This is a genomic window from Psychroflexus halocasei (genome assembly GCF_900107595.1).
Classification (GTDB): Bacteria; Bacteroidota; Bacteroidia; order Flavobacteriales; family Flavobacteriaceae; genus Psychroflexus; species Psychroflexus halocasei.
Map to the genome: position 1 here is coordinate 1 of NZ_FNQF01000001.1, position 115,343 is coordinate 115,343.

Here is a 115,343-nt window from a genome sequence, read left to right on the forward strand (position 1 = left end):
CTTTTAAATATCTTAAATAGACTCTACAACTATTTATTCAAATCTCTCCAAATAAAAACTCAAAATTAACTTCTAGTCTTAATGCTTCATTATACTTCTAAATACTATCTCTAGCATCTAAAATTGTCAATCCAATATGTCAATGAACTTCTTAAAAAATTCTTGATAAACCCTCAACATCCCTGCCGATAAGTTCCGTTATTTTGCGGGTGCAAATGTAAAACTAATTTTTACTTTGACAAAATGTTTTTGAAAAATAATTTTTTATTTTTTTAAAACCTTTTAAAGCTTAAACAAATAAAAAGATCTTAACTCTTAAAACCCTTCTCAAACACCCTTCTCTCAATGATCGTGCAATGCGTTATTGCGGGTGCAAAACTACAACCTTTTTCCATCTAAACAATGAACTTTTTTAAAGAAATTTGAAATAAATCACAACTCTAAGATAATCAATGTTTTAAAATATAAAATAATTTAATAACCATAAAATCGGAACTGCCTCCACCAAAAAAGATGTATAATATAAACTTCGTTTTTCTGTTGAAAAAAACAATAGCACGGTTGATAAAGCACTCATCAACAAAAAAGGCAAACGTTTAAAATCTGGATGAAAAAAATGGAAAAGAACAAAACTGATAGTTATAAAGAAGAAGCCCGTAAGTTTTGCACCTCTCACCCCTATTAATTGAGGAATAGTATTTAAATGCATAGCATCATCTTTCAAATCTCTTATTTCAAACGGAATCATAAGAATAAGCACCCAAAGAAAACGAATAACAAAATAAGCAATCAATTGAGGGCTTAACGTAAAGCTAGCATCTGATGCAGCAACAGGAAGTAAAACTGTACAGACAGTCCAAACAATTGCAATAATAAAAATCTTTAAACCACCTAAGTCTCTTAAATTATGAAAGCCAGGCAATAATGGTAAAGTGTATAAGAGTGTCAACAAAACCAAAACAAAACCAACAAGTAAGGTCGTAAAATTTAAAAAGAATAGACTATATATAAGGTAAAGAAAAATCAAAAACGAATAAACCAGAATCACCTTTAAACGCATTGTAGGCTTAACATCTCTAAATCCTGCAATGCTAGCATATTTTACAAAATTGTAAGCTGTTACACTTGCTGCAAACACAAAAGAAATTAAGTGATAATCAATTTTTATTTTTAAATCAATAAATGTCAGCACAGTAAAACTAGCTATTGCAAGCGCAACATGCGTACTGCTGTTTATATAAAAGTCAAATATATTTTTAAGATAATTCACGATGTAAATTTAAAATATATAATTAACGAATAATGCATCGTTTTTAAGCAATCTTTTCTTTTTAAAGATGTATTTTTGCTTGCAAATTTTAAACTGCTTCTAATGAATACAGAATCGTTTGCACTAAGACACATTGGACCTCGACCTGAGGATATTTCAGAAATGTGTAAGGTCATCGGTGTTGAATCTCTTGACCAGCTAATTTACGAGACAATTCCTGACGATATTAATCTTGAAAAAAAGCTTAATTTACCTAAAGCTTTAAGCGAATATCATTTCGCTAGTCATATTAATGATTTGTCTCAAAAAAATCAAGTTTTTAAATCTTATATTGGATTAGGCTACCATGAAGCCATTTTACCTGCTGTCATACAGCGTAATATTTTAGAAAACCCAGGATGGTACACAGCATATACACCATACCAAGCAGAAATTGCTCAAGGTCGACTTGAAGCCTTACTTAATTTCCAAACCGTTGTTTCAGAATTAACAGGTATGGAAATCGCAAATGCTTCCCTTCTTGATGAATCCACTTCTGCAAGTGAAGCGATGACATTACTTCACGCTGTTAGAGATAGACAACAAAAGAAAAATAATGTCATCAAGTTTTTTGTTGATGAAAATGTATTACCACAAACTTTAGCTGTTCTTGAAACGCGCTCTGAACCTTTAAATATTGAATTGGTTGTTGGTGATCCTGGTGATTTTGATTTTTCAGAGGAATTCTTTGGAGTTTTACTTCAATATCCTGGTAAAAATGGATTGATTAGAGATTTTGAGGCATTCACGCAAAAAGCTATCCAGAATAATATTAAAGTTGCTGTTGCAGCCGACATATTGAGTCTTGTAAAGCTTGAAGCTCCTGGAGACTGGGGTGCTGATGTTGTTGTTGGAACAACGCAACGTTTCGGAATTCCTTTAGGTTATGGTGGTCCGCACGCAGCTTACTTTGCAACAAAAGAAGAATATAAGCGTAGTCTTCCTGGTCGAATCATTGGTGTGACCAAAGATATGGATGGAGAGCGTAGTTTACGTATGGCTTTACAAACTCGTGAACAACACATTAAAAGAGACAGAGCAACTTCAAATATTTGTACTGCTCAAGTACTTTTAGCTGTGATGGCTGGTATGTATGCCGTTTATCACGGACCGAAAGGATTGAAGTTTATTGCTGATAAAGTTCACAAAAACACCGTCAAACTTGCAGACACTCTTGAAAAAATAGGTTATCGTCAAGAAAATGAATTATTCTTTGATACGATTCATATCAATGCTGATGCTAAAAAAATTAAGACTTTAGCTGAAGAACGTAGAGTGAATTTCTACTATCCAAACACTGATGCTGTCGTCATTTCTTTAAATGAAACAACTTCAGATGAAGACCTCAAAACAATCGTTGAAATATTTGCTGACGTTATAAATGAAACATCGATAGAAGTTTCAGCAATAGATAAAGATTTAATTGCTGATCACAAACTTGGTCGTCAAACGGAATTTATGACGCATGAAGTTTTTAACTCTTATCACTCAGAAACTGCTATGATGCGTTACATCAAGAAACTTGAACGCAAAGATTTATCTTTAAACCATTCCATGATTTCTTTAGGGTCATGCACAATGAAATTAAATGCAGCCTCTGAAATGCTTCCTTTATCAAACCCGCAATGGGGAAATATTCACCCTTTTGTACCGAAAGAGCAAGCAAAAGGTTATAGAGAAATGCTAACTAACCTAGAAGAACACTTAACTGAAATTACAGGTTTTGCTGCAACTTCGCTTCAACCAAATTCAGGTGCGCAAGGTGAGTTTGCAGGTTTAATGACAATTAGGGCTTATCACCAATCAAACAATGAAAGCCACAGACATATTTGTTTAGTTCCTTCATCAGCTCACGGTACAAACCCAGCAAGTGCTGTGATGGCGGGAATGAAAGTTGTTGTTGTCAAAGCAAATGAAAACGGTAATATTGATGTTGATGATTTAAGAACTAAAGCTGAAAAGCATAAAGACAACTTAGCGGCTTTAATGGTCACTTACCCTTCAACGCATGGTGTTTTTGAATCTGCAATTAGAGAAATTACTCAAATTGTACATGACAATGGAGGTCAAGTTTACATGGATGGTGCTAATATGAATGCACAAGTTGGCTTGACGAGTCCTGGCCGAATTGGCGCAGATGTTTGTCACCTTAACTTGCATAAAACATTTGCAATTCCGCATGGCGGCGGAGGTCCAGGTGTTGGGCCTATTTGTGTTGCAGAACAACTTGTACCGTTTTTACCGACAAATCCAGTCGTTGAAGTTGGTGGAGACCAAGGGATCTCAGCTATATCGGGGGCTCCATTCGGTTCATCATTGGTTTGCTTGATATCTTATGGTTACATCAGAATGCTTGGGGAAGAAGGCCTAACAGCATCAACAAAAGCCGCAATTCTGAACACGAATTATGTTAAAGCTAAGCTTTCTAAACACTATAAAACTCTATATTCAGGTGAAAGAGGTCGTGCAGCTCACGAAATGATTATTGACTGTCGTCATTTTACAAAAATGTATGGTATTGAAGTTAAAGATGTTGCAAAACGTTTAATCGATTATGGTTTCCACGCACCTACAGTTTCATTTCCGGTTGCTGGAACATTAATGATAGAACCAACTGAAAGCGAAAACAAAGAAGAATTGGATCGTTTTTGCGATGCGATGATTTCTATTCGAGAAGAAGTTGAAAACAGCTCAAAAGATGATGAGGAGAACATTCTTAAAAATGCACCACATACATTAGCGATGATTACAACTGATGAGTGGACGCTTCCTTATTCAAGAAAAGAAGCTGCTTTTCCTTTAGATTATTTAAATGAAAATAAATTCTGGCCGTCAACACGCCGTGTTGATGAAGCTTATGGAGATAGAAACTTAATGTGTTCTTGTGCTCCTGTTGAAGAATACGTTTAAATAATCAAGATTTGATTTAATTATGGCGATAGATAAAAATCTGTCGCCATTTTTTTTTGACTTATCTCATATAGGACCAAATTATCTTAGATTTTTTAGGCTATTTTATTGATAAGTTCAATAAAATAGTTGAATTTTGAAGAAGACTTTGAAAACATCAAAACTATGTACAACGTAAAAATAACTGGGGTAGGAAGTTACATTCCTTCGACTGTTATCAAAAATAAAGATTTTCTTAATCATAAATTTTTCACACCTAGTGAAGTGGAATATGATTCAGATCAAGAAGAAATTATTCAAAAATTTAAGGATATAACTGGCATAGAAGAAAGACGATACGTTGATAAGTCTAAAACGACTTCTGATATTGCTGCTATTGCTGGACAAAAAGCAATTTCACATGCTGGTATTGACCCAGAGACACTAGATTATATAATAGTTGCTCACAATTACGGTGATGTTAAGCATGAAACTCAACAATCTGACATGGTTCCCAACATAGGCGCACGTGTCAAGTCTATTTTAAAAATAAAAAACCCAAACTGCGTTGCTTACGATCTTATCTTTGGCTGCCCAGGCTGGATACAAGCATGCATACATGCAAAATCTTTTATCAATAGTGGCATTGCAAAACGCGTACTTGTCATAGGTGCAGAAACTTTATCGCGTGTGGTTGATCCGCATGATAGAGATTCTATGATTTATGCTGATGGAGCTGGAGCAACAATACTAGAAGCGACAGACGATTCAAGCGGAATTTTAACACATAAATCAGCCAGCCACACTTATAAAGAGTCAAAATACATATTTTTTAATAAATCTTATTCTCCTGATCAACATGATGAACGCGGTTATATCAAAATGCACGGAAGAAGGATTTATAATTTTGCACTTACTGAAGTTCCTAAAGCTATGAAAGCTTGTTTTGATGAAAGTAAAGAAGACATTAATAATCTGAAACGAATTTTCATTCATCAAGCTAATGAAAAAATGGATGAGGCAATTATTAAAGGTTTCTTTAAGTTATATGATAAAAAAGTGCCTGAAGGCGTGATGCCAATGAGCATTAGCAAATTAGGAAATTCAAGTGTCGCTACGATTCCAACTCTTTTTAATCTTTATATGAATGGTGATTATGGCGAACCTCTTCAAAAAGGTGATATCGTGATGTTTGCAAGTATTGGAGCAGGTATGAATGTCAATGCGATTACATATCGATCATAACAGATGAAAATTCTTATTATCATACCAGCACACAATGAAGCTGATAGTATTGGTAAAACATTAGATTCTCTGTTGACACAAACCTATGCAGCTCAACAAATTATTGTTGTTGATGATAACTCAACTGATGAAACAAATGCAATTGTTTCTGAATATGCTGAAAAAAATTCAGCAGTTAAGTTAGTTTATAAAGAATCATCAGAACAACACGAGCCTGGAAGTAAAATCATCAAAGCTTTTCAGTTTGGCTATGCACACAAAACAATAGATTACGATCTTGTCTGTAAATACGATGCTGATCTCATTTTTCCTGAAAATTATTTAGAAGAAATGTCAAAAACTTTTCTTACTGATGCTAAGCTAGGAATTTTTGGAGGTTTCTGTTCTATTGAAAAAAATGGCAAATGGCAATTAGAGAATCTGACAAATAAAGATCATGTTCGCGGTGCTTTAAAAGCATATTCTGCAAGATGTTTTAAAAAAATAAATGGTCTTATTCCTGAAATGGGCTGGGATACAATTGATGAACTCCTCTGTCAATATCATGGTTATAAAATCAAAACAGATGAAAGCTTATTAGTCAAGCACCTGAAGCCAACTGGAAGTCGGTATAAAAAATCGCTACCTAATAAATTTGGAGTCTCGCTTCATCAAATGCGATATGACTTTGGCTTAGCTTTGATTACTTCATTAAAAATGGGAGTCAATAAGAAAGATTTAGGTTTCATTTTAAAGTCTACTTCTGCTTTTCTTTCTGCTAAAACAAAAAAAATCCCTTATTTAGTTAATGCTAAACAAGGGAAATTTATACGTCAACTTCGTTGGAATGGCGTTAAAGCTAAATTATTTTAAAGCTTCAATAATCACATGGCCAGTTGCTCCGTTTGGCATTGCTGTTCCTAATAAGGCTGAAATCGTTGGAGCGATATCTGTGATATAAGCTTTCCTGAAGCTTTGACCTTGTTTAATACCAGCTCCGTAAATTAAAAATGGTGCTTGAGTATCATAGTTTAAACTGCTCCCGTGTGTTGAGCCTTTACGAGAATAAGAAATAACTGAAGGGTTCAACGCATAAATAACATCACCACTTCTTTTTTGGTTAAAGCCTCTTTTGATTAACTCAGCAGCTGAGTAGCTCATGTCGTTATTTTCAATATTTTCACGGGTAAAAACCTTGTCAATTTGATCATACTGAATCAAGAAGTGTTTGAGTTCGTTTTGGACTTCAACAAAATCAGTATAAGTTTTAAACTGATCATAGTCTAAGAAAATCTGGTTGTTACTGATATTTCTTATCACTGAAGCATCAAGATCCAAATTTTCTTCTACAAAAGACTTGACATCTTTTCTAAATTGTTTTGTATCGAAATAACCAGCTGGTATTTTCTCATCTTTCAAAAATTGAGGAACATGAACCGCACCGTGATCCGCAGTCAGAAAAAGTGTATAGTTGCCCTCTCCTACTTTTTTATCTAAATAATTTAGGAGATCAGCGATTTCAAGATCTAAACGGACGTAAGTATCTTGAATCTCTTTTGAGTTGACTCCGAAATTATGGCCAACATAATCTGTGCTAGAAAAACTTAATGTCAAAACATCAGTAAACTCTCCTTGTCCTAATTTTTCATGATTTATTGCGGCTTTTGCGAAATCGAGTAGTAAACTATTACCATAAGCTGTTGCTTTCAAAATATCGTAACCGCCATTCTTTTTACTTAACTTCTTCAAATCATAAGGGAAAGTTGCTTTTTTCTTTCCTTTAAATCCGTTTTCGTAATTATTCTCATCACTACCACTTTCCGTATAAGACTCAATTGGTTTTAGTGTTTTCCACTCCTTTAAGTATGATTTTGCAATTTTGGATTTATTGAATTCCTGAACCCATTCTGGCAATTCATCAAAATAAAAATCACTTGAAATAAAATGTCCTTCATCTTTCCCATGAAACCAATAAGCAGCATTAGCAGTGTGTCCAGCTGGTAATATTGCACCACGGTCTTTAATAGAAACACCAATTGTTTTTCCTCTAAATTGAGTATGCAATCTATTTTGATCAGCAAAAGTTGTTGTTAATAATCTGTGTGGTGACATTTTTCCTGCTTTGTCTTTTGTACCTAAAGGATTGACAGAATCATCACTAGCACAATACACGTATTCTCCATTTGTTTTGTTAAACCAACTGTTTGAAATAATCCCGTGCATCATCGGGCTGGTTCCTGTAAATACAGAAGTGTGACCTGGAGCTGTGTAAGTTGGCACATAATCAAAATGTAAGTTCTTCATTTCAAAACCACCAGACTTTAATCTTTTAAATCCATCATCGGAGTAGTGATTTTCAAATTTATTGAGGTAATCAAAACGCATTTGATCTACAACAACGCCAACAACTAATTTTGGTTTTTGGTTCTGAGCATGAAGATTTAAACCTGCTATAAACAGCATTCCCAGAAGTAAGATTTTTCTCATTTTATTTTTTTATACAAAGTTAAGAATTTCTTTAATATTGAAGATAAAGAGTAAGTTAAATTGATAGGTCAAGTTTTTATCATATTTTTATACTTTCATTTCAGGATATAAAATATAAATGAATTATATAGAGAGTATAGGTCAGTACTTTATGATGCTTGGAGATTTGTTTAAAAAAATGACAAAAGGCTCTGTACTTAGACGATTAATTATTCAGGAAATAAATGATTTAATGACAAACTCTTTAGGGATTGTTGTTTTTATTTCATTCTTTATCGGAGCGGTTGTTTCTATTCAAATGGCACTAAATTTATCAAATCCATTAATTCCGAAATCTTTAATAGGTTATGCAGCTCGGCAATCCATTATTTTAGAATTTGCACCTACTTTTATCTCCATTATTATGGCTGGTAAAGTCGGTTCTTTTATCACATCAAGTATTGGGACTATGCGAGTAACTGAACAAATTGATGCATTAGAAGTGATGGGAATTAATTCTTTAAATTACTTGGTATTCCCTAAGATTATTGCAATGCTTTTTTATCCTTTTCTAATAGCCGTATCAATGTTTATTGGAATTATCGGTGCATATTTAGCAGCAGTGATTGGAGGGTTTTTAAGCTCAGAAGCTTTTTTAACTGGAATGCAACAGGATTTCATTCCTTTTCAGGTTGCGTATGCCTTTATTAAAACCTTTGTTTTTGCATTCATTCTTGCCACTGTTCCTTCCTTTCATGGTTACTATATGAAGGGCGGTGCCCTCGAAGTAGGGAGAGCAAGTACAACTTCTTTCGTTTGGACAAGTGTCATTATCATTGTTGCAAACTATGTGATTACACAAATTTTATTAAGCTAATTTTATTATGATAAAAGTAAAAAATCTACATAAATCATTTGATGGTACAGAGGTCTTAAAAGGCATTAACACTTCCTTTGAACCTGGTCAAACAAGCTTAATTATTGGTCAATCTGGTTCAGGAAAAACGGTTTTTCTTAAATGTCTGTTAGGCTTGCACAAACCAACAAAAGGAGACATTTATTTTAATGATAAAACTTACAACGATTTTACAAAAACAAAAAAATCTTTATTGCGTAAAAATATGGGTATGGTTTTTCAAGGTGGTGCGTTATTTGACTCCATGACAGTTTATGAAAATGTCATGTTTCCTTTACGCATGTTTACCAAAATGACCAAAGCTGAAATGGACAACCGCGTGACTGAGGTGCTGGATCGTGTAAATCTTTCAAACGCAAATGATAAGTTTCCTTCAGAAATAAGTGGCGGTATGCAAAAGAGAGTTTCAATTGCAAGAGCCATCGTCAATAAACCAAAGTTTTTATTTTGTGATGAGCCTAACTCTGGCCTTGATCCAAATACAGCAACTATTATTGATCAACTCATTCTTGAAATCACAAAAGAAAACAATATAACTACAGTTGTTAACACGCATGATATGAACTCAGTTTTTGAGATAGGTGAAAAAATTGTTTATCTGCAAGGTGGCATTATTGAATGGGAAGGTAACAACAAAATTATTCATAATGCAGATAATAAAGACCTGATTAGCTTCGTTTATTCTTCTAATCTTTTCAAAAAAGTTAGAGTTGCACAGCAAAAAGGTTATTAAGTTTTTTCTCTTAATCGAGTCTTTCTGGATCCTAAATAGACATCATTTAAAAACCTGAAAAATCAATATCAAGGAAGAGAAACATCAACTTTTAAGTTTTTTGTTTCTAGCTTATAGCTTAGCCATTTCTGAATTTTAGAGGCTAATTCATTTTTACTTTCAACAGACATACTATCTTTAACCACAATCTGAAAGCTCGGGATGGTGTCAATCTTTTCAAAATTAGATGTCAATATTTCAGAAAATGAAACACGATTCACTTCGTCATAATTTAGTTTGATTTCTTGAGCTATTTGCGCAAATGGCAAATCTACTTTCTTGATATATACTTTTTGAAGTTCTGATTCTAAGGCCGCAATTTTGTTTTGCTTCTCAATAAGGTCAAGAGAATCACGACGCTTAAGTTCAACCATGTACCTAAACTCATTAAATTTATCGGAATTTGAATTTTGTAAAATTCTCAAATCTGTATTTTTTAAATTCTCGTAAGTCCTCAATTTTTGTTTCCATATATTAATCACTTCTTCGGGAATTTCTTTCCCCAAGAAAGCTACTTCAATTAAAGAGTTATCACCATTATTGTATTCAATATGTGTTGAATTTGTTTGCAAAAAGAAGCCATTATTTCCTGTGCTCGCTAATTCCTCAGTAACAAAAAGTTTAGCACTTTGATCAAAATAAGACTCTTGAAGTAATTTATAAAACAAATAAATACTCGGAATAATAGCAATCACAGCAATGAAGTAAGTTGATCGTGCGATAAATTTACGACGTTTCGAATTGGCATATCTGACCAATGGAAATTTTAAAACCTTAGAAACCACGAATGTAGATAATGCAATAAAAACTGTATTAATTGTGAACAAATACATCGCTCCACCGAAAACACTTAGATCCCAAACTGCTAGACCGTAACCTGCTGTACATAATGGCGGCATTAAAGCCGTAGCAATTGCAACACCAAAAATAACACTGGCAATTGTTCCTTTTTTGGTTTTAGCAATAATCAAAGCCAAACCACCAAAAATAGCAACAATCACATCTAAAATAGTCGGCTCCGTTCTGGCCTCAAGCTCTGGTGTTAACTCAGTTAATGGTGATAATTGAAAATAAAGAAAAGCTGTGACAACACTTAAACCAACCATCACGCCAAGATTAATCAAAGATCGGCGTGTGGTGTCAATATCATTAATAGCAACCGAAAAACCTAAACCTACAATTGGTCCCATTAATGGAGAAATTAACATGGCTCCGATAACGACTGCTGTACTACTTACGTTCAAACCAATAGAAGCGACAATAATCGAAAAAACTAAAATCCAAGCATTGTGACCACGAAAAGGAATATCTTTTATGATAGCTTCCATCGTTGAGTCACGATCGGTTTCATCTCGTATATCTAATAAATGAATAAGATAATTTCTGATGCTCCCATAAGTTTTTTTGGCATTCTGCTTCACATTATCTGTCGACTTTTCATCATCAGATTTTTGCTGAGCAGAATCATCCTGGCTTTTTTGAGACTCTTTTGACTCATCTCCAGCTGCTTGTCCCGAATTCTTTCTGTTTTTGTCTTCTTCCATTTTTAACCTATTGCATCACCAAATTTTTCAATCGCCTGTTGTCTTAATTTTTTAATATCTTGTTCATCTGATTTCGGTGCTATCACTAGTACTTTTTCATCCTCAACAATTATAAAATCATTGAGCCTTTGGATGACTACAATTTTATCTTTTTCCGTACGGATAATATTGTTTGAACTATGATTTAAAATTGCTTTAGCATTAACAACCGCGTTTTTTTCAGAATCTTTGTCGAGTTTATCATGCAAAGATCCCCAGGTTCCTAAATCATTCCAATCAAAATCGGCTGGAACACACTTAACTGATTCTGAACTTTCTAAGATAGCATAATCAATTGAAATATTTTCTGCTTTTGGATAAATATCTGAAATCACCTGACGCTCATCGAATGTGTTTAATTTTGACACTTCATCATTAAAGAGCGAAAACATTTTTGGTTGAAATTCTTGAAATTCATTTAAAATATAAGCTGTTGACCAAATAAAAATACCTGCATTCCATAAGAAATTACCCTGATTGAGAAAAGATTTTGCTGTTCCGTAATCAGGTTTCTCTGTAAACTTTACAACGTCTTTAATATCAGAAGATTTATCTTTTTCATATTCGATATAGCCATAACCCGTATTCGGAAAAGTTGGCTGAATACCAAGCGTGAGCAAAGCTCTCTCCTTAGAAGCGACTTTAAAAGCTTGGTTTAAATTTTCGCCAAAACTCTTCTCATCTTCAATCCAGTGATCACTTGGTGCAACAAGCATAACAGCTTCAGGATTGAGTTTATGAATTTTAAGTGCTGCCAGTAAAATACAAGGTGCTGTATTTCGCATAGCAGGTTCTAAAAAAAGTTGATGTGGTTCAAGATTAGGAATTTGTTCCAAAACAAGATCCTCATAAATATCATTCGTCAAAATCAAGATTTGATTCTCAGGAATAAATTTAGCTAAACGACTGTAAGTTTGTTGCAACAGTGTTTTCCCGGTGCCAAGCATATCATGAAATTGCTTTGGGTGAGAGGTTTTACTCACAGGCCAAAATCTAGAGCCTACGCCTCCTGCCATTATCACAGCATATTTATTTTTTGGATTCATCATCCTTCTAATTTTTTGTTTTAATTAATTCTATTTCAGCATTGGGTTGGAAAACATATATTTTTTTGGTAGAAATTTCCAAACACTCATAACGCTTTCTGAGTTTTTTTCCTTTCTTAAAAACCCGACCATTAGCAGCCGTAAATAGACTTCCTATTGGGATTTCAAAAATATAGTTTTTTTCGTTATGCGAATCATATTTCTTCAAAGCTATTGACAAATAAGGATCAGTATCGCTACTTGCTGATGGATTCCTAAAATGCTTAGCTAAAACTGGTAATAAGCTATCAGGAAAAACTTTTGGATTGATCAAAGGCAACATCAATTTCTGAAAAACGTACTTCCATTCCACCCCATGTGGCTTAATACGATGACCATATGTTTCAAAAGCGATTAGATGTGCAATCTCGTGAATAAGCGTCATCAAAAATCGATAAGGATTTAAACTATAATTGACTGTAATTTGATGTTTACCACTTGGAAGCATGCGATAATCGCCATGTTTAGTTTGTCTATCCTTAACGATTTTAAGATGAACATTATAGGTTTTTATCAATTCAGAAACTGAAGTGACAGCACTTGAAGGAATATATTTCAGAAGCGTTTGCTGCATTTATAAAGATTATGGTGTGCTATTGGCAACTTGCAGAAGTTTACCATTGTAAAAACGGTGACCTTTTAGAGCAAAATCAAAAATATAATCTGCCATATCATGTGCAGAAACAGGAGCTTCTAAACCAGGAAAGGCAGCGGCTAACATTTCAGTTTGCACAGCACCTAAAGCCAAAACATTAAATGAAATACCAGTTTCTTTATATTCTTCAGCGAGTAATTCTGTTAATGTAATCACTGCTGCTTTACTTGAACTATAGGCTGCCAATCCAGGAAACTTCACACTTCCTTGAACGCCTCCCATGCTACTGATGGTGACGACATGTGCTGGATTAGAAAAATGTTCAATTAAATGAGATGTTAAGCCGAAAACGCCGAAAACATTTGTTTTATAAACAGACTTAACATCTTTCATCACGGTATTTTTAAAATCTTGTTTTAAAAACTGACCAGCATTATTAATGAGAATATCAATTTTTGATTTTTTGTTAAGAATGTGTTGAACGACTTCAGATAAATTCTTTTCATCTGTTAAATCGCAAGCCAAACTTTCAACATGAGGCAAGTTTAAATCCTTAATAGGTTGAAAGTTCCTGGATAAAGCAAAAACATAATGACCAGCATCTGCAAAAAGACGAACAAGTTCGTAACCAATTCCTCGGCTAGTTCCTGTAATAACAACTGTTTTCATTTTAATTATTTAATTGAATATTATTTTTTGAGGATTGAGCAATTCCTAAAAGTCCAGGTTGAATTTGTTTGATAAGATTCTGAATATGATGGATATTAATTTCTTTATATTCATCATTCACATGATGGTAATAATCAAAATTTGTAAAATCAAATGTGCAAATCGTATGCGCTGGAATTTTGAAAGTTTCATAAAAAGGATAGTTGTCACTTCTCTTAAATAAGTTCATATCTTGAGCTTCTGGTAAAAACCCTAAAGTTTCCTTCTCTGTCATATTATTAAACATTTCAGTAAAATTAGAATTGTTATAACCAGTAATGTAAGCCAAATAATCTTTACCTTTCATTGGAACACCGACCATTTCGATATTAAAAACAGCGTAAGGCTTGATGTCTTGTTTTTTTAAAGACTCACTCAAATGCTTAGATCCCAATAAACCTTTTTCTTCAGCAGTAAAAAGTGCGAAAATAACGTTACGCTGAAGTTTTTGGCCTGAAAAGTATTTTGCCAGTTCCAAAACCGTTGCTGTTCCTGAAGCATTATCATTTGCTCCATTAGCAATCTCGTCACCATCTACAGCTTTAACAATACCGATATGATCGTAATGTGCGCCAATAATCAAGGGAGGTAAATCTGGATTTTCTCCTGGAAGATAGCCAACAACATTGCTGGTTTTATGCTCTCCGACTGTGAAATAATTAAGGTAAGATTTATTCAGATAAGGCTTAATTCCATTTTTTTTTAAAACTCCTTGAATGTAATGAGCGGCTTTTTCAAGACCTTCTGAACCGACATCACGCCCCATAAGTTCATCTGATGTTAGAAATTTTAAAGATTCTTCAAGACCTTTTAAATTTTTACTTTCAAGTGGAGATTGCGTAAGTTGAGTTGATTCTTTTTCTTGAGAGGTATGTTCTTGTTTTTGTGAAGTACAAGCTAAAATCCCGAAAAGGAAAACGGATAATAATGTTATTTTTTTCATAACGTGAATATAAAAAAACTGTCTTTAAAAACGAATTTAAAGACAGTCTAATATAATTCAAATCTTGATCTGTAAAATATCTTAAGCTAACATTGTCACTGGATTTTCAAGATAAGTTTTCAATGTTTGTAAAAACTCTGAGCCTGTAGCTCCATCAACTGTTCTGTGATCACAAGCCAAAGTCAATTTCATTGTATGACCAACTTTGATTTCACCATCACGAACAACTGGTTTTTCAACAATTGCACCTACAGATAAAATTGATGAATTCGGTTGATTTATGATACTAGTAAACTCAACAATACCGAACATTCCTAAGTTAGAAACAGTAAATGTCGAACCTTCCATCTCTTTAGGCTGTAATTTTTTATTGCGAGCTTTAGTTGCTAATGATTTCACATTATTGTTAATTAAGGTAAGCGGTTGCTGATCTGCAAACTCTAGAACTGGCACAACTAAACCTTCATCAACTGCAACTGCAACTCCAATATGAATATGCTTAGCTATACGTGTGACATCATTTTGCCATGTTGAATTAACACGTGGGTGTTTACGTAATGCCATCGCTGAAGCTTTGATCACCAAATCGTTAAATGACACCTTAGTCTCAGGCATTGCGTTGATTTGTTTACGTGATGCCATCGCATTTTCCATATCAACCTCAATTGTAAGGTAGTAATGTGGTGCATTAAATTTAGATTCAGCTAAGCGTTTTGCAATTGTTTTACGCATTTGAGAATTCTTGACTTCCTCAAATGATTCCTCTCCTGCAGGCTGATAAACCTCAACTTGAGACGCAGCTTTTTGTGACGCTTCTTTTTCTTGCTGTTCAGGTTCAGCTTGTTTTGGTGCTTGCTTAGGTTGCTTATTAGGTTGCTTATTAGGTTGATAATTCTCAACATCTTTTTTAACAATGCGGCCATTATCACCTGAACCTTCAACTTGTGATAAATCGATTCCTTTATCTTCAGCAATTTTCTTTGCCAAAGGAGAAGCTAATATGCGTCCTTTACTGTCAGTAGAGTTACTCGTTTTATTTCCTGTTTTTTCTTGACGATGTGTTTGACTTTCATCATTATCTTGACTTTCTGATTTATCATCAGATTTCTTGTCTGAAGACTTTTTAGGAGATTTTGCACCATTACCAATTTGGCTCAAGACTTTGTCAACATCAGTTCCTTCAGGACCAATAATTGCGAGGACATCATCAACCGGAGCTGATTCACCTTCATCAATGCCAATATGTAATAATTGTCCAGCAAAAAAGGATTCAAATTCCATTGTTGCTTTATCTGTTTCGATTTCAGCCAAAATATCGCCTTCTTCCACTTCATCACCTACGGATTTCAACCAAGTTGCAACTGTTCCTTCTTCCATGGTATCACTTAAACGTGGCATGGTAACAACCTCAACACCTTTAGGTAAATTGTCATCATCAGACTTTTGATCGTCATCAGATTGACTATCTTGACCTGAATCGCTTTCTTCAGAATCCTCATCTTTAGAAGCATCATCACCTGAAGATTCAGCGTTTGCTTTTTTAATTAAATCCTCAACATCTTCACCTTCTTCACCAATAATAGCAAGTAAACTATCGACAGGAGCGCCATCGCCTTCTTCAATACCAATATGTAACAAGGTTCCTGAATGGAAAGATTCAAACTCCATTGTTGCTTTATCAGTTTCAATTTCAGCTAAAATATCACCTTCTTCTACTTTATCGCCTTTTTCTTTTAGCCATTTCGCAACAACACCTTCTTCCATGGTGTCGCTTAAGCGTGGCATTTTTACAATTTCTGCCATAAGTAATTATAATTTATGAGGAATGAATGGGTAATCTTCTTGTTCGTAAACAACATCATACATGACGTCTTTGTCTGGAAAGTCAGAATTTTCTGCAAACTCTTCACATTCCTTAACTTTATCTTTTACGCGTTGATCGATTTCTTTAATATCGTCTTCAGTTGCGTATTTCTTTTCAAGAATAATATCTTTCACCTGAATAATCGGATCAATTTTTTGATATTCTTGAACTTCTTCTTTTGTTCTATACTTTTGAGCATCACTCATTGAGTGTCCTCTATATCTGTAAGTTTTAAGATCTAAAAACGTTGGTCCATTACCTGATCTTGCTCTATCGATCGCTTCATCTAAAGCTTCAGCAACTTTCTCTGGTCGCATAGCATCAACAGGGCCACAAGGCATTTCGTAACCTAAACCAAGTTTCCAAATATCTTCATGGTTAGCCGTTCGAGAAACAGAAGTTCCCATCGCATAACCATTGTTTTCAACACAAAACACAACTGGTAATTTCCAGTTCATTGCCATGTTAAAAGTTTCATGCAAAGAACCTTGTCTTGATGCACCATCACCTAAGAAACAAAGTGTTACAGCATTTCTATCAAAATATTTATCCGCAAATGCGATTCCTGCACCTAAAGGAATTTGACCACCAACAATACCATGACCTCCAAAAAACCTATGTTCTTTAGAGAAAATGTGCATTGAACCACCTAAACCTTGTGAGGTTCCTGTTTTCTTACCATAAAGTTCAGCCATCACTTTTTTGGGATCAACTCCCATTCCGATGGGTTGAACGTGATTACGATAAGCTGTAATCATTTTATCTTTCTCAAGATCCATCACATGAAGTGCTCCTGCTAAAATTGCTTCTTGACCATTATAAAGGTGTAAAAAACCTCTTACTTTCTGTTGGATATAAACTTGAGCTAATTTGTCTTCAAATTTTCTCCAAAAAAGCATGTCTTCGTACCACTTGAGATACGTATTTTTTGTGATCTTTTTCATTAGGCGTTTGTTTCTAAAATTCTAAAGTAATGAAATACAAAAGTAGTATTTTAAAGTAGATTTAAAAAGACTTAACATCAATTAAAGTTCTAGATACTTACTCTCAAAAGCTAAAGGTAAAATATCTGCTAAAGAATTAAGCTTCACAACCTTACCTTCTAAGCCCATAAAGTATATTTCGATAGCGTGATTTTGTTTTTGCTCATACTCAGCAATTGCTTGACGACAAGCACCACAAGGTGGAATTGGCTGATCGTTTTTCTTCTTAACCGAAGATGCCGATATGGCTATTTTTAAAATTTTACTGTCAGGATAATTAGCGCCTGCCCAATAGATCGCAGTTCGTTCAGCACACAAACCAGATGGGTAAGAAGCGTTCTCTTGATTACTTCCTTTAACAACTTCACCATTGTCAAGCAAAAGTGCTGCGCCTACTAAAAAATTAGAATATGGAGCATAGGCTTTCTTTCTTGCCTCAAGAGATTTTTTCATCAATTCTTGAGTATCTTTATCTAATTCTGAAATATCATCGTAAATTTCAATTTCAGAGGTCAGTTGTTTTTTTATCATAATTATATTTTGAATCACTAAAATAGATAAAAAAAGCACCAATGTAAATTGATACTTTTTTAAAATCTATATTTATTATGTTATAAATCATTAATACTCATAATAAGCTCCTGAATTAATATTGAAAGTTAATCCAAATCTTAAGGTCCCTTCTAAAGGATTCTGAACTGGAGAGGTTGAGAATAAATAGGATGCATCAATTGTTATTGAAGAGTATTTAAATCCAGCACCAATGGTTAGGTATTTTCTATATCCTTTATCCTCAGCTTCATTGAAGTAACCAACTCTTAAAGCAAAGCTGTTTTCATACCAATACTCAGCACCTAATGCCCATGTAAATTCTTTTAACTCTTCAGAAAAGCCGTCAGGCGCATCTCCCCAAGACGAAAAGATACCTGAAAACTCATTTGTGTTATTGTAATCAATTAAAGCGTCTTGACTTTCTTGTGTTAAATTACCATTTTCGTCTGTTTCTAGTTTTGGAGGAGTAGGAACTAAAAGCTTATTAAACTCTGCAAAAATACCTATTGTATTGGCAGCATCTAAGATAAAGTCGAACCCTACACCAGCTTTAAAATTAGTAGGTAAAAAGTTCTCAGAACCTGCATCATCATATTTAATTTTAGGGCCTATATTACTGATGCTAGCTCCCGCTCTCCAACGGCCATTAAATTCTTTATAAACTTGTTCTTCTCCTTGATAAAACATTGAAATGTCGGCTGCGAAAGTATTCGCTGCAGATGCATCACTGATATCAGAAGGTATTTTAAGATCAGAACGAATGTAACGCCCTGTTACTGCCATTGAGAACATGTCGCTTAAACGCAGAGCGTAGCTAACATCAAGTGCAAACTCGTTAGGTTCAACCTCTCTTGGCACTTGAGCAGCAGTCTCCCTTAACTCAACACCTCCAAGACCAAAATAACGTAAACTTGCAGAAACAGAACTTCTTTCATTAAAACGATTAAAATAAGTCAGTTGCGCCAAGTTAATATCATCAGCGATTTCTCTTAAATAAGGTGTGTATGATAAAGCCACACCTTGTTGTGCTTCTGAAAAAACATATTTTGCTGGATTCCATTGTTGTGAAAAAGCATCAGCTTTAGTAGCTATTCCTTGATCACCAAGACCAGATGCACGCGCATCTGCTGAAATCATTAAAAAAGGAACACCAGTAACGACAACACGCCTATTATCTTGCGCTTTTGCTATTTGTTGAGCACCAAGTGCTATAAGTAAAGTGAATAAAAATGTATGTTTCATAATGTAACTTGAATTGCAAATATAATGTTATAAATTTATTGAAGTATGACTAATTTCTCGTATTTTTCTTGTCTTTGATTTGTGACTGTAGATTCGACTGTCAATTTGTAAACATAAACGCCTTTTCCTATTTTCTGACCAAAATCGTCTAAGCCATCCCAAACAATATCTCTTGATAAAAATCCGTCTGTTGTAATGGTTTGTTGATGACTCCAAACAATTTTTCCAGTGACTGTAAAAACCTGGACTTGAACATTTAAAGGTTCGAATGGTCGGTTATGGTTGAACCAAAACTCAGTGTAATCTACAAAAGGGTTAGGATAGTTAAGAACGTTTGTCAGTCGTAATTCATCATTACCACTTACCACAAAGTCTAACTCTGCAATTGCAGAATTATTGTAAACATCCCAAGCTTTTAAAGTCAAATGATGTAATCCTGGCTCCAAGTCTTTTAATTGATAATAAACTTTACCCGATTGATATGTATCTACATCAGCCTCATAATAATCGTTTAAAATAATCGGATTTTCTTCATCGCCATCAATAATCGCAACGATATCATGACCTATACCGCCAGCGGTGTTAATTCCGTTATCATCTTCTAATAAAGCCAAAATATAAGGATCAGAATTTGTAATGCCTCCATTAACAAAAGATTCATCGTTCATATAAGCATTAACCAAAGGACCTTGATTATCATCAGGTGCATTCTGGTTTAAACCTCCAATTTTAATATCTTCAGAGAATCCACTAAACTCATCTAATTCATCATTGTCTAAAGCATAAAAACTAAATCGACCTTCACCAATAGGTATTTTAGTATCTTTAGGTAAAACAAATGAAAATTCGAATTCACCATTATTGATAGATGCTTTTCCGTTAAACAACAACTCTCCTAAAGTTGTAAAATCCATGATCAATAACTCTCCGTTTTGCGTCACATTTCCGTTACCTAAAGTTTGTCTTTCTATGCGTTTGTCAAAAACAGAAGCTGTCAATTCACCTTGGTAATTCTGAAGGACTTGTCCGTTACCGCCAACTATTTTTCCTTTGATTTGAGCTTTATCCAATGCTTGAAGTGTATCAGAATATTGCTGAATAGGAATATCATTAATATGGCTAATTTGAACTTGTGGTTCCGGTAAAGGTAATCGCATCGTTGGATCACCGATAAAAAACACAATACGTTTTCCGCTTCCTGATAAAGCATTCTTGGCATTCATAACGGACTCAGCTATCGTTTCTTTAGTATTTGCAAAATCAAAAAGAAAAGGTGCGAAGGCATTATTAAAAGCAACACCAGCAGAAACCGTAATTGATCGTGTTGTGGCAACCATTCCGACTGCGCCACCTGTAGGATTCCAGTATGTCATTTCGCCACCAGTTTCTCGAAGTGGGTTATCAAATTTCGTGAAATCACAAGTAATAGTTACAAAAATATTGTATCTCGATGGATTAGTCCAGTTCTGAACAGAAGTTTGCGTCACTATTCTTTCTTGAGCTAAACCCTCTTCTCCACCGTGACCAAAATAATTAACTACGATAGCTCCAACTTCAATAGCTTCGTTAATCGCTTTATTCACATCTGGATAACGATCACCACCCGCTGAAGGTTGTTGTTCATAAGCATCAGAATGAATTTTTTTGACATTGATCGTAGGTCTGTTTGCAGCGATTTCATCACCTAAATCATCCAATTGAACCTGAATATCGTTAAACTCATAAACTTCATCAACATCATCAGAAATCAAAAGAAAATCATTTCGCCAAGATTTATAAGCTGGACGTGACTCATGTTCTTCAATCTTTCTAATCATCTCAAAAGCTTGCTGCGGTGTTTTTGCTATAATTCGACCGACAGCCAAATCCATTTTATCTGAAGAAATCATTCTTCCTTCAGAAGGATCCATCATTGCAAAAAAATCATCAGACATGAAAGAACTTCTAGTATTTGAAAAACTCCCATAACTTTGATAAGTCGGAACAACATTGGTATTATTAGGTAAGCGGTTTTTAAAATCTACAGAAGTATCTCCTAATAAAGCAACATATTTCAAACGTTGAGAAGGCGAAGATGCGTTGGAGTAAACGTAGCGAATAAAATTACGTATCGCGCCAATATCTTGTTTACCTGAATTAAATTCTTCGTAAATATCTTTAAGCTTCACAACCTTAGTTGTCAGATTGTTTTTCTGACGACGTAAATCTGCTAGTTTATTTGCGGCACCTAGAAAATCTTCTCTGGTAATAATTATAAAATCAACATCTTCAAATTGATTTTGTGAATTCATAAAAACCTCACCTTTCAGGTTAACGCGCTCTGCAATTTTTTTAGATCTTTCATATTGCGGTTCATAATAATTATCTGTTATCGCGACAAATTCTTTATCGCCAGACATATTTGTTTTAAAGCTAAAAAGACTTTCTTGATTTGTATTTCTGACTGAACGTGGCGAACCAAACTCAGTGATATCCCAAACTTGGTTGACCTCATTAGCGTTTGAAATTTGATATTCAGCAATACCATTAGGAAGCGATGCTTCACTATTTTTGAATTTAAATTGATCACTTCCTGCCATTAATTCACGTGTGGCTTCAATACTGATGAAGTCGAGATAGCCAATCGCACCAGGATTACCATTCTTGTTATATGTCAATTGAATATCAAAAGAATCAGAACTCAAATTGATGTTTCCGCTATAATTTCCACCTGTTGCTGGAGATGTTGCGGATGTAGAACCGAAATTGATTTGAGAAACATTCTGGCCGTCATATTTGATTGACATCTGGCTATTTAATTCAGAAACAGCACCTGCATAAACATTGATTTCGGCAGGTTTTGAACTGACCAAATTTTCAAAAGTGAAGGAATAATCCCGCTGTGTTTCTAAATCAAATCTATCACCAAACCACCGTCTTCCTACTAATGCAAGACTGACTTCATCTTTTTCATAAAATTGATAGTCTTGAAAATCAGTCACGATAACATCCGCAGCTGCAGAAGGCTGAGCCATTGGCAGAATTCTTTTACCATTAGGTTCTGCAATCGCTATATAATAATATGAGCGATCAGCATAAAGATTGATATTGGTTTTACTCTCCTCATTCCATTGAAGCGTCGATGTTCCGTAAAACAAAAGGTAATCATTATCATTAAAAACACCATCTCCGCTATCAAAAACTTGAATCGCATGCTCTGGCGGATCAAAATATAAGTTTCCTGAATTCTCAAGAGGCAACATTCCTCCTCCATGACCAAATAATTTAATACGTCTTGAATCGAGTTGACTGATATCAATACCAAGATTTTTTAAAAATCGACCTGTAATTTTATAAACACCATTTTCTTCAACATAAAATTTATAAAGTTGATATTTTTTAAAAATGGAATGATCAACTGAGGGAACTGATTGCGTTTGAAAACCTTGAGAGTTTGTTACTCTTGAACCTGTTGCTCTTAGTTCAAAACTTGTCACGCGTTGATAACGTCCGTTATTTTTGATAATAGGATTAAACTCTATATTAAAGTAAGATTTAGAACGCCCTTTAGAAACCGAAGTTTGTAGATTGATATCTTTTTCTGTCTGAAACGCGTCAAATGATCTCGTCTCAAAATACTCATACTGTATATTTTCAACCTGATATGAACTCCCATCGACTTCCCAACTGCGTGCGTATGAAATACTTTTCTCAACAGAATCATAATTATAATACAATTGATTAAAGTGAGGTACTTTATAAAAGAAAGAACCATCAACAGCAAATGTCTCAGTTGATTTCCAATTGAGTTTAATTGTTTGAGATTGACCATAAGTGTGAATCGTTAACAAAACAAAAACACCCAAAAAATAAAATAATCTACTTGTATACATTGCTTATGAAACGTGAGTTTTCTTATGATATTATAATTGCAAATCTAATTTTAAAGAAAGTTTTAACAACATAAATCTATTTTTTTTTGATTATAAAAAAATAATCTTGTTAATACAGCGTTAATTATTATATTGCGAACCTAAATTACTTATTGATAAATATCTTAATTATGAAATTAAAAAATCTCCGAAAGGTTGGGATTACAATGGTAGCTGCACTTGCAGTTGCAAGTTGTAATAATTCAAGAGATTATTCAGATTCATCTAGAGCTACTGGTTGGGATTTGACTGGAAGAAATGGAGGTCCTGAATTTAATACGGACTATGATGAGAAAGAACCAGCTCCTGGACTAGTATTTATAGAAGGCGGTACATATACAATGGGTAGAGTACAAGATGACGTAATGCATGATTGGAACAACACGCCAGTCCAGCAACACATACAATCATTTTACATGGACGAAACAGAGGTCACAAATCTTATGTATTTGGAATACCTTAATTACCTCAAGCAAATGTTTCCTCCAACAGATCAAAAATATTCTAATATATACAAAGGTGCGCTCCCTGATACTTTAGTTTGGAGAAACCCACTTGGTTTTTTAGAGAATATGGTTAATGATTACCTGAGACATCCAGCATACCAAAACTATCCTGTTGTTGGTGTTAACTGGATTCAGGCGACTGAATTTAGCCGTTGGAGAACTGACAGAGTAAACGAAAAAATTGCTTCTGATGAAGGTTTCACAGCTGAAGATGCATACATGAATACTGATGCAACCTCAAATTTCACAACTGAAACTTACCTTAACGCGCCAAGTAAAGTTTATGGTGGAGATGAAGAGAAACTAAAAGGTGGAAGAGAAACACAAAGAAAAATAGATCGTCAAAACAGAAATAATGATCCTGACAATCCAGAAGAAAAGAATATTTTTGTAAAGAAGAAAGATGGAGTTTTCTATCCAGAATATAGACTTCCAACTGAGTCAGAGTGGGAATACGCAGCTTTAGCACAGTCATCTATTAGAGAATACAATTCTTATAAAGGACGTAAAAAATATCCATGGGATGGAGATTACACACGTTCTGGGAAAAGAAAATCTATTGGTGATCAAAAAGCAAACTTTAAACAAGCTGTAGGTGATTATGGTGGTATCCAAGGATGGAGCGACGATAACGCGGATATTACTGCTGAAGTAAAGTCATACGAACCAAACGATTACGGACTCTATGACATGGCAGGTAATGTTTCAGAGTGGGTAGCTGATGTTTACAGACCAAGAATCGATGTTTCTTTTAATGATTTCAATTATTACAGAGGTAACGTTTATACAAGAAATGTTATTAACGAAGATGGAACTGTCAAAGTATTAGGTGCTGATGATGTGAAGTATGATACATTAAGTGACGGTCGAATTGTAGCTCGAGGTTTACCTGGTGAAATTGAGAAAGAAGCTATCGACGAAAAAGAAACTTATTTAAGAACAAACTTTTCACGAAGCGATAATAAAGATTTTAGAGATGGAGATAAATTATCTTCTCGATATTTTGGACAAGGTGCTACAGGTGATGATGAAAGAATGTATAATTCACCTCAACACCAAGTTACAGCTGCGCAAGACAGCTTAAATCGTGAGTACGACAAATCTAACGAAAGAACTACTTTAATTGATAATAGCGTTAGAGTTTATAAAGGTGGCTCATGGAGAGATAGAGCTTACTGGTTAGACCCTGCACAAAGAAGATACTTCCCGCAAGATATGTCAACCGACTTTATCGGCTTTAGAAATGCTATGTCTAAAACGGGTTCTAAAACTTTTAAAGGAAGAAAAGCAAGAAATTAAAATAATAAATTAATTATAAAATTATAATGCCCTAATTTTGAATTAGGGCATTTTTTTATTGATATATGACATTAGAAAATTTACACACTGCATTTTTAAAATCATCAGGCATTAGCACAGATTCTAGAAAAATCAAAAAGAATCAAATCTTTTTCGCTTTAAAAGGCGACAATTTTGATGGCAATCAGTATGCTCGAAATGCAATTGATCAAGGTGCAAAACTTGTTGTTATTGATGATGAAAAATACAAGACAGATAAAACTTTTTTGGTTGATGATGTACTTCATTGTCTTCAGAATTTAGCACAATTCCACAGACGTTATTTAAATCTCGTTATTATTGCGATAACAGGTAGCAATGGCAAAACGACTACAAAGAACTTGATTAATGAAGTTTTATCTCAAAAATTTAAAGTTAAAGCGACTGAAGGCAACCTTAATAATCACATAGGTGTTCCGCTGACATTACTTTCTTTTAACACAACACATGAAATTGGCATTGTTGAAATGGGCGCAAATCATCAAGGAGAAATCAAAGCGCTTTGTGAAATCGCTGAGCCAAATTATGGTTATATCACAAACTTTGGTAAAGCTCACCTTGAAGGTTTTGGTGGTATTGAAGGCATTATCAAAGGTAAAAGCGAACTCTACGAATATCTGATAAGCGTTAATAAAAAGATATTTATCAATGCTGATGACCCAATTCAGGTTGCTAAAACACAAAAAGCTAAAGTTTACACAATTGGTGAGGACACACTCTCTGACTGTCGTGTCAAACTGGTAGAAGCAAATCCAAATGTTAACATTGACTTCTGCGGAAAAAAAATTAATAGCCAACTATTAGGTGCTTATAATTTTAAAAATATCTCTATTGCAATAGGTTTTGGTATTTATTTCGGTGTTGAATTTAAGGCAATCAAAAAAGCCGTCGAAAGCTACAAACCAGAAAATATGCGATCTCAAATAATCATCAAAAATGATATTAAAATATTATTAGATGCTTACAATGCAAACCCTACCAGTATGGAAGCAGCTATCTCTGCATTACAAAAAGTAAAGTCAGCGCATCACTCTGTTATTTTGGGAGACATGTTTGAAATCGGCAAAACTAAAAATGAAGAGCATCAAAAAGTCATAGACCTTGTTTTAGATCAAAACTTTCAAAACATCATTTTGGTTGGCGAAACTTTTTATCAATTAGCAAGTGATCTTAAAAATATCAATGCTTATCAAAATGTAAACGAATTAATTAAAAATCTTAATCAATTTGATTTTGACCAGAATATCATTTTAATAAAAGGCTCAAGAGGAATGCAACTCGAAAATTTAGTTGATGCACTCTAAAAAAGTAAAACAACCTAAAGTCAGTTTTCAAGAAATCAATAAAATAGCAATTCCTGCTATTATTGCTGGTGTCGCGGAGCCTCTGATTTCATTAACAGATATTGCTATTATTGGTAATGTCAACGAAAATTCTGTAGAGGCTTTAGCAGCAGCAGGAATTGTTGGCTCTTTTTTATCTGCATTAATTTGGGTTATTGCTCAAACCAAAACTGCAATTTCGGCAACTGTTTCTCAACACTTGGGCAACAACAGGCTTCATGCAGTAAGGACTTTAGTTCCGCAAACGCTTTATTTTAATCTTGGTTTGAGTTTGATTATTTATATCACAACAGCCTTTTTTGCTGAATTAATTTTCTCTGCTTACAATGCAGAAGGCTTAATCCTACAATACACAAAATCTTATTATAGAATTCGTGCCTTGGGCTACCCGTTCACCCTTGTTACCTTTGCTATATTTGGCGTTTTTAGAGGTTTACAAAATACGCTTTGGGCTATGAAGTGTAGTCTTGTTGGTGCAGCTGTGAATATTATATTAAGCTATATTTTGGTATTTGGTATTGAAGGCATTGTACCTAGTTATCATATTGAAGGTGCAGCAGTTGCCAGTGTCATTGCCCAATTTTCGATGTTGTTAATGGCAGTTTATTATTATTTAACCAAAACAAATTTTGGATTTAAGTTAAGGAGAAAAATCAATCCAAATCTGAAACCATTGCTCATCATGAGCTTTAATCTATTTTTAAGAACCTTAGCCTTGAATATCGCAATTTATATGGCCAATGCTTATGCAACTGATTATGGAAAATCTTTTATAGCAGCGCAAAGTATCTTGATGAATATATGGCTATTTTTCTCTTTTTTCATTGATGGTTATGCAAATGCAGGAAACGCAATAGGCGGAAGATTATTAGGCGCAAAAGCTTATCAAAAGCTATGGTTACTGAGCAAAGATATCAGTAAATATGCTGTTATTATAGCTGTGAGTTTATCCTTGATTTGCTTTTTGTTTTACGATCAAATCGGTTATTTTTTTAATAAAGATACTGAGGTTTTAGCTGCGTTTTCAAGTGTATTCTGGATTGTACTTCTCATGCAGCCAATCAATGCAATTGCATTTATGTTTGACGGCATATTCAAAGGATTGGGAGAGGCCAAATACTTAAGAAACGTTTTGCTTATCGCAACCTTTTTAGGCTTTGCTCCCACACTATTAATCTGTGATTATTTCAATCTAAAGTTGCATGGTATTTGGATTGCCTTCACAGTTTGGATGCTCATACGAGGCGGAGCTTTGGTTATTCAATTTAGGTTAAAATATTTAAATAAAGCTTAAATCAAGGTTTTAAGCTGAGAAAGACAAAGAAAAGCTTTATCTTAAATTAATCAATAATGAAACATTTAGTTATGCAACAAACACATCTTCCTAAACCTCAGGAAACTCAAAGATTTGAAGACGGTTTTGATCTTGAGATTTTCCTAAGTGATAACTGGCACTATATTCTAATCTTTCTAGTGATTTTGGCTCTTGTGATCATAGATTATAAGAGAAAACAAAAAGCACGTCAAAAAGCAAAAGAAGAAAAAGGGAAAAACTGAAAAGGATGTTCGGCTAAAAGAATTCATTTTTAATTTAATAACTTCATATCAAAATGAATGACACATGAAAGCATCAGAAATCTTGGTCAAGAAATCTAGTGATGAACTTGAGAGTTTTGATTTGGAAAAGTTAAAATCCTCTCTTAGAAGATCCATGGCCACTAAAAATGAAATCGATAAAATTATCAACGAAATTATTCCGCTTTTATATGATGGAATTTCAACTAAAGAGATTTATAAAAAAGCTTTTACATCTCTCAAAAAGCTCAATAGAGTTTCAGCTTCTCGCTACAGTTTAAAAAAAGCAATCTTTGATCTTGGTCCAACAGGATTCCCTTTTGAACGTTTAATAGCTGCATTGTTACAAAACAATGGTTTTGATACTGAAATTGGCAAAATTATACAAGGGAAATGTATTTCTCATGAAGTCGATGTACTAGCATATAAAAACAATAACATTTATGCCGTTGAGTGTAAATTTCATTCCATAAAAAAATCAATAAGCAATGTAAAAGTTCCACTTTATATCAATTCAAGATTTATCGATATTAAAGAGCGTTGGGAAAATGATGATAATGAAAACACAAGCTTAAAACAAGGATGGCTAGTGACAAACACGCGTTTTTCTTCAGATGCAGTTCGATATTCAAAATGCGTTGGCCTACATTTATTAAGTTGGAACTATCCTGAAAATAACGGAATAAAACACAATATCGATAAATACGCTCTCTACCCTATTACAACTTTGACGTCTTTAACAAAGCACGAAAAGAATCTCATTATTGAGAATGATATTATTTTAACTAAAGAACTTTATGCAACACCTGAAATCTTGAACAAAATCGGTGTTTCAAAAGTTAGAAAAAAACGTATTATCAGCGAAGTCAAATATCTCTGTAATCTTTAAATCCATTCATTATGTCAGAAGTCAATCAGAAATCGGTTAATCAAACAGGAGTCAAAATTCACTTTTTGGGCGCTGCAAGAACTGTGACAGGTTCAAAATATCTTATTGAAACATCAGAAAAAAATATAATGGTTGATTGCGGCATGTTTCAAGGACTTAAAGAGCTGAGAGAGAAAAACTGGGAGAACTTGCCTATTGATGTTTCAACTATTGATGTTGTTCTGCTAACCCATGGACATTTAGATCATACTGGATATCTACCGCGCTTAATTAAACAAGGTTTTAAAGGCCATATCATTGGTTCTGAACCAACTCTAGCAATTGCTGAAATCATACTTCTGGACAGCGCAAAAATTCATGAGGAAGAAGCTGAAAAGGCCAATAAAGAAGGTTACTCCAAACATGAGCCTGCTCAACCTTTTTATACAATTCATGACGCAAACAGAACTATTCATCGATTCAAATCGGCAACTAAAGATCAATGGCATCAAATTAGTGAAAATATTCAGTTTCGGTTTAAGTACAACGGACATATCATCGGTTCTACTTTTATTGAATTATCCATCGAAGGAAAAACAATTGTATTTTCAGGAGATATAGGTCGTTTAAAAGATCCTTTACTTCATCCTCCATTAAAGCCACAGAAAGCTGATTTTCTCATCATGGAAAGCACTTACGGAAACAAGTTACATCCAGATCAAGATGTATCACAAAAACTCATTCAACTGATTGATAAAACAATCAAGAATAAAGGAAATCTGATAATTCCCTCTTTTGCTGTAGAGCGCTTACAGACATTAATGTTTATCTTATGGAAATTATACTTAAAAAATAAAATTCCAAACATTCCAATTGTTATTGATAGTCCTATGGGAAATAATGTGCTCTCAGTTTTTGAGCAATTTTCTGAGTGGCACAAATTAACCACACATGAATTTAAGGCGATGAATCAGCGTATGCAAATTGTAAGTTCTTACAAGGAAACTTGGGAAACTATTGATGATCCACGTCCTAAAGTTGTCATTGCTGGTAGTGGCATGGTTACCGGTGGTCGAGTTTTAACCTACCTAAAACAAATGATCGATAAATCTAACACCAGTATTTTGCTCGTTGGCTACCAAGCTGAAGGGACAAGAGGTCGACAATTGCTAGAAGGTGCCAACGATCTAAAGTTTTTTGGAAAATTTTACCCAGTTAAAGCTGAAGTTCACCATATTGAAAGTTTATCAGCTCATGCAGATCAAGCAGAGATTCTAGACTGGATTTCTGAAATTAAAAACTCACCTGAAAAAGTATTTCTTGTTCACGGTGAACCAACAGCTCAAGATGCGTTGCGCGTTAAGCTTAAAGACAAATTTAGCTGGGAAATCCTCTCACCAAAACTCAATGAGATTATAGAATTACAATAAATTCAACCCGTTAAAGATTCAATATTCACCTTTACAAATCTTAATAAAATATTAATTTATGTAACAATAGTTACTTACGTAAAGATTTAGTAATCTTAAATTGCCTGTATCTAATCGATTGACATGCAATTTATTAAACTTAAAAAATTGCACATATTACAATCGTTAGTTCATAAAACTTAAAACTATGGCTAAAATAGTAATATTAGGAGCAGGCATTTCGGGACATGTTGCAGCATCTCATTTAAGAAGAAAGTTAAGTAAAAAACATGAAGTTGTTGTTGTTTCCCCTAACAGTAATTATCAATGGATCCCGTCTAACATTTGGGTAGGAGTTGGAAGAATGAAATCTAAACAACTACTTTTCCCACTTGCACCGCTTTATAAAAAGAAAAATATACTCTTTAAACAAGCTAAGGTTGTCACCTTTCATCCAGAAGGCGATGAAAATATGGAACAGCCCTACGTTATTGCAGAATATGTTTCTGAAGATCAAAAAGGGAAAACTGAAAAAATCACTTATGATTATTTGATTAATGCCACTGGACCAAAGTTAAATTTTGATGCTACAGAAGGACTCAAACCAGGAACTAATAAAACATTTTCAGTATGTACATACACACATGCTGAACACGCTTGGAGTAGTTTAGAGAAATTAATTCAAGAAATGAAAAATGGCAAGAAAGTTAAAATTGCTATAGGTACTGGCCATGGAAAATCTACTTGTCAAGGTGCGGCATTTGAATACATTCTCAATGTAGATCAAGAATTAAGAAGACATAAAGTCAGAGATATGGCAGAACTCACATGGATCTCAAATGAGTACAGCTTAGGAGATTTCGGAATGGACGGAATGCTACTCAGTTACGGAAGCAACATCATGAAGTCACACGAGATGATTGAAATGGTTTTTGAAGATCGTGATATCAAATGGATTTTAGGAGCTGCTGTCAATAAAATTGAGGACGGAATAGCTCATTATGAAAACTTGGAAGGTGAAAAAAAGTCAATTGAATATGATTTCGCCATGCTTATCCCAGCATTTTCAGGTCATGGATTTAAAGCTTATGATAAAAACAACAATGATATCACCGAAAAACTTTTTAAAGGATTTATGATTGTTGATGCTGACTATACACCAAAACCCTATGAAGAATGGAGAGTTCAAGACTGGCCTGAAACCTATCAAAATCCGAGTTACGAAAATATTTTTGCTCCAGGGATTGCCTTTGCGCCTCCACACAGTATTTCTAAACCTAGAAAAAGCAAAAACGGAACTGAAATTTTCCCAGCACCACCAAGAACAGGAATGCCATCAGGGATAACAGCAAAACTAGTTGCAGACAATATCATTGATAGCATAAATCAAGGTGTTGAAAAAAGAACACATAAAGGGTCTATGGGAAATATGGGAGCTGCTTGTATAGCATCAGCAGGCTTTGGCTTAACCAAAGGCAGTGGCGTCAGTATAACAACTTTCCCTGTTGTTCCAGATTATGAAAAATATCCTGACACACAAGGAAGAAAGCTAGGTAAAACATTTGGAGAAATTGGTTTAGCAGGTCACTGGTTAAAACTAACACTACACTATGCTTTTATGTATAAAGCTAAAATGAAACCCTTTTGGTATTTATTGCCAGAATAAAATTATAAAAAATACATTATGACACGACGAATATCAAAATACAAGCGATTTGTAATGATGAACCCCATCATACAGTTTTTCAAATATATTTATTTAAGCCTAAAGGTAATGCTTATCGTTGCTGGAGGACATGGCGGAACGCGTAAGAATGTCAATTAAAAGAATTTTAGACAATCTCAATTGACTTTACTTATGTTTTCAAAAAGCCGTCTCACTTATATAGTAAGACGGCTTCTAATTAACACTATAAACTAATTCTATTAATCAAAAAACCCGAAAATCAGTTGATTTTCGGGTTAATCTTGTTGGCCTACTAGGGCTCGAACCTAGACTCTTCTGGACCAAAACCAGATGTGTTGCCAGTTACACCATAGGCCACAATTTCGGTTTGCAAATATAAACTCTATTTCTGATTCTCCAAATAAAAAACAGAAAAAAATTAAACTTTTTTAAAAAGCTTTATTTATTAGATATTCATAAAGGTTCAATAACAGGGATTTACTTTTAATTATAATCCTTATTTTCGCCTCAAATAATTTTAAAAAATGAAGCACATTAATTTCTCTTTTTGGAATAAATTACTGGCATGGGTTGCATTTGCAATTGCTTTGATCACTTTTGCGTTAACTGCGGAACCGACTGCTAGCTTCTGGGATGCTGGAGAATATATATCAACATCTGCAAAACTTCAGGTTGGGCACCCTCCTGGCGCTCCTTTTTATCAAATTTTCGGTGCATTTTTCTCCATGTTTGCTACAGATGAAACTCAAATCGCCTTTATGGTTAATTTGATGTCTGGTGTAGCTTCTGCATTTACTGTGCTTTTCATGTTTTGGTCTATTACTCTTATTCTTAAGAAAATTGTGAAGAATGTAGATCAAAGCTCTAATGCGACTAAAATAGCTGTTCTTGCAAGTAGTTTTATTGGAGCGACAAGTTTCACTTTCACTGATAGCTTTTGGTTCTCTGCTGTTGAAGCTGAAGTTTACGCCATGGCAATTTGCATCATGTCAGCGATGTTCTACGTCGGTTTACTATGGGAAAGAGATATGCATAAGCCTCGTGGTAACAGATGGTTTATTTTAATTTGCTTGATGATTGGTTTATCATTTGGTGTGCATTTTATGGGCTTATTGACAATACCTGCCATCGGATTGCTTTATTATTTCAAAAACACTAAAAAAGTAACCACCAAGAATTTCATCATTGCTCACGTTATTGTTGTCGCAATTTTACTATTTATCTTTAAATTTCTATTACCCTACACATTAACTCTTTTTGGTACGATTGAAGTTTTTGTCGTTAATAATTTCGGCTTACCATTTCACTCAGGGACAATCTTGACAGGAATCGGCTTAATTGCTTTGATCTATTTCGCTTTGCGTTACACACGTCAACACAATTATAAACTCATCAATACCATTATTTTAGGAATCCTGTTTATTTTTATAGGTTTTTCAAGTTGGATCATGCTTCCTATTCGTGCAAATGCAGGAACAGTGATTAATGAAAATAACCCAAGCAGTGCGCGTGCACTTCTCGCCTATTACAACCGTGAACAATATCCTGAACAAAAACTTTTTTATGGCCCTCAATTCACTGAAGCTTTTGCTGGTTTAGATCCAGATAATCCATATTTCGACGACGAGCCTTTGTACGAAATGGACAGAGAAAAAGGTGAGTATGTGATCGTTAATAATTACAAAAATCACAATCAAAATACTGATGATGCACATAAAGCATTTTTAGCGAGAATGTGGAGTACTGAGCATGCTGAAAATTATCTGAAATTTACTGGACCACTCGAAGTCAACGTCAAACAGGAATATCTTGGAGAGCAAGAACTTGTTAACAGCGTCCGAAAAATTAATAATGATTATGCGCTTGGCAAAATTTCAGATGAAGAATATGTTGGTTTTTTAAAGCAAATTTCACAATACGTGAATATCGGCAAACCTTCAACTGCCTCTAATTTCAATTATTTATTCCAATTTCAAATGGGATATATGTATTGGCGATATTTCATGTGGAACTTTGTTGGTCGACAAAATGATACACAAGGAAAATTGACTAATTTCAATGGAAACTGGCTGAGTGGCATTGATTTTATAGATGAAATGTTTATCGGCAGCCAAAAAAATCTTCCAGATGAAGTGAAGTATAATAAAGCGAGAAACACTTATTTCTTCTTACCACTAATCTTAGGAATTATCGGACTCATATTTCATTTTAGAAAAGATATCAACTTCTTTTGGGTCTTGATGGTTTTCTTCTTATTTACTGGAATTGCCTTAAAAATATATCTTAACGAACGTCCATTTGAGCCACGTGAACGCGATTATGCTTTAGTCGGTTCATTTTATGTATTTGCTATCTGGATTGGGATTGGCGTATTTGCAATCTTTGATTTTCTAAAAGATAAAATTTCACCTAAAATAGTCGCTCCCCTTGTTGGTATCGTCTGTTTAATAGCCGTTCCTGGACTGTTAGCGCAACAAAATTGGGATGATCACGATAGATCCGATAGATATACAACTCTAGCGATGGCTAAAAAATATCTTGATGCTGTCGAAGAGAACGGCATACTATTTACAATAGGTGATAACGATACTTTTGCCCTTTGGTATGCGCAAGAAATTGAAGGCTATCGCCGAGATGTGCGAACGATTAACACCAGCTTGTTTGCGACAGATTGGTATATTGACCAGATGAAGCGAAAAGCTTACACATCCGATCCAGTTAAAACAATTCTGGAGCATGATGACTTTGTTTATAGTGTAAACGACGCTGTTTTTTTTAGAGAAGATCCACGATTCCCGGAAAGATTAAATATCAAAAAATGGATGCAATACATAAAAAGTGATAATCCTTCTACAAAAGAGGAATTAGAAAATGGACAAATTTACAATACTTTTCCAACTAAAAAACTGAGTTTACCCGTCAATATTGACAATGCAATTGTAGCTCAAAGTTTAGATGAAAAAGATAGAAATAAAGCGGTTGACACCATCAATTTCACTTTAGGAAACAATGTTATTTACAAGAACAGAATGATGATGCTTGATGTTCTCGCCTCAAATGAATGGGAACGCCCAATTTACTTTACTGGAGGAAGTTATTCTGATGCTGATTATATCTGGTTAAAAGATTATTTACAGCTTGAAGGTATTGTTTATAAACTCACACCCATCAAAACAAAAGTGAATCCTGAAAATCCTTTTGATATGGGACGTATAGATTCTGACAAAATGTACGAACAAGTCATGCAATGGGAATGGGGCAACTTAGGAAGTGACAAAATTTATCACGACCCTGAAACACGTAAAAATGCAATTACTTACAGAAGTAATTTGGCAAGACTCGTTGAAGTTTTATTGAAAGAAGGTAAAAATGATAAAGCAGAAAAAATTCTTGACTTAGCGATGGAAAAAATGCCAGTAAAATACTTTGGCTTTGATTCATTGTTAGAACCTTTTATTTTAGGCTATTATGAAATAGGAAAACCTGAAGAAGCCAGAGAGATATGGTATGAGGTTGCAACAAAACATCAGCAATGGCTCACTTATTATTCTGGTTTAAAACAAGAAAATCAAATCGATGCTTTTCAAAATATCTATGGCGAAATTGAGAAATACAGGAGCTTAGTTGACATTCTTGTTATTGCGCAAGATGAAGAAATCATGAAAGATGAAGCAACCAAATTTAATGGATACATAGATATGTTTGCTCATTTCTTTAATGATCAACCAGAAAGTGAAATTCCTGTTGATGAAATCGACAATCTTTCAAATGATCAACAGAAAGACTCTGTTAACCTTTTTGAAGGCACAGAGATGATTTCAAATTAAAAATATGAAAAGCAGTGTTTTTCTGAAACTTCTTTTTCCAAAAAGACACTGGAAAATAAAACCTCATCATCAAAAGATATATCTCACTTTTGATGATGGGCCAATTCCAGAAGTAACACCATGGGTTCTATCGCTTTTAAAAAAATATAACGCTAAGGCAACTTTTTTTTGTATTGGTGAAAACATCGAGAAGCACCCTGATGTTTTTAAACAAATTATTGCTGATGGTCATGCAATAGGGAATCACACCTTCAATCATTTGAATGGCTGGAAAACCTCAACAAATGATTATCTCAATAACATAGTAAAGACACAGAACATCATAGAATCTCATGGCGTAAAAACAAAATTGTTTAGGCCACCTTACGGAAGATGTACAAATAAACAAACTCACATATTATTGGAGCAAGGAAAAGAAATCATTATGTGGGATATTCTCACAAGGGATTATGATCAGGGAACCTCTAAAGAAAAATGTTTAGAAATCTATCATAAAAACCATGAAGTTGGAAGTGTTGTTGTACTTCATGATAGCTTAAAAGCTTATCTAAATCTGAAGCATATTTTACCTCGGATATTAGAGTCGAAACCTGCTCATCTTAATTTTGATAAAATCAACTTATAAAAAAAGCTGCTAAGAAATTGTCAAAGCAGCTTTTGATCTTTAGTTTATCTAATAACTATTGAATTGGTTCAGCTTTAAAGCCAATCTCTATCAACGCATCAGAGACTTCTTTTTCAGAAATTGAATCTGATTTGACTGTTAATATTTTATCCTCATGGCCTGTGTCAACTTCCCAAGAATTGATTTTGTCATGATTATCTAATATTGGTTTCACTTTAGAAACACAGTTACCACAGTTTATTGTTGATTTAAATTTTAAAGTTTTCATGAATTTCATTTTTTAATATTAAAGTTTGATTTGTTTTAAACGTAAGCTATTTGTCACAACAGAAACACTACTAAAAGCCATTGCAATACCTGCAATCATTGGGTCAAGCAAAAATCCATTAATCGGATAAAGAATACCTGCTGCAATCGGAATACCGATGATGTTGTAAATAAATGCCCAAAATAAATTCTGTCTCACGCCTAAAACAGTTTTATGTGATAGCTTTAAAGCTTGAGGAATTTTCTTTAAGTCGGATGTGGTTAAAGTCATTTTAGCTACTTCCATAGCCACGTCAGAGCCTTTACCTATTGCAATACTCAAATCAGCTAAAGCTAAAGCTTCAGAATCATTAATACCGTCTCCAACCATCGCAACTATTTTTCCTTCTGATTGAAGTTTTTTAACGAAAGCGGATTTATCAGCTGGCAAAACCTCAGCTTGATAATTTTTGATACCAACAGTCTCAGCAACGGCTTTAGCAGTAGGCTTATTATCACCCGTTAGCATGTAGATCTCGTGACCTTTACTTTGCAAGTCTTGAATAGCTTCCCTAGAACTTTCTTTGATTTCATCAGCAATACCAAATACACCTAAAACCTTATCCTCATCGCTAAAGTAAATAACTGTTTTAGCTTCATTTTGAAGTCTTTCTGCCTTTTTAGATAAGCTAGAATCTAAATTAATATCTTGATCATTAATCAAAGCTTCGTTACTAATAAAGTATTTCTTGCCAGTCTCAAACAAAGCTTCTACACCTTTACCTGTGATGCTTTCAAAGGATTTCACATTAACCTTTGATAAATCTACTTTATCAAAATAATCAACAACTGCTGAGGCTAATGGATGCTCAGATTCTTTTTCAATTGTTATTAAAGTTGCTTTATAATAATCGATTTCTTGCAATTCCTCCAACCAAATCTCGTCAGTTAACACAGGCTTACCTTCTGTTATTGTCCCTGTTTTATCAAGAATAATTGTATCTACTTTATGCGCAATCTCTAAGCTTTCAGCATCTTTAATTAAGATGTTATTTTCAGCACCTTTACCGACGCCAACCATAATTGCTGTTGGTGTTGCCAGGCCCAAGGCACAAGGGCAAGCGATAACGAGGACAGCCACAGAGGTTAAAATTGCATGCGTGAAAGCATCTTGCCCACCAAAAATCATCCATATAATAAATGTAATCACGGCGATACTCATCACAACTGGCACAAAAATTCCAGCAATTTTATCAACCATTTTTTGCACAGGTGCTTTACTTCCTTGTGCTTCTTTGACCGTTTTAATAATTGAAGCCAAGAAAGTCTCTGATCCTACTTTTTCAGATACAAATTGAAAACTTCCTTTTTGGTTAATTGTTCCTGCATAAACTTTTTCGCCTTCATGTTTTTCAACAGGAAGCGGTTCGCCAGTAATCATACTTTCATCAACATGTGAATGACCTTTACTCACCTCACCGTCAACAGGAATTTTCTCACCTGGTTTTACGGCAATTGTTTGTCCGATTTGAACATCTTTAATCGGTATTTCTTTTTCTGAGTCACCTTCAATAATGCGCAAGGTTTTAGGCTGTAAACCCATCAGCTTTTTAAGTGCTGTTGATGTATTAGATTTTGCTTTAGCTTCTAATAATCGACCAAGCAAAATGAACGTGATAATCACTGTTGCTGCTTCAAAATAAACATGCGCATCTAAGCCTTTGCTTAACCAAAACTGTGGATAAACAGTATTGAAAACACTAAAAACAAATGCAATACTTGTACTTAGTGCAACAAGTGTATCCATGTTTGCTCTTCCTAACTTGGCTTGTTTTATCGCATTTTTAAAAAAATCCTGACCAAACCAAAAGAGAACAGGTAAAGTAAGCACAAGTGAGATCCAGCGCCCAGGAATCCACTCCATAAAAAACATCCCAAAAATAAAAACAGGTAATGTGAAAATAGCAGACCAAATAAGATTCCTTTTCAGTTTCTTATAATCTTTTTGGGCAAGTTCATCGCTAATATCATCAGCGTTTTCTTCATCTAGAATAATATCGAAACCTGCCTTTTGAACTGCTTTTTTAAATTGAGTTTCGTCTTGATTTTGACGGTAATCTATGGCTACAGAATGTGTTGCAAAGTTGACATTTGCAGCATCAACGCCATCAATATTTGAAAGGACAGTTTCAACACTGGAGGCGCAACCTGCACAGCTCATTCCAGTCACTGAAAAAGTCTTTTTTTGAGTTTTTGTTGACATTATTTTATTTCTTTTGAATGTTCAAAGTTCATCAAAAACAAATAAAATCACTTATAGTTTAAGCTGAAAAAATTATGAAATTCTCACGATTTTAAATTTCATCTAAAGATTTGCGATCCTTATTTTGACTTTGTTTGTAAGCTGTTGGCGATTGCCCTGTTTGTTGTTTAAACTGGCTGCTTAAATAAGCAGAACTACTGTAATCTAGTTGATCAGCAATTTCTTTTAAACTGAGTTCATCATACACGAGAAGTTCTTTAACACGTTCCGTTTTTTGTGAAATAATGTAATGTTCAAGTGTCATATTTTCTTGTGAAGAAAAAAGAGAGCTCAAGTATTTATAATCCAAATGCAAATGCTTATTCAAATACGTTGCCCAAGAAGAATCCTCTAATTTTGAGGAGTAATGAATTCTATCGATTACCAGAGCTTTAATGCGTTCAACAAGTGAAGTTTTGTGATCCTGAATCAATTGAAAACCTTGATTCTTTAATTTTTCAGAAAGTTTATTTAATTGAGATAGATTTAATTTTGCATCTAAGTCAACCTCACCTAAGCGTATTTTTTTATAGTTGACATGAAGTTGTTTCAATATAGATTCGACCGCTGAAATACATCGTGGACAGACCATATTTTTGATATAAATTTTTTCTGACATAGAATTAAACTCTATTGAATCCTATCTTTAATTTCTTGATTTTATTCATTCGTCTTCATTCATTTCCCTGTACTTGGACTAAAGAATCTATAATAGAAACTCCCTCAATAACAATCCTATCTCCATATTTCAAACCTTTTAAAACTTCATAATTAGCCGCTTCCTTGTCCCCTAAAACAACTTCTCTCATTTCAAAAACAGGCATATTCTTTTTTGTTTTTAAATAAACGACTGAAGTTTTCCTAGACCTTAAAACGGCACTTGAAGGAATGTAAAATATATTTTCATTCATCGTATTTTGACGAGGAATACTTGCATTAACAAACATACCAGGCTTAAGTTTTTGATCTAAATTAGGCAGATGAACACGAATCCTATTTACAGATTTATTCGAATCTAAGGCTGAATCAATAATTGAAATCTCACCGTCAAAAATTTGATCAGGATAAGCCTCTGTTGTTATTTGAAGCGTTTGACCTTGATTGAAATTTGAAATCTGTTTATCACTAATGTCAAATTTTGCCGAAACTGAATTGAGATTACTCAACTCCAAAATCCCTTGACCTTCTTCTAAGTCATCACCAGTAGAAACCAAAACTTCTTTAATTGTTCCTGATACTGTTGCGTAAATCGGAAAGCGTTTTATCGGATCATTGTTTTCTTCAATACGACGAATTTGTCTTTCGCTGAGTTTTCGATCTTTCAGCTTATTATAAGCTTCAGCATAAAGTTCAGGTTTTAGTTTTTTTAATGCAGCTGCGCTTTTCAATTCTTTTTGAATTTCAATTAAATCAGGAGAATAGATATATGCGATTAAGTCACCTTTCTTCACTTTTTTCCCTTTAAAATCAGCGATCAACTTCTCTAAGCGCCCCTTAAAATAACTGACTTGTGTATTTTGGTTTTCTCTATTAAAAACAATTTCACCAGATAGATTTATATCGGATTTTCCATTTGACAATGATTTCCCGACAACTATGGTTTGAACATCAGCATGAGCCACTTCATTTTCCGAAAGGCGGAATTCATTTGTTGACAAAGTTTCACCGTCTCGATCAGCATGAGAATTTGATTCAGTTTTTTGTGAATCATCTCCAGTAGAAGAGAAAATAAAATAGCCAACGCCAATACCAATTAAAAGAGCGACGATGATATATATTCTGCTTTTATTCATAAGTTGTATACTCTATTAGGCTTTCAAAATTGACTATCTCTAAAGAAAAATATCTCAGGTAACTTTTGACTACCTGAGTATATGAAAATTAAAATTTATTTTGAACCTCTCCACATTTCAACATTTTACTTCCAAAATATGGGTTTCTAATTTCTTTATTTAAACTCAACCAAGTTGCACCACGATCATTATCATACATTGGGCAATATTGCTCATAAATAGGCTCACTAGTACCGACTGTCATTACATACTTCGTCATAATCTCGCTCAAATGATAAAAGTTTTTCCTTTTTTGTTCAAGATTTTTCCCACTATCTATTTTCATCGCAGCTTCCCTAGCATCACTCATGATGCTTTTTGTAAAATCTTTATGCTCATCAGCAACTTTATCATAATTAAAATTATTGATATCAGTGATCAATTTTTCAGTGTTTTTACCAACACCATCCAAATTATCTTTGACAAGCTCATCTTTAACAATCATATAATCTTTTAAAATTGGATCAATATCCATGCGAGCCCAATCAGCTTCACTTATGTTGCTTTCTTTATTGTCAGTTTTTTTCTCTTCTGTTTTTTCAATTTTCTTCTCTGCACCTTCTTCTTTTTTACCTGAGTTTTGGCAAGCAATAAGTGTTGAGCCTATCAAAAGTACGTTTAAAATAAAATTTATTCTTTTCATGTGTTTTGTTTTTTATTAAGGTATAAATTATTCGTTTTCTATAAAAATCTAAATTTACAAAGTAATTTAGTAAAGCGGTTGCTTTATTGTAAAAAGACATCTTCTCTAATTCGTATTTAGGTTCAACTCTTAAACATCAAGAATTAAGTTAAAATCAAAAGCATGATTATTTGTGTCAAATATTAAATGATTTTGCATAAATACTACATGAAAAAAAAATTGGCACTCTCTGAGAAAACACCAAGTTAATAAAGTTTATTAACTAAAATTTAATTTTAATAATTGTGATTTTAATACCTCACTTTGCATGTTAAAACCTGTTTTTCTGAATGCACTTGATTGTAGTTACCTCCCAAATATTGACAAGTTTGAAGATCTCGCATTGACTTGAAATCCACTTGCTGTTTATCATATTTATAGGCATCAGCTAATGTTTTTGTAAAATCCTGATCACTCAAATTAATATTAGCATCTTCCATTGTAAACTGGCATGGATGCTCATAACCTGCAGCATGCGTGATTTCTAGTAACTCTTTTCTGAAGTTTTTAAAATAAAAAAGAGCTCTGATTGATTTCTCCTCAACATTAATGCCTTTTTCAAGCCATTTATTTTGTGTTGTAATACCTGTTGGGCAAGTATTGTTATGGCAAGATTGTGCTTGTATACAACCAATGCTAATCATCGCTTCTCTAGCAACATTAATACAATCAACTCCCATTGAAAAAGCCATCGCTGCTTGAGATGGAAAGCCCAATTTGCCACTACCGATGAAAACAATATCGTCTGTTAATTTATTAGCACTAAATATTTTGTAAATATTTTTGAAGGCTTGCATCCAAGGCACTGAAACATGATCAGCAAAACTTGGAGGCGCTGCCCCTGTTCCTCCTTCACCACCATCAATAGTAATAAAATCTGGTCCTTGTCCGGTTTCTTTCATTTGTTGCGCAAGTAGTTTCCACTGATCTAGCTTCCCTATTGCTGCTTTCACTCCAACTGGTAAACCAGTTTTTTCGGCTACATTTTCAATAAACTGAATCAAGCTTTTAGTATCATTAAAGGCTGTATGATAAGGAGGTGAAATTACATCTTGGTTGAGTGGTATTTCTCTAATTTCAGAAATCTCTTTAGTAATTTTAGAAGCAGGAAGAACGCCTCCTTTTCCTGGCTTCGCTCCTTGTGATAATTTTATTTCAATGGCTTTAATAGTTGGTGTACTATTTACTAAATCAACAAGCTTATCCATCGAGAAATTTCCATTTTTATCTCTAATTCCAAAGTAAGCAGTACCGATTTGCATTACTAAATCACCACCGTTTTTATGGTAAGATGAAACACCACCTTCACCAGTATTGTGATAAGCATTTGACAATTTAACACCTTTATTTAATGATGCTATTGCGCGGCCAGATAAGCTACCAAAACTCATTGCAGAAACATTTATAAGTGAAGCTGGCCGATAGGGTTTGCGACGGCCATGTGCGAGACCCATCACTTTTGCACAAGGCAAGAAATAAGGATCTTTTAGATTAGGATGATGCTCAGGCAATCTGTAAGGCATCATCGCGTTATTGATAAAAATATAATTAGTCCCATCAAAATCTCTGTCAGAACCAAATCCTTCATAATTATTTGCATTTTTTGCTGATGCATAAATCCATCCACGCTGAATTCTATCAAAAGGAAGTTCTTCTCTATTATTAGCAACAATATATTGGCGTAATTCTGGACCAATACTTTCTAACATGTATCGAAAGTGACCAACAACAGGAAAATTTCTTGTTATAATATGATGCTTGTTGAAAAAAACATCTCTAATAGCTACAATGACAATGACTCCTAAAATCCATTGCCACCATGAAATATTTGCAATAAAATCTAGTACTGGTTCCATGATATAGTTTTGTTGAAAAGTTAATTAAATATATTTTACAATTGAGCATCAAGTATTAAAATTTAATAAAGCACAAGGCTTTATTAAATTTTAAGTCTTCATCAATTCTGAGAAAATCTCAAAAGACCTTAATCTTGCGCTTTGATCATAGATGTATGATGTTAAAATTAATTCATCTACTTGAAAACGATCAACAAAATTTTGGGTTTGCTCTTTAACTTCAGTTTTGTTTCCTACAAATGCATATTTCAACATCTGCTTTACACTTGGGTGGTTTCGTAATTTTTCCACTTCTGATGTCATAGCTGTTGGTTTCTGGAGATAATTCATGTTTTGTGTCAAAACACCCAATATCATTTTATACATACTGGTTGATAAATGCAGCGCTTCTTCAGTCGTATCTGCAGCAATAACATTGATACCTGCTATTGTATATGGTTTATTCAAATATTGAGAAGCTTGAAAATTTTGATGGTATATCTGAAGTGCATTTTGTAATTGTGCCGGTGCAAAATGACTTGCAAAAACATAAGGCAAACCCTTTTTTGCTGCTAAATAAGCGCTATCAGTACTAGATCCAAGTATAAAGATTGGAACCTCAACACTTTCAGAAAGATATGACCTCACCGAACTATTTTTATTGCTTTTTGAGAAGTAATTTTGAATTTCCTGAATATCATTCGGAAAACTATGGACTGCAGATAGACGATCGCTTCTAATTGCTTGTGCTGTTCTTTGATCAGTCCCCGGTGCTCTGCCAAGACCTAAATCTATTCTATCAGGATAAAGATGTCCTAATGTTCCAAATTGTTCAGCTACAATTAAAGGTGAGTGGTTAGGTAACATCACTCCTCCAGAGCCTACTCTTATCTCACTTGTACCTTGAGCTATATAACCGATCAAAACTGAAGTTGCAGAGCTAGCAATACTCTTCATATTATGATGCTCAGCCAACCAAAAACGTTTATATCCTAAAGCTTCTGCATGTTGAGCTAAGCATAAACTATTTTGAAGAACTTCTGATACTTTTAATCCTTCTCCAATAGCCGCTAATTCTAATATAGAAAAGGCAACTTCTTTTAATTTCTTTGTCATTTAATCAACTAGATTTATAGCACGAAATTATAAAGAAGTTACCTTAATATTGAAAATGTTTTGTTAACTCATAATTTATGAGAACGCATTGGGTTTTATGAATTTGAAAGTTCTTCTATTTTCTGAATTGTTTCAGAGTCATCTTCGCCTAAACCTTCTTTTTGATATTTTAAAACACCTTGCTGATCAAAAACACTGATTATATTGGAGTGTGAAAAGTCAACAGGAGATATTTGTTTATAACTCACGGCAAGAATCGCTGCAAATTCTCGTGTATCTTCCTCGGTTCCTCTTAAAAAAACCCATTGATCAGAATCCATTTCATTCTCTTTAGCAAAAGATTTTAAACGTTGCGGCGTATCTGTTTCAGGGTCGATACTGACGAAAACATATTTGACATTTTTATTTTTTTCATCAGACACTTTTTTCTGAATATTTCGCATATCGGCCACCAATCTCGGGCATGCTGCTTTACAAGAAGTATAAATCATCACCACAGCAAGCACATCCCCCTTTAGATTTTCAAGCGTTATATCTTCGTTATTTTGCGTTGTCCATTCTGAAGGTAAATGATAAATGGAAAGATCTGGTAATTCTTGACTTTCAGCAGTTACCTCTTGATTATTGTCTGATGATTTTTCATCAGAGCTATTTTTGCAAGCTGTTAAACTGACAACTAAAGCAAAAATTAAATATTTATAAGTTTTCATTGTTCTGATTTTTTTTATCTAATGTTTGAGCGCATCTAAACCCTAAAGTTCTGATATTAAAATTTGCTTTCACACTTCCTCTAAAGGCGTAACGCATAAAAGCTGCATAATTCATTAAATCTGAAGAACCTATGGCTGCGCTTCCACAAAAAAGATTATTATCTTCAGTATTATCACGACGAGATTCACCTGAGATTAAGACTGAGTTAAAGTCTGAAGTCCATTCCCATACCAAACCATGCATGTCGTAAACGCCCCAATAGTTTTTAAAAGTACTTCCGACTTCTTGATTAAAAGCTGCAGGTTTTTCATACCAACTTAAAATGAACTTGTTATAAGAATCTTTTTCTCTTGCATCGGGTGAAGTTTTATCAGCCATTGCAGTATATTCCCATTCATCTAATGTTGGTAATCTTTTACCTTCACATTCGCAGTATTTTTTTGCGGCAAAGTATGAAACGTTAGTCACAGGAGAATTAGGCTTTTCTCCCTTCTTGAGTTCATGATTAGCATTCCAATGCCTTAAATAACTTTCATCAGCAAACAAAGCTTTCACGTTTTCTTTCTTCCATTTTGGATGTGTTTCTACAAATTTCTGAAATTCAGCATTGGTGACAGGATAGACATCTAAAGCAAATTTTTCAACATCAACTTTGATAGAATCACTCCCGTACAAAGGCACATAAGATCCTTTTTCAATAATTGCCATTCCGTCAATGTCTTGAGCTATTGAAATCAGAGGCAAAAGAAACAATGAAAGCTTTGTTATGAATTTTATCATGATGATTTTAAATTTTATAACATTTAAAAATTATCTGCGTTGTTTTTTGACTTGTTCTTCTGTAACAACAGTTTCATTATTATCCCAGCTGTTGTAGATATAAGTCATTACGCTTGCTACTTCACGGTCAGTTAGGTTTTGAGCTGTCATCACGCTATTATATGTTTCGCCATTCACAACAATTTCACCTGTTTTACCGTGAAGAACTATGTCAATCGCACGCTTAACATCTTCATTTAAGTAATCAGAATTTGCTAAAGGAGGAAAAGCACTAGCGATACCTTGACCTTCAGATTGATGACATGCAAAACAAGTTTGAGCGTAAACTTGCTTACCTAAATCCATTTTCTCATCAAAAGATAATTGACCTTTAGGTGGTTTTGAAGCTTCAGCATGCTGTTCATCAGAAATAGGCATTTCTTGAATTGTACCACCTTCAGGTAAATAAATTCCTTCTTGAATGGTTCCTTTATAAACATCTTTTTGATCTTTACCTCCAGCGTTAATCATTCCTAAAGCACCTTTATTAAAAGCTCTAAAGATTGAATGATCCACTAAAATATACTCACCTGGTGCATCGATTTTAAATTCAATCATAGCTGCACCACCAGCGGGAATAAGTGTTGTTTGTACATTCTCATTCACTAAGTCACCACCTTCCAAATTCACTTTGTCAAAAATTTCACCGATGACGTGGAAGCTTGAAACGAGGTTTGGACCACCATTACCAACATAAAGTCTAACTGTTTCGCCAACTTCAGCTGTTAAGGCATTATCTCCAGTTAGAGCACCAACGCTTCCGTTGAAAACAACATAATCAGCGTCTTCCTCGATTGCTTTTTTCATATCGAAAGGTTGTAAACCTGGATTACCATAGTCTCCTTTAGTATAAAAGTCACCTTGCATAATGTAATATTCTCTATCTACAGGTTCAAGGCCTTCTTCAGGTTCTACTAAAATAAGACCATACATACCATTAGCGATGTGCATACCAACTGGTGCTGTTGCACAGTGATAAACATATAAACCCGGATTAAGTGTTTTAAAAGAAAAAACGATTTCACGACCTGGCGCTACAAATGATGAAACTGCTCCACCACCTGGACCATTCACTGCATGAAGATCAATATTATGAGGCAATTTGTTATCTGGATGGTTTTTTAAATGAAATTCAATTTCATCACCTACTTTAGTTCGGATAAAGCTCCCTGGAACTGTCCCGCCAAACGTCCAATAAACGTATTCAACTCCATCTGTCATTGTACCGACTTCTTCTAGGATTTCCATATCTACAGTTAAGCGTTTTGCCGCTCTGTCTCGGGTTGAAGGTGGAACATGTGGTGGCGCTGTCAATTCAGCATCCATTCTGCCATCAACTTTTATTTTTTTGGGATTAACATAAGCTTCATCTTTAGAGTTTTTGTTATCTGCACATGAAACAATTGCAGTTGCACATAACAATAATAAAGATGATTTAAATAAATTCTGAAATTTAAATACATTGAACATAGTATGACATTTTAGGGTTATAATTTCATCTCAAAAATAATAAGACAATCTTGTCCTAATTATGATATTTATCATTAAGTTATCAATAAAGCAAAAAAATATGCCTAAAAAAACATTTGCCGTAAAAATTGCCTAATTTTTGAGAATTCAATATTAAAAATCCCAACCGAAAGTTGTTTGGAACACGTAGTCTGTTTTACTCGCAGTCTCAACAGGCTTATTGTCATAATTGAGCGTGATGCCAAAATTGACGAAGAAGTCTAAAGGCAAATCATATTTGACATCTAGCTTATAATCAAAACGCCAACGTTCAGACTCTGTTAAACTAGGATAAACAGTGGCGGTAGTCATAAGGCTCAAATCGCCGATATCATAAAGGTCAAGACCAGTTCCCAAAAAAGCTTCAGCACTATTATTTTCTTTTTTGACCCCTTCAATCTCAAAGTTTTCATTGTTATATGATGCACCAACTTGTATTGCCCAATATGAACTGTTGGTTTGAATTAAAAACTTACCTACACCTAATTTCCCTAGTGTTCGCAAGTTTATATTTTGCTCAGTGTTAGAAAGCCAAGAGACTTCAGTATGTGTGAACCAGTTTTTTTTCAGATAAAACTGATAAGCTAAAGAAGCATCAAGACGCTTAACAGATTCAGTATTATCTTGACTTGATCGAATATCATTATAATTTGCATTAAGTGACCAGCGTTTAGCGCGATAGCCAATCGTGCTTCTAACACTAAACTGCGAGAGATTATCTGCTTTGGTGAAATTATAACCAACTCCTAAACTCACTTTTATATTACTCAGAAAATCTGTTTTTACGACGTTTAGAAAGACAACATTATTTTTTAAAACAGAAGCTAAAGTATCACCTGCATTTAAGATATGAACTTTATCGCCATCAAAACTTTTGAGAGAACCATTAAAGCGTTCGCCTGATTTAATTGTAATTAAAAATTCACTTTGCGTACGAATAGTCTTCACCTCTTCCCAATCAATTTTAAAATCACTATCGCTGTAATCAGTTTCTATGGTGGCAACACCCTGTTTCATTGATTTTAATTCACCAACAATCACATCATTGTTAGAAAGCACCAATGAATCATTTTGTGAAAATGAATATTGTGACATAAATAGAAGTACAAAAATAATTAATACTCCTAATTTAGTTGAAAATTGAGACATGATAGTATTTTAATTTGAAAGGCAAAACTACTGAAATACTGATGAAATTATTTCAAATTAAAGATTAATATTAACTCTAAACATCTCATAAGTTGAGCAAAAAAAATCCTGTGTTTTCACACAGGATTTTTTAATTAAAAGATATGAAAGTTATAAAGATGGATCTAATTTAGCATCAAATTCCATTCTTAATTTTAAATTTAAATTGTTAGCATCCTCGATACTTTTGAATTTAACAACTAATTTCATGCTATTGGATTTAGCATAATCATCGACATACAAGTCGTCAGTTGGATTCAAATCCAAAATACTAACACCAGAAGGCACATTATCTAACGTAGCAACCTCCTTGTATGGTAAGTTATCAGTTCTTACGCCTAAGGTAACAGATTCTATAAAATCAAAATTCTCTTGATCATCAGCGCTTAAAAGTTCTAGAGACATGTCTTCAAGTTCAACTTCTTTGACCTGATCTAAAGCTTGATCACTTCCTAATTCATCGTCAATCAATTGACGTAAATTTAATTCTTTTTCAATAGGAATTTCAAACAAATTGATTGGCAAGTATTCCAACGATAAATCTGCATTCACAGGAATATCAGTAATTTTAGTCAAGCGGTCAACGACGTCATCGTCACTACTACAAGAACTCACTAAAACTGTCAATAAAATAAACGGTAGAAATAATAAACTTTTTTTCATGATAATATATTTAGGTTTACACAAATCAACAAAAGTCTATTGATTATTTTCTGAAATGCGAGTTAAAACATAAATAGCAAACTACAATCAATCAGATTTCACATAAGAATCGTATACTTTTTCGTGTACTCTTATTAGAATCAAAAAATGAATTAAGAATGATTAGTATTTTTAATCAACTTAATTAAAATAATAAAACCTTCATCGCAATTTGTAACTATATTAATAATGGAAACTGCCCGAAGCATTGGAAAAACCTGTAACTCCTCTAAATAAAAAAAGCTCCAGTAAAAACTGAAGCTTTATAGTAGCGGGAACTGCCCCGAAGCGTCGGGGGAACCAGTGACCTTCGGGTTATGAGTTTCGTCAAAATCGTTATATTTTATTGAAATTAAACCCTTTATAGCACAAAAAAGTAAAATCGTTTACGCGATCGTTTACCTTAATTATTATTAATTTTTATACGAATATAGGATTTAAACACTATTTTTTGCTATTCATTCGAGTTATTTTTAACCTTTTCAACGATTTGAACCATTTCATCTATTTTTCCCATAAAATAATTGAGAACTTGATTTTTATAATCATCATCAAATTTGTATTTCCTTAGACTGTCCATACTCTCCCAATTATTATAATATTCTAGATTTAGCGAAAAGAGCCATCTTTTATTAGTATTAGGTTTAGATTTATTTATAGACTTTATTATACTTTTAAACGGTTCTTCATCCTTTTTGAAGCCTTTTTTACTGAACCCATATTTAAGTTTTGTTTTTGATTTTGCTTCAAAAAAACTAAAGCTAATTTTTAAATCATAGTTTCTTAAGTATTCATTTTGCAAATAGAAGCTATCCCAATTCGTATCTTTTTTAAATTTATTTTCAAACTGATAATCCTTATATTGTTCTTTTACTTTTGCTTTTAAGTCTTCAACAAATTGATTGGAAATTTCATACTTGAGCCTTTTCTGTGCCCTAACTAAGTTTTCAAATGCTTTTGTATTTTGTTCACTTGACAGTACAACATCGATTATATCTTTTTCCATAATTTTAGAATTATTTTGTAGAGTATTTTTTTTAATTAAAAACTCATATTGTCGCAAACTCTCCCTAACTATAGGTTTACTTGCTGACTTTTCAATACATTTTTGAATCCAAACTAAAATATCAGTCTCATAGGATATTTTAAAGAAATCTTTATTTTCTATTAAGCTACCTTTCGATGCATCACTCACTTCGTTAGAATCAAATAAGGTTAAATAAAAAATTGGAGCTTTTGAATACGCATTACCATATCTCACTAATTGTTTGTCTTGATCTTCAGCCCAGATTTTATTTTCTATTAAAAAACTAGTGTTGCCATCAGTTATTAAAAGATCTATACTTCCTCCTGTTTCATTTTCGCTATCAATCTTGCCTAACCATTTCTCTTTAATACATCGAGATGAATTTAAATTTAATTCATTTAAAGAGTTCAATGCTTGATTATTATCTGCAGAATCATCAAATTTCTGTTGTATAATATCAATAAAAAGTTCTAAGTATAAGGAATCCTGTCCGTGTGATCCTTTGCTATTTAATAGATTACCAATAAACCTAGAATGAGCAAGTTCATCCTGTGACTTCCTAAGTATAGAAAAAATATTAAAATTCTCCCCTGTTAATTTTTCTATCTGCTTATACTTCTCATGTGTTGAATAGGTTCGATCTAAAAGATTTTGAATTGTTTGAGATGTCATATTAATTTTATGGTTTAATACTTCAAATTTAGGTAAATTAATTAATGAGTTTATATTTTAATAAAAATATTTAATCAATAATAATATATTGCTCTATCAAATAAAGGTAGATTAAGGATTAATTTTAGTTGTTATGAATATCAACAATAAACTCAGACGTTTATACATTCTTGTAAATCAACTCAGGCGAAGACCTAGCACAGGAAAAGAACTTATGAAACTCTTTTCTGAACACAGCCTAGATATCGAAATTGCTACTTTTGAACGGGATAAGAAAACACTAAAAGAAGATTTTGGGATTGAGCTGTTCTATAATCATTCAAACAAAACATATTCTATAGAGACTTATGACCATGAGATAGCTTCACAAGTTATTCAATTTTTGCAATTTAACCAGCTATCAACTACGCTTAATAAAAGCTTGTCTCAAGGTAAGTCTTCACTTGCTTACGTGGACTTTGAAAACGAATATCAATTAAATGGGATTGAATATTTAGATCGATTATTCATGGCAACTCGTCATCATCAAGTCATTCAAATATTACATCGAAAATTTGACAATGAAGATGCTAAAGAATTTACACTACACCCTTACCTTTTAAAACAATACCAAAGCAGATGGTATGTTATTGCAAATACTCTAAAAGGGAATACGATATCTTTGGGAATAGACCGTATTGAAAAACTTGAAGTCTTACAGAAAAAATTCACTCCTAAATCCATAAACTATAAAGAGAACTTTAAGTCGTGTATTGGAGTTTCTCATTTCCAAAATAAAAGAGAACTGATCAGCATAGCTTTTGACAGATCGCAGAAAGGCTATCTGGATAACCTCCCACTTCATCACAGTCAAAAATTAATAAAGGATGATCAGCATACTGTAGTATATGAATATTACCTTGTCATTAATTTTGAATTACGTCAGCACATTCTGAAATATGGCACTTTGGCTAAGGTTTTAAAGCCTACTATTCTAGCTGAACAAATTAAATCTGAATTGGAAAAAGCATTTAATGCATATTAAATATTAGCTCTATCATCATTTGATAGAGTGATGTTTGTTCTTTGTATCAAATAAAAAAGATACGATGAATTTAAAAGAACTCAGAATTAAACAAAACAATCTCAGAGATATTGAAACCCAATTAAAACAAGAGTTTTATGGTCTTGACGATATTATAAATCAGCTAATCAATACTATTGGACCTTGGTATTTATTTAACGAAGCACAGACGCATCCTTTGATAATTAATTTATGGGGATTAACTGGCACTGGGAAAACATCACTCGTTAAAAAAATAGTTCATTTATTAGACAAGGACCAAGCTTTCTTCAGGTTTGAAATGGACAATATTAAAAATAAGGATATTGATACTGCGTTGACTAATGCAGTCGATGTTTATGAAGGTGATGATTATATTATTTGCTTAGATGAGTTTCAACACCTTAGAACAATTGACCAGGCAGGCAGTGAAATTAAAAACGATCTTGATTTCAACTTATGGGACTTCTTGGATACTGGAGAATTTGAACATATATCACCATATTATGATAAAAATGATTATTTGTTACAATACAACAATTTAAAAGTATGGATATCTAACGGATTTAAACTTAGGGATGGTCGGATTTTTTTCGAAGATCAACCAGAACATCTTAAAATTTATCTTAAAAAACGCTATCAAAAGAAAAATGAAAATTCTGTTGAATATTTATTGAGGGACCAGAGACATGATCTATTTAAATTGTTTAAGGATCAGTTCGATAACATTCTTGATTTTGAAAAATATTATTACAATTCTAATGAAAAAGAATTACTTAATTTAATTTATAGAGCCTCAAAACGAAAACGTAATGCTGAAAAAGGTGATATGAGTAAGTCTTTGGTTTTTGTAATCGGTAACCTTGACGAAGCATATCAAATGAGCAAGGATTTTAATCCTGATATCAATGCAGATGCTTTCTATCAACTTTCAACTCGTATTAATATCACTCAGATTAAAGATGCCTTAAAACAACGCTTCAGAAATGAACAAATTGCCAGACTCGGTAATAATCATATTATGTATCCTGCATTGAATAAATCTGCTTACCAAGCCATTATATCAAGACATCTTGACCAGATTAGTTATAAGTTTAGAGAATTGTATCAGATCAACTTTGTATTTGATAATTCAGTTCATGATATGCTCTATAACAACGGAGTTTATCCTACACAAGGGGTTCGACCATTGCTAAGCAGTTTAAAAACTAATATCGATGCTAATATTGGTCAAATTCTAAGTGATCAACATGATTTAGAAGTTACTGCAGATCAGATCAAAATAAGCTATAAGTCTGGTTATTATATTGTCGATTATTATAATTCAGAAAGTTTATTGAAACAAGCGACTCTATCGGTTCAAGCAGATCTTGATGATTTAAGAGAGGGAACCGATATAAATAAACAAGCCGTTACAGCTGTACATGAAGCTGGACATGCTGTGACCAGTATAGCTTTACTTAATAAAATACCCGCTCAACTTAACTCAACGACAGCAGATCAATATCAAGATGGTTTCAGCTACGATCTTGAAAAGTTAGAACTGATCACAAAAGATGATTTGATAAATATTGCTGCTAGATGCCTTGGTGGACTAGAAGCTGAACGTCTCATTTTTGGTGAAGATTTAATTAGTTTAGGCTCAAGTTCAGACTTAAAAAAAGCAACAGGATTAGTTTTAAAATCTTTATATGAAAATGGGTTTGGCAGTAAAACTGGTTTTTATGGAATAAAAAGCCCACGGAATAAGTATCAACTATCTGAAGCTGTGCCTGACCTCCAAATAGAAGCTGAAACTTTGATTAGAGAAGCTGAAAAAATAGCAAAAAATTGCTTAACACAAGAGAAAGTCTTGTTGCTAAAGTTATCCAAGTATTTAAGCGATAACCACACTATTGATAAACAAAAGATAAAAACTTTTATCCAAAATTACGGAAGCCATATCAATCTCGACCAAATTGAGAAAAACCAGAATAAACAAGATCACTTAAAGCTTTTGAAACAAAGCTGGCGATCTATCCCTAAAGAATTTCTTGATGTAGACGAAAGATTGATTTTAAATATAAAAAAAGTTCTGATTAGCTAATAAGAAACAACATGTTTCATCTCAAATCCAATAAATAAAAAACAATGAACAGTCATTTAAACATATTCAAGTCTTACACGAATACAAACCGAACTTACCAATTAGAAAATGATTTAACGAGAGCTTTAGCGATCACACTACAAGAGGATTCTCTGTTTTTTCACGAGGTTTTTAGAGAGATTTTAAAAGGCACAAATCTATATAATCATCTTTTTGAATCATTAGAGAGTGAAACTCATGTCAATATTGATATTCAAAAAAAAGCAAGTCAAATATCTGACTTCGACCGTATTTTTGCAATATCATTGAGTGAATCTGAAATAGCAAATTTTTGGGCACAGAGCTATAATAAAAATTATGACCCAATATGCGATTTAGTTATTCATATTAATAACATCATTCTTGTTTTTGAGGCCAAAAGAGATAAGGTTAATTGTACGGCTCAACTCTACAATCAAATTTTAAATATCACAAAAACAGAAAACGAAACGCAAGATTTCAACAAAGAAAATTATGGCGATAAAATAACAGCTTTCGATTTTAACTGGCGAAGAATTATGGCGATTGCTGTCAAGGTATCAAGTTTTGAAAAAACTATGAATAACCAAAATCGATTTTTATCTGATTTTATTTCTTTAGTAAAACAACATAATTTTAGATGGTTGCCAGAACCTTCTATTTCAGCATTGCAACAAACAAATACTCGTGCAATCTCTAGAAGACTTGAATCAGCCATTGAAGAAGTCGCTAAAACTACAGGAAAAAGTAAATTAAATTATAATGACAGAATAGGTCTTGAGCTTTATAAACCTTGGGCAAAAGAAATTCTTTTTAATATTAATAAAAAAGGAGATTTACATGTCAGTGTATATCCAGGAAACACTAAAAGACAAGGTTACAGTCTTTTTGAAAACAACCCGAAATTCCGTAGTAGTCTAAATATATTAGGAACTGAATATAAAACCAGTTATAGCTATCATATTAAATTCACGAGCTTTCAAAAATATTTTCAAGGTTTATGGTTTTCAGAAGCTGATTTAAAGGAACCTTTATACACCAAAAAAAATTTCAGTAAATATAGTGGACGTAAAAAAAGAGGAAATCAATGGGAAGAAATAGCAACATTGTTGGATAAAAGTCTAAACTATGATTGGAGAAAACAATGTGACTGGGAAAATTCCATCATTGGTTCAGGAAAAAATCAATTTGATATATCATTTGGATATCAAATTCATATTGTCATTCCATTTCAAAAGTTAAAAGAATTAGATCAAAAACAAACAGAGTTGAACGACTTGATAAATTTAATAACAGATATACATGAAAATTTTAACGACAAATTATTAATGAGAGATTAAAGAAACGGAATGCACCAATCTAACACATATACTCTAGTATTGTCCTAAGCTTTTTCGATGATTTTTTCTAGAGCTTTCCTGTGACTTTAAATAGAAAACCAATAGCTGAGCAACTGCTTTTAAAATCTCAATCACAAAATTAGCAACGGCAATGGCAACGGTATTTTGATTTACCGTTGATAAACATTAATAGCCTTCCAAACTCTCATACTCTATCTTATCCAAAATGGTTTCCACATCGGAATTGACTTTTGGACTGAATAAATCACTACTAACTGGATAATGCTTCAGTTGATTCTCATCATAATGAGTTTGCAGTAAAGTTTGAATCTGGCTTTCTTCTAGATCCTTATTCAACCATTGACTGATTTGTTTCTCATTAAAAATAATAGGCTGTCTGTTTTTCTTATTGTGGATTCTGGCGAATAAAGGTGAAGCCTCCTGAGTGAGAATCGCGAAGGTAACTTTGTTTTCTATACGCGTGTAAATCCCAGCAAGTGATAAAAAATCACTCTCCCTAGGCTTAAATACAAAGGGATATTTGTTCCCTTTATGATCATGAGGTTCAAAAAAGGCAGAGACAGGTATGATACAGCGTTTTGAAAATATGGATTGTTTATACAGAAAATGATCAAAGGCCTTTTCTGATCTCGCATTGATGCCACCACCAAATTTTCTAGCTTCTTTGTAATACTGCTTCAACTCACTGACCTTTTTAGTTTCTGGAGCTATGCCCCAGGTAGCAGCTGCCAAAACACTTGGCTTTTCCTGCGGGATGATTAACATCTGCGCATGAGTAAAACCGATGATATGATAACTTGGCCGATCAAAAAGTTCTCGTTGACTTTCATCACTGAGTTTGACGTTATATTGCTCTTCAAGTTGTTCTACCTTTTCGATTTGAGAGGTATGGGCACACATGAGCTAAATTTTAAAATCAAATATTAGGATGGTTGAAATAAATTTGCATTTGTATTAATTAAAATCCTCTATGAATCATCGTTATTTCGGTTTAAAGCCCAAATAGCAAGGCCTGTAATCGTGAGAAGACCACCTACAACTAAAGCTATATTACTATCACGCTGTACTTTTTTAGCTTTCCTTAGCTGTTTCGAGCCAACACCTTTTTCTGCAATAAAATCTTCCAAACCTTTAATTCTTCCTTCTAATTCTTCTTCAATCTTAGTATTAAGTTTCATATTATTTAATTTAAAAGTTTCTAATACATTAATATACTTAAATCTCTTAAAGCTAAGAATTGTTTTTATGTATCTTAAGAAAGGTTTATGATCCCTTTGTGATTCTAATTTACTGTGTATCGTGAGATTATTTTTTAGGCCAAAGAATCACAGGCATTGTATGAACTAAATTTAAGTACTTTAATCAAGTTGCAGCTTGAGTCATGCAACGGCTTTATCAATTACCATTTTAAAATCAGCAATGGCTCAACCAACTGTTATTAAAACTGGTGCTGTTTATATTCTTATGGTTATTTGAAAGCGTATAATTAAGTGTTAAGATCAAAAACTTTAGTTGCACTTTAATTCTAACGCTAAAGTCTATATAAGAAATCATCAATTTTAACAAGAATACAGTTGAGAATATAGTAAAATTATTAACTTTAAGCCTAAACCAATTTATCCCTTATAAATGCCTTTTAATGAAAACTCTCGTGTGAAAACACCATTCTTACTTCTCGTAAACAAAAAGGGCTTTAATTACCATTTAATAAGTAAAAAGGTGATAAATCATAACTTTTTATTTTTATATAATTTTGACCGACTGATAAGCTTCAATCGTAATTTTAAATTGCTTGGTGATGAATAAAAAAGACCTTTCAGAAAGAGATATCTGTTCCAAATTTATCAATCCTGCAATTCAGAAGTCAGGATGGGATATACAAAAACAAGTGCGTGAAGAAGTCAGTTTTACTGATGGGCGAATCATTGTTCAAGGAAATTTGCATACAAGGGGTAAAAAGAAACGTGCTGACTATATATTATACTTAAAGCCTAATGTTCCTATTGCTATTATCGAAGCAAAAGACAACAATCATAATGTTGGTGATGGCATGCAACAAGCCCTTGAATATGCAGAAATCCTTCAGATTAATTTTGTATTTACGTCTAATGGAGATGGCTTTGTTTTTCATGACAAAACCAAATCTAGTGGGAAAATTGAAAAGAATTTATCTTTAGATGAATTTCCAAGTCCTAGTGAACTTCGAGAAAAAGACTTAAAATTTAAAAATATTGATACCGATGAAGCCAAAGAAATTGTTGAGCAAGATTATTTTGTAGACGATTCTGGAATGTCTCCTAGGTATTACCAACAAAACGCTATTAATAGAACGATTGAAGCCATTGCCAAAGATCAAAACCGCATTCTTTTAGTCATGGCAACGGGAACGGGTAAAACATATACCGCTTTCAATATTATTTGGCGACTATGGAAAAGTGGTATTAAGAAACGTATTTTGTTTTTAGCAGATAGAAATGCACTTCTAACACAAACTAAAAACGGTGACTTTTCCCCTTTTGGCAATGACATCATGCATATTATTAAAAACAGAAAGATTGATAAATCTTATCAGATATATTTTGCACTTTACCAAGGTTTAACCAGTAATGAAGAAGCCAAAAATGCCTACAAAGAATTTAGTAAAGACTTTTTTGATTTAGTAGTTATTGACGAGTGTCATCGTGGTAGTGCATCCGAAGCTTCTGCCTGGCGTGAAGTTTTAGATTATTTTGAAAGCGCCACACAAATTGGCTTAACAGCAACGCCAAAGGAAACTAAAGATGTTTCCAACATTAGTTATTTTGGAGAACCTGTCTACACTTATACTTTAAAGCAAGGTATTGATGATGGTTTTTTAGCGCCTTACAAAGTTGTTAGAATTGCGACCAATATAGATGAGGGTTGGCGACCAACAAAGGGCTTACTCGATAAGTTTGGCAACGAAGTTAAAGATCGAATATACAACTTAAAGGATTACGATAGAAATTTAATCATCGATGGTAGAACTGAACTTGTTGCTAAGAAAATTACAGAATACTTAAAAGCGACAGACCGATTTGCAAAAACTATTGTGTTTTGTGTTGATATCGATCATGCCAACCGCATGCGACAAGCTTTAATTAATGAAAATGCAGACTTGGTCAATAAGCATTGGAACTACGTGGTCAAAATAACAGGAGATGATGACGTTGGTAAACAAGAATTAGACAATTTTATGGATGTTGAAGAGCAATTGCCTGTTATTGCTACGACTTCAAAAATGTTAACAACTGGTGTAGATACCAAAATGGTGAAAGTCATTGTCTTAGAATCGAATATTGGTTCTATGACTGAGTTTAAGCAAATTATTGGTCGAGGTACTCGTATCCGTGAAGCTGAAGGTAAAGTCTTTTTTACCATTATGGATTTTAGAAAAGCCACCAACCATTTTGCTGATCCTGATTTTGATGGTGAACCTGTTCAAATTTATGAGCCTGAACCTGATGAAATTCCTGTTCCACCAGATCCTGAGACTGATAGTGAAGAACCGACTGATGATGGCGAACCTGAACCACCTGAAATTCCTTTTCCTGACTATGATACAGATGATGAACCCAAAAAATATTACGTTAATAAAGTACAAGTAAGAGTTGCTAACGAACGGGTGCAATACTATGGCAAAGATGGTAAACTAATTACTGAATCGCTTAAAGAATATACCAAAGACAATATAGTTAAGGAGTTTAAAAACATCAACGGATTTTTGGAACGTTGGACCAAAACCGACAAAAAACAACTCTTAATTGAAGAATTAGCTGAACAAGGCATTTTAATAGAAGCGCTTAAAGACGAAGTTGGAAAAGACTTAGATGTTTTCGATTTAATTTGTCACATCGCTTTCGATAAACCACCACTTACCCGAAAAGAAAGAGCTGAACAAGTGATTAAACGGGATTACTTCTCGAAATTTGAAGGCAAAGCAAAGTTGGTTTTAGAAGCTGTGCTACATAAATACATCGAATCTGGTGTTACTTCTATTGAAGAAACTTCGGTGTTAAAACTAAAACCTCTTTCGGACATGGGCAGTCCTATTGAGTTGGTAAAAGCTTTTGGCAAACGAAAAGATTTTGAAAAAGCAATTAAAGAACTTGAAAACCATTTATACGAAATAGCTTAGTCTATTACACATATTTATACAAAACAAAACTTAATGAGTACAATTACAACTAACATAAAAGCCATACGCGATATCATGCGAAAAGACACGGGTGTAGATGGCGATGCACAACGTATTTCGCAAATGGTATGGATGCTGTTTATGAAAATTTTTGCCGATAAAGAAGATGAATGGGACTTGGTCATGGAAAATTATAAAAGTCCTATTCCAGAACAACTGAAATGGCAAAATTGGGCTTCAGATGATGAAGGATTGACTGGTGATCAACTCATGGATTTTGTAGATAACGAATTGTTCCCTGCGCTAAAAGAACTTGACATTACCACCAGCCCACAAGCCAAAATTATTCGTTCTGTATTTGATGATACTTACAACTACATGAAAAACGGAACACTTTTTCGTCAGGTGATTAATGAAATTGATAAAATCGACTTCAATAGCTCGAAGGAACGCCACTTGTTTAACGATATTTACGAAACCATTTTAAAAGAACTGCAAAGTGCAGGAAGCGCAGGCGAATATTATACACCACGAGCGGTGACTCAATTTATGGTGGACATCATCAACCCACAATTAGGCGAAACCATGCTCGATCCTGCCAGTGGAACAGGTGGGTTTTTGACGTGTAGCATAGAACATTTACGCCACCAAGTAAAAACCGAAGCCGACCGACAAACCATGCAAAAAGCGGTTCGGGGAATTGAAAAGAAACCACTACCGCATTTGCTGTGTACCACCAATTTGATGTTGCACGGATTTGATTTACCCGCAGTACGACGTGGAAATTACCTGAACAAACCTTACTCCGATTGGGGCGCTAAAGATCGTGTAGATATTATCTTGACCAATCCGCCTTTTGGTGGTGTGGAAGAAGATGGTACCGAAACTAATTTTCCTGCTAAATTTCGCACTAAAGAAACCGCCGATTTATTTCTCGCACTCATCATAAAACTACTGAAAAAAAACGGTAGAGCTGCTGTGGTTTTACCCGATGGAACGCTTTTTGGCGAAGGTGTAAAAACCCGTATCAAAGAAGAATTATTAGAAAAATGCAACCTGCACACCATTGTTCGTTTACCCAACGGCGTGTTTAATCCTTACACCGGCATAAAAACCAACTTACTGTTTTTTGAAAAAGGAAGTCCGACCAAAGAAATTTGGTATTACGAACATCCCTACCCTAAAGGGGTAAAAAGCTACAACAAAACCAAGCCGATTAATATCAAGGAATTTGATGCGGAGAAAAAATGGTGGAAAAACCGAAAAGAATCGCCACAAGCCTGGAAAGTGGATATTGAAGAAATTAAAAAACGAAACTATAACCTAGACATTAAAAACCCATTTCAGGTAGAACAAAACTTAGCCAGCCCAGAAGAAATCTTAACCAAATACCAACAAACCGAAACACAAATCACAGACCTACAGTCTAAAATTGTCAAGGTTTTAACTGAAGCTTTAAATTAATCCAACTTGACATGTCGAGCGTAGTCGAGACATCTCAACAGGAACATAACCTATGAAACACCTAATACAACATTTTAACAACCTAACCCTTCACCCCAAAAACGCCAAAGCTTTAAAAGGCTTGATTTTACAATTAGCTATACAAGGCAAACTAACCGAAAACTGGCGTGCGGAACATCCTGACGTGGAAAGTGGTGACGAACTTATTAGGAAAATTGAAACTGAAAGAAAGAAATTAGTTACAGATGGTAAAATAAAGGATTTTGGTAGTTATAATAATATTAAAAATAAAACATATGATTTTCTACCCAAAAGTTGGATAAAATGTAAGTTAAAAAACTTAGCTAGCTTACCTTATGGCAAAGGACTTTCAAAAAAACAACTTACAGACGAAGGATATGATGTTTTCGGTGCAAATGGAATAATTGGCAAATATAGTGAATACCACTATGAATCTAAAAAACTACTTATATCTTGCAGGGGAGCATATAGTGGTAAACCAAATATTTCACCACAAAGGTGTTTTATTACAAGTAACTCTCTAGTCTGTGACTTCTATTCTCCAGAGTTGACTGATTTACATTACTATTATTATACTATAATGGGTACATCAAAAAATCATATAGTTTCAGGTAGTGCACAGCCACAGGTAACAGCAACAAATGCAAGAGAATTATTATTACCATTACCACCAATCCAAGAACAAAAAGCCATTGTCGCCATCGTGGAAGAATTATTTGCCGAAGTCGAACAATTGGAGCAAAAAACACAGGAGCGCATCCAACTTAAACAAGATTATGTCACTTCTGCATTGCAAAAATTAAGTCAGACCACCAATGTCGCCAAAACTTGGCAAGACTTACAAACCCATTTTGCCACTTTTTTCAATGAAAAAGCCAACATTAAAAGTTTACGCGAAAGCATTTTGCAATTAGCCGTTCAAGGAAAGCTTACCGCCAATTGGCGTAAGAAAAACAAAATATCCCCCTTTGGGGGCGCAGGGGGCATCGAATCTGCCAGCGAACTCCTAAAACGCATCACCGCAGAAAAGAAGCGACTCATTGATGAGAAGAAAATTAAGAAAGAAAAGCCCTTGCCAAAAATTACCGAAGACGAAAAGCCTTTTGAGTTGCCTGAAGGGTGGGTTTGGTGTAGGTTGATGGAACTTTTACTCTACTCCGATGCAGGCAAAAGTCCAAACTGTGAAAAAAGACAGGTTAGTGGTAAAGAATGGGGTGTTCTTACTACCACTTCAATACAAAAAAACAGATTTGATGAAAATAAAAATAAAGTCCTTCCGGCAAGTTTTAAAATTAATAAACAGCAAATAGTAAAATCAGGTGATATACTTATAACAAGAGCTGGCCCTATTAACAGAACAGGTATAGCTTGTAAAGTCGATAAGATAAATTACAATCTAATACTTTCTGATAAAACAATTCGGCTAAAATATATAGAAAACACTTTAGACCCTGATTTTGTTGTTACAGCATTAAACAGTCAAAAAATAAGGAGATTATTATTAAATAAAATGATTGGAATGGCTTCTAGTCAAGTAAATATTTCTCAAAAAAATATAAAAAGTATATTTATTCCCCTTCCACCCCTAGAAGAACAAAAAGCCATTGTCAAGATTGTGGATGAGTTGATGGCGTATTGTGATGGCTTAGAGCGCGACATAGAGCAAAGGGACAGCTTACTTGAAGACTTGATGGCGAGTTGTTTGGTGGAGATGGAGGGTGATGCTTCTGCTGATGAAGAGTTGGGGATGGTAGCTGAAAGTGGGGATGAGTATAAAAGAAATATCAAATAAAATAATAAATGTTAGACCAATCATTTTCATCTAAATCATTTCAAGAAATTTTCGATAAAGAAAATCGAAAAGGAACTAATATTGAAGAAAGATACAAAGACGACTTTGCAGATTCTATAGCTAGAGTTGGGGAATTAAAAAACATTAGGAAACAAATACAACATGAAAAAGATTTTGACGCAAAAAAGTTGCTTTATGCTGAAAAGAAAAAATTAAAAAAAGAAAGAGATACACTTGTTTCGGATGTTTTAGATAAAATTGCAGATGAAATTAATTCGCATATTATTAACTTAAAATTAGGGGGGAATTATGGTGGACAGAGTTACGTGTTTGAAAAAAATATTCAGAATTTTTTTATTTCGAAAAAAATTCAAGACAATATAAACAAAACATATAATGTAAAACAATCTTCAAGATACGCCATTTTAAGTCAATTAATAAACTTATTAGAAGACAACTTTCCAAAATATGTTATTCGTACAGATATTAAAAGTTTTTACGAATCTATTCATCAAAAGAAATTATTGGACAAAATAGACAATGACTACTTGCTGAGTATAAAAACAAAAAAATTTATCCATCAAATTTTTACAAGTTATAATCATTTAACTGGACAAATAAATCCAGAAACAGCTAAAGGTGTTCCTAGAGGTATTGGCATTAGTGCCTATTTATCTGAACTTTTTATGAGAAGCATTGATAACAAAATTAAGGAACTTGATGATTTAGTGTACTATGCTAGATATGTAGATGATATAGTCGCTATTTTCATTCCTAAATCTAAAAATATTGAACCCGTTCAACTAAAAGATTATAAAACAAAGCTAGAGCATTTAATTACAAGCAAAGGACTTACTTTGAATGTTAGTAAAACAAAAGAATATAATCTTTTACAGGGTCTTAAATTTATAAGATTTGAAGATAGCACAAGAAATTTTAAACCAAAAACAATTAATTATTTGGGCTATGAAATAGGTAGTATTAAAAATGGAAAAAAGTATAATTTATGCACAAGACTTTCTGATAATAAAATCAATAAATATTTCAATAAAATAAAGTTATCATTTCAGCATTTCGAAAAGAAAAGAAAACACAATAGAAAGGATGCTTTTAAATTATTATCTGCTCGAATCAATTATCTCACTTCAAATACAAAATTGAGAAACAACAAGGATAAAGTTTTTGTTGGTATTTATTTTTCAAATCCATTTTTGAATAATGATGTGTCTCTAGAAAGATTACAAAAAAGACTCAAATGGTATATAAGTAGAGCTGGACTAACAACTGATGAAAAGCAAATAATGCTTAAATATTCTTTTACTGAAGGATTTAAGAAGAAAAAGTTTCAAATATTACCTTTAATAAATAAAAAATATAAGAGCCATAATAGAAAACGTAATGATGTAAATAACCAAAATAATGCTGGGATATTACAATATGGGATTACGGAAATTAATTCAATTTGGAAAAGATGAGAAGGAAAACAGGACATAATATAGGATACAAGAAAGAAAGAGTTGTGCTGTCAGACATATTACCTTATGAAGTGCCACCATTTTTTTCAAATAGACATTTTTATAATTTTTTGGTCAAAAACAAGGTTACTATTAATGAAGATAAAAGGACAATTCAATTTAAAAAAGACAATTCTGGAGTACTAAAGATGTTAATACAAACTCTTTTTGGTATTAGTAAAAGTACGAGTTTTGTTAGTGATACGAGCTTTGATTATTTTAGATTTAGTGAGAAAATGTTTCCAAAGATTTTTCTTACAATCCCTTTTAAATTTAAAATAACACATAAAAATAAAGACTACAGAGAATTGACCGTCATCCACCCAATTAATCAACTTTATTTAGTCGGGTTTTATGATAAGTATAAAAATACAATTCTATACAATACAAAATTAAGCAGATTTTCATTAAGAAAACCCAATAAAGTTTCATCATTAAAATACTATAAAGACAATACCAATAAAAAGAAAAAATCTAAGAATCAAGATATAGAAATAATTGAAACGACGGATAAAGAATATACAAGTTTAAAAACATTCTTTTCTTATCAGAAGTATAGTAATATTTATGAGTTTTATGAATCATACGAATATCAAAGAGCTGAGAAACGTTTTGATAATTTATTGAAATTTGATGTTTCTAGATGCTTTGACAGTATCTACACACATACCCTTTCTTGGGCATTAACCAACAAGAAAATTGTGAAAGATAATATAGGAACAAATAATGCTACATTTGGAGGTAAGTTTGATAGAGCAATGCAACAAATGAACTATAATGAAACAAACGGTATTGTAATTGGACCAGAGTTTTCAAGAATTTTTGCTGAACTAATTTTACAAAGAATAGATAAAAATGTTGAAAAAGAACTGTATAAAAAAGGTTATAAATACAAAGATGATTATGATGTATACAGATACGTAGATGATTTTTTCGTTTTTTACAATGATGATAAAATTAGTTCAGAGATTTTGAGCTTATACAAAATCAAGTTACAAGAGTACAACCTGTTTTTTAATGATTCAAAAACTGATGTTATTTCTAAACCTATTATAACAGGTATTACAATTGCAAAAGAAGAAATAAGAAAATTGATTGAACATTCAATGATTTTTCAATTTTATGATTCAGATGTAAAAAAACAAATCAGTTTAAAACATTATACAGCCAAAGATATTATTACCAACTACAAAGCTATTTTGGCGAAAACAGAGACAAATTACAAAGACCTACAAAATTACTTCTTGGCAATTATTTTCAACAAGCTAAAAGGTTTAATAAAAAAGATACAGGATGAACAAGAATCCCTGCTTCACTTCTATGTTCAAAAGCGTGATTTAGAAGCCAAATTAAATGATGCGAAGGAAAATTTAGATGAAATTCTTGAAGAAATAAAAAAACAAGAGAAAGAGTTAAAATCATACAGTAATCAATTATTCAAAAACATTAATGAAATAATTGAATTAACATTTTTTATTTATTCCGTTTTACCAAGGGTAACCTATTCAATAAAAGTCTGCCACATATTATTTAGAATTATTGACTTTATTAAAAATCAAGAACGGACAAAACAAAGTTATATGGTAAATGTCCAAAGTGCAGAAGAAGATGAATTAAAATATATAGCATTTGATTTCGATAAGAAACATCAAATTTTTAAAAGAATTTATGATGGTATTTCATTAGTGTTTAAAAAAAGTATTTCATCTGAATATGCTGAAATTGAAACGTTGTATTTATTACCAATCATTAATGAATTAGGAGAAAATTATCGATTTCAAGAAGAATTAATCAATAAACATTTCAGAATTTACCAAAAAGACAGCAATGGCAACAAAGCCATTAATACTAGTTTGAACTACTTTACAATAATTTCATTATTGAACTATATTAACGAAGACTCTAATCAAATATATAAAGAAATAAGAAAAGATATACAGAATATTATTATTGAAAAATTTAATAACTTTGAAAAGAATAATGCTGAGGATATTTTCTTATTAATAGATGTACTTACTTGTCCATACGTAGGAAGTAGTGATGCAGAAATTCAGGATTTTAGGCGAAAAATTTTAGACAAAATAAAGTTTTTCGATATAAATACGAGTATTGTAGATAAAAACAGTATAATTGAAAAAATTGAAAACTATGCTTCTGATTGGTTTTACAGTTGGAGAGAAAATGATTTAGGAAAAGAACTAAACACTAAACGCGGTCATAGTGTTTATTAAAAATATTTGGGCAACGTATTCAAGAAATTGAGTACACTCTTAAAAGCCATAATTTATAGTTTATTTTGGTAACTATCACACACAAGCCCTTAAAACCTTTTAAAGGTTTTGAAAGGCGGAGGTAGAGTCTCTGCCTTTTTTAGTTTAAGTAAAATTTAATCTTATTTAATTAGAATTTGGAAAAATACTTAAGATACTGATTTATAGTAATTTTTTATTTAATTAGCTTTAAAAAACCATGATTTCAACCCAACTCTCCATCAACGACTTTTTAAAAGCACAAAAAATTGCAATTTATTATTCCAGTCTATCAGCTGAATTATGATTGGACAAACGAGTATTGAAAATGGAGAATTACTTTGCGTATATCACAACCAATAAAAAGGTGCTAAAAGTTAGCGTAATGCTAAATTTAACCTAAAAGTGAAATTAATTTGTAAATTAACCTAAAAGTGAATAGATTTGCACGAGTAAAACCCTTATTCAAATTCAAACAGGTTGCCTATTATTCTGTTTGTTTAGAAGAAGATGAACAAACGCTCTACGAAGAGTTTGTGGAGAAACATACAAATGAAAATTTGAAAAAATTATATCATGTGCAAAAATGGCTACAAGTAATTGGGAAAAAGTATGGAGCACAAGAACGTTTTTTTAGAAATGAAGCACAATATGCAGATGCATCAGCTCTACCACCTATTGGTAAAGACCGTGAACCTTATTATATAGAGTTTGGAAAAAAGAAAGCAAATAATTTAAGACTGTATTGTTTGAGAGCAAATCCCAAAGTTGTTTTTCTTTTTAGTGGAGATTTGAAAACAGCAAAAAAAGCACAAGATTGTCTAAACGTAAAACCACATTTTGAATTGGCAAATGCGCTTACAAAAGCAATAGACCAAGCCTTTCGCGACAAAGAAATAAGATGGATTGAAGAAGATGCACTAATTACCTGTGATGAAGATTTTATTTTAGAGTACTAAAAATTAAACACCATGAAATTTCCAGAAGAAAACAAACTAAATAATTGGTTAGAAGATAATAAGAACCCCGAAATTGACCGTTTTATAGAACGAAACCTTGAAATTACACAACAAGTTTGTGTAATTCTAAAAAATAGGGGGATTAAGAAAACTGAATTTGCTAAAATGTTGGGCAAAAAGCCATCAGAAGTTTCTAAATGGTTGTCAGGTACACATAACTTAACGCTTAAAAGCATTACTAAAATGGAAATTGCCTTAGGTGTTGATTTAATGAATCCTGAACCAAACTATATTTACTTAGGTAAGATTGAAGGGAATTTAGAAAGCTATGAAACAGCTAAAGATAATTACGAAATAAGTCACTATACACAAGAAGCAGTTTAATGAGTAAAAGTACGATTATACCTGAAAAAATTAAGCTAAATCACATTGAAGTAATTAACACTTACATCAATGACGATACTATCAACAAAAATTTAAATTTTGAATTTAATATTGCCCACAACACAAAGCATAATTTAGAAGATCAGAGTATTAAAATTGAACTCTTTATAAATTTACTTTCTTCCAAAGAAATTGGGGTTAAGTTTCATATCGACTTTTATTTTCAAATTGAAGACTTACAAAATCATTATGAATTAGATAAAGACAAAAATATTCCTGTTTTTTCTGGTCAATTTATAGCTACTTTGCTAGGTATTAGCTTTTCTACATCTAGAGGAATAATATATCAACAACTACAAGAGACAAATTTTAGTAAACTCATTCTTCCCGTAGTTTCTCCCTCTAAAATGCTAGATATGAGAATTGAAGATGAATAAAAATCTTTAATAATGAACCTTTCATCACTAAAAGCCATAAAACAACTACTTAGCCCACTAAGAGAAATAATTTTAAAGGCCATTGAAAATTTAAACCTCATTTTTGTAAACTAGGTTTTGTAGATGTAATTATTGATTCGAGACTTAATGAAAAATTGGCGGATGATATTTTTGAATTGATATTAAATTAAATATTAAAAACCCCAAAGATTATGGAATCAACTTACAAAAGGCTTATCGATATAACTTTAGAGGAGCTAAAAAACGGTAGATTTCATTGTAAATAACTACAGACGAGTATTTAAGTTACGTATTAGATACTGTGCCTGATGAAGAAAATTGAATTATTTTTTCACATTACCTAAATCGACAAAAAGTCAAGATGGTGATGATGAAATGCCATTTTAGGTCAAGTTCTAAAAACCACTTCACCAGTCTCCAGATCAAAGAAAGGATACTGTCCAAGAGGATTTGGTTTCATGTTATTGATTTTATGAAAGCGCTTTAACTTTCCTTCAAGACGTCGTAAATCTGCCTTTGTGGCTGTCTTATTCTCTTCTTTAGTTAATAGACTTTTTATGAGATCTGCTGCTGTGGTTCCTATAGCGGCATTACCAATACCCGCAACACTTATTTTCTCTACTTCTAGTTTCTTTAAATCCTGAACTGGTTCTCTTGAAGCTGAAGATTGACTTGCTCTGAGTCCTTTATAAGATTGGTGATGTCTAACTCTGCAGGATGTACTACAAAACTTTTGTACTTTTCTTCGTTTAGGAATAAACTCTGCTTTACAATACTTACAGGTGTAATGATGGTTTTCCATTGTGCGTTAATTTTACGTATGTTTTACGCTTAATTAGCAGTTAACTAGTCCTTTTTATTAAAAACATGAGTTAGTAAGTGCTGAATAGCATCTTCCTCAGTAAGAACAGTCCTGCCTTTTTTCTTTTTATGTTTAATGGAATACAAGTCCTTTTTGAGCATTTCAAATAACTGCTCCTGCCCTTCTCTGGGAAGTGCTTTCGCTACCTGATAAGCTGTGTTTGCATCCATATCTAATCGCGAAATTAGATAGACGCCAACAATTCAAATTAGGTTAACGGAGTTTACCACTGTTTACCAAAGGATACCGTAGTTTAAAGTAGTTTTCTTTAGTTTACTGGACTTTACGACTTTGACAAACAAGTGAATTTTACTCTTACTTAAATAAATGTGAGTAATCCTCTGGTAATTCAGCATCGATATCTCTTAAATACTTCTCCAAAGCTGTCATGGTTGAATGACCTGTGATCAGCATGAGTTTACTTTTGGTTTCATTGGGAGAATTTTCCTCTCTCAGCTTTCTGTATAGTTTAGTAATAAATGTGTGTCTAAAGCTATATAAGCCAAAGTCCTTCCCTAATCCAAAATGATCTTTAACGCCTTTAAAGCGTTTAGAAAACTCAGTTCTACGGTTTGTTTCAGCAGCACTCCACTCTTCCCCAATCCCAAAGCGTCCAAAGAGTAATGCATCGGCAGGGAGTTTGGATAGGTCGGGAATATTTTTAAGCAAAATATCGGGGATAATTTTGATTTTTACTGGCTGGTTTTTAGCCTTAACGTAAAGCTTCTTATCTTTTAAATCCACATCCTTAATCCTTAGTCTACAGACTTCAATGGGTCTAAGGAAATTATAACTAATAAACCTAATAAACAGATGTAAAGTTGGATCGTGTTTTTCCAGGTAGGTGTTGATTTTCTTTTCCTGATCTGGTTTATAAGTTTTATTTCGCTTAGGAACGGTCTTTAATTTTGGTATGGATTGGACAAAATTGGTAGTGATAATTTCATTATCTTCTAGTAATTGAAATAAGGAAGCAATATCTGTCCTGGAATTGTTTCGATTTCTAGCACTGGTCTTTTGCACAATACTGTTTAAGTATTGGTTAACGGTCTTTTTGGTGATGCTTGTAATCGGCTTATCAAATAGGTTTTCATTACGTAGCCATTTTTCAAATAAACCAATTCTACTTTTATATTGAACGTATGAGTTTTTATTCATCATATGCTCTTTCATTGACAGTCCAAACTTGAAGGCCTCATCGATACTCATCGCTTTTTCCTCAGGTTCCAAAGGCACAGGTGTTGGATGAGGCTGAGTTACAGAAGTTGATTGAGTCTGCGTTTTGGGTTTGGATTGCGTTTTAGCTGGTTCTCCTTGATCTGAAAACAGCTTCGCTTCCAGATCGCTGTTATCTTTATAGGGATTAAATCCAAGTTCTAACAGCTTTGAAAGGGCTTCTCGCATCGTTCTTAGAAAAGAATAGCGCTCTCGCTTAGTTTTAAACTGATTCGCACCAGCCTTGATAAAAGGCTGTTTTTTAAGCTTACCTGTTTCAGGGTGACGAAAGGAATAATAAACAAACCAGCTTTTACTTAAAGCTTCTTTTTTCTTAAGAGCTGGAAGTTTGGACCAATTAGAAATATCTACACCACCTGTATAAATTTTGGGTTCTGAATAGTCTAGTTTCAAAGACAAATCGTTTACTTTAGCGTTTACGGTTCGGAAAAGTAATAAACTTAAAGCATAAAAAAACGGATTGTGGTAGACAATCCGTTGATTTACTTAACTTTAAGCTAGTAGCGGGAACTGCCCCGAAGCGTCGGGGGAACCAGTGACCTCAATAAACAAAAAAAGCTCCAGTAAAAACTGAAGCTTTGTAGTAGCGGGAACTGCCCCGAAGCGTCGGGGGAACCAGTGACCTCAATAAACAAAAAAAGCTCCAGTAAAAACTGAAGCTTTGTAGTAGCGGGAACTGCCCCGAAGCGTCGGGGGAACCAGTGACCTCAATAAACAAAAAAAGCTCCAGTAAAAACTGAAGCTTTGTAGTAGCGGGAACTGTAGCGGGAACTGCCCCGAAGCGTCGGGGGAACCAGTGACCTCAATAAACAAAAAAAGCTCCAGTAAAAACTGAAGCTTTGTAGTAGCGGGAACTGCCCCGAAGCGTCGGGGGAACCAGTGACCTCAATAAACAAAAAAAGCTCCAGTAAAAACTGAAGCTTTGTAGTAGCGGGAACTGGACTCGAACCAGTGACCTTCGGGTTATGAGCCCGACGAGCTACCTGCTGCTCTATCCCGCGATTTCGTGGTGCAAATATATAATCTAATTTCGGATTAAACAAATTAAATTTAACTTTTTTGTAAAAAGACTAATTCTCATCAAAATTTGCTTATTCAATTAAACAGATACTGTTTAATCTTTGTTAATTAAAGCCTTAAAATTTAATTTATTAACTTAATTTGATAGTAAATTACAACTAAATTTAATTTAACCCTAAAAAATAATAATTATGATACGTTGGATTGTAACATTTTTAATCATCGCTTTAATTGCAGCCGTTTTAGGCTTTGGAGGTATCGCTGCTGGTGCAGCTGAGATTGCAAAAATTATCTTTTATATTTTTATAGTATTATTTGTGTTATCACTAATATCTAGTTTATTCAAAAGATAATTACTGCTCTATAGAATCAGAACTGAAACTGATAAGTTGATTATTATTAAATTCAACTCTGATCCGAATGGGTTGACAACAAACCTCGCAATCTTCAATATAACTTTGATTAAAGCCAGGTTCTAATAGCATAGAAATATTTTGCCAACAATATGGACATTGAAAAAAATGCTCTATCATGGTTTAAATATTTTCAAGCTCAATTTGTAAAGACTCCCATTCTTCCATCAGCTTATTTATTTTCGTTTTCTTTGATTCATAATTTTTAAAAAAATCAGGAATCGCTGCTGTTTTATCATAATCAGCAGCTAGTTTCTGGTCATGCTCTTCAATTTCTCGTTCCAACCTATTTATTTCAGCTTCTTTATTGCTTAGTTTATTAGACAAAGTTTTTTTCTTTTTTTGAAGCTTGTAGTCATCTTTAGAATTTGTTTCAGTTTCTTTTGATTCTGATCGGCTTTGTTGAGTGACTGTTTTCTTTTCAACATCTCTCATCGATTCGAGTTCGCGATGTTCTAAATAGGCATTAATGTCACCGAGAAATTCCTTAACTCTATTGTCTTTAAACTCATAAACTGTTGAAGCCAAACCTTGTAGAAAATCACGATCGTGAGAAACCAGAATGAGTGTTCCTTCAAAGTTTTCTAAAGCACTTTTTAAGACATTCTTAGATTGTATATCCAAATGGTTTGTTGGCTCATCCATGATCAAAACATTAAAAGGCGTCAAAATCATTTTAGCTAACGCAAGTCTATTTCTTTCTCCTCCAGATAGAACTTTAACATACTTATCAACATCATCTCCTCTAAAAAGAAAAGCACCAAGAATATCACGAACTTTACTACGATTACTATTATTCGCAGCATTAATCATTGTGTCATAAACTGTGATATTAGGATCTAAATATTCCGCTTGATTTTGGGCAAAATATCCAACCTCAACGTTGTGCCCAACTTTAAGCTGACCTTCATGAGAATGTTCATTCACTAATATTTTGGCAAGTGTAGATTTTCCCTGACCATTTTGTCCAACAAAAGCAATCTTAGAATTCCTTTCTAAAATGAATGACAAATCTTTAAAGACTAAATCATCACCAAAAGATTTTTTGAGATTATCAGCTTCAAAAATTATTTTACCCGGATTTTTTGAAATACTGAAATTAACATTCATAACAGAATTATCCTCTTCGTCAACCTCAATAACATCTGTTTTCTCAAGTTTCTTAATCAGTGATTGAGCCATCGATGCTTTGTTTGCCTTAGCTCTAAATTTATCAATTAGCTTTTCTGTTTGTTTTATTTCTCTTTGCTGATTTTTTTGAGCAGCCAACTGTTGCTCTCGAATTTCATGTCGCAAACCTTTAAATTCAGAATAAGGCTTATTATAATCATAAATACGGCCAAGAGAGATTTCAATTGTTCTATTAGTCACGTTATCCAAAAATTTTGTGTCGTGAGAAACAATAACAACGCAACCTGAAAAATTTTTCAGAAAACCTTCAAGCCAAATGATACTTTCAATATCAAGATGGTTTGTTGGCTCATCCAGCAAAAGGATATCATTGCTTTGTAATAAAAGTTTAGCTAGCTCAATACGCATTCGCCAACCACCAGAAAAGGTGTCAGTCAACTGATTGAAATCAGACTCCTTAAAACCTAATCCTTTTAAAATTCGTTCCGTTTCGCCCTGATAATTATAGCCGCCTAAGATTTCAAACTGATGTTGATAATCATTTAAATCAACCATTAATTGATGATAAGAATCACTCTCATAGTCAGTACGTTCAGCAAGCTGCGTATTGATATAATCAAGTTTTTTCTCAATTGATTTTAATTCTTCAAAAGCCTGATAAGCTTCTTCTAAAACCGTTCTTCCCTCTACAAAATCAATGTCTTGCTTTAAAAAACCTAATCGAATGCTTTTTTCTTTGGCAATTTCGCCTTCTGCAATATCTGTTTCACCTGACAATATTTTGAGTAAAGTAGATTTGCCAGCTCCATTTTTACCAATCAAACCGAGGCGATCCCCAGCACTTAGCTTAAAACTAATTTCTTTAAACAAATAGGTTCCTCCGAAAGAAACAGAAAGCTTATTTATATGTAACATTAATCACTCTATTTTATGCAAATATTAGTATTTTTGCAATGTTAAACTAATTAAGCTAAAAGAATGTTTAAAGGAAGTAAACTGAATAGTATGCTTTTCGGAACGTGCCCAGTCTGTCACGGTGAGAGTATGTATGTTGAAAAAAATCCATATAAAATAACACAGATTTTTAAAATGCATGATAAATGCTCAAAATGTGGTTTAAAATATAAAATAGAACCCTCCTTCTTCTTTGGTGCAATGTATGTGAGTTATGCTCTAGGAGTTGCTTTCTCTGTTGCTTCTTTTATCATTACATATTTTTTTATTGGCATGAGTGCAATTAATTCTTTTTATGTGATTATTGCAGTTCTTATTATACTGATGCCAATTATTATTAGATTGTCAAGAAATATTTGGATTAACCTTTTTATTAATTATAAGGGAGAATAAAATCGTTTGACATTAATTTCTTTATGAAGCTCTTTATCATTGAAAATAAACTCATAAAGAGTTTCGCTTAAACTAGGTGCTGCAAGAACTCCTCGACTTCCAAAACCATTAAAAACATATAAGTTACAATGTTTTGGGTGACAACCTAATACAGGCTTTCTATCTTTCACAGTTGGTCTGACACCAGCAACTTGATTGACTATCTCATATTCGCAAGTTATCATTTTTTCAAATTCTATTTTTAAATGATCTCGCGTTTCTTTAGTAGGTTGATTATTGAGAGATTTTCTATCATAATTAGCTCCAAACTTATACAAATCTCCACCTAAAGGAATCAAAAAGTATCTCGACTTTAAAATGACTTCTTGATAATTCAAATCAGTTGACGATATAATTAAATACTCACCTTTGTTCCCATAAATAGGTAAATCATTAAAAAACGGATTGATATTTATCCCAAATCCTTCGCAGAAGATCACATGAGTAAAAGTTTCGTTTCTATATAAAAAATGACCGTTTTCTAAAAACTCTAATTCTTCAAAACGAAATGAATCTGAAATATAAATATCTCTAAAAAATTCAGCAGAACTATCTAACAAGCTATTCAAATCAATTGTAAAAGTTGATTTGACTTCTCCAATAACATCAGTTGTAGTAAAGATTTTACTATCAGATAAGATTTTAGGAGATAAGAACTGATCTAGGAAATTCCGATCTGAAGCGATCAAAAAGTCATTTTGATCTTCAGCTGAATTTAAAGCCTTATAAATTGGTTTAGACTTCAATAAATCAGCATCTAATCGAGTTTCTAAAAAACGATAAAATTTGATAGCTTCATGATAAAATACATCTGCTTTCCATGCTTTTTTGTATCTCTTCAGCGCAATTGGATTGATGACACCACCAGCAGTACGGGAAGCGCATTGTGATTGGTCAGAAATAATCTTGAATTTATGATTAGAATTATGTAAACGATGAGCAATAGTGACACCTGCAATTCCGAAACCAACAATAAGCGTGTTATTAAACATAAAAAAAGCCTTTACAAATTTGTAAAGGCTAATATATTTCAATTAATGCAATCTGAGATTAATAGTTCCACATATCTAATTCAAAGTTTCGGATTTCTTCTTTTAAACGTTCTGCTTCTAAGAGTTGCATTTGAGAGTTATCAGGAATGTAATCTTTCACTTGACGATCTTCATACATATTTTCTGTTTTGTAAATAAAAGAACTGAAACGTCTTGAGTTTAACAAGTGATCAAAACTAATTGGTTTTGAGCCATTTTCAGGATTCAAAACTTTAGAATTGTGTAAGACCTGTCTTGCATCTGGAAACCAAACCCAAAAATAAGGTATCACTTGAGGATCTCCAGAGAACGTAGGATTCTGAGAGTTAATATCATAGCCCGCAGGTGCAATACCTAACAACCTATATTTCATCTCTCCTTGACGTTTATCAAAATACCACATTCCCTTGATATGATATTCTTTGATATTAGCAGCAGTAATTTCTGTAGGAATCATGTAAGGCTTCATCTGATCAACTAAATCTTGTGGATAAAGTTCTGGAAACTCTCCTAACTTTTCAGCCATCGCTCTTTGTTTAAAAAGCTCAACATTTTCAGTACCAGTAATTTCATACTGACCTAAAATACTAAGTGCTGCGTTCGGTAAGAAAATAGCCTTCGTAGCTGATTTTATTTCCTCCATTGACTTTCTACCATCTTCGTTGAAATAGCTAGTCGCATAGACTTGAGAAATACCAATCGTATCAGAACCACTTTCAGCAGCATCTTCCATAGCATCAACTAAAACCTGAAATAAAGATCTTCTGCTATCATCAACACTGTTATCATTCAGTGGATAGAGAAGCGGATAGTTAATTTTTTGATCAAGATCGATTTTTTCCCAAACAATCTTATACCACATGATATCTCTATCTCCTACATAGCCATAAGGTAATGGCTTATCATCATCAAATTTTGTTTGATCATCATTCAACCGGCTAACATCTGATGGTTTATCTGCGTTAAGCATGGTTGATTGAGCTCTGGCTGTATTGAACAACCCAAAGCATAATACTAATCCTAAAAAATTAACTGCTAATCTCATTTTACTCTTTATTAATTAGTTAATTGTACTAATAATGCTGGCATGTTTTTAACGTTAACGCCAGGCACGTCAGCTTTAATATCAAATATTTGTATAATATCTCCTGTTTTAGCTCTGCTTAAAAGCTTTGCAGCTTCAGCACTAAATCTGCTTCCATTAACAACAACAGATGGTTGTCCTGGAACACTGACAGTAAATCTTCTCACAACAGGTGATAAATCAAAATCAAAATTTTCAAAAGTCGCCCCAATTGGAGATATTTCAAGTGCTTTACGTGGCATTTTTACTGCACCACCTTCTTGCAATTGACCTCTAACTGTCGGTGTAGGTCTTGGTAAGTCTTTAATTCTGAAAACAGAAGTTGAACTTACTTTTTCACCTTCAACTGATCCAGTGACATTGATTTTAAGCTCTGTTCCTCTTGTTGGTTTAACAACATAGTTAGAACCTTTAATCTTTCTCATACCAGGTGCTGATGCGTTAACTTTATTACCGGAAACACCAGGCATTGAAATTGTCAATGGGTTTTCAATCCCTCGGTAAACAACGTTCATTTTATCTGCAGAAACAATAGCCTGATTTGGCTTAGGTATCACTGAGTATGACTGATTCACAGCGACTTCAATATCTTCACCGTCTTGTTTAAAAATCAAGTTACCCTCAATTGTATGGTCACCAGTATTTCCAGCGTTTACTGTTAATTTAACTTGACCACCATCGATAATAAAATCTTTGTCTTTAACAAGTTTACGACCATCCAAAGTTAAGTGAACTTCGTTAGGTACAGTAGAATTGTCTGTACGACCTAAAACAATAGATCCATCAAACTCTTGACCTTGGTAGTATGCACCTCTTGTTGTTTGCAATAAAGTTGAATAGTTATTCATCGATGCAATTTCGGTCAATTGTCCTGACAACATTGAAGATAGGATTTCATTCTCTAAAACTTTCAAACCATTTTGAAGGTTGGTGATTTTAGTGATTGAAGAGATTAGTGGATACCCTAAAAAATGGTATTCGATATACTCTCTTTCTTTATTATCTCTATCTATAACTGGATCTGGCGAGTATTTCTCTTTTATTGATTTAATATAAGGAGCGTATTTAGGATTATCCCCTAAAACTTCAACCATCTTATTTTTATAAGTAGCCATGTTATCCTTAAATTCTTGTCCCGCTGGTTTTAACTTACCACTTTGGGCAAATTTTTCATTAAGGAATTGATCTTTATCCATTGTTTCGTAATCCTTAGGATCCTTAACAGAGGCATACATTTCATCTTTTAATCCTACAAAATAAGTATAAAGTTCATTTGTTGCATCAGATACTTTTTTAGCTTTCAGAGATGCTTCCCTATACTGATCTGGTGATTCTGCAGCTTTTTGATTTAAACCTTCAAGCGCTGCTTGGTTCTTTGACTCGAAAGATTCATTAGAATTTTCAAGCGACTCATTTACGGTACCAAAAGCAGATAAGACCTCTTTTGACATATTTAGTGCAAGCATTGCAATAAATACTAAATACATCAAATTAATCATTTTCTGTCTTGGTGTTTCTTTTCCTCCTGCCATTTAATTTTAGTTTATTTATTATATAAATTAATTAGGCTTTAGGTCTCATTGCAGTTAGCATACCACCGTAAACACCATTAAGTGAATTAAGATTTGCTGTTAAAGACTCCATTTGATCTTTAAGTTTTCCTGCATTTTGCGCAACAGCTTCATTAGCCTCCGCTTGTTTAGAAGCAGACTCTAACTGAACCTTATAAAGACTGTTTAAAGACTCCATTTGAGCAGCAGCTAACCCCATTTCTTGACTATACTTCTTTTGAGATGCCATTGCGTCAGTTGCAGGAGCTATACCTTTAGCTGCACCTTCAAAGTTTTTAATACTATCTCCTAGGCTTTCCATTAACTTAGCATCAATCTTTGCTTCTTTAAGCATCGCATCTAATTTTTTAGAAAGCATTTCTTCTTCTTTTTCTTGAGTAGCTACAGCATTTGAAGATCCTTTACGTGATGAGACATTTGCTCCAGACAATTCAGGATAAACCTTAGACCAGTCCAATTCTTGATCCACAGGCTCAAATGCGGATATCGCAAATACAATCGCCTCAGTCACAAGACCTAACGTTAACATTACACCACCTGTCAATGGTCCGATTTCAATGTGTTGAATTTTAAATAATGCACCAATAATTACGATTGCGGCTCCAAGACCGTAAACCATATTCATTATTTTCTTTCCTTTTTGTGATTTAGCCATAATAATAATTTAATTTTAGTTTATTGATTGTTGTTTATTGATTTAAAAATTTGAATTCAAATTAAAGGTGTTCCCCAAATAATTTTGAACAGTTCTGAAACCGATATAGCTTCTTGCTGTATCTGCATATTCATAATCCCTAGTACTCACTTGTAAGTAATAACTCACATCTTTCCATGAACCACCTCTAATAACTTTACGTTTGTTTTTTGCGTTATTAACATTAGGACTCATACTAGACATATATTCATAAGAGTTAGGATTATATGAAGTATCTACCCACTCAGCAACATTACCAGACATATTGTACAAACCAAATCCATTTGGCTCATAAGAGTCTGCTTCAACTGTATACAAGGCTTCATCAGCTGCATAATCCCCCCTTAAAGGTTTAAAGTTAGCCAAAAAGCAGGCGCGATCGTCTTTTGTGTAAGGTCCACCCCATGGATAAGTTGCAGATTGCAAACCACCTCTTGCAGCATACTCCCACTCAGCTTCAGATGGCAATCTAAATGATTCTACTCTAGAAGTTTCATTTCTACTTCCTTTATCTTTTTTATAATTTTTCAAATACAATGTTCTCCATTGAGAAAATGCTTTAGCCTGATGCCAATTCACACCAACGACTGGATAATTGTCAAAAGCTTCATGAATAAAGTAATCATTATGCATTGGAACATTGTATGAATAATTAAAATCTTTAATCCATACTGTAGTATCTGGATACACCTCAACATCGTGTTCTTTAACAAAATTTGAGCGATCACCTGATTTATCTCTTGCGGCAGCCTGAATATCCATTTCTTTATAACTGTATTTAAACTTCGTAACGTCCATCATACGCTCACCGTTATAAGATTGATCATCAGATAAGAAAAACTCATCCATGACCATCACATAGTCTTGATCAGGATACTCTCCAGTTTTCCACTTAATGTCGATATCCCAATTTAATAATTGTTTCATCGGATCGTAATGCTTTGAGAACTCTTGGTAAGGAGTTAAATTTTGTTGCGCATTATTATTTCCAGACTGAGAATTTTTAAAAGCATAATCTTGGATTGAACCCTGATTACCTCCTCCTGCGCCAGCACCACCTCCTGCAAATTCTGCTGCTTCTGCTAATTTCTGACGAACGACAGAGTCTCTAACATAATAAACAAACTGTTTATATTCAGAGTTCGTAATTTCTGTTTCATCCATGTAAAAAGATGGAACAGTCACGGTCTTGGTTGGCGCATCTTTCAATCCAGCGATATCGTAGTCAGATTTACCCATGATGAACGAACCTCCTTCAACGAGGATCATTCCGTATGGACGCTCTGGATTCCACGACTTCCCTTTCACACCGACAACTTGACCTTTGTCACTTTTCCCACAACTTGTTACAAGCAATGCTAAAACAATAATTTGGACGACTTTTCTCATTTCTAAAAGAATTATTTCTAATAATTAGGCCGTAAACCTAAAATTTAATTTTCAAAAAAACAATAAATTTCTTAATAATAGCTTAAACTTTCTAAAAAAAATCAAAAGTAACCTTTTAATTTAGCTCGATACCACTTTTCTGGTACGTTTCCTTTACAGGCTTCTAGATAGTCATTTTCACTACAAGATAATAACGCATGTTTATTGTTATTATTATCTAAAAATTTCTCTGGTGTTTTAATCCACCACTTATTCGTTAACTCACTCTTAACAAATTCTAGATACTCATCATTCTGAAAATCAATGGCTACTTTATAACTCGTTAGCATCCTGTTTTCTGAATTTAATTTCTCTGGCTGTCTTAAATGATAGCCTTCTAAAAAGTACCACATCATTTGAGCAATCAATTCGTTAAACACTTGAGATGACGATATTGACTGTAATTCAGACAAGAAAAAACACTTTGCATGATTACTCATTCCTGAATAACGACTCATTGCACAAGCTTGCATCCCATCAAAACCATTTGGCATAGTATGTTGATGATCTTGCAATGTTGAGGCTTTGATAGATGTAACATCAAAACTAATCAAATCTGAATCTCTCAATGTTGGTTCAACTAAAGTAATATCTTTATGCAACTCTCCATAACGGATTGCTTCAAAATAAAGCTGATCCATCAAATCAATTTCTTCTTGCGCATTGTAAAATGTCAAAAAACCCAGATTTGAATAATTGAAAAGATTATAGGGTTCATCGACAACAATTTTCCCCATATAAGAATGATTTGAAAAATTCTCGTCTGCACTTCCTAAATCAAATTTCGTATCGATTGATGTTAGATTAACCATATATTCATGATTATCAAATGCTCTGTAAAGCGGAAAACTAAGATCTTGACTACCTCCTAAAACCAAGCAAACAACATTTTGTTTATAAAGTTCTGAAACAATATTCTTGACAACAAAGTAAGTGTCTTCTACACTTTCGCCTTGAGAAATATGTCCCAAATCTAATATTTCAGATTTCCAAGAACCCGAATGAAGTCGATAAAATGATTCTCTTATCGCATCATAATCAACTTGATGCCTGTTAGGCTTAACTGAATTTCTTGCATCATCAATAGACAGAATCGCTATATCATAAAACGAAAAATCAAAATCAGATACATGCTCATAAAAATCTACACGTCTAAATAATCGCGTTGTTTCAGCTGTCTCAAATTTATTTTTTAAAGACTCAGAAACAGGTTTTAAAAACTCAAAACTCATTAAGATTTCTTTTTAGTCTTTTTTGCAGCTGGCTTTTTCTTAGCTGTAGTCTTTTTACTAGAAGTTTTCTTTTTAGCAGCTGATTTACGTTTTGGTTTCTTCTTCGTGTTTTTCTCCAAAATCGCTTTTGCCTCCTCTAAGGTCATTTCTTCAGCATTAATTGTCTTAGGTAATTCCACTTTCGTTTTACCTTGACTCAACTTAAAACGCTTCCAACGGGCTTTCTCAAGCTTAATTCCTTCGTCTTCCCAATGATGAATCAATTTATCACGTTCTTTCTGAAGTTTATCTTCAATTAACTCTTCGATATCTGCTTCTGAGAGGTTATCAAAATCATACTTCTTATTGACATTGATAAATATGTCATTCCACTTCAGGTAAGGACCAAATCGCCCCACACCTTTTTGAACGCCTTTATCTTGATAATAATGAATTGGCTCATCAGCCTTTTCCTTAGCTTTGATTAACTCAACGGCTCTTTCAAAAGTGACATCAAGCGGATCTTCACCTTTATCAAGAGAAACGAACTTTTTTCCAAATCGAACATAAGGTCCATATCGACCAACATTCGCTTCTACTTTTTCCTCCTTATATGTACCTAAATCTTTTGGAAGCTTAAACAAATCCATCGCTTCTTCATAGGTTACTGAATTTAAGCTTTGCCCTGGTTTTAAACTCGCAAATCTCGGTTTTTCTTCATCTTCCACACTACCGATCTGAACCATAGGTCCAAATTTCCCTAAACGCGCACTCACTGGTTTACCTGTTTCTGGATCTTTACCTAAAACTCTTTCGCCAACTTCACGCTCAGCATTTTTAGCGACATCTTCCACAACGGGATGGAATTTTTTATAAAAATCGGCCATTACTTTAGACCATTTTTCATTTCCACTAGCAACCTCATCAAAATCTTGCTCGAGTTTTGCTGTAAAGTTATAATCGACAATACCTCCAAAATGATTGACCAAAAAGTCATTTACGACCATTCCTACATCTGTCGGAACTAGTTTACCTTTATCACTTCCAACCATTTCAGACAATTCTTTTTTCTTGAATTCTGAATTCTTTAGAAGGTATTGACTGTATTTTCTTTCTTTACCCTCTATAGAACCTTTTTCAATGTACTTTCTATTCTGAATTGTGGAAATTGTCGGCGCATAAGTTGAAGGTCGACCAATACCGAGCTCTTCTAACTTCTTTACTAAAGAGGCTTCTGTATAGCGTGCTGGCGGTCGCGTGTAACGTTCCGTTGCTTTGATATAATTATTATCAAGTGCATCACCAACTTTCATCGCTGGTAAAAATCCTGCTTTTTCTTCTTCTTCATCATCATGCCCTTCTAAATACACTTTTAGAAAACCATCAAATTTGACAATTTCTCCATTTGCAGTAAATTGTTCCTTAACTTCTGAAGAATCAATTTTTACATTCGTTCTTTCCAATTGCGCATCGCTCATTTGAGAGGCGATACCTCTTTTCCAGATCAACTCATATAAACGCTGCTGATCTCTTTCTGCTGAAATACTATGATTTGCAAAATTTGTTGGACGGATTGCCTCGTGAGCTTCTTGAGCTCCTTTAGACTTCCCTTTATAATTTCTGGCTTTATGATATTGATCGCCATAAGCCTTTTCTATTTCTTGTTTTGCACCTTCTTTAGCTTGAGTTGATAAATTGACACTATCAGTTCTCATATAAGTAATATGTCCAGCTTCATATAATCGCTGTGCCATTTGCATGGTTTTACTCACTGAGAAGTACAACTTCCTAGCAGCTTCTTGCTGAAGTGTAGATGTTGTAAATGGTGGTGCTGGGGTTTTCTTTGCTGGTTTTTTTGTTAAATCAGCAACAGTGAATTTTGCATTCTTCTGAGCTTCTAAAAATTTCTCAACAGTTTTATCGTCTTTTAAATTTTTAGGAAGTTTGGCTTTAAATTTAGATTTGTCTTCAGTTTCAAATTCTGCATCAACTCGGTATGAAGCTTTTGGGTCAAAATCTAAAATATCGCGTTCACGCTCAACAATTAATCTAACTGAAACAGATTGCACACGACCAGCCGATAAACCTCCTTTTACTTTTCTCCATAAAACTGGAGACAACTCATAACCGACTAATCTATCTAAAACTCGACGCGCCTGTTGTGCATCAACTAAATTATAATCAATCTCTCGCGGATTTTTAATCGCTTTCTGAATTGCTGTTTTAGTAATTTCAGAAAAAACAATTCGTTTTGTTTTTTCTTTTTCAAGATTTAACTCTTCAGCTAAATGCCATGCAATCGCCTCTCCTTCTCTATCTTCATCACTCGCTAACCAAACCATTTCAGCAGTTTTAGCTAGTTTTGATAAGCGTTTAACAACATCTTTCTTATCACTGCTAACGACATATTTTGGTTTAAAATCAGCATCAACATCAACGCCTAATTCCTTTGAAGGTAAATCTGCAATATGACCAAAACTTGATTCTACCTTGAAGTCTTTTCCTAAAAACTTCTCAATTGTTTTTGCCTTTGCAGGTGACTCTACTATAACTAAATTTTTTGCCATGAACTCACGAATTTCTGCTGCAAAAGTATATGAAATTTTTCATTTTCATCAAGAAATCACCTAAAGTCACTTTTTACATACGACTAGTTTTAGCTGTCATACCTATTAAAATATAGTTACTTCGGACTTCAATTTTTCTTTTTAAAATATTTAAACAGGAATAAACTAGTGACACTTTGTCAGTTACTACAATACAATTATCTTTGCAGCAAATTACTGCAGATATGGAAAAGGTTATTGATGAAGAAAAGCAAGGAACTAGCCTTGTTAAGGAGAACAGCCTTGCTAACGACAAGAAATTATATATAGAAAGTTATGGTTGCCAAATGAATTTTAGCGATAGTGAAATTGTCGCTTCAATTCTCCACAAAGAAGGTTATAACACAACCCAAAAGCTTGCTGAGGCCGATTTAGTATTGGTGAATACTTGCTCAATCCGTGATAAAGCTGAACAAACTGTTCGTAAAAGATTAGAAAAATACAACGCTGTCAAACGCAATAACCCGAAAATGAAAGTTGGCGTACTTGGCTGTATGGCTGAACGCTTAAAAAATAAATTTCTTGAAGAAGAAAAAATTGTAGATTTAGTTGTTGGCCCTGATGCCTATAAAGATTTACCAAACTTAATCTCTGAAGTTGAAGATGGTAAAGAGGCGATTAATGTCATTCTTTCGAAAGAAGAAACCTACGGTGATATTTCCCCTGTTAGATTAATGACGAACGGCGTCTCAGCTTTAGTTTCAATTACCAGAGGCTGTGATAATATGTGTACATTCTGTGTTGTTCCTTTCACGCGTGGACGCGAACGTAGCCGTGACCCTCAGAGTATTATTGGAGAGGTTAACGATTTATGGGAAAAAGGTTATAAAGAAATTACACTCTTAGGTCAGAATGTTGACAGCTATTTATGGTATGGCGGTGGACTTAAAAAAGATTTTAAAAATGCGAGTGAAATTCAAAAAGCAACAGCCGTTAACTTTGCAGGTCTACTTGACATCGTTGCTAAAGCACAGCCTAAAATGCGTATTCGTTTTTCAACATCAAACCCACAAGACATGACCTTGGATGTGATCGAGAAAATGGCAGAGCATAAAAACATCTGTAATCATATTCATTTACCTGTTCAAAGCGGAAGTAACCGTGTCTTGAAAGCGATGAACCGTTTACATACACGAGAAGAATATTTTAGGTTGATTGATAATATCAGAAAAATAATTCCTGATTGTGGTATTTCTCAAGACATGATTGCAGGTTTTCCCACAGAAACTGAAGAAGATCACCAAGATACATTATCATTAATGGAATATGTCAAATATGATTTTGGCTTTATGTTCTCATATTCTGAGCGACCAGGTACAGTTGCTGAGCGTAAAATGGAAGATGATGTTCCTGAAGATATTAAAAAAAGACGTTTACAAGAAATTATTGCATTACAACTCAAGCATTCACAAATAAGAACTGAAGCACATATCGGAAAAATAGAAGAAGTTCTTATCGAAAAAGAATCTAAAAAATCAGATACACAATGGAGTGGTCGAAACTCAAATAACACAACAGTTGTTTTTCCAAAAGAAAATTATAAAGTTGGCGATTATGTCAAAGTAAAAATAGAAAGCTGCACAAGCGCAACTCTCATTGGGACACCAATTGGTTATGGTGAACTACAGTAAAAACTAAAAAAACATGGAGTCAACACAGGCTGTAAAGCAACGCTTTGAAATTATAGGAAATGATCCTGGTTTAAACCGCGCAATCGAAAAATCCATTCGTGTTGCACCAACGGACATTTCTGTTCTTGTCACTGGTGAATCTGGTGTTGGTAAAGAAAGTTTACCCAAAATCATTCACTCACTTTCGCATCGTAAACACGCTAAATATATCGCTGTTAACTGTGGTGCAATACCTGAAGGCACGATTGACAGTGAACTTTTCGGTCACGAAAAAGGAGCCTTTACAGGTGCAACTCAAGCCAGAAATGGTTATTTTCAAGAAGCCGATGGCGGTACAATCTTTCTTGATGAAGTTGGCGAATTACCTCTAACAACTCAAGTCAGATTATTGCGTGTTTTAGAAAACGGAGAATACATCAAAGTTGGTTCTTCTGCCGTTCAGAAAACAAATGTAAGAATTGTCGCTGCGACAAATGTTGCCATGCATGATGCAATTAAAAAAGGGAAATTTAGAGAAGATCTTTATTACCGATTGTCAACAGTCGAAATCATGTTACCACCTCTTCGCGATCGTAAAAACGACATTCATTTGTTGTTCAGGAAATTTGCTTCTGATTTTGCTTTAAAGTATAAAATGCCAACCATACGCTTAACCGATGACGCTGTAAAGCTTTTACTCAACTGTCGTTGGCCAGGAAATATTCGTCAACTCAAAAATGTCACTGAACAAATTTCTGTTTTAGAAACAGAACGGGAGGTTGATGCACATATTTTAAATCATTATTTACCTAAGCAAGGCTCTAATTTACCTTCTGTTATTCAAGAAGAAAAAGATCAAAAAAATAGCTTTAAGAATGAAAGAGAAATATTGTACAAAGTTCTTTTTGACATGAAAAGTGATTTAAATGATCTTAAAAAGTTAACGATGGAGTTGATGGAAAAAGATAACAACGCCCACGTGAAAAAAGAAAACGAGAGCTTGATCAATAAAATTTATGGAGATGAAAAGGATGATTACGAAGAAACGTCTGTTGAAGATCAATTAGAAATATTGCAGATTCCTGAATCTAATTCTGCAAATCCTAAAAACCAAGAAGAAAAAATAGACAAATACGATTTTGCTGAAGAAGTTGAGGAAGAAGAAACACTTTCATTACATGAAAAAGAAGTTGAACTCATCACGAAGTCTTTAGAACGCCATGGAGGTAAACGCAAACCCGCTGCCGATGAACTCGGAATTAGTGAAAGAACACTTTACAGAAAAATTAAACAATACGACTTATAATGAATTTTAAAAAAATATTTGCTTTCTTTTTAATTGTGTCAACTGCTGGTTGTGGCTCATACTCTTTTACAGGAGCTGATACTGGAAACGCTGAAACTTTTCAGGTCAATTACTTTCAGAATATCGCAGATTTAATTGAACCAGGAATCGATAGGGATTTCACTCTAAAACTTCAAGATTACATACAAAACCAAACAAGTCTAGGCCTTGTTAATTCAGGAGGAGACATTATTTATGAAGGAGAAATCACGCGCTACCGTGTCACACCTATGACAGCAACCGCTGATGATCGTGCAGCACAAAACCGATTGACAATAGCGATTAATATTCGTTTTTATAATACCTTAGATGAAGAAAAAGACTTCGAACGCACATTCTCTTTCTATTATGATTATCCGGCCAACCAACAACTTGTTGGAAGTGCAAGAGAAACCGCTCATGAAGAAATATTCACAAGAATAGCACAAGATATTTTTAATGCGTCCTTAACAGATTGGTAAATGAATAAACGCTTGGCCGACATACTTAACGATCCTAGTTTATTGACAGATCATGATCAGGTTTTAATCGATCAAGTGATTGAAGAGTATCCGTATTTTCAAGCGGCTCATGCATTAAAACTTAAACTTCTTAAAAATCAGAACAGCTTTAAATACAATAGCTTTTTAAGAAAAACAGCTTCTCGAACTACAAAGCGTAGTATTTTATTTGATTTTATAACAAAAAAAGAATTTCATCAATTAAATATTGCTGATAAAATTGAGCAGGATCGCCAAGAGATGTCCACCTTTGAAAAAGAATTAGGTATTTCTCAAAAAGAAGCTGAACAGCTTGATGACCCTGAATTATTCATTGAAAAGGAATCTAAACAATTAGAATTTTCTAAAGATGATAAACATTCTTTTGATGAATGGTTAACCTACCTCAATGTGAAACCATTGCAAGATAAAGAGAAATCAGATGGAACTCAAAGCGAAGAATCAGAAGAAGAAAGACCTGAAATTAAAGCGCAATTAAAAGTTATAGACCAATTTATTAAAGATAATCCTAAGATAAAACCTCAAAAAAAGAAGTTGAAATCTGAGGTTATCAAGCTAAAACAAACCGATCCTGGGCAAATGATGACTGAAACTTTAGCAAATGTTTATGTCGAACAAAAAAGATATGATAAAGCAATTCAGGCTTTTAATATATTAATTTTGAAAAATCCCAAAAAAAGTGGTTTATTTGCAGACCGAATAAAAGAAATAAAAAAGTTTCAAGAAAATAATATAAAATGAGTACATTTTCCATATTCCTAACATTAATCGTTATCGTAGCCTTTTTATTAATCGTAGTTGTCATGGTACAAAACCCTAAAGGCGGCGGTTTATCATCATCTTTTGGTGGCGGTGGTTCTCAGCAAGTTGGTGGCGTTAAGCAAACTTCAGACTTTTTAGACAAAAGTACTTGGGCTTTGGCAACACTCTTGTTAGTTCTCATTTTGCTAGCTAACTCTAGCATTATTGGAAGCAAAAATGTTGGTGAATCAAAATTACTTGATGGAAATTCTGCTCCTCCTATTGAAAATACAAATAGTACAGACCTTCCTGAGGTTAATAAATAATAGCTATTTTAAAACTATTCAAAATGCCAACTTGTGACAAGTTGGCATTTTTTATTTGCGGTAATGTCAACCGAAACTGACAAAAATAGATTGGCATACTTTTCGAAATATGCTATTCAAAAAAATACTAAAAAAACTTTTATAATGGCAGTAAACATTAAACCTTTATCAGACAGAGTGCTCATCGAGCCTCAAGAAGCTGAAACAAAAACAGCTTCAGGTATTATCATTCCAGAAACAGCAAAAGAAAAACCACAACAGGGAAAAGTTGTTGCTGTAGGTAATGGTAAAAAAGATCATGATATGACCGTTAAGGTTGATGATATTGTTCTTTACGGAAAATTTGCTGGCACAGAGCTTAAGCACGAGGGTAAAGAATACATGATTATGAGAGAAGACGATATTTTAGCAATTGTTTAATTTTTAAAAAATAAAAAATGGCAAAAGACATTAAATTCGATATAGAAGCAAGAAACAGAATTAAACGCGGTGTAGATGCATTAGCTAACGCTGTAAAAATCACATTAGGACCTAAAGGACGTAATGTTGTCATCAGTAAATCATTTGGTGCACCAACGGTTACTAAAGATGGTGTGAGTGTTGCTAAAGAAGTAGAGCTTGAAGATGAGCTTGAAAACATGGGCGCACAAATGGTGAAGGAAGTTGCTTCAAAAACTAACGATTTAGCCGGTGATGGTACAACAACTGCAACTGTTTTAGCACAAGCAATTGTACATGAAGGACTTAAAAATGTTGCTTCAGGTGCAAACCCTTTAGAACTTAAAAAAGGAATTGACAAAGCTGTCGCTGCAATCACTGAAGAACTAGCTAAACAAACAATGGAAGTTGGTGATTCTTCAGATAAAATTAAACAAGTTGCCTCTGTATCAGCTAACAACGATGAGCATATTGGTGAGTTAATCGCTGAAGCTTTTGGTAAAGTTGGTAAAGAAGGTGTCATTACTGTTGAAGAAGCAAAAGGAACAGAAACTTATGTTGATGTTGTAGAAGGAATGCAGTTTGACAGAGGTTACTTATCTCCATACTTTGTAACTGACAGCGAAAAAATGATTGCTGATTTAGAAAGTCCTTACATTCTTATCGTTGATAAGAAAATCAACGCAATGAAAGATCTTTTACCAATTCTTGAGCCAGCTGCTCAAAGTGGTAAACCTTTATTGATTATCGCTGAAGACATTGAAGGTGAAGCATTGGCAACATTAGTTGTCAATAAATTAAGAGGTTCATTAAAGATTGCTGCTGTTAAAGCGCCAGGTTTTGGTGATCGCCGTAAAGCGATGCTAGAAGATTTAGCGATCTTGACAGGCGGAACAGTTATCTCTGAAGAAAGAGGCTTTACTTTAGAAAATGCAACACTCGATATGCTTGGTACAGCTGAGAATATCACAATTGATAAAGACAACACAACAATCGTTAATGGGGCTGGAGATTCAAGCAACATTGAGAACCGTGTGAATCAAATCAAATCACAAATGGAGCAATCTACTAGTGATTATGATAAAGAAAAACTTCAAGAACGTTTAGCTAAACTTTCTGGTGGTGTTGGTGTTCTTTATGTTGGTGCTGCATCTGAAGTGGAAATGAAAGAGAAAAAAGACAGAGTTGATGATGCACTTCATGCAACAAGAGCTGCTGTAGAAGAAGGCATTGTCGCAGGTGGTGGTGTTGCACTTATCAGAGCTTTAAACGTCATCAAAAATATAAAAGCTGAAACAACAGATGAAAACACAGGTTTAAAAATTGTTGCTAAAGCGATTGAAGCTCCATTAAGAACAATCGTTGAAAATGCAGGTGGTGAAGGTTCTGTAGTCATCAACAAAGTACTTGAGGGTGACAAAGGATTTGATGCCAAAACAGAGACATATGTTGACATGTTTGAAGCAGGAATTATCGACCCTAAGAAAGTAACAAGAATTGCACTTGAAAATGCAGCCTCTGTTGCAGGTATGATTTTAACAACCGAATGTGCTCTTGTCGATATCAAAGACGAGAATGAAGGCGCAGGCGGTGGAATGCCTCCAATGGGTGGCGGAATGCCAGGCATGATGTAAGATTTACATTTTCATAAAAAACAATTAGCTGTCTCATTTCGAGGCAGCTTTTTTTGTTTTTAAACTAATCCATTATATTAATGTCTTAGAAACAAGAGATTTTCAATAACTTTAAACTCAAAAATTATTTTAAAATGAAAAAAGTATTACTCCTTGTTGCATTGGTGAGTTTGACAAGCTTAACAGCACAAAATAACCCTGTAACAACTCAACATTCAGTCAATGTTAATGGTCAAAATATCAAATACATTGCTGAAGTTGGGACACTTCCTTTAAAAAATGAAGTCGAAAAGGAAATCGCTTCTATACAATATACCTATTACAAAAAGAGCAATAGCAAAAAAGAAACTCAAGAAAGGCCTCTATTAGTTTCATTTAATGGCGGTCCAGGTTCCGGTTCTGTATGGATGCACTTAGCATACACAGGCCCTCGAGTTTTAAAAATCTCAGATGAAGGTTTTCCTGTTCAACCTTTTGGTTACAAAACAAATCCTCACAGTGTTTTAGACGTCGCTGATATTGTTTATGTTAATCCTGTCAACACAGGTTATTCAAGACCAGTCCGTGATGAAGATGGAAAGTTTGATAAGTCTAAATTTTTTGGAGTCAATGAAGATGTCAATTATTTAGCACAATGGTTAAATCAGTTTGTCACTAAAAAAGATAAATGGTTGGCACCAAAGTTTTTAATCGGTGAAAGTTACGGAACAGCTCGTGTTTCAGGTTTAGCTAGTGCCTTGCAAAACCAACACTGGATGTATTTGAACGGTGTGATTTTAGTTTCTCCGACTGATCTTGGCTTAGATATTTCAGGACCAGTTGAAGTTGCCAATAGATTACCATATTTTGCAGCAGCAGCTTGGTATCATGACAAATTAGATCAGAAATATTTAGACATGCCTATTTTGGATTATCTTGATCAGGTAGAAGATTTTACAATTAATAAATTGACTCCAGCTCTTTTAAAAGGAGGATTTTTAGAAGAAAACATCAAAGAAAATATGGCTCAAAAAATGAGTGAATACGCAGGTATTGATAAAAATATTTTTGTAGAAAATAACTTAAGCGTTTCATATAACTTATTCTGGAAATCTATTAAAAAAGAAGATGGCTTCACGGTTGGTAGGTTAGATTCTAGATACTTAGGTCTTGATGAAAGAGCAGCTGGTGAAAGACCTGATTATAACGCTGAATTGACATCATGGCTACAGGCTTTTACACCTGCAATTAATGCTTACTACAAAAATGAATTAAATTACGACACTGATTTAAAGTATAACATGTTTGGAAGTGTTTATCCTTGGAACAGAAAGAATAACAGAACAGGCAAACAGTTACGTCAAGCAATGGCGCAAAATCCAAGTTTGAATGTCATGATTCAATCAGGATTATATGACGGTGCTACAACTTATTTCAATGCAAAATATGTCATGAGACATATTGATGCAAGCGGTCGTTTACAAGATCGATTTGATTTTAAAACTTACGAAAGTGGTCACATGATGTATCTTAGAAAAGCTGATCTTGAAACTGCAAATAATGACATCAGAGAATTCATTTTAAAATCGATTCCAGAAGATGGAAAACCTATTAAATACTAAACTTCATCATTTAAATAAATGAAAAAAGCCTGAGTTAATATTAACTCAGGCTTTTTTATAATAGCAAACTCAATAGATTATCTTTGATCCATAGGTTTGTAACTTCTTAATTTCTCTCCTGTGTAAACTTGACGTGGACGTCCGATAGGCTCTTTACCTAATCTCATTTCTCTCCACTGTGCAATCCATCCTGGTAAACGACCTAAAGCAAACATCACTGTAAACATTTCAGTTGGAATGCCTAAAGCTCTATAAATAATTCCAGAATAAAAATCAACATTAGGATATAGCTTTCTTTTGACGAAGTAATCATCTTCTAAAGCTTCTTTTTCAAGACCTTTTGCAATATCGAGAATTGGATCTTCAACACCTAAATTACCTAAAACATCATCAGCTGATTTTTTAATGATACGTGCACGTGGGTCAAAGTTTTTGTAAACACGGTGCCCAAAGCCCATCAATCTAAAAGGATCTTCTTTATCCTTAGCTTTTTGCATGTACTTTTTAGTATCACCACCATCTTCTTTTATGCCCTCAAGCATTTCAATCACAGCTTGGTTAGCACCACCGTGAAGTGGTCCCCAAAGTGCAGAAATACCAGCAGAGATAGATGCAAATAAACCAGCATGCGAAGAACCAACAACTCTAACAGTTGACGTAGAACAGTTTTGCTCGTGATCAGCATGTAAAATCAATAATTTATTTAATGCAGAAGCAATCACAGGATCAACTTCGTAATTTTGGTTCGCTTTCTTAAACATCATTTTTAAGACATTCTCAACGTAACCTAAAGAATCGTCACCGTAATCAAGTGGTTGGCCAGTACGTTTTCTCAATGCCCAAGCACAAAGCACTGGGAATTTTGCCAAAAGCTTGATAATCGCATTATACATATCTTCTTTAGACTCAACATTGACTGAAGAAGGGTTAAACGCGATTAAAGCATTAGTTAATGAAGACACAACGCCCATTGGGTGAGCTGATTTCGGAAAGCCATCTAAGATTTTATGCATCTCCTCATCAACATTAGATTCGGCTTTTATGTCATCGTAAAATTTATTTAATTCTGATTCAGATGGTAATTCACCAAAAATCAATAAGTAAGCAACTTCTAAAAAGCTAGCATTCTCAGCTAAGTCTTCAATCGAATAACCTCTATATCTTAAAATACCTTCTTCTCCATTTAAAAAAGTAATTGCACTTTCACAAGAACCTGTATTTTTAAATCCTCTATCCAAAGTAATCAAACCTCCAGTTTGAGCTCTTAAAGTCGATATATCGATAGCATACTCATCTTCTGAACCTTTAGTTACCGGAAATTCATAAAATTTTCCGTCAAATTCAATCTTAGCTTTCATATATTATTATAATTTAATTTCGGTTTTCACAAATTTAATAAATCTAACGCAAACTTAGCCTTTAAGGTTCTTAATTATAATGCTCAAATAGCACGTCTAGCGTTAAATTTTTCAAAAATAAATAGCTTTGCTTACATCTTGATTTTAAAAGCATCTTTTCCTGGGTAATAAGCTAATTCACCAAGGGCTTCTTCAATGCGTAAAAGTTGATTGTATTTTGCCATACGATCACTACGAGAAGCTGATCCAGTTTTGATTTGACCTGTATTTAATGCAACAGCTAAATCAGCAATTGTATTATCTTCAGTTTCTCCAGATCTGTGTGACATCACAGCGGTATAACCAGCATTTTGAGCCATTTGTACTGCTTTAATTGTTTCAGAAAGCGTTCCGATTTGATTCACTTTAATCAATATTGAATTCGCTATATTGTTCTTAATTCCTTTATTTAAACGCTCAACGTTGGTCACAAATAAATCATCACCGACAATCTGCACTTTATCTCCTACTTTTTCTGTTAGAATTTTCCATCCATCCCAATCGTCTTCATCCATTCCGTCTTCAATTGAAATAATTGGATATTTTTCACATAATTCAGCCAAGTAGGAAGCTTGTTCTTCTGATGATCGTATTTGACCTTGATCACCTTCAAACTTTTGGTAATTATATTGACCATCTTCATAAAATTCTGCAGCGGCGCAATCAAGTGCAATCATAATATCTTCTCCAAATTTATAACCTGCAAGTTCAACAGCTTTAGCGATAGAATCAATAGCATCTTCAGTTCCATCAAGTTCTGGCGCAAACCCACCTTCATCACCTACCGCAGTACTCAAGTTTCTTTCTTTAAGGACTTTTTTTAGATTATGAAATATTTCAGAACCCATTTGCATTGCTTGCGTAAAATCTTCAGCTGTCACCGGCATAATCATAAATTCTTGAAAAGCAATTGGCGCATCACTATGTGAACCTCCGTTGATAATATTCATCATTGGCACTGGTAACATATTGGTGTTAACGCCACCGATATAACGATAAAGCGGTAAACCAAGTTCGTTTGCAGCAGCTTTTGCACATGCGATGGAAACACCTAAAATGGCGTTAGCACCTAAAACAGATTTATTGTCTGTGCCATCTAACTCGATAAGAAGTTGATCGATTTCAGATTGCTCAAAAACAGAAATTCCCAATAATGCATCAGCAATAATGGTATTAACGTTATTCACAGCCTTTAAAACGGATTTTCCCATGTAAGCTTTATCATTGTCACGAAGCTCAACAGCCTCGTGTTCACCAGTTGATGCTCCTGATGGAACGGCGAAACGGCCTAAAGTTTCAGTCTCTGTAATGACATCGACTTCAATAGCAGGATTGCCTCTTGAATCAAAAATTTGTCGTGCATGAATATCTAATATTGCGCTCATAATTATTATTTTAGATGAGTCAGCAATTTACGAAATTGCCATATGATAAGGCTCTTTTAATGGTAATAAATCTATCTTAAAAGCATCAATTTCAAACAAGAAACTCCACTTACATTTACGATAAGTGGAGTTTATTTAGTTTAGAATATCTGAGTTTAAGCGTTCTGCATCAATTTGATGAAATCATCAAAAAGATACATTGCATCATTTGGTCCTGGAGAGGCTTCAGGATGATATTGTACTGAAAAAGCTGGTTTTGTCTTATGACGTATTCCAGCCAGAGTATGATCATTCAGATGAACATGCGATAACTCTATATCAGGATGATTTTCTGCAGATTCACGATCGACAGCAAAACCATGGTTTTGTGAAGTCACTTCATCTTTACCAGTTAGTAAATTCTGAACAGGATGATTGATACCTCTGTGTCCATTATGCATTTTGAAAGTCTTTATTCCCAATGACTGAGCAAGAACTTGGTGTCCAAGACAAATGCCAAAATAAGGCATATCAATTTCTAAAAAGTATTGGGCAATTTCATTAGCATTTTTGAGAGGAGATGGATCACCCGGACCATTTGAAACGAAGAAACCATCAAATTTATAGTCTTTAATAGTTTCTAATTTAGTGTCAAATGGAAAAACAGTTAGGCGACAGTTTCTTTTCTTTAGCTCTCTAATGATATTTTGCTTAATGCCTAAGTCTAAAATACCAACATGGTATTGTGGATCATCAACAGCTACTTCATAAATCTCTTTAGTAGAAACCTGAGAAGCAAGCTCTAAGCCATTCATAGATGGATGAGCCGAAAGTTTTTCTTTTAGAAAATCAATACCTAAACTCAATTTACCGATAACAGCATTCATTGCACCATGCTTACGGATGTGTCTGACTAAAGCTCGGGTGTCAACATCTGAAATCGTATGAAGCTTATTTTGAGAGATAAATTCAGAAAGAGAAAGATCGGAATCGGCACGAGAGGGATTTAATGAGAAGTTTTTACAAACCAAACCTGAAATTTGAACTTTAGAAGATTCCATATCTTGATTATTGGTTCCATAATTACCAATATGTGCATTGGTAGTCACCATGATTTGACCAAAATAAGATGGATCTGTAAAGACTTCTTGATAACCTGTCATACCAGTGTTAAAGCAAATTTCACCTAAGGCATAATTAAGGTCACCGACTGCCTTCCCATGAAAAATTGTTCCATCTTGAAGGAGAACGACAGCATTTTCTGTTTGATTATATTTCATAAGTTTAGGGTATAAAAAAAGGGATAAATGCGACTTTATCCCTTTCAATAATTATTTAAGAATTTGAATAGATTTATTCATTATCTTTATTTTCTTCTTTAGAATCCTCAGCAGTTGTTGCTGATTCAGTTTCTTTAGATTTCTTACCTGCTCTACGCGTTGATTTCTTTTTAGAAGATTTTTCATCTAAAGAGTAAACCTCGTTAAAGTCAACTAATTCTATCATTGCCATATCAGCAGCATCACCTAGTCTGTTTCCAAGCTTAATGATACGTGTGTATCCACCTGGTCTGTCAGCAACTTTAGGAGCGACTTCTCTAAACAATTCAGCAACAGCATATTTGTCTTTCAATGAAGAAAAAACCAATCTTCTGTTATGTGTATTGTCAAGTTTTGATTTAGTAATGATAGGCTCAACAAACTTGCGCAAAGCTTTAGCTTTAGCAACAGTTGTGTTAATTCTTTTATGTTGTATAAGAGAACATGCCATGTTAGACAACATCGCTTTTCTGTGCGAAGATGTTCTGCTTAAATGATTAAATTTCTTTCCGTGTCTCATCTTTTAACGTTTTAGACTTTGAGTTAGTCTTTATCTAATTTATATTTTGAAAGATCCATACCGAAATCAAGACCTTTACTTTCGACAAGTTCTTCTAATTCAGTAAGAGATTTTTTACCAAAATTTCTAAACTTCATTAAATCACTTTTGTTGTAAGAAACTAAGTCACCTAAAGTTTCAACTTCTGCAGCTTTTAAACAGTTAAGCGCTCTCACAGATAGGTCAAGGTCAACTAGTTTAGTTTTCAGTAGCTGTCTCATGTGAAGTGATTCTTCATCATAAGTTTCTGCATGTGATAATTCATCAGCCTCAAGTGTAATTCTCTCATCTGAGAATAACATAAAGTGGTGAATTAAAGTTTTAGCAGCTTCTGTTAATGCATCTTTAGGTTGTATAGAGCCATCACCGATAATTTCGAAAACAAGTTTCTCATAATCAGTTTTTTGCTCAACACGATAGTTTTCGATACTATACTTTACATTTTTGATTGGTGTAAAGATAGAATCAACGAAAATAGTTCCTAAAGGTGCTTTATCGTTTTTGTTTTCTTCAGCTGTGACGTAACCTCTACCTTTTTCTAAAGTCAACTCTATATTAAGAGAGACTTTAGAGTCAAGATTACAGATAACCAAGTCTGGGTTTAAGACATCAAATCCAGTAATGAATTTTTGGAAGTCACCAGCTTTTAATTGATCGCTACCTGAAAAAGAGATTGAAACAGTTTCATTATCAACATCCTCAAGTTTTTTTCTAAAACGAACTTGCTTAAGGTTTAGGATAATTTCTGTAACATCTTCTACAACTCCTTTGATCGTTGAAAATTCATGATCGACTCCTTCTATTCTAACAGAAGTAATCGCGAAACCTTCAAGGGAAGAAAGTAAAACTCTGCGCAATGCATTACCAACAGTTAAACCATAACCAGGTTCTAGTGGTCTGAATTCGAATTTACCCTCAAAATCAGTAGAATCAATCATGATTACCTTATCGGGCTTTTGGAAATTAAATAATGCCATAGTTTTTACTGTAAGTGATTATTTAGAGTATAACTCAACTATAAATTGTTCGTTGATGTTTTCTGGAATTTGGATACGCTCAGGAATACTAACATAAGTACCTTCAAGCTTTTCGCTGTTCCATGTCATCCATTCGTAAGTTTTACTCGAATTTGCTAAAGAATCTTTGATAGCGATAAGAGATTTAGATTTCTCTCTAACACCAACAACATCGTTAGGCTTTAATTGATAAGAAGGAATATTAACGAGAGATCCGTTAACAGTAATATGTTTGTGAGAAACAAGTTGTCTTGCAGCTCTTCTTGTTGGAGCTATGCCTAATCTGTAAACAACATTGTCAAGTCTTGACTCACATAATTGTAATAAGATTTCACCAGTAATACCAGCTTTCTTATTTGCTTTTTCGAAAAGGTTTCTAAATTGCTTTTCTAAAATTCCGTAAGTGTACTTCGCTTTTTGCTTTTCAGTTAATTGAAGTGCATACTCTGATTTTTTTCCACGTCTTCTGTTGTTTCCATGTTGACCTGGAGGATAATTTCTTTTTTCAAAAGACTTGTCTTCACCGAAAATTGGTTCACCAAATTTTCTAGCAATTTTAGTTTTTGGACCAGTATATCTTGCCATTTTATAACTTTATTTGTGTCATGGATTAAGGTCTCACTTCCTCCGATGACGTTAGTAATTTAATTAAACGCGACGTCTTTTAGGTGGACGGCAACCGTTATGTGGAATTGGAGTAATGTCAATAATTTCAGTGACTTCTACACCTGAATTATGTAAAGATCTGATTGCAGATTCACGTCCATTACCAGGACCCTTCACATAAACCTTTACTTTTCTTAATCCAAGATCGTAAGCAACTTTTGCAGCATCTTCGGCAGATAACTGAGCAGCGTAAGGCGTATTTTTCTTACTTCCTTTGAAGCCCATCTTACCAGCTGATGACCATGAGATAACATCTCCGTTTTTATTAGATATAGAAACAATAACGTTGTTAAAAGAAGCAAAGATATGTGCTTCACCTATTGAATCTACAACTACTTTTCTTTTCTTAGCTGTTGACTTTGCCATAATTTAATTATTTAGTTACTTTCTTTTTGTTAGCAACTGTTTTTCTTCTCCCTTTACGTGTACGAGAGTTATTTTTAGTTCTTTGGCCTCTTAATGGTAAGCTCATACGATGACGGATACCACGATTACTACCAATGTCCATCAAACGTTTGATGTTCATTTGAACTTCTGAACGTAATTCACCTTCAATGGTAAATTCTGATACAGCACTTCTAATTCTACTTATTTGCTCATCAGACCACTCAGAAACTTTTAAGTTTTCGTCAACGTCTGCTTTTGCTAAAATATCTTTAGCTCTACCGTTCCCAATTCCAAAGATGTATGTTAAAGAAATAACACCTCTTTTTTGTTTAGGAATATCAATACCTGCGATTCTAGCCATAATTATCCTTGTCTTTGTTTAAATTTAGGATTCTTCTTATTAATTACATAAAGTCTGCCTTTTCTACGGACAATTTTGCAATCAGAACTTCTTTTTTTAATTGATGCTCTAACTTTCATAACATTTAATATCTATAAGTTATTCGAGCCTTCGTTAAATCGTAAGGGCTCATTTCTAGTTTTACTTTATCTCCTGGCAAAAGCTTAATATAATGCATACGCATTTTACCAGAGATATGTGCTGTGACAACGTGTTCGTTTTCCAGCTCTACTCTAAACATTGCATTAGACAATGCTTCGATGATCGTTCCGTCTTGTTCTATAGAAGGTTGTTTAGCCATAATTAAGCGACTGCTTTTCTATTTTTACTATTTTTCATTAATCCATCATAATGTCTATTCAACAAGTATGAATTAACTTGTTCAATAGTATCAATTGCTACACCGACCATAATTAATAGTGATGTTCCTCCGAAGAATAATGCCCAACCTTGTTGAACTCCCAATAATGAAATTACAGCTGGGAATACAGCGATAATTGCAAGGAATATAGAACCCGGTAAGGTAATTTGAGACATAATTCTATCTAAAAATTCTGCTGTTTCAGAACCTGGACGTATGCCAGGAATGAATCCACCGCTTCTTTTCAAATCGTCAGCCATCTTATTCGTCGGTACTGTAATCGCAGTATAGAAGAAAGTGAAGACAACAATTAGCAATCCAAACACTAGGTTGTACCAGAATCCAAAAATATCTTGGAATGCTGCGGTAACACCTTGTGCTGCATCGCTTTCTGAAAGACCTGCAACGGCTGCCGGAATAAACATAATTGCTTGCGCAAAAATGATAGGCATAACACCTGAAGCATTTAGCTTTAAAGGAATGAATTGTCTAGCGCCACCAAATGACTGCTTTTCAAACTTACCAGTTGCAGATTTTCTTGCATATTGTACTGGTATTTGTCTGACAGCTCTGACAAGCATAATTGAGCCATAGATAATCACAAACCAAATCACTAATTCAATCAAGATCATTATCAATCCACCATTACTTTCAGAGACACGAGAACTAAGTTCTTGCAAGAAAGCTTGAGGAAGAGTTGCTATAATACCAACCATAATTAATAATGAAATACCATTTCCAATTCCTTTATCAGTAATTCTTTCTCCTAACCACATTGCAAAAATACAACCTGTTGTTAGAATAACCACAGAAGATGCAACGAAAGTAAAAGAACTTTCAAGCAAAAATGCATTTGGAGGAAGCGTGTTAAATAAATTGTAGATATAACCTGGTCCTTGCACTAAAGTAATCCCGATTGTTAACCATCTAGTGATTTGAGTGATTTTCTTTTGACCACTTTCACCTTCCTTTTGAAGTTTTTGAAGATATGGAATGGCTATTGTCATTAATTGAACAACAATAGAGGCAGAGATGTAAGGCATAATACCCAACGCGAAAACAGAAGCATTAGAAAATGCACCTCCAGTAAAAGCGTTTAATAAACCTAACAAACCTCCATCAGTTTGTCTAGCAAGACTGTCTAAAGCTGCTGCATCTACACCAGGAAGAACAACTTGAGCACCAAATCTGTACACCAATAACAAGCCAAGAGTTAAAAGAATACGATTCTTTAACTCTTCGATCTTCCATATATTTTTTAAAGTATCAAAAAACTTCATAAATTTCTGTCTTAAATAGTTTCAATTTTTCCACCAGCCGCTAAAATAGCTTTTTCTGCTGATTTAGAAAATTTATTTGCACTAACGTCAACTTTAGATTTTAATTCTCCAGAACCTAAAACCTTAAGAGGTTTATTTTTATTGATTAAATTAAGTTCGATTAAATCATCTATTGACAATTTATCTGACACTTTTTCATCATCAATAAGCTCTTGAATTTTATCCAAGTTGATTGTTTGATACTCAACACGGTTTGGATTAGTAAATCCAAATTTTGGAAGACGTCTTTGTAAAGGCATTTGACCACCTTCAAAACCAAGCTTACGAGAGTATCCTGAACGAGACTTTGCTCCTTTATGACCTCTACCAGCTGTTCCTCCATTACCTGAAGCTTCACCTCTTCCGCGACGTTGAGATTTTGATTTTACTGAACCTTTGGCAGGTTTTAAATTATGTAACTCCATACTTATATTTCTTCTACAGTAACTAAGTGATTAACTTTGTTGACCATACCTTGAACAGATTTAGATAAATCTAAAGTATTCGATTGGCCAATTCTCTTCAATCCTAAGGCCTCAAGTGTTAACTTTTGATCCTTTCGGCGATTGATCGCGCTTCTAACTTTGGTAACTTTTATTTTTGCCATGATTCTATCCGTTAAAAAGTTTATCAAGTGTAATTCCTCTTTGCTTAGCTATCACCTCAGGACTTCTCAATCTCAGTAAAGCATCAAAAGTAGCTTTGACCATGTTATGAGGGTTTGAAGATCCTTGACTTTTAGATAAAACATCATGAATACCTACAGATTCAAGTACGATTCTGATAGGACCACCTGCGATAACTCCAGTACCTTCTGATGCTGGGATTAAAAGCACACGACCTCCACCATATTTTCCTAAAATTTCATGAGGAATCGTTTTTTTGTAAAGTGGAATTCTCACTAAGTTTTTCTTAGCGTCTTCTACTGCCTTAGAAATTGCTTCTGCAACCTCTTTAGACTTTCCTAAACCTTGACCAACAACACCCTCTTCGTTACCAACGACAACAATAGCAGTAAATCCAAAAGCTCTACCACCTTTCGTTACCTTTGTTACACGTTGAACTCCAACAAGTTTGTCTTTAAGATCAAGTCCGCCAGGTTTTACGGTTTCAACATTTTTATATTTATGAAACATACTTTAAAATTTTAATCCACCCGAACGGGCGCCTTCCGCTAATGATTTAACTCTACCGTGATATAAATACCCTCCTCTATCGAAAGAGACAGCTTCGATGCCTTTATCTAAAGCTTTCTTGGCAATTGCCTCTCCAACTTTAACAGAAGCTTCTGTCTTGTTAAGACCATCAATATTTATATCCTTATCTCTTGATGAAACCGCAGCGATTGTAACGCCTTGAACATCATCAATTAACTGTGCATAAATGCACTTGTTACTTCTATATACAGAAAGTCTAGGTTTATTTTCAGTACCCTTAATGTTCTTACGAACACGATTTCTGATTTTTTTTCTTCTTGCTTCTTTTGAAAATGCCATAACTAAAATTAAGCTGATTTACCTGCTTTTCTTCTTATATATTCTCCAACATACTTCACACCTTTACCTTTGTAAGGCTCTGGAGCTCTAAACGATCTAATTTTAGCAGCGACTTGTGTGACAAGTTGCTTATCAAAAGAACTTAATTTGATAATTGGATTTTTACCTTTTTCACTCACAGTTTCTACCTTAACTTCAGGAGCTAAGTTTAAAACGATGTTATGTGAAAAGCCAATCGCTATATCTAATTTTTGACCTTGACTAGATGCTCTATAACCAACACCAACAAGCTCAAGTTCTTTTGTAAAGCCTTCAGAAACACCTTCAACCATATTGTTGATCAATGCTCTGTATAGACCATGCTTAGATTTCATGTCTTTTTTCTCAGATGGACGCTCAAGTAAAACCTGATTGTCTTCTAACTTCACAGTGATGTCTTCAACTTTTTGTGTCAACTCACCTAATTTACCTTTAACGGTAATCACGTTAGTTTTATCGTCAAAAGTTACTGTGACGCCATCTGGTATATTTACTGGACTTTTTCCTATTCTTGACATTACTTTAATTTTTGATATATTAGTAAACGTAACAAAGGACTTCACCACCAATATGCTCACGCTGAGCTTGTCTTCCTGTCATCACTCCGTGAGAAGTTGACATAATAGAAATACCAAGACCATTAAGGACACGTGGAATTTCTGTATGGTTAGCATATTTCCTTAAACCAGGCTTACTGGCTCTTTCTATATGCTTAATAACAGGATCGTTATTGTGTTTGTCGTACTTTAACGCTATCTTGATGATGCCTTGTTTGCTATCATCCATAAATTTATAACTAAGAATATAACCTTGATCAAATAAGATTTTGGTCATTTCTCTTTTTAAATTAGAAGCAGGTATCTCAACAACTCTATGCTTTGCTAAAACCGCGTTTCTAATTCTTGTTAAATAATCTGCAACTGGATCTATATTCATTTTGATTATTTTTAATTGGTTACCAACTGGCTTTTTTAACGCCAGGAATTAATCCTTTGTTGGCCATTTCTCTGAACATAACACGTGAAAGACCAAATTGCCTCATGTAACCTTTAGGTCTTCCTGTTAATTTACATCTATTATGTAATCTAACTGGAGAAGCATTTTTTGGAAGCTTTTGTAATGCGTCATAGTCACCAGCTTCTTTCAAAGCTTTTCTCTTTTCAGCATACTTATCAACCATTTTTTGTCTTTTCACCTCACGGGCTTTCATTGATTCTTTTGCCATAATTACTTCTTTTTAAAAGGTAAACCTAATTCAGTTAATAATGATTTAGCTTCTTGGTCTGTATTAGCAGTTGTTACAAAACTAATATCTAAACCTGAAATTCTATTGACACGGTCAATATTTATTTCTGGAAAGATAATTTGCTCTGTGACACCTAAGTTGTAATTACCTCTACCATCAAAACCACTTGGATTGATTCCTTGAAAATCACGAACACGTGGAAGTGCTGATGTGATTAAACGGTCTAAGAATTCATACATTCTAAAACCTCTCAAAGTCACTTTAACACCAATAGGCATTCCTTTTCTAAGTTTGAAAGAAGCAACGTCTTTCTTAGAGTAAGTTGTAATTGCTTGCTGACCTGTAATTTGAGCAAACTCTTCTAAAGAGTGATCGATCAATTTCTTATCAGCTATAGCGTCACCAATACCTCTACTAAGAACTATCTTAGTTAATTTAGGCACCTCAAATTTATTTGAATAACTATACTCTTCAGTTAAAGAGTTTAGAATTCTATTTGAATATTCTTCTTTTAATCTTGGTACGTAAGTCATAATTAAATTACTTCTTTTGTCTTCTTAGAAATTCTAAGCTTTTTACCATCCTCATATTTGTAACCAACACGTGTTGTTTGGTTATCCTTAGTGAGTAGCGATACATTAGATATATGGATAGGTGCTTCTTTTTCAGCAATTCCACCTTGTGGATTTGAAGCTGAAGGCTTCTGGTGCTTAGAAATCATTCCTACACCTTCAACAATAAGTCTATCTTTATCTTTAAGGATTTTCACTACTTTACCCTCTTTGCCTTTGTCTTCACCCGCAATTACGCGAACTTGATCATCTACTTTTATCTTAAACTTTTTCATGTTAAATAGATTAAAGCACTTCTGGTGCTAGTGATATAATTTTCATGAATTTGTTATCTCTCAATTCTCTAGCGACTGGGCCAAAAACACGAGTTCCTCTCATTTCCCCTGTTGGGTTTAATAAAACACAAGCGTTATCATCAAAACGAATATACGATCCATCTGGACGTCTTATTTCCTTTAAAGTTCTAACAACAACAGCTGTTGAAACAGCACCTTTCTTGATAGCTCCGTTAGGAGTTGATTCTTTAACACTGACCACAACTTTATCACCAACAGACGCATAACGTCTCTTAGTACCACCGAGCACTCGAATAACAAGCACTTCTTTTGCGCCAGTATTGTCTGCTACTTTTAATCTTGATTCTTGTTGTACCATTTTATTTTGCTCTTTCTATTACATCAACTAACCTCCAGCGTTTTGATTTGCTCATAGGTCTAGTTTCCATAATCTTTACAGTATCGCCTTCTTTGCATGTGTTTTCTTCATCATGCGCAACATACTTCTTCGTGTTCAAAACGAACTTTCCGTATAATGGATGCTTCATTTTCTTCACCTCAGAAACAACAATAGATTTTTCCATTTTGTTGCTTGTAACGATACCGATACGTTCTTTTCTTAAGTTTCTTTTTTCCATGTTAATTAGAATTATTCTAATTCTCTTTTTGAAATCTCTGTATAGATTCTCGCTATAGTTCTTCTCTCTTCTTTAATTTGAGATGGATTATCTAAAGGAGATACTTGATGAGTTAATTTTAACTCATTCAATTTTGCTTGTGAATTTGTCAATGCTTCTTGTAAATCAGACACTGACAATTCTTTTATTTCAGACTGCTTCATCATATTATTATTCTTGGTAGTCTCTAGCTACAATAAATTTAGTTTTCACAGGTAATTTTTGAGCTGCAAGACGTAAAGCCTCTTTTGCAACTGCTTCAGGCACTCCGCCTATTTCAAAAATAATTCGTCCTGGCTTAACAACTGCAGCATAATATTCAACCGCACCTTTACCTTTACCCATTCTTACTTCTAGAGGCTTTTTTGTAATTGGCTTGTCTGGAAAAATTTTAATCCATAACGAACCTTCTCTTTTCATGTAACGAGTAGCAGCAATACGCGCAGCTTCTATTTGACGTGAGTTAATAAAAGAAGCGTCTAAAGATTTTATTCCAAAAGTTCCGTTTGAAAGTCTATGCCCTCTTCCGGCATTACCTTTCATTCTTCCCTTCTGATGTTTACGATACTTTGTCCTTTTTGGCTGTAACATTTTTTAATCTTTATTGATTAATTACTTTCTACGACGTGCTTTACGACGTGCTTTTCCTTTATTATCCTTCTTAGACATGCCGACTAACGGAGAAAGTTCACGTTTTCCATAAACTTCACCTTTCATAATCCACACTTTAACACCCAAACGACCGTAAGTCGTATGCGCTTCAGCTAAAGCATAATCAATATCAGCTCTAAAAGTTGATAAAGGAATTCTTCCTTCTTTGTACGATTCAACACGCGCCATTTCTGCGCCATTCAATCGTCCTGAAATTTGGATTTTAATCCCTTCTGCATTCATTCTCATAGCAGCCGCAATAGCCATTTTTGTTGCTCTTCTATAAGAAATTCTGTTTTCGATTTGTCTTGCAACACTAGCTGCAACCAATTCTGCATCAAGTTCTGGTCTTTTGATCTCAAAGATATTGACCTGAACTTCTTTGCTTGTAATCTTTTTAAGCTCTTCTTTTAACTTGTCTACCTCTTGACCACCTTTCCCGATAATAATACCAGGACGAGCAGTAGTGATAGTAACGGTTACAAGTTTAAGTGTGCGCTCAATGATTACACGCGATACGCTCGCTTTTGAAAGACGTGCATGGATATACTTTCTAATTCTGTCGTCTTCGGCAAGATTATCTCCATAATCGTTACCACCGTACCAGTTAGATTCCCAACCTTTAATGATACCAAGTCTGTTACCAATTGGATTTGTTTTTTGTCCCATATTCTTCCTTAGCTTTGCGTATTATTATTTTCACCAAGTATCAACGTTACATGGTTTGATCTTTTACGAATTCTATGCGCACGACCTTGCGGTGCTGGACGCAATCTTTTTAGCATACTTCCACTATCTACTTTAATTTCTTTGACGTACAAGTCAGCAGTTTCGATATCCTGATCCTCGTTTTTTTGCTGCCAATTTGAAATTGCAGATAATAATAGTTTCTCTACTCTACCTGAAGCTTCTTTAGTAGAAAACTTCAAAAGATTTAAGGCATCATTGACTTTCTTTCCTCTGACAAGGTCAGCAACAAGCCTCATTTTTCTTGGCGAAGTCGGACAGTTATTCAACTTAGCAAAAGCAAGATCTGCTTTAGCCTCTTTCAGTCGAGCTGCACTTTCTCTTTTTCTTACTCCCATGACTTATTACTTTTTACCTTTGTTTTTAGATCCTTGATGACCTCTAAATGTTCTCGTTGGAGAAAACTCTCCTAACTTATGTCCGACCATGTTTTCTGTAACAAAAACAGGCACAAACTGTCTCCCGTTGTGAACGCCAATTGTTTGACCAACGAAATCAGGGACAATCACAGATGCTCTTGACCAAGTCTTGATAACATTTTTCTTACCAGACTCAACATTCTGAGCAACCTTTCTTTCTAATTTATAATGGACAAATGGTCCTTTTTTTAATGAACGAGCCATATCTATTATTTCTTTTTACGTTCTATAATGTGCTTATTGCTTTGCTTAGTTCTAGATCTTGTCCTAAAACCTTTAGCTGGCAGTCCTTTTCTTGATCTTGGATGACCTCCTGAAGACTTCCCTTCACCACCACCCATAGGGTGATCAACTGGGTTCATAACTACTGGTCTAGTTCGTGGTCTTCTTCCTAACCAACGTGTACGACCTGCTTTACCTGAGACGATTAACTGATGGTCACTGTTAGAAACAGCTCCAACCATAGCTAAACAATCACCAAGCACCATACGAACTTCACCTGAAGGCAGCTTAATCGAGACGTAGCGCCCCTCTCTAGCTGTCAATTGAGCAAAAGTTCCTGCACTTCTCGCTAAAACAGCTCCTTGCTCTGGCCTAAGCTCAACACAAGAAATAATAGTACCAAAAGGAATTTTTGACAATGGCATGGCGTTACCAACTTCTGTTGGAACATTATCGTCTCCTGAAATAATTGACTGCCCAACTTTCAATCCGTTTGGCGCGATGATATATCTTTTCTCACCATCTTCATATTTCAATAAAGCGATATAAGCCGTACGGTTTGGGTCATATTGTATTGACTCAACGACAGCTTCTACACCTTTCTTATCTCTTTTAAAATCGATAAGCCTGTATCTTCTCTTATGACCACCACCGATGTAGCGCATGGTCATTTTCCCTTGGTTGTTACGACCACCAGACTTTTTTATCGGAAAAAGTAATGACTTTTCCGGCTTATCAGTTGTTACAACGTCGTTATTGTTGACAACTTTAAAACGCTGGCCTGGAGTTACTGGTTTTAATTTTTTAACCGACATTCTATCTTTTTAAAGATTATTATATATATCAATAGTGTCTCCTTCAGAGACTTTGATCATTGCTTTCTTGTAAGAGTTAGTCTTACCAGATACAATTCCTGTCTTCGTATATCTTGTCTTAAATTTAGGCAAAACACGCATAGTTCTTACTTGGTCTACTGAAACACCATAAGTAGATTCGACCTCATTCTTGATCTGAACCTTATTTGCTTTCTCATCAACTAAGAAAACAAAAGTGTTAGCTGTCTCACTTAAATGTGTAGACTTTTCAGTAATTAATGGTTTAATAATGACACTCATAATTAATTTATTTACCTAAAATTTCTTGCAAAGACTCAATTTGCGACTCAGCGATGTATAATACATTAGAATTCATAACAGCGTAAGTGTTTAATTCTGAATGACTTACAACATTTGAGCGCTCTAAATTTCGCGCTGACAAATATACATTTTTATTTTCTGCATTCAACACAAATGTAGATTTTTTATCAGTTGCCTTAAATGCTTCTAAAACTTTAATAAAGTCTTTCGTTTTTGGTGCATCAAAAGAAAAATCTTCGATAACAAACAAATGATCAGCTGCCATTTTCTGTGACAATGCCGAACGACGTGCTAAACGTTTAACTTTTTTATTAAGCTTTTGACTATAATCACGAACTCTAGGACCAAAAACACGTCCACCACCTCTAAAGATTGGAGACTTAATACTACCAGCACGTGCTGTACCAGTACCTTTTTGTTTTTTAATCTTACGAGTACTTCCTTTAATCTCAGCTCTTTCTTTTGCCTTATGCGTTCCTTGACGTTTATTAGCTAAGTGCTGCTTAACATCTAAATAGATCGCATGATCGTTTGGCTCAATAGCGAATACAGAATCTAAAATATCGATTTCTCGTCCTGTCTTCTGGCCATTTATATCTAAAACTGCTACTTTCATTATTTAAGAATAGTTACGTAAGAGTTTTTACTTCCTGGAACGCACCCTTTAATAACAAGGATATTTTTCTCAGGAACAACTTTTAAAACTCTAAGATTTTGAACTTTAACTTTTGTGTTTCCCATTTGACCAGCCATTCTCATCCCTTTGAAAACTCTTGCAGGATAAGATGCAGCACCTACAGAACCTGGAGCTCGAAGGACGCTTTGCTGACCATGTGTTTTTGTAGACCCTCTAAAGTTGTGTCTCTTGACAACACCCTGAAAACCTTTACCTTTTGATGTACCTTGAACATCAACAAATTCTCCTTCAGAGAAAATATCAACAGTCACTGCATCACCTAAAGCATGTTCTTCTTCAAATCCTTGAAATTCGATAACTTGTCTCTTAACAGAAGTGCCAGCTTTTTTGAAGTGACCTAAGTCAGCTTTGGTGGCATTTTTGTCTGATTTGTCATCGAAACCAAGTTGAAGAGCACTATACCCGTCAACCTCTTCGGTTCTGACTTGGGTAACGATACACGGGCCAGCTTCGATTACTGTACATGGAATGTTATTTCCATTTTCATCGAAAAGGCTAGTCATACCGATTTTCTTTCCTATTAACCCAGACATATTTATAATTTATAAATTAATTAAACTTTAATTTCTACTTCAACACCACTAGGCAACTCAAGCTTCATCAACGCATCTATCGTTTTTGATGAAGAACTGTAGATATCTAGCAATCTCTTGTAAGAGTCCAATTGAAATTGTTCTCTCGCTTTTTTATTAACGTGTGGAGATCTTAAAACCGTAAAGATTTTTTTCTTTGTTGGTAAAGGAATTGGTCCAGTCACAACAGCTCCTGTCGTTTTCACAGTCTTAACAATCTTTTCAGCAGATTTATCTACTAGATTGTAATCGTATGATTTTAATTTTATTCTAATTTTTTGACTCATGATACTTATTATTCGTTTGATCCTGTTGCTGCCTTAATAACTTCTTCCGAAACATTAGAAGGCGTTTCTTTATATTCTGCAAACTCCATTGTAGAAGTTGCACGACCTGATGATAATGTTCTTAAAGTTGTAACGTAACCAAACATTTCTGATAATGGCACATCTGCTTTAATTACCTTAGCACCTGAACGATCAGACATATCATTAACCTGACCTCTTCTTCTGTTCAAATCACCGACAATATCACCCATACTCTCCTCTGGAGTTACAACTTCAACCTTCATGATTGGCTCAAGAACAACAGCTCCAGCTTTTTTTGCAGAAGCCCTATAACCCATTTTTGCAGCCAACTCAAATGATAATTGATCTGAATCCACAGGGTGGAATGAACCGTCAGTTAAAGTCACTTTTAAGCTATCCATTTTAAAACCAGCCAAAGGACCGTTTTTCATAGACTCTTTAAATCCTTTTTCTACTGAAGGAATAAATTCTTTAGGAATACGACCTCCTTTAATTTTATCAACAAACTGAAGTCCAGTTCCTTCAAAATCATCATCTACAGGCCCCATCTCAAATACAATATCAGCAAACTTACCACGACCACCTGATTGTTTCTTATAGACCTCACGGTGTTCGGCAGATTTAGTAACAGCTTCTTTATATTCAACTTGTGGCTCACCTTCATTAACTTCAACTTTGAATTCACGCTTTAAACGATCAACTAAGATTTCGATATGCAACTCTCCCATACCTGAAATAATTGTTTGACCTGAAGCTTCATCAGTTTTAACCTGGAAAGTTGGATCTTCTTCTGCTAATTTAGACAAAGCAACACCGAGTTTTTCAACATCTGCTTTTGTTTTAGGCTCAACAGCAATACCGATTACAGGATCAGGAAACGTCATAGACTCCAAAACAATAGGAGAATCAAGACTAGTTAATGTATCACCTGTTTTAATATCTTTAAAACCAACAGCCGCTCCAATATCTCCAGCTTCAATACGATCGATAGGCTCTTGTTTATTAGAGTGCATTTGATACATTCTAGAAATTCTTTCTTTTTTTCCAGAACGGTTATTTAAGACATACGACCCTGCATCTAACGATCCTGAATAAGTTCTAAAAAATGCCAAACGACCTACGAAAGGATCAGTAGCAATTTTAAAAGCTAAAGCAGAAAATGGTGAGTTAACATTTGGTTTTCTAGATTCAGGCTCACCTGTTTCTGGATTTTCACCTTCAATCGCCTCTACATCAACTGGTGATGGCAAGTAGCGCATCACACCATCAAGCATAGCTTGAACACCTTTATTTTTGAAAGCAGAACCACACATCATCGGAATGATCGACATGTCAATTGTTGCAGCTCTTAAAGCAGAAATGATTTCATCTTCAGTGATCGAGTTCTCATCTTCAAAAAACTTCTCCATCAACTCTTCATCATATTCAGCAACAGCTTCAACAAGCTCAGCTCTATACTTATTAACATCCTCTACAAGTTCTTCAGGAATCTCAATTTCCGTATAAGTCATACCGAAATTTTCATCATCCCAAACGATTGCTTTTTTAGATATTAAATCAACAACACCTTTAAAATCAAGCTCATCTCCGATAGGAACCTGCAATGGAACTGGGTTACCACCTAACATTTCCCTTACCTGATTACACACGTTAAAGAAATCAGCACCCTGTCTATCCATTTTATTTACAAAACCTAAACGAGGAACTTTATATTTATCAGCTTGCCTCCACACTGTTTCCGACTGTGGCTCAACACCATCAACCGCACTAAACAATGCAACAACACCATCCAAAACTCTTAATGAACGCTCAACTTCAACTGTAAAATCAACGTGACCAGGTGTATCGATAATATTAACGACATATTCTTGATCTCTATAATTCCATGTACAGTGCGTTGCTGCAGAAGTAATTGTAATACCTCTCTCCTGCTCTTGCTCCATCCAGTCCATAGTTGCAGCTCCTTCATGAGTCTCTCCAATCTTATGGTTAACCCCAGTATAGAATAAAATTCTTTCTGAAGTTGTCGTTTTTCCGGCATCAATGTGGGCGGCGATACCTATATTTCTTGTATATTTTAAATCTCTTTGTGCCATTATGTTTTAGAATCTAAAATGTGAGAATGCTTTGTTTGCTTCAGCCATTCTGTGCGTATCAACACGCTTCTTCACTGCAGCACCTTCCTCTTTGGCAGCAGCAAGTACTTCAGCTGCTAGCTTAGCAGACATTGTTTTTTCGTTTCTTTTTCTAGAGTATCCAATCAACCACTTCATAGCAATTGAAATTTTACGATCTGGTCTAATTTGTGCTGGAATCTGAAAAGTCGCACCACCAACACGTCTACTTCTCACTTCAACGTGAGGCATAACGTTCGATAAAGCGTCCTTCCAAACTTCTAATGCAGTCTTTTCATCATCTTGCTTTTTTTCTTCAACAAGATCCATTGCATCATAAAAAATCTTAAATGCAATTGATTTCTTACCATCCCACATCATCATGTTCACAAATCGAGTCACTAATTGATCACCAAACTTTGGATCTGGCAATAGCGGTCTTTGTTTAACTTGTTTTTTTCTCATGTCTTTGCTTTAAGTATTTTTTATTTCTTTGGACGTTTTGCACCATACTTAGAGCGCCTCTGCAAACGACCTTCTACACCAGCTGTATCAAGTGCTCCACGCACAATATGATATCTTACTCCTGGTAAATCTTTTACTCTACCGCCTCTAACTAATACTATCGAGTGTTCTTGTAGATTGTGCCCTTCTCCTGGGATGTAAGCGTTTACTTCCTTACCATTTGTCAATCTAACTCTGGCTACTTTACGCATAGCTGAGTTAGGTTTCTTTGGTGTTGTTGTGTAAACACGTGTACATACTCCACGACGTTGAGGACAAGAATCTAAAGCCACCGATTTACTCTTCTTAGTCATCGAGCGTCTTCCGTTTCTTACTAACTGTGAAATTGTTGGCATAATTTTGCTTAAATTATTTAATCTTTTTTAAGGTTTGCAAATGTATTAAAATAATTTTATTTGACAAATATTAATTCATTAATTATCAATAGGAAACAAATTTTATTTAATATTGAAAGCCTGATAATGATACAACTAAGAAATCACATATTTTGGATATTACTCGCTTTCATTTTGAGCGCTAACAATTCATTTTCCCAACAGAAAAAGACTTTCAATAAAAAAAGCCAACATTTAATCAAAGAACTTCAGATTGATATTAATGACAATATTGACAAGAAGTCTATTCTAGAAAGTCTTCATAAAAAAGGTTATATTTTTTCAGAAATCATTTTAAAGAACGATTCTCTTCATATTATTGAAGGTGATTTCATAAAAAGGATTAGATTAAAATATGGTTCTCCAGATGAAAAAAAATATTTTTTAGAAATTAAATTTGACAGACTAGAACAAACTCTTCAAGAAATCAGCAAAAAGTACAGTGATCAAGGTTTTCCATTTAATAAAATTAACGTTACAAAGATCAATCAAGTAAAAGATGATTTGATCGAAATGGAGTTGATGGTTACTAAAAATCAAAAAAGAAGTATAAACGACCTTATTATCAAAGGCTACTCTCCACACTCAATAAAACAAATAAAACGCAGCTTAAATATCGGGAAAGAAAATTTAAGCGAGCAAAAAATGAATGAAGAGTTAGATTACTTACAAGACAAGCTCAGCTTTAAATTAATCAAAAACCCAAGTGTTTTATATAAAAAAGACAAAAGCATACTTTATCTATATACCGAGAAAGTGAGCAGGAATATGTTTGATGGTGTTTTAGGGTTTTCAAATGAAAATGATAAATTCAAACTTAGTGGTGATTTAGAATTAGAACTCAACAACAATTTAAATGCTGGAGAAAAATTTCAGCTACACTACAAAAACACAGATTCTGATCAAGAAACAATCAGCGCAAGTCTAAAATATCCTTTTTTATTTAACTCCAGATTTGATTTAGAAACAGGTTTCCAAATCTTCAGACAAGATTCATCTTACACAAACACAAGCTTTCATGCAGGTCTAAAATTCAACATTAACAGAAACTATTACATCAAAGGGATTTATCAAACAAGAAAATCGAATGCAATTAATAAAAATACTAATGAAGATTTCAGCTACAACGCTCTCCGAACAACTTTTGGCGCTCGATGGAAAAATTTAGGCCAACTTGAAGTAAGTACTGAGTTAGGTCAACGCAAAAGTGAATCAACAGAAAACCAAACTTTATTAGAACTCAAATATTATAACAAAGTTAATTTTAACAAAACATACCATTTGCTCATCCAAAACGAAAATGCTCTATTATTATCTGAAACATACCTTAATAATGAAACATTTAGAATTGGCGGCATAAATAGCATTAGAGGTTTCCTCGAAAACAGCATAATTTCCACAAAATATAGCACAATAAGGCTAGATCATAACTTTGAGTTAACCAATACTCTCACAATTATTGGGATTACAGATTATTTATTGTCCTTCAACGATTTAGATAAAATTAGGACAAATTACTACAGTTTAGGGTTTGGCTTATCGCTACAACAAAACAACACAAACATCCGTATCATCATGGCTAACGGATTTTCTAACAACAGCGATATTGACTTTAACAATACAAAAATACACATCAGACTTGCGACTTTTTTCTAATGAAATGTACGATTAGAGTGATTCTTTAACACTTGTTACATTAAAATTATCATAAAAAGTCTTGCTCAATTAACTTTTTATTTTGATTTTTGGCATCGGCTAATTCAAATAAATTAATAAAATGAGAACAAAGTTTAGTGGATTTCTAACACTTTTACTAGTGTTGGCGGTGCAAATTTCATTTGCACAAACTAAAACAGTGACAGGTACTGTTACTGGCGAAGATGGTTTACCTATTCCCGGGGTAAACGTTATCGAAAAAGGTACATCAAATGGGACACAAACAGATTTTGACGGAAATTACAGCATTAGCGTAGCTTCTGGACAAACAATTGTTTTTTCTTATTTAGGTATGAAAAAACAGGAAGTTGTTGTGAATAATCAATCAACAATCAACATTACTCTTCTAGAAGATGCAGCAGAACTTGCTGAAGTTGTTGTGACTGGTTACTCTAGCATTGACAGATCTGAGTATGGTGGATCTATTTCCAGTGTACAATCTGAAGACTTAGAGCAAATCCCTCTTGCTTCTTTTGAGCAAATCTTACAAGGTAAAGCAGCTGGTTTACAGATTACTGCAGGTTCTGGACAGCCAG

Annotated in this window: 112 protein-coding genes and 2 tRNA genes (1 of these 114 running past the window's edge); 38 read left to right on the top strand and 76 right to left on the bottom strand. The window is 33.9% G+C overall.

The genetic code is table 11. From position 1 onward, the window contains the following. Window positions 1–457: 457 nt before the first annotated feature. A complete protein-coding gene (locus BLV84_RS00005) occupies window positions 458–1,270 on the bottom strand; it encodes a UbiA family prenyltransferase (RefSeq protein WP_093237616.1) in 813 nt (270 codons plus the stop codon). Between the two features lie 102 nt (window positions 1,271–1,372). Between BLV84_RS00005 and gcvP the strand changes: the two genes are divergently transcribed. From gcvP to BLV84_RS00020, 3 genes are all read left to right on the top strand, one after another. Beyond that, window positions 1,373–4,219: an aminomethyl-transferring glycine dehydrogenase gene (gene gcvP / locus BLV84_RS00010; RefSeq protein WP_093237618.1), complete on the top strand. Its 2,847-nt coding sequence runs from the start codon at window positions 1,373–1,375 to the stop codon at window positions 4,217–4,219. 165 nt (window positions 4,220–4,384) lie between these two features. Beyond that, complete coding sequence (locus BLV84_RS00015; RefSeq protein WP_093238732.1) at window positions 4,385–5,443, top strand: 3-oxoacyl-ACP synthase III family protein; 1,059 nt, start codon at window positions 4,385–4,387, stop codon at window positions 5,441–5,443. Between the two features lie 3 nt (window positions 5,444–5,446). Then, entirely contained in the window at window positions 5,447–6,295 is an 849-nt protein-coding gene (locus tag BLV84_RS00020) for a glycosyltransferase family 2 protein (protein ID WP_093237621.1), read from the top strand. Here the strand turns inward: BLV84_RS00020 and pafA are convergent. Then, window positions 6,287–7,909 carry an alkaline phosphatase PafA gene (pafA, locus tag BLV84_RS00025; RefSeq protein WP_093237624.1) on the bottom strand — a complete coding sequence of 541 codons (1,623 nt, stop codon included), beginning with the start codon at window positions 7,907–7,909 and terminating at the stop codon, window positions 6,287–6,289. The genes BLV84_RS00020 and pafA overlap by 9 nt on opposite strands. A gap of 118 nt (window positions 7,910–8,027) precedes the next feature. On the opposite strand from pafA, the gene BLV84_RS00030 reads away from it, so the two are divergent. Together BLV84_RS00030 and BLV84_RS00035 are read left to right on the top strand one after the other, a co-directional pair. Further along, the gene (locus tag BLV84_RS00030) at window positions 8,028–8,765 is read left to right on the top strand and encodes an MlaE family ABC transporter permease (RefSeq protein WP_093237627.1); all 738 of its coding nucleotides are present in this window, start codon (window positions 8,028–8,030) and stop codon (window positions 8,763–8,765) included. A 7-nt stretch (window positions 8,766–8,772) separates the two neighbouring features. Continuing rightward, window positions 8,773–9,537: an ABC transporter ATP-binding protein gene (locus tag BLV84_RS00035; RefSeq protein WP_093237630.1), complete on the top strand. Its 765-nt coding sequence runs from the start codon at window positions 8,773–8,775 to the stop codon at window positions 9,535–9,537. 68 nt (window positions 9,538–9,605) lie between these two features. Here BLV84_RS00035 and BLV84_RS00040 read toward each other — a convergent pair whose 3' ends face one another. The 10 genes from BLV84_RS00040 to porU form a co-directional block, all read right to left on the bottom strand. After that, a complete protein-coding gene (locus BLV84_RS00040; protein ID WP_093237633.1) occupies window positions 9,606–11,120 on the bottom strand; it encodes a DUF389 domain-containing protein in 1,515 nt (504 codons plus the stop codon). A 2-nt stretch (window positions 11,121–11,122) separates the two neighbouring features. Beyond that, window positions 11,123–12,205, bottom strand: coding sequence for a mannose-1-phosphate guanylyltransferase (locus BLV84_RS00045; protein WP_093238736.1), 1,083 nt, complete (start codon window positions 12,203–12,205; stop codon window positions 11,123–11,125). Between the two features lie 7 nt (window positions 12,206–12,212). Further along, window positions 12,213–12,818, bottom strand: coding sequence for a SprT-like domain-containing protein (locus BLV84_RS00050; RefSeq protein ID WP_093237636.1), 606 nt, complete (start codon window positions 12,816–12,818; stop codon window positions 12,213–12,215). 9 nt (window positions 12,819–12,827) lie between these two features. Next, window positions 12,828–13,508: an SDR family NAD(P)-dependent oxidoreductase gene (locus tag BLV84_RS00055; RefSeq protein WP_093237639.1), complete on the bottom strand. Its 681-nt coding sequence runs from the start codon at window positions 13,506–13,508 to the stop codon at window positions 12,828–12,830. 1 nt (window position 13,509) lies between these two features. Beyond that, window positions 13,510–14,490, bottom strand: coding sequence for a M20/M25/M40 family metallo-hydrolase (locus BLV84_RS00060; RefSeq protein WP_093237642.1), 981 nt, complete (start codon window positions 14,488–14,490; stop codon window positions 13,510–13,512). Between the two features lie 81 nt (window positions 14,491–14,571). Continuing rightward, complete coding sequence (locus BLV84_RS00065) at window positions 14,572–16,293, bottom strand: pyruvate dehydrogenase complex dihydrolipoamide acetyltransferase (RefSeq protein WP_093237645.1); 1,722 nt, start codon at window positions 16,291–16,293, stop codon at window positions 14,572–14,574. 6 nt (window positions 16,294–16,299) lie between these two features. Next, complete coding sequence (gene pdhA, locus BLV84_RS00070) at window positions 16,300–17,298, bottom strand: pyruvate dehydrogenase (acetyl-transferring) E1 component subunit alpha (RefSeq protein ID WP_093237648.1); 999 nt, start codon at window positions 17,296–17,298, stop codon at window positions 16,300–16,302. Window positions 17,299–17,379: 81 nt separating this feature from the next. Beyond that, window positions 17,380–17,868 (bottom strand): cytidine deaminase, encoded by a 489-nt coding sequence (gene cdd / locus BLV84_RS00075; RefSeq protein ID WP_093237651.1) that lies wholly within the window; start codon window positions 17,866–17,868, stop codon window positions 17,380–17,382. 90 nt (window positions 17,869–17,958) lie between these two features. Then, window positions 17,959–19,131, bottom strand: a complete 1,173-nt coding sequence (porV, locus tag BLV84_RS00080; RefSeq protein WP_093237654.1) for a type IX secretion system outer membrane channel protein PorV — start codon at window positions 19,129–19,131, stop codon at window positions 17,959–17,961. Between the two features lie 35 nt (window positions 19,132–19,166). Beyond that, a complete protein-coding gene (gene porU, locus BLV84_RS00085) occupies window positions 19,167–23,003 on the bottom strand; it encodes a type IX secretion system sortase PorU (RefSeq protein WP_093237657.1) in 3,837 nt (1,278 codons plus the stop codon). A 170-nt stretch (window positions 23,004–23,173) separates the two neighbouring features. Here porU and gldJ point away from each other — a divergent pair, with 170 nt between their 5' ends. The 8 genes from gldJ (at window position 23,174) to BLV84_RS12545 (ending at window position 31,906) form a co-directional block, all read left to right on the top strand. Next, window positions 23,174–24,847: a gliding motility lipoprotein GldJ gene (gene gldJ, locus BLV84_RS00090; RefSeq protein WP_093237659.1), complete on the top strand. Its 1,674-nt coding sequence runs from the start codon at window positions 23,174–23,176 to the stop codon at window positions 24,845–24,847. 65 nt (window positions 24,848–24,912) lie between these two features. Further along, the gene (locus BLV84_RS00095) at window positions 24,913–26,190 is read left to right on the top strand and encodes a UDP-N-acetylmuramoyl-tripeptide--D-alanyl-D-alanine ligase (protein WP_093237662.1); all 1,278 of its coding nucleotides are present in this window, start codon (window positions 24,913–24,915) and stop codon (window positions 26,188–26,190) included. Continuing rightward, window positions 26,180–27,523 (top strand): MATE family efflux transporter, encoded by a 1,344-nt coding sequence (locus BLV84_RS00100; protein ID WP_093237665.1) that lies wholly within the window; start codon window positions 26,180–26,182, stop codon window positions 27,521–27,523. The genes BLV84_RS00095 and BLV84_RS00100 overlap by 11 nt, the downstream gene beginning before the upstream one ends. A 56-nt stretch (window positions 27,524–27,579) precedes the next feature. Continuing rightward, window positions 27,580–27,786, top strand: coding sequence for a hypothetical protein (locus tag BLV84_RS00105; protein WP_093237668.1), 207 nt, complete (start codon window positions 27,580–27,582; stop codon window positions 27,784–27,786). Window positions 27,787–27,850: 64 nt separating this feature from the next. Continuing rightward, a complete protein-coding gene (locus BLV84_RS00110) occupies window positions 27,851–28,693 on the top strand; it encodes an ATP cone domain-containing protein (protein ID WP_093237671.1) in 843 nt (280 codons plus the stop codon). Window positions 28,694–28,704: 11 nt separating this feature from the next. After that, window positions 28,705–30,102, top strand: coding sequence for an MBL fold metallo-hydrolase RNA specificity domain-containing protein (locus BLV84_RS00115; protein ID WP_093237674.1), 1,398 nt, complete (start codon window positions 28,705–28,707; stop codon window positions 30,100–30,102). A 187-nt stretch (window positions 30,103–30,289) separates the two neighbouring features. Then, a complete protein-coding gene (locus BLV84_RS00120) occupies window positions 30,290–31,747 on the top strand; it encodes an NAD(P)/FAD-dependent oxidoreductase (protein ID WP_093237677.1) in 1,458 nt (485 codons plus the stop codon). Window positions 31,748–31,765: 18 nt separating this feature from the next. Beyond that, the gene (locus BLV84_RS12545) at window positions 31,766–31,906 is read left to right on the top strand and encodes a hypothetical protein (protein WP_200796243.1); all 141 of its coding nucleotides are present in this window, start codon (window positions 31,766–31,768) and stop codon (window positions 31,904–31,906) included. A 146-nt stretch (window positions 31,907–32,052) separates the two neighbouring features. Here BLV84_RS12545 and BLV84_RS00125 read toward each other — a convergent pair. Further along, window positions 32,053–32,125, bottom strand: a tRNA-Gln gene (locus tag BLV84_RS00125). Window positions 32,126–32,292: 167 nt separating this feature from the next. Here BLV84_RS00125 and BLV84_RS00130 point away from each other — a divergent pair. Beyond that, window positions 32,293–35,595 (top strand): glycosyltransferase family 117 protein, encoded by a 3,303-nt coding sequence (locus tag BLV84_RS00130; protein ID WP_093237680.1) that lies wholly within the window; start codon window positions 32,293–32,295, stop codon window positions 35,593–35,595. A 4-nt stretch (window positions 35,596–35,599) separates the two neighbouring features. Beyond that, entirely contained in the window at window positions 35,600–36,220 is a 621-nt protein-coding gene (locus BLV84_RS00135) for a polysaccharide deacetylase family protein (protein ID WP_093237683.1), read from the top strand. 55 nt (window positions 36,221–36,275) lie between these two features. Here the strand turns inward: BLV84_RS00135 and BLV84_RS00140 are convergent, their stop codons facing one another. The 13 genes from BLV84_RS00140 to BLV84_RS00200 all read right to left on the bottom strand — a co-directional run bounded on the left by BLV84_RS00140 (window position 36,276) and on the right by BLV84_RS00200 (window position 50,861). Continuing rightward, on the bottom strand, window positions 36,276–36,488 hold the full coding sequence (locus BLV84_RS00140; protein ID WP_093238739.1) for a heavy-metal-associated domain-containing protein: 213 nt from the start codon (window positions 36,486–36,488) through the stop codon (window positions 36,276–36,278). 18 nt (window positions 36,489–36,506) lie between these two features. Then, complete coding sequence (locus BLV84_RS00145; RefSeq protein ID WP_093237686.1) at window positions 36,507–38,729, bottom strand: heavy metal translocating P-type ATPase; 2,223 nt, start codon at window positions 38,727–38,729, stop codon at window positions 36,507–36,509. A gap of 91 nt (window positions 38,730–38,820) precedes the next feature. Further along, window positions 38,821–39,387 (bottom strand): helix-turn-helix domain-containing protein, encoded by a 567-nt coding sequence (locus tag BLV84_RS00150; protein ID WP_093237689.1) that lies wholly within the window; start codon window positions 39,385–39,387, stop codon window positions 38,821–38,823. A gap of 55 nt (window positions 39,388–39,442) precedes the next feature. After that, window positions 39,443–40,561, bottom strand: a complete 1,119-nt coding sequence (locus BLV84_RS00155) for an efflux RND transporter periplasmic adaptor subunit (protein WP_093237691.1) — start codon at window positions 40,559–40,561, stop codon at window positions 39,443–39,445. Between the two features lie 88 nt (window positions 40,562–40,649). Continuing rightward, window positions 40,650–41,243: a DUF3347 domain-containing protein gene (locus tag BLV84_RS00160; RefSeq protein WP_093237694.1), complete on the bottom strand. Its 594-nt coding sequence runs from the start codon at window positions 41,241–41,243 to the stop codon at window positions 40,650–40,652. 290 nt (window positions 41,244–41,533) lie between these two features. Continuing rightward, window positions 41,534–43,138 (bottom strand): FMN-binding glutamate synthase family protein, encoded by a 1,605-nt coding sequence (locus BLV84_RS00165; RefSeq protein WP_093237697.1) that lies wholly within the window; start codon window positions 43,136–43,138, stop codon window positions 41,534–41,536. A 90-nt stretch (window positions 43,139–43,228) separates the two neighbouring features. Next, the gene (locus BLV84_RS00170; RefSeq protein ID WP_093237700.1) at window positions 43,229–44,233 is read right to left on the bottom strand and encodes an LLM class flavin-dependent oxidoreductase; all 1,005 of its coding nucleotides are present in this window, start codon (window positions 44,231–44,233) and stop codon (window positions 43,229–43,231) included. A 95-nt stretch (window positions 44,234–44,328) separates the two neighbouring features. Next, window positions 44,329–44,943 (bottom strand): SCO family protein, encoded by a 615-nt coding sequence (locus tag BLV84_RS00175; RefSeq protein ID WP_093237703.1) that lies wholly within the window; start codon window positions 44,941–44,943, stop codon window positions 44,329–44,331. Next, window positions 44,930–45,724 (bottom strand): formylglycine-generating enzyme family protein, encoded by a 795-nt coding sequence (locus tag BLV84_RS00180; RefSeq protein ID WP_234953055.1) that lies wholly within the window; start codon window positions 45,722–45,724, stop codon window positions 44,930–44,932. The genes BLV84_RS00175 and BLV84_RS00180 overlap by 14 nt, the downstream gene beginning before the upstream one ends. 30 nt (window positions 45,725–45,754) lie before the next feature. Further along, on the bottom strand, window positions 45,755–47,233 hold the full coding sequence (gene nirK, locus BLV84_RS00185) for a copper-containing nitrite reductase (protein ID WP_093237706.1): 1,479 nt from the start codon (window positions 47,231–47,233) through the stop codon (window positions 45,755–45,757). Between the two features lie 153 nt (window positions 47,234–47,386). Next, window positions 47,387–48,421 (bottom strand): DUF481 domain-containing protein, encoded by a 1,035-nt coding sequence (locus BLV84_RS00190; protein WP_093237709.1) that lies wholly within the window; start codon window positions 48,419–48,421, stop codon window positions 47,387–47,389. Window positions 48,422–48,571: 150 nt separating this feature from the next. After that, window positions 48,572–49,123 (bottom strand): hypothetical protein, encoded by a 552-nt coding sequence (locus BLV84_RS00195; RefSeq protein ID WP_093237712.1) that lies wholly within the window; start codon window positions 49,121–49,123, stop codon window positions 48,572–48,574. A 493-nt stretch (window positions 49,124–49,616) separates the two neighbouring features. Next, window positions 49,617–50,861 (bottom strand): PDDEXK-like family protein, encoded by a 1,245-nt coding sequence (locus BLV84_RS00200; protein ID WP_093237715.1) that lies wholly within the window; start codon window positions 50,859–50,861, stop codon window positions 49,617–49,619. 133 nt (window positions 50,862–50,994) lie between these two features. Here BLV84_RS00200 and BLV84_RS00205 point away from each other — a divergent pair, with 133 nt between their 5' ends. The 3 genes from BLV84_RS00205 (at window position 50,995) to BLV84_RS00215 (ending at window position 55,347) form a co-directional block, all read left to right on the top strand. Then, a complete protein-coding gene (locus BLV84_RS00205) occupies window positions 50,995–51,885 on the top strand; it encodes a helix-turn-helix transcriptional regulator (protein ID WP_093237717.1) in 891 nt (296 codons plus the stop codon). A 64-nt stretch (window positions 51,886–51,949) separates the two neighbouring features. Continuing rightward, window positions 51,950–53,989, top strand: coding sequence for a hypothetical protein (locus tag BLV84_RS00210; protein ID WP_093237720.1), 2,040 nt, complete (start codon window positions 51,950–51,952; stop codon window positions 53,987–53,989). A 44-nt stretch (window positions 53,990–54,033) separates the two neighbouring features. Further along, window positions 54,034–55,347, top strand: coding sequence for a hypothetical protein (locus BLV84_RS00215; protein ID WP_093237723.1), 1,314 nt, complete (start codon window positions 54,034–54,036; stop codon window positions 55,345–55,347). Between the two features lie 186 nt (window positions 55,348–55,533). Here BLV84_RS00215 and BLV84_RS00220 read toward each other — a convergent pair whose 3' ends face one another. Together BLV84_RS00220 and BLV84_RS00225 are read right to left on the bottom strand one after the other, a co-directional pair. After that, window positions 55,534–56,268: an SOS response-associated peptidase gene (locus BLV84_RS00220; RefSeq protein ID WP_093237726.1), complete on the bottom strand. Its 735-nt coding sequence runs from the start codon at window positions 56,266–56,268 to the stop codon at window positions 55,534–55,536. Window positions 56,269–56,336: 68 nt separating this feature from the next. Next, window positions 56,337–56,546 carry a hypothetical protein gene (locus BLV84_RS00225; protein WP_093237729.1) on the bottom strand — a complete coding sequence of 70 codons (210 nt, stop codon included), beginning with the start codon at window positions 56,544–56,546 and terminating at the stop codon, window positions 56,337–56,339. 620 nt (window positions 56,547–57,166) lie between these two features. On the opposite strand from BLV84_RS00225, the gene hsdR reads away from it, so the two are divergent. From hsdR to BLV84_RS00265, 8 genes are all read left to right on the top strand, one after another. Beyond that, window positions 57,167–59,524, top strand: coding sequence for an EcoAI/FtnUII family type I restriction enzme subunit R (gene hsdR, locus BLV84_RS00230; protein WP_093237732.1), 2,358 nt, complete (start codon window positions 57,167–57,169; stop codon window positions 59,522–59,524). A gap of 33 nt (window positions 59,525–59,557) precedes the next feature. Further along, window positions 59,558–60,988 carry a class I SAM-dependent DNA methyltransferase gene (locus BLV84_RS00235; protein ID WP_093237735.1) on the top strand — a complete coding sequence of 477 codons (1,431 nt, stop codon included), beginning with the start codon at window positions 59,558–59,560 and terminating at the stop codon, window positions 60,986–60,988. Between the two features lie 52 nt (window positions 60,989–61,040). Beyond that, window positions 61,041–62,801, top strand: coding sequence for a restriction endonuclease subunit S (locus tag BLV84_RS00240; RefSeq protein WP_093237738.1), 1,761 nt, complete (start codon window positions 61,041–61,043; stop codon window positions 62,799–62,801). An 8-nt stretch (window positions 62,802–62,809) separates the two neighbouring features. Next, a complete protein-coding gene (gene drt3a / locus BLV84_RS00245; RefSeq protein WP_093237741.1) occupies window positions 62,810–64,276 on the top strand; it encodes an antiviral reverse transcriptase Drt3a in 1,467 nt (488 codons plus the stop codon). After that, window positions 64,273–66,546, top strand: coding sequence for an antiviral reverse transcriptase Drt3b (gene drt3b / locus BLV84_RS00250; protein ID WP_093237744.1), 2,274 nt, complete (start codon window positions 64,273–64,275; stop codon window positions 66,544–66,546). Before drt3a ends, drt3b begins: the two co-directional genes overlap by 4 nt. A 452-nt stretch (window positions 66,547–66,998) precedes the next feature. After that, complete coding sequence (locus BLV84_RS00255) at window positions 66,999–67,523, top strand: hypothetical protein (RefSeq protein ID WP_093237747.1); 525 nt, start codon at window positions 66,999–67,001, stop codon at window positions 67,521–67,523. A gap of 12 nt (window positions 67,524–67,535) precedes the next feature. Further along, window positions 67,536–67,907 carry a helix-turn-helix domain-containing protein gene (locus tag BLV84_RS00260; protein WP_093237750.1) on the top strand — a complete coding sequence of 124 codons (372 nt, stop codon included), beginning with the start codon at window positions 67,536–67,538 and terminating at the stop codon, window positions 67,905–67,907. Beyond that, window positions 67,907–68,344, top strand: a complete 438-nt coding sequence (locus BLV84_RS00265; protein WP_093237753.1) for a hypothetical protein — start codon at window positions 67,907–67,909, stop codon at window positions 68,342–68,344. Before BLV84_RS00260 ends, BLV84_RS00265 begins: the two co-directional genes overlap by 1 nt. A 409-nt stretch (window positions 68,345–68,753) precedes the next feature. On the opposite strand, the gene BLV84_RS00270 is transcribed toward BLV84_RS00265, so the two are convergent. The 4 genes from BLV84_RS00270 to BLV84_RS00285 all read right to left on the bottom strand — a co-directional run bounded on the left by BLV84_RS00270 (window position 68,754) and on the right by BLV84_RS00285 (window position 71,464). Further along, the gene (locus BLV84_RS00270; RefSeq protein WP_093237755.1) at window positions 68,754–69,167 is read right to left on the bottom strand and encodes a hypothetical protein; all 414 of its coding nucleotides are present in this window, start codon (window positions 69,165–69,167) and stop codon (window positions 68,754–68,756) included. A gap of 44 nt (window positions 69,168–69,211) precedes the next feature. After that, complete coding sequence (locus BLV84_RS00275) at window positions 69,212–69,397, bottom strand: hypothetical protein (protein ID WP_093237756.1); 186 nt, start codon at window positions 69,395–69,397, stop codon at window positions 69,212–69,214. Between the two features lie 145 nt (window positions 69,398–69,542). Continuing rightward, window positions 69,543–70,856, bottom strand: coding sequence for a tyrosine-type recombinase/integrase (locus BLV84_RS00280; RefSeq protein WP_093237757.1), 1,314 nt, complete (start codon window positions 70,854–70,856; stop codon window positions 69,543–69,545). Between the two features lie 535 nt (window positions 70,857–71,391). Continuing rightward, a tRNA-Met gene (locus tag BLV84_RS00285) sits at window positions 71,392–71,464 on the bottom strand. A 210-nt stretch (window positions 71,465–71,674) separates the two neighbouring features. Here BLV84_RS00285 and BLV84_RS00290 point away from each other — a divergent pair. Further along, complete coding sequence (locus BLV84_RS00290) at window positions 71,675–71,836, top strand: DUF1328 domain-containing protein (protein ID WP_093237759.1); 162 nt, start codon at window positions 71,675–71,677, stop codon at window positions 71,834–71,836. On the opposite strand, the gene BLV84_RS00295 is transcribed toward BLV84_RS00290, so the two are convergent. Further along, a complete protein-coding gene (locus tag BLV84_RS00295) occupies window positions 71,837–72,016 on the bottom strand; it encodes a zinc ribbon domain-containing protein (protein WP_093237761.1) in 180 nt (59 codons plus the stop codon). It lies immediately after the preceding gene. Between the two features lie 3 nt (window positions 72,017–72,019). After that, window positions 72,020–73,942: an ABC-F family ATP-binding cassette domain-containing protein gene (locus BLV84_RS00300; protein WP_093237764.1), complete on the bottom strand. Its 1,923-nt coding sequence runs from the start codon at window positions 73,940–73,942 to the stop codon at window positions 72,020–72,022. Between the two features lie 90 nt (window positions 73,943–74,032). On the opposite strand from BLV84_RS00300, the gene BLV84_RS00305 reads away from it, so the two are divergent. After that, window positions 74,033–74,374, top strand: a complete 342-nt coding sequence (locus BLV84_RS00305) for a DUF983 domain-containing protein (protein ID WP_234953056.1) — start codon at window positions 74,033–74,035, stop codon at window positions 74,372–74,374. Here the strand turns inward: BLV84_RS00305 and BLV84_RS00310 are convergent. The 7 genes from BLV84_RS00310 to topA all read right to left on the bottom strand — a co-directional run bounded on the left by BLV84_RS00310 (window position 74,359) and on the right by topA (window position 83,999). Further along, a complete protein-coding gene (locus BLV84_RS00310) occupies window positions 74,359–75,405 on the bottom strand; it encodes an NAD(P)/FAD-dependent oxidoreductase (protein ID WP_093237769.1) in 1,047 nt (348 codons plus the stop codon). The two genes, BLV84_RS00305 and BLV84_RS00310, sit on opposite strands and share 16 nt — an antisense overlap. A 58-nt stretch (window positions 75,406–75,463) precedes the next feature. After that, window positions 75,464–76,489, bottom strand: coding sequence for a type IX secretion system ring subunit PorN/GldN (porN, locus tag BLV84_RS00315; protein WP_093237772.1), 1,026 nt, complete (start codon window positions 76,487–76,489; stop codon window positions 75,464–75,466). An 11-nt stretch (window positions 76,490–76,500) separates the two neighbouring features. Then, on the bottom strand, window positions 76,501–78,060 hold the full coding sequence (gene porM, locus BLV84_RS00320) for a type IX secretion system motor protein PorM/GldM (protein WP_093237775.1): 1,560 nt from the start codon (window positions 78,058–78,060) through the stop codon (window positions 76,501–76,503). 31 nt (window positions 78,061–78,091) lie between these two features. Next, window positions 78,092–78,754 carry a type IX secretion system motor protein PorL/GldL gene (gene porL / locus BLV84_RS00325; protein ID WP_093237778.1) on the bottom strand — a complete coding sequence of 221 codons (663 nt, stop codon included), beginning with the start codon at window positions 78,752–78,754 and terminating at the stop codon, window positions 78,092–78,094. Window positions 78,755–78,796: 42 nt separating this feature from the next. Continuing rightward, window positions 78,797–80,182 (bottom strand): T9SS ring complex lipoprotein PorK/GldK, encoded by a 1,386-nt coding sequence (gene porK / locus BLV84_RS00330; protein ID WP_093237781.1) that lies wholly within the window; start codon window positions 80,180–80,182, stop codon window positions 78,797–78,799. 101 nt (window positions 80,183–80,283) lie between these two features. Then, window positions 80,284–81,453, bottom strand: a complete 1,170-nt coding sequence (locus tag BLV84_RS00335; RefSeq protein ID WP_093237784.1) for a formimidoylglutamase — start codon at window positions 81,451–81,453, stop codon at window positions 80,284–80,286. Next, on the bottom strand, window positions 81,453–83,999 hold the full coding sequence (gene topA, locus BLV84_RS00340; protein WP_093237787.1) for a type I DNA topoisomerase: 2,547 nt from the start codon (window positions 83,997–83,999) through the stop codon (window positions 81,453–81,455). Before topA ends, BLV84_RS00335 begins: the two co-directional genes overlap by 1 nt. A gap of 224 nt (window positions 84,000–84,223) precedes the next feature. Here topA and miaB point away from each other — a divergent pair, with 224 nt between their 5' ends. From miaB to BLV84_RS00380, 8 genes are all read left to right on the top strand, one after another. Continuing rightward, the gene (gene miaB, locus BLV84_RS00345) at window positions 84,224–85,669 is read left to right on the top strand and encodes a tRNA (N6-isopentenyl adenosine(37)-C2)-methylthiotransferase MiaB (RefSeq protein ID WP_093237790.1); all 1,446 of its coding nucleotides are present in this window, start codon (window positions 84,224–84,226) and stop codon (window positions 85,667–85,669) included. 13 nt (window positions 85,670–85,682) lie between these two features. Next, window positions 85,683–86,954 carry a sigma 54-interacting transcriptional regulator gene (locus BLV84_RS00350; RefSeq protein ID WP_093237793.1) on the top strand — a complete coding sequence of 424 codons (1,272 nt, stop codon included), beginning with the start codon at window positions 85,683–85,685 and terminating at the stop codon, window positions 86,952–86,954. Further along, the gene (lptE, locus tag BLV84_RS00355) at window positions 86,954–87,454 is read left to right on the top strand and encodes an LPS assembly lipoprotein LptE (RefSeq protein WP_093237796.1); all 501 of its coding nucleotides are present in this window, start codon (window positions 86,954–86,956) and stop codon (window positions 87,452–87,454) included. Before BLV84_RS00350 ends, lptE begins: the two co-directional genes overlap by 1 nt. A 75-nt stretch (window positions 87,455–87,529) precedes the next feature. Beyond that, the gene (locus tag BLV84_RS00360) at window positions 87,530–88,234 is read left to right on the top strand and encodes a hypothetical protein (protein ID WP_143521303.1); all 705 of its coding nucleotides are present in this window, start codon (window positions 87,530–87,532) and stop codon (window positions 88,232–88,234) included. Further along, a complete protein-coding gene (gene secG, locus BLV84_RS00365) occupies window positions 88,231–88,560 on the top strand; it encodes a preprotein translocase subunit SecG (protein ID WP_093237802.1) in 330 nt (109 codons plus the stop codon). Before BLV84_RS00360 ends, secG begins: the two co-directional genes overlap by 4 nt. 144 nt (window positions 88,561–88,704) lie before the next feature. After that, the gene (locus BLV84_RS00370; protein ID WP_093238745.1) at window positions 88,705–88,980 is read left to right on the top strand and encodes a co-chaperone GroES; all 276 of its coding nucleotides are present in this window, start codon (window positions 88,705–88,707) and stop codon (window positions 88,978–88,980) included. A gap of 17 nt (window positions 88,981–88,997) precedes the next feature. Beyond that, window positions 88,998–90,632, top strand: a complete 1,635-nt coding sequence (gene groL / locus BLV84_RS00375) for a chaperonin GroEL (protein ID WP_093237805.1) — start codon at window positions 88,998–89,000, stop codon at window positions 90,630–90,632. 134 nt (window positions 90,633–90,766) lie between these two features. Continuing rightward, entirely contained in the window at window positions 90,767–92,233 is a 1,467-nt protein-coding gene (locus BLV84_RS00380) for a S10 family peptidase (RefSeq protein ID WP_093237808.1), read from the top strand. A gap of 77 nt (window positions 92,234–92,310) precedes the next feature. On the opposite strand, the gene BLV84_RS00385 is transcribed toward BLV84_RS00380, so the two are convergent. From BLV84_RS00385 to rpsL, 35 genes are all read right to left on the bottom strand, one after another. After that, window positions 92,311–93,591, bottom strand: coding sequence for a citrate synthase (locus BLV84_RS00385; protein WP_093237811.1), 1,281 nt, complete (start codon window positions 93,589–93,591; stop codon window positions 92,311–92,313). Window positions 93,592–93,722: 131 nt separating this feature from the next. Further along, complete coding sequence (gene eno, locus BLV84_RS00390) at window positions 93,723–95,015, bottom strand: phosphopyruvate hydratase (protein ID WP_093237814.1); 1,293 nt, start codon at window positions 95,013–95,015, stop codon at window positions 93,723–93,725. 155 nt (window positions 95,016–95,170) lie between these two features. Beyond that, entirely contained in the window at window positions 95,171–96,274 is a 1,104-nt protein-coding gene (gene carA, locus BLV84_RS00395; RefSeq protein ID WP_093237817.1) for a glutamine-hydrolyzing carbamoyl-phosphate synthase small subunit, read from the bottom strand. Window positions 96,275–96,347: 73 nt separating this feature from the next. Beyond that, window positions 96,348–96,833: a 50S ribosomal protein L17 gene (gene rplQ, locus BLV84_RS00400; protein WP_093237819.1), complete on the bottom strand. Its 486-nt coding sequence runs from the start codon at window positions 96,831–96,833 to the stop codon at window positions 96,348–96,350. A 23-nt stretch (window positions 96,834–96,856) separates the two neighbouring features. Continuing rightward, window positions 96,857–97,849, bottom strand: coding sequence for a DNA-directed RNA polymerase subunit alpha (locus BLV84_RS00405; RefSeq protein WP_093237822.1), 993 nt, complete (start codon window positions 97,847–97,849; stop codon window positions 96,857–96,859). Window positions 97,850–97,867: 18 nt separating this feature from the next. Continuing rightward, a complete protein-coding gene (gene rpsD, locus BLV84_RS00410) occupies window positions 97,868–98,473 on the bottom strand; it encodes a 30S ribosomal protein S4 (protein ID WP_093237825.1) in 606 nt (201 codons plus the stop codon). Window positions 98,474–98,536: 63 nt separating this feature from the next. After that, window positions 98,537–98,920, bottom strand: a complete 384-nt coding sequence (rpsK, locus tag BLV84_RS00415; protein WP_093237828.1) for a 30S ribosomal protein S11 — start codon at window positions 98,918–98,920, stop codon at window positions 98,537–98,539. 7 nt (window positions 98,921–98,927) lie between these two features. Further along, window positions 98,928–99,302, bottom strand: coding sequence for a 30S ribosomal protein S13 (rpsM, locus tag BLV84_RS00420; protein ID WP_093237830.1), 375 nt, complete (start codon window positions 99,300–99,302; stop codon window positions 98,928–98,930). A 2-nt stretch (window positions 99,303–99,304) separates the two neighbouring features. Then, entirely contained in the window at window positions 99,305–99,421 is a 117-nt protein-coding gene (gene ykgO, locus BLV84_RS00425) for a type B 50S ribosomal protein L36 (protein WP_003442659.1), read from the bottom strand. A 5-nt stretch (window positions 99,422–99,426) separates the two neighbouring features. Further along, window positions 99,427–99,642 (bottom strand): translation initiation factor IF-1, encoded by a 216-nt coding sequence (gene infA / locus BLV84_RS00430; protein ID WP_073192298.1) that lies wholly within the window; start codon window positions 99,640–99,642, stop codon window positions 99,427–99,429. 2 nt (window positions 99,643–99,644) lie between these two features. Further along, the gene (gene secY, locus BLV84_RS00435) at window positions 99,645–100,982 is read right to left on the bottom strand and encodes a preprotein translocase subunit SecY (RefSeq protein WP_093237835.1); all 1,338 of its coding nucleotides are present in this window, start codon (window positions 100,980–100,982) and stop codon (window positions 99,645–99,647) included. A gap of 11 nt (window positions 100,983–100,993) precedes the next feature. Beyond that, entirely contained in the window at window positions 100,994–101,446 is a 453-nt protein-coding gene (rplO, locus tag BLV84_RS00440; RefSeq protein WP_093237837.1) for a 50S ribosomal protein L15, read from the bottom strand. Between the two features lie 2 nt (window positions 101,447–101,448). Beyond that, window positions 101,449–101,628, bottom strand: a complete 180-nt coding sequence (gene rpmD / locus BLV84_RS00445; RefSeq protein WP_093237839.1) for a 50S ribosomal protein L30 — start codon at window positions 101,626–101,628, stop codon at window positions 101,449–101,451. A 4-nt stretch (window positions 101,629–101,632) separates the two neighbouring features. Continuing rightward, window positions 101,633–102,157, bottom strand: a complete 525-nt coding sequence (rpsE, locus tag BLV84_RS00450) for a 30S ribosomal protein S5 (RefSeq protein ID WP_093237841.1) — start codon at window positions 102,155–102,157, stop codon at window positions 101,633–101,635. A 3-nt stretch (window positions 102,158–102,160) separates the two neighbouring features. After that, the gene (gene rplR / locus BLV84_RS00455; protein WP_093237843.1) at window positions 102,161–102,517 is read right to left on the bottom strand and encodes a 50S ribosomal protein L18; all 357 of its coding nucleotides are present in this window, start codon (window positions 102,515–102,517) and stop codon (window positions 102,161–102,163) included. A gap of 8 nt (window positions 102,518–102,525) precedes the next feature. Next, the gene (gene rplF / locus BLV84_RS00460; RefSeq protein ID WP_093237845.1) at window positions 102,526–103,074 is read right to left on the bottom strand and encodes a 50S ribosomal protein L6; all 549 of its coding nucleotides are present in this window, start codon (window positions 103,072–103,074) and stop codon (window positions 102,526–102,528) included. A gap of 19 nt (window positions 103,075–103,093) precedes the next feature. Then, complete coding sequence (gene rpsH, locus BLV84_RS00465; RefSeq protein ID WP_093237848.1) at window positions 103,094–103,492, bottom strand: 30S ribosomal protein S8; 399 nt, start codon at window positions 103,490–103,492, stop codon at window positions 103,094–103,096. 19 nt (window positions 103,493–103,511) lie between these two features. Then, window positions 103,512–103,781: a 30S ribosomal protein S14 gene (gene rpsN, locus BLV84_RS00470; protein ID WP_093237851.1), complete on the bottom strand. Its 270-nt coding sequence runs from the start codon at window positions 103,779–103,781 to the stop codon at window positions 103,512–103,514. A gap of 2 nt (window positions 103,782–103,783) precedes the next feature. Continuing rightward, a complete protein-coding gene (gene rplE, locus BLV84_RS00475) occupies window positions 103,784–104,335 on the bottom strand; it encodes a 50S ribosomal protein L5 (protein ID WP_093237854.1) in 552 nt (183 codons plus the stop codon). Between the two features lie 2 nt (window positions 104,336–104,337). Further along, on the bottom strand, window positions 104,338–104,649 hold the full coding sequence (rplX, locus tag BLV84_RS00480; RefSeq protein WP_093237857.1) for a 50S ribosomal protein L24: 312 nt from the start codon (window positions 104,647–104,649) through the stop codon (window positions 104,338–104,340). 10 nt (window positions 104,650–104,659) lie between these two features. Then, window positions 104,660–105,028 carry a 50S ribosomal protein L14 gene (gene rplN / locus BLV84_RS00485; RefSeq protein ID WP_093237860.1) on the bottom strand — a complete coding sequence of 123 codons (369 nt, stop codon included), beginning with the start codon at window positions 105,026–105,028 and terminating at the stop codon, window positions 104,660–104,662. Window position 105,029: 1 nt separating this feature from the next. Continuing rightward, window positions 105,030–105,287 carry a 30S ribosomal protein S17 gene (rpsQ, locus tag BLV84_RS00490; RefSeq protein WP_093237863.1) on the bottom strand — a complete coding sequence of 86 codons (258 nt, stop codon included), beginning with the start codon at window positions 105,285–105,287 and terminating at the stop codon, window positions 105,030–105,032. Window positions 105,288–105,298: 11 nt separating this feature from the next. Then, window positions 105,299–105,493: a 50S ribosomal protein L29 gene (rpmC, locus tag BLV84_RS00495; protein WP_394330486.1), complete on the bottom strand. Its 195-nt coding sequence runs from the start codon at window positions 105,491–105,493 to the stop codon at window positions 105,299–105,301. A 4-nt stretch (window positions 105,494–105,497) separates the two neighbouring features. Beyond that, on the bottom strand, window positions 105,498–105,917 hold the full coding sequence (rplP, locus tag BLV84_RS00500; RefSeq protein ID WP_093237866.1) for a 50S ribosomal protein L16: 420 nt from the start codon (window positions 105,915–105,917) through the stop codon (window positions 105,498–105,500). A gap of 21 nt (window positions 105,918–105,938) precedes the next feature. Next, the gene (gene rpsC, locus BLV84_RS00505) at window positions 105,939–106,646 is read right to left on the bottom strand and encodes a 30S ribosomal protein S3 (RefSeq protein WP_093237869.1); all 708 of its coding nucleotides are present in this window, start codon (window positions 106,644–106,646) and stop codon (window positions 105,939–105,941) included. 8 nt (window positions 106,647–106,654) lie between these two features. Next, on the bottom strand, window positions 106,655–107,062 hold the full coding sequence (gene rplV, locus BLV84_RS00510) for a 50S ribosomal protein L22 (RefSeq protein ID WP_093237872.1): 408 nt from the start codon (window positions 107,060–107,062) through the stop codon (window positions 106,655–106,657). Window positions 107,063–107,068: 6 nt separating this feature from the next. Next, window positions 107,069–107,347, bottom strand: a complete 279-nt coding sequence (rpsS, locus tag BLV84_RS00515; protein WP_093237875.1) for a 30S ribosomal protein S19 — start codon at window positions 107,345–107,347, stop codon at window positions 107,069–107,071. Between the two features lie 5 nt (window positions 107,348–107,352). Continuing rightward, window positions 107,353–108,180 (bottom strand): 50S ribosomal protein L2, encoded by an 828-nt coding sequence (rplB, locus tag BLV84_RS00520; protein ID WP_093237878.1) that lies wholly within the window; start codon window positions 108,178–108,180, stop codon window positions 107,353–107,355. A gap of 9 nt (window positions 108,181–108,189) precedes the next feature. Then, window positions 108,190–108,480 carry a 50S ribosomal protein L23 gene (gene rplW / locus BLV84_RS00525; RefSeq protein WP_093237881.1) on the bottom strand — a complete coding sequence of 97 codons (291 nt, stop codon included), beginning with the start codon at window positions 108,478–108,480 and terminating at the stop codon, window positions 108,190–108,192. A gap of 7 nt (window positions 108,481–108,487) precedes the next feature. Further along, the gene (gene rplD, locus BLV84_RS00530) at window positions 108,488–109,117 is read right to left on the bottom strand and encodes a 50S ribosomal protein L4 (protein WP_093237884.1); all 630 of its coding nucleotides are present in this window, start codon (window positions 109,115–109,117) and stop codon (window positions 108,488–108,490) included. Further along, a complete protein-coding gene (gene rplC / locus BLV84_RS00535) occupies window positions 109,117–109,731 on the bottom strand; it encodes a 50S ribosomal protein L3 (protein ID WP_093237887.1) in 615 nt (204 codons plus the stop codon). Before rplC ends, rplD begins: the two co-directional genes overlap by 1 nt. Before the next feature lie 20 nt (window positions 109,732–109,751). Continuing rightward, window positions 109,752–110,057, bottom strand: coding sequence for a 30S ribosomal protein S10 (gene rpsJ, locus BLV84_RS00540; protein ID WP_093237890.1), 306 nt, complete (start codon window positions 110,055–110,057; stop codon window positions 109,752–109,754). Between the two features lie 8 nt (window positions 110,058–110,065). Next, entirely contained in the window at window positions 110,066–112,174 is a 2,109-nt protein-coding gene (gene fusA / locus BLV84_RS00545; protein WP_093237893.1) for an elongation factor G, read from the bottom strand. Between the two features lie 6 nt (window positions 112,175–112,180). Further along, window positions 112,181–112,657, bottom strand: a complete 477-nt coding sequence (gene rpsG, locus BLV84_RS00550) for a 30S ribosomal protein S7 (protein WP_093237897.1) — start codon at window positions 112,655–112,657, stop codon at window positions 112,181–112,183. 20 nt (window positions 112,658–112,677) lie between these two features. Then, on the bottom strand, window positions 112,678–113,052 hold the full coding sequence (rpsL, locus tag BLV84_RS00555) for a 30S ribosomal protein S12 (protein ID WP_093237901.1): 375 nt from the start codon (window positions 113,050–113,052) through the stop codon (window positions 112,678–112,680). A 126-nt stretch (window positions 113,053–113,178) separates the two neighbouring features. On the opposite strand from rpsL, the gene BLV84_RS00560 reads away from it, so the two are divergent. After that, window positions 113,179–114,747 carry a BamA/TamA family outer membrane protein gene (locus BLV84_RS00560; protein ID WP_143521304.1) on the top strand — a complete coding sequence of 523 codons (1,569 nt, stop codon included), beginning with the start codon at window positions 113,179–113,181 and terminating at the stop codon, window positions 114,745–114,747. A 121-nt stretch (window positions 114,748–114,868) separates the two neighbouring features. Further along, window positions 114,869–115,343, top strand: partial view of a SusC/RagA family TonB-linked outer membrane protein gene (locus BLV84_RS00565; protein ID WP_093237907.1) — the 5' portion only. It continues 2,483 nt past the right edge of the window; only the first 475 of its 2,958 coding nucleotides appear in the window; the start codon lies at window positions 114,869–114,871; its stop codon lies off the right edge, out of view.

What these genes read in the sequence shown, in the direction of transcription:
- BLV84_RS00225 (WP_093237729.1), bottom strand. Translation starts at nt 56,546, where the DNA reads ATGAAACTTAATACTAAGATTGAAGAAGAATTAGAAGGAAGAATTAAA.
- BLV84_RS00335 (WP_093237784.1), bottom strand. Translation starts at nt 81,453, where the DNA reads ATGAGTTTTGAGTTTTTAAAACCTGTTTCTGAGTCTTTAAAAAATAAA.
- lptE (WP_093237796.1), top strand. Translation starts at nt 86,954, where the DNA reads ATGAATTTTAAAAAAATATTTGCTTTCTTTTTAATTGTGTCAACTGCT.
- BLV84_RS00260 (WP_093237750.1), top strand. Translation starts at nt 67,536, where the DNA reads ATGAAATTTCCAGAAGAAAACAAACTAAATAATTGGTTAGAAGATAAT.
- pafA (WP_093237624.1), bottom strand. Translation starts at nt 7,909, where the DNA reads ATGAGAAAAATCTTACTTCTGGGAATGCTGTTTATAGCAGGTTTAAAT.
- rplP (WP_093237866.1), bottom strand. Translation starts at nt 105,917, where the DNA reads ATGTTACAGCCAAAAAGGACAAAGTATCGTAAACATCAGAAGGGAAGA.
- BLV84_RS00160 (WP_093237694.1), bottom strand. Translation starts at nt 41,243, where the DNA reads ATGAAAAGAATAAATTTTATTTTAAACGTACTTTTGATAGGCTCAACA.
- BLV84_RS00175 (WP_093237703.1), bottom strand. Translation starts at nt 44,943, where the DNA reads ATGAAAACTTATAAATATTTAATTTTTGCTTTAGTTGTCAGTTTAACA.
- BLV84_RS00055 (WP_093237639.1), bottom strand. Translation starts at nt 13,508, where the DNA reads ATGAAAACAGTTGTTATTACAGGAACTAGCCGAGGAATTGGTTACGAA.
- secY (WP_093237835.1), bottom strand. Translation starts at nt 100,982, where the DNA reads ATGAAGTTTTTTGATACTTTAAAAAATATATGGAAGATCGAAGAGTTA.
- BLV84_RS00290 (WP_093237759.1), top strand. Translation starts at nt 71,675, where the DNA reads ATGATACGTTGGATTGTAACATTTTTAATCATCGCTTTAATTGCAGCC.
- drt3a (WP_093237741.1), top strand. Translation starts at nt 62,810, where the DNA reads ATGTTAGACCAATCATTTTCATCTAAATCATTTCAAGAAATTTTCGAT.
- BLV84_RS00065 (WP_093237645.1), bottom strand. Translation starts at nt 16,293, where the DNA reads ATGGCAGAAATTGTAAAAATGCCACGCTTAAGCGACACCATGGAAGAA.
- BLV84_RS00215 (WP_093237723.1), top strand. Translation starts at nt 54,034, where the DNA reads ATGAACAGTCATTTAAACATATTCAAGTCTTACACGAATACAAACCGA.
- rpsS (WP_093237875.1), bottom strand. Translation starts at nt 107,347, where the DNA reads ATGGCTCGTTCATTAAAAAAAGGACCATTTGTCCATTATAAATTAGAA.
- hsdR (WP_093237732.1), top strand. Translation starts at nt 57,167, where the DNA reads ATGAATAAAAAAGACCTTTCAGAAAGAGATATCTGTTCCAAATTTATC.
- BLV84_RS00150 (WP_093237689.1), bottom strand. Translation starts at nt 39,387, where the DNA reads ATGTCAGAAAAAATTTATATCAAAAATATGGTCTGTCCACGATGTATT.
- rplW (WP_093237881.1), bottom strand. Translation starts at nt 108,480, where the DNA reads ATGAGTGTCATTATTAAACCATTAATTACTGAAAAGTCTACACATTTA.
- BLV84_RS00030 (WP_093237627.1), top strand. Translation starts at nt 8,028, where the DNA reads ATGAATTATATAGAGAGTATAGGTCAGTACTTTATGATGCTTGGAGAT.
- BLV84_RS00015 (WP_093238732.1), top strand. Translation starts at nt 4,385, where the DNA reads ATGTACAACGTAAAAATAACTGGGGTAGGAAGTTACATTCCTTCGACT.
- porL (WP_093237778.1), bottom strand. Translation starts at nt 78,754, where the DNA reads ATGGCTAAATCACAAAAAGGAAAGAAAATAATGAATATGGTTTACGGT.
- porV (WP_093237654.1), bottom strand. Translation starts at nt 19,131, where the DNA reads ATGAAACATACATTTTTATTCACTTTACTTATAGCACTTGGTGCTCAA.
- rplN (WP_093237860.1), bottom strand. Translation starts at nt 105,028, where the DNA reads ATGGTACAACAAGAATCAAGATTAAAAGTAGCAGACAATACTGGCGCA.
- eno (WP_093237814.1), bottom strand. Translation starts at nt 95,015, where the DNA reads ATGAGCGCAATATTAGATATTCATGCACGACAAATTTTTGATTCAAGA.
- BLV84_RS00205 (WP_093237717.1), top strand. Translation starts at nt 50,995, where the DNA reads ATGAATATCAACAATAAACTCAGACGTTTATACATTCTTGTAAATCAA.
- BLV84_RS00180 (WP_234953055.1), bottom strand. Translation starts at nt 45,724, where the DNA reads ATGATAAAATTCATAACAAAGCTTTCATTGTTTCTTTTGCCTCTGATT.
- nirK (WP_093237706.1), bottom strand. Translation starts at nt 47,233, where the DNA reads ATGTTCAATGTATTTAAATTTCAGAATTTATTTAAATCATCTTTATTA.
- BLV84_RS00190 (WP_093237709.1), bottom strand. Translation starts at nt 48,421, where the DNA reads ATGTCTCAATTTTCAACTAAATTAGGAGTATTAATTATTTTTGTACTT.
- porU (WP_093237657.1), bottom strand. Translation starts at nt 23,003, where the DNA reads ATGTATACAAGTAGATTATTTTATTTTTTGGGTGTTTTTGTTTTGTTA.
- BLV84_RS00380 (WP_093237808.1), top strand. Translation starts at nt 90,767, where the DNA reads ATGAAAAAAGTATTACTCCTTGTTGCATTGGTGAGTTTGACAAGCTTA.
- rplQ (WP_093237819.1), bottom strand. Translation starts at nt 96,833, where the DNA reads ATGAGACACGGAAAGAAATTTAATCATTTAAGCAGAACATCTTCGCAC.
- pdhA (WP_093237648.1), bottom strand. Translation starts at nt 17,298, where the DNA reads ATGAAAAAGATCACAAAAAATACGTATCTCAAGTGGTACGAAGACATG.
- BLV84_RS00020 (WP_093237621.1), top strand. Translation starts at nt 5,447, where the DNA reads ATGAAAATTCTTATTATCATACCAGCACACAATGAAGCTGATAGTATT.
- rpsE (WP_093237841.1), bottom strand. Translation starts at nt 102,157, where the DNA reads ATGTTTCATAAATATAAAAATGTTGAAACCGTAAAACCTGGCGGACTT.
- ykgO (WP_003442659.1), bottom strand. Translation starts at nt 99,421, where the DNA reads ATGAAAGTTAGAGCATCAATTAAAAAAAGAAGTTCTGATTGCAAAATT.
- porN (WP_093237772.1), bottom strand. Translation starts at nt 76,489, where the DNA reads ATGAGATTAGCAGTTAATTTTTTAGGATTAGTATTATGCTTTGGGTTG.
- rpsC (WP_093237869.1), bottom strand. Translation starts at nt 106,646, where the DNA reads ATGGGACAAAAAACAAATCCAATTGGTAACAGACTTGGTATCATTAAA.
- BLV84_RS00050 (WP_093237636.1), bottom strand. Translation starts at nt 12,818, where the DNA reads ATGCAGCAAACGCTTCTGAAATATATTCCTTCAAGTGCTGTCACTTCA.
- rplF (WP_093237845.1), bottom strand. Translation starts at nt 103,074, where the DNA reads ATGTCAAGAATAGGAAAAAGTCCAGTAAATATACCAGATGGCGTCACA.
- BLV84_RS00045 (WP_093238736.1), bottom strand. Translation starts at nt 12,205, where the DNA reads ATGAATCCAAAAAATAAATATGCTGTGATAATGGCAGGAGGCGTAGGC.
- gldJ (WP_093237659.1), top strand. Translation starts at nt 23,174, where the DNA reads ATGAAATTAAAAAATCTCCGAAAGGTTGGGATTACAATGGTAGCTGCA.
- BLV84_RS00145 (WP_093237686.1), bottom strand. Translation starts at nt 38,729, where the DNA reads ATGTCAACAAAAACTCAAAAAAAGACTTTTTCAGTGACTGGAATGAGC.
- rplB (WP_093237878.1), bottom strand. Translation starts at nt 108,180, where the DNA reads ATGTCGGTTAAAAAATTAAAACCAGTAACTCCAGGCCAGCGTTTTAAA.
- BLV84_RS00385 (WP_093237811.1), bottom strand. Translation starts at nt 93,591, where the DNA reads ATGAAAGCTAAGATTGAATTTGACGGAAAATTTTATGAATTTCCGGTA.
- rpsD (WP_093237825.1), bottom strand. Translation starts at nt 98,473, where the DNA reads ATGGCAAGATATACTGGTCCAAAAACTAAAATTGCTAGAAAATTTGGT.
- BLV84_RS00035 (WP_093237630.1), top strand. Translation starts at nt 8,773, where the DNA reads ATGATAAAAGTAAAAAATCTACATAAATCATTTGATGGTACAGAGGTC.
- BLV84_RS00110 (WP_093237671.1), top strand. Translation starts at nt 27,851, where the DNA reads ATGAAAGCATCAGAAATCTTGGTCAAGAAATCTAGTGATGAACTTGAG.
- BLV84_RS00310 (WP_093237769.1), bottom strand. Translation starts at nt 75,405, where the DNA reads ATGTTTAATAACACGCTTATTGTTGGTTTCGGAATTGCAGGTGTCACT.
- BLV84_RS00140 (WP_093238739.1), bottom strand. Translation starts at nt 36,488, where the DNA reads ATGAAAACTTTAAAATTTAAATCAACAATAAACTGTGGTAACTGTGTT.
- BLV84_RS00100 (WP_093237665.1), top strand. Translation starts at nt 26,180, where the DNA reads ATGCACTCTAAAAAAGTAAAACAACCTAAAGTCAGTTTTCAAGAAATC.
- rpsQ (WP_093237863.1), bottom strand. Translation starts at nt 105,287, where the DNA reads ATGGAAAAAAGAAACTTAAGAAAAGAACGTATCGGTATCGTTACAAGC.
- gcvP (WP_093237618.1), top strand. Translation starts at nt 1,373, where the DNA reads ATGAATACAGAATCGTTTGCACTAAGACACATTGGACCTCGACCTGAG.
- BLV84_RS00560 (WP_143521304.1), top strand. Translation starts at nt 113,179, where the DNA reads ATGATACAACTAAGAAATCACATATTTTGGATATTACTCGCTTTCATT.
- BLV84_RS00405 (WP_093237822.1), bottom strand. Translation starts at nt 97,849, where the DNA reads ATGGCATTATTTAATTTCCAAAAGCCCGATAAGGTAATCATGATTGAT.
- infA (WP_073192298.1), bottom strand. Translation starts at nt 99,642, where the DNA reads ATGGCTAAACAACCTTCTATAGAACAAGACGGAACGATCATCGAAGCA.
- BLV84_RS00240 (WP_093237738.1), top strand. Translation starts at nt 61,041, where the DNA reads ATGAAACACCTAATACAACATTTTAACAACCTAACCCTTCACCCCAAA.
- rplR (WP_093237843.1), bottom strand. Translation starts at nt 102,517, where the DNA reads ATGGCATTTTCAAAAGAAGCAAGAAGAAAAAAAATCAGAAATCGTGTT.
- groL (WP_093237805.1), top strand. Translation starts at nt 88,998, where the DNA reads ATGGCAAAAGACATTAAATTCGATATAGAAGCAAGAAACAGAATTAAA.
- BLV84_RS00135 (WP_093237683.1), top strand. Translation starts at nt 35,600, where the DNA reads ATGAAAAGCAGTGTTTTTCTGAAACTTCTTTTTCCAAAAAGACACTGG.
- BLV84_RS00155 (WP_093237691.1), bottom strand. Translation starts at nt 40,561, where the DNA reads ATGAATAAAAGCAGAATATATATCATCGTCGCTCTTTTAATTGGTATT.
- rpsJ (WP_093237890.1), bottom strand. Translation starts at nt 110,057, where the DNA reads ATGAGTCAAAAAATTAGAATAAAATTAAAATCATACGATTACAATCTA.
- BLV84_RS00265 (WP_093237753.1), top strand. Translation starts at nt 67,907, where the DNA reads ATGAGTAAAAGTACGATTATACCTGAAAAAATTAAGCTAAATCACATT.
- rpsH (WP_093237848.1), bottom strand. Translation starts at nt 103,492, where the DNA reads ATGAATATAGATCCAGTTGCAGATTATTTAACAAGAATTAGAAACGCG.
- rplE (WP_093237854.1), bottom strand. Translation starts at nt 104,335, where the DNA reads ATGACTTACGTACCAAGATTAAAAGAAGAATATTCAAATAGAATTCTA.
- rpsG (WP_093237897.1), bottom strand. Translation starts at nt 112,657, where the DNA reads ATGAGAAAAAAACAAGTTAAACAAAGACCGCTATTGCCAGATCCAAAG.
- BLV84_RS00060 (WP_093237642.1), bottom strand. Translation starts at nt 14,490, where the DNA reads ATGAAAAAAATAACATTATTATCCGTTTTCCTTTTCGGGATTTTAGCT.
- BLV84_RS00370 (WP_093238745.1), top strand. Translation starts at nt 88,705, where the DNA reads ATGGCAGTAAACATTAAACCTTTATCAGACAGAGTGCTCATCGAGCCT.
- rplX (WP_093237857.1), bottom strand. Translation starts at nt 104,649, where the DNA reads ATGAAAAAGTTTAAGATAAAAGTAGATGATCAAGTTCGCGTAATTGCG.
- fusA (WP_093237893.1), bottom strand. Translation starts at nt 112,174, where the DNA reads ATGGCACAAAGAGATTTAAAATATACAAGAAATATAGGTATCGCCGCC.
- BLV84_RS00210 (WP_093237720.1), top strand. Translation starts at nt 51,950, where the DNA reads ATGAATTTAAAAGAACTCAGAATTAAACAAAACAATCTCAGAGATATT.
- rpsK (WP_093237828.1), bottom strand. Translation starts at nt 98,920, where the DNA reads ATGGCAAAGTCAACAGCTAAGAAAAGAAAAGTAGTTGTAGATTCAATA.
- BLV84_RS00305 (WP_234953056.1), top strand. Translation starts at nt 74,033, where the DNA reads ATGCTTTTCGGAACGTGCCCAGTCTGTCACGGTGAGAGTATGTATGTT.
- rplV (WP_093237872.1), bottom strand. Translation starts at nt 107,062, where the DNA reads ATGGGAGTAAGAAAAAGAGAAAGTGCAGCTCGACTGAAAGAGGCTAAA.
- BLV84_RS00300 (WP_093237764.1), bottom strand. Translation starts at nt 73,942, where the DNA reads ATGTTACATATAAATAAGCTTTCTGTTTCTTTCGGAGGAACCTATTTG.
- rpsL (WP_093237901.1), bottom strand. Translation starts at nt 113,052, where the DNA reads ATGCCAACAATTTCACAGTTAGTAAGAAACGGAAGACGCTCGATGACT.
- rplD (WP_093237884.1), bottom strand. Translation starts at nt 109,117, where the DNA reads ATGAAAGTAGCAGTTTTAGATATAAATGGCCAGAAGACAGGACGAGAA.
- rpsM (WP_093237830.1), bottom strand. Translation starts at nt 99,302, where the DNA reads ATGGCTAGAATCGCAGGTATTGATATTCCTAAACAAAAAAGAGGTGTT.
- BLV84_RS00170 (WP_093237700.1), bottom strand. Translation starts at nt 44,233, where the DNA reads ATGACAAAGAAATTAAAAGAAGTTGCCTTTTCTATATTAGAATTAGCG.
- rpmD (WP_093237839.1), bottom strand. Translation starts at nt 101,628, where the DNA reads ATGGCAAAAATAAAAGTTACCAAAGTTAGAAGCGCGATCAATCGCCGA.
- BLV84_RS00115 (WP_093237674.1), top strand. Translation starts at nt 28,705, where the DNA reads ATGTCAGAAGTCAATCAGAAATCGGTTAATCAAACAGGAGTCAAAATT.
- rpmC (WP_394330486.1), bottom strand. Translation starts at nt 105,493, where the DNA reads ATGATGAAGCAGTCTGAAATAAAAGAATTGTCAGTGTCTGATTTACAA.
- rplC (WP_093237887.1), bottom strand. Translation starts at nt 109,731, where the DNA reads ATGTCTGGGTTAATAGGAAAGAAAATCGGTATGACTAGCCTTTTCGAT.
- BLV84_RS00120 (WP_093237677.1), top strand. Translation starts at nt 30,290, where the DNA reads ATGGCTAAAATAGTAATATTAGGAGCAGGCATTTCGGGACATGTTGCA.
- BLV84_RS00105 (WP_093237668.1), top strand. Translation starts at nt 27,580, where the DNA reads ATGAAACATTTAGTTATGCAACAAACACATCTTCCTAAACCTCAGGAA.
- BLV84_RS00095 (WP_093237662.1), top strand. Translation starts at nt 24,913, where the DNA reads ATGACATTAGAAAATTTACACACTGCATTTTTAAAATCATCAGGCATT.
- BLV84_RS00275 (WP_093237756.1), bottom strand. Translation starts at nt 69,397, where the DNA reads ATGGATGCAAACACAGCTTATCAGGTAGCGAAAGCACTTCCCAGAGAA.
- BLV84_RS00350 (WP_093237793.1), top strand. Translation starts at nt 85,683, where the DNA reads ATGGAGTCAACACAGGCTGTAAAGCAACGCTTTGAAATTATAGGAAAT.
- BLV84_RS00270 (WP_093237755.1), bottom strand. Translation starts at nt 69,167, where the DNA reads ATGGAAAACCATCATTACACCTGTAAGTATTGTAAAGCAGAGTTTATT.
- BLV84_RS00195 (WP_093237712.1), bottom strand. Translation starts at nt 49,123, where the DNA reads ATGAAAAAAAGTTTATTATTTCTACCGTTTATTTTATTGACAGTTTTA.
- miaB (WP_093237790.1), top strand. Translation starts at nt 84,224, where the DNA reads ATGGAAAAGGTTATTGATGAAGAAAAGCAAGGAACTAGCCTTGTTAAG.
- carA (WP_093237817.1), bottom strand. Translation starts at nt 96,274, where the DNA reads ATGAAATATAATCAAACAGAAAATGCTGTCGTTCTCCTTCAAGATGGA.
- porK (WP_093237781.1), bottom strand. Translation starts at nt 80,182, where the DNA reads ATGAGAAAAGTCGTCCAAATTATTGTTTTAGCATTGCTTGTAACAAGT.
- topA (WP_093237787.1), bottom strand. Translation starts at nt 83,999, where the DNA reads ATGGCAAAAAATTTAGTTATAGTAGAGTCACCTGCAAAGGCAAAAACA.
- BLV84_RS00235 (WP_093237735.1), top strand. Translation starts at nt 59,558, where the DNA reads ATGAGTACAATTACAACTAACATAAAAGCCATACGCGATATCATGCGA.
- BLV84_RS00220 (WP_093237726.1), bottom strand. Translation starts at nt 56,268, where the DNA reads ATGTGTGCCCATACCTCTCAAATCGAAAAGGTAGAACAACTTGAAGAG.
- BLV84_RS00130 (WP_093237680.1), top strand. Translation starts at nt 32,293, where the DNA reads ATGAAGCACATTAATTTCTCTTTTTGGAATAAATTACTGGCATGGGTT.
- BLV84_RS12545 (WP_200796243.1), top strand. Translation starts at nt 31,766, where the DNA reads ATGACACGACGAATATCAAAATACAAGCGATTTGTAATGATGAACCCC.
- BLV84_RS00040 (WP_093237633.1), bottom strand. Translation starts at nt 11,120, where the DNA reads ATGGAAGAAGACAAAAACAGAAAGAATTCGGGACAAGCAGCTGGAGAT.
- BLV84_RS00200 (WP_093237715.1), bottom strand. Translation starts at nt 50,861, where the DNA reads ATGACATCTCAAACAATTCAAAATCTTTTAGATCGAACCTATTCAACA.
- drt3b (WP_093237744.1), top strand. Translation starts at nt 64,273, where the DNA reads ATGAGAAGGAAAACAGGACATAATATAGGATACAAGAAAGAAAGAGTT.
- rpsN (WP_093237851.1), bottom strand. Translation starts at nt 103,781, where the DNA reads ATGGCAAAAGAATCAATGAAAGCCCGTGAGGTGAAAAGACAAAAAATG.
- rplO (WP_093237837.1), bottom strand. Translation starts at nt 101,446, where the DNA reads ATGGAGTTACATAATTTAAAACCTGCCAAAGGTTCAGTAAAATCAAAA.
- cdd (WP_093237651.1), bottom strand. Translation starts at nt 17,868, where the DNA reads ATGATAAAAAAACAACTGACCTCTGAAATTGAAATTTACGATGATATT.
- BLV84_RS00165 (WP_093237697.1), bottom strand. Translation starts at nt 43,138, where the DNA reads ATGGAACCAGTACTAGATTTTATTGCAAATATTTCATGGTGGCAATGG.
- porM (WP_093237775.1), bottom strand. Translation starts at nt 78,060, where the DNA reads ATGGCAGGAGGAAAAGAAACACCAAGACAGAAAATGATTAATTTGATG.
- BLV84_RS00295 (WP_093237761.1), bottom strand. Translation starts at nt 72,016, where the DNA reads ATGATAGAGCATTTTTTTCAATGTCCATATTGTTGGCAAAATATTTCT.
- secG (WP_093237802.1), top strand. Translation starts at nt 88,231, where the DNA reads ATGAGTACATTTTCCATATTCCTAACATTAATCGTTATCGTAGCCTTT.